Raw genomic sequence first — 100,630 nt, 5'->3', positions numbered from 1 at the left:
TCTTCAGGTAGACACTGAACAACTCATGAAGCATGAGGGTGAGTCCTTTGTAGGAGCGGCCTTGTGTCGCGGAAGGGCTGCGCAGCAGCCCCAGAATTTCAGCAGCGCCACACGGAATTGGGGCTGCTGCGCACCCCTTTCGCGACACAAGGCCGCTCCTACAAAGGACTCACCCTCATGCTTCATGAGTTGTTCAGTGTCTACCTGAAGATGCTGGTGCTCTACAGCCCGTTCTTCGTGCTGTCGTGCTTCATCAGCCTGACCCGTGGCCACTCCAGCAAGGAGCGCAAACAGCTGGCCTGGAAGGTTGCCTTCGCCGCCCTGGTCGCCAGCGTGTTGCTGTACCTGTTCGGGCGGGCGATCTTCGGCATTTTCGGCATAACGGCCGATGCCTTCCGCATCGGCGCCGGCAGCGTGCTGTTCATCTCTGCCTTGGGCATGGCCCAGGGCAAACCGGCCGTGCAGGCCGACAACGTGCAGCAAGACGTGACCATCGTACCGCTGACCATCCCGCTCACCGTAGGCCCGGGCACCATCGGCGCCCTGCTGGTGATGGGCGTCAGCCAGCCGCACTGGGACGACAAGTTGCTGGCCATCGTCAGTATCGCGCTGGCCAGCTTCACCGTGGGCCTGGTGCTGTATCTGTCACACGGGATCGAGCGCATTCTCGGCGATCAAGGCCTGCAGATCGTCAGCCGCCTGATGGGGCTGTTCGTCTGCGCCTTGGCGGCGCAGATCATCTTCACCGGCATCAGGGGCTACCTGGTCGGCTAGCCCTGCCACTCAGGGCGCAACAGGGTACCAGCGCGGGGTATAGACCCACTGCCCACCGTCGGCACGGGCAAAGGTACAGGTCGTGGAAGAACCGACCAGGACCATGGTGCGCATGTCGACCATCTCTGGCGTCAGCTCGGCGAGGGTGACCACCCTGAGCGTCTGCCCCGGCCTGCCGATGTCACGCCCCAGCACCACGGGTGTATTGCCATCCCGGTGCTGGCGCACGATTTCCAGCGCGCGCCCAAGCTGCCAAGGGCGCGAACGCGAGATCGGGTTGTAGAAGGCCAGCACCAGGTCGGCCTGGGCCGCCAGGGCCAGCCGATGCTCGATGGTCGGCCACGGTTTGAGGTTGTCCGATAGCGACATCACGCAGAAGTCATGCCCCAGCGGCGCGCCCGCCTGAGCGGCAGTGGCCAGCGAGGCCGAAACCCCTGGCAGGATTTCCAGATCGACACGATGCCAGGCGGGGTCAGTGGACCCGTGCAACGCTTCCAGCACGGCGGCGGCCATGGCGAATACCCCCGGGTCACCCGACGACACCACCACCACCGAGCGCCCTTGTGCGGCGAGCTCGAAAGCATGACGCGCGCGCTGCATTTCTTCGCGATTGTCGGTGCAATGTTGCACCTGGTCGTCGCGGAACGGCCCGGCCATGCGTACGTAGGTTTCGTAACCGAGAATATCTTCGGCGCGTGCCAGCTCGGCTTTGACCGCCGGCACCATCAGCTCGGCGGCGCCAGGGCCAAGGCCGATGACGGCCAGGCGACCACGCCTGCGGCCCAGTTGGTTGACCTTGACAGGCACCGATGCCAGCGCAATGACCAGGCCCCCTTGTTCGATCAGGCGCGCATCCGGCAGTGCTTCGGCGGCCATGCTGACAAGAGTGCTTTCTTTGGCAGCAAAACGCAGTGCGACACCCAGCACCTTGGCCGCTGCCTGCAAGGACGGTTCGGCCATGGCCTGTTCGGCAACCAGCAGGCACGCCAGTGACTGCTCGGCGATGCCCGCCTCACGCAGGGCATCGCTGACGCGTTCAACCAGATCAGGACCGCCCGCATCCACCGCAACCACCACCGAACGGGGGTGGATCAGCAACTCGTCACGGCTGGCCGGGCGCGCAGTGCATCCCACATGAATGGTGCGCTGGGCGGCTTCACTGGCCGGCAATTGGGCGTGAGCCAGCCAAGGCGCATCGCCCTCGATACGTACCGCCTCGCCCGCCAGCAGATCGGAAACGAAACGCTTGCCCTGTTCGATATCCGCCAGCGCGTAGCCCTCGGGTGGGTTCAACAGGCAGGTGCCGAAACGCAGCTCGCCACTGGTGGTGATCGCCGCCGCCACGCCCAGCGCCTCACCGATCTCGCGGGCCATGACATTGACGCCGCTCAGCCCGCCAAGCAGCGGCACTACCGCACTGCCGTCCTCGGCCACCGCCAGCACCGGCGGCTCCGCACCTTTCTCGCTGAGCAGGCTGGCCAGGCTACGGATGACGATACCCGCCGCACACAGGGCTATGATCGGCGTGTCTTGTAGATACAGGGCGCGCAGCGTGTCGCCAAATGCTTCGTAATACTGGTCGGCCATCTCGACCCGGCCGCTCAGGCCATGGATCGTCGCCTGTGGATAATGCTGCTGAATGCGCCGCGCGGTGGCCACGCTGCCAGCGCCGAGCACGATGATTGCCGGTGCCTTGTGCATGCTCATCCCTGCCATTTTTCACCCGGCACGATGATCAGCGAGAAGTACGGTGACGACTGTGGATCCACCTGGTCCAGCGCGACGATTTTCTGATTTGCCATGGTCGCCCGCTCGACGTACAGCGCTCGCCCGTCCAGGCCCAGTTCGGCCAGCACCTGGCGTACCTTGGGGAAGTTGCGGCCCAGCTTCATGATCACTGCCGCATCGGCATCGGCCAGGCGCCGCGTGAGTTCTTCGGCCGGCAGCACGCCCGACAGCACCGACAGGCTCTGGTTGCGGTAAACCAGGGGGGCACCCAGTACCGACGCGCCTCCCAGCATCGAGCAGACACCAGGGATCACTTGCGCGTCATAACGCTGCGCCAGACGGTCATGCAGGTACATGTAGGAGCCGTAAAAGAACGGGTCGCCCTCGCAGATCACCGCGACATCGCGGCCGGCATCGAGGTGCTCGGCCACCTGCACGCTGGCCTCGTCATAAAAATCGCTGATGACCTGCTCGTACGACAACGGTGCCGGCAACGCCTCGGTGGTCACCGGATAGACCAGCGGCAGCAGCGTTTGCGCTGGCTGCAGGTGCGCCTCGATGATGCCGAAGGCATTGCCACGCTTGCCCTTGGCCACGAAGTAGGCGACCACTGGGGCCTCGCGCAGCAAGCGCAGGGCCTTGAGGGTGATCAGCTCAGGGTCGCCAGGGCCTACGCCCAGGCCCAGCAGACGTCCACGCGGCGCCATCATTCCACCTCCGTGGCGAGGGCATTGACCGCGGCAGCAGCCATCGCGCTACCGCCCAGGCGGCCCTGCATGATCACGAACGGGACGCCCCGGCTGTCGGCGGCGAGCATGGCCTTGGACTCCGCCGCACCGACGAAGCCAACCGGGAAACCGAGGATAAGCGCAGGCTTTGGTGCACCTGCATCGATCATTTCCAGCAAGTAGAACAGTGCGGTCGGCGCGTTGCCGATCACCACCACGCTGCCCTCCAGGTAAGGCCGCCACAGCTCCAGAGCCACCGCCGAGCGGGTATTGCCGGCATCTTTGGCCAGGGCCGGGACACTCGGGTCGCGCAGGGTGCAGATCACCTTGTTGTCGGCGGGCAGGCGTGCACGGGTGATGCCTTCGGCGACCATGTGCGCATCGCAGAGGATCGGCGCGCCGTTGGCCAGGGCCTGGCGCCCGGCGCGGCCGGCACCTTCGGAGAACTGCAGGCCGTCGATGGCCTCGACCATGCCACAGGCATGGATCACACGTACGGCGAGTTTCTCGAGGTCTGCGGGGATCCGCTCGAGCCGGGCCTCCTCACGGATGATCCGGAAGGAATTGCGATAGATCTCCTGACCATCGCGGATGTAATCAATCATCAAGGTGCTCCGTCGGCAGGTCGAGCATGGCGCCTGCTTCGTTCAAGGTGAGGTTGGCGGCGCGCAGGGCACCGAAGCCCGGCAGGCGCGCGTCACGCAAATAGAGGTCATAGCGGCCCGGCGAGCGGGCCAGCAGTGTGGCCGGGGCGACATGGGCCACGGCGCAGGATCGGGGGCAACCAGACAGGTGCACACTGGCAGGGGCGCCAGCGGGCAACAGGGCCGCCAGGGCCAGGGCATCGGCCTTGGTTTCGCCGTGCGCCTTGGCGCAGCCGCTGGCGCCGGTGCAGGCAACCAGGCGGGCCAAGGGTTCATGGCTATGGCAGAGCAGGCCCAGGGCCGACAACTCACGTTGCGCCGGGGCGATGCTCGCGCCAGCTACAGAGGTCAGCATCAGGCTCTGCCAGGGGCTCAGGCGCAGGCTGCCATCACCGTGTTCACGCGCGATTCGCGCCGCACCGCGCAGCATGTCGGCGCTGAGCCTGCCAAGCGGCGGGGCAACGCCCAGGGCCATGCCCTGCAGCTGCTCAACGGCACCCAGCCATGGGCTGTTGCCCGCTTTGCGGCGCCAATCGAGGACGGCAGCATCTCGGCGGATCGCCAGCCCTAGCCCCTCGATGAATCGCTCCACTGAGCAGTTTTCAAACAACTGGCGCATGCGTGCCTGGTCCGGGCTGGCCAGGTCGAGAAAGCGCTCAAGCACTGCGCGCACCAGCGCCAGCCCCTGCTCCACCGGCACCGCACCCAGCACCTGGCCGTCAGCAGGGGAGCCGGCCAGGCCGAACGCCAACCAAGTGCGTTGCTCGAGTCGCAATGCTGAAAGCCATAGATCGTGCGGGTGCTCGAGCATCGCCAGGCCTTCGCCGCCGTCCAGTTGCACCGCGAACTTGGCCGATAACTGGTGAAAGCGCGGTGTGCCTTGCAGCATGTCGAGGATGTGTTCGGCCAGGGGACGAACATCCAGCACCATCAAGGGGTCATGCCCGGCCAAGGGGCTGAGCATCAGGTTGCGCACATCGTCACTGGCAGCATCGCGTGGGCCCAGGCCTGCTGCCAGCAGGCTTTCGATCAGGCCGGCGTGATCGTCGCCAATGCCACGGACCTGCAGGTTGCCGCGGTTGGTCGCCTCGATCACGCCACCGGCGAAACGCTCGGCAGCCGCCGCCACGGCATCGGCCTGATCGGCCAGCAGCAGCCCACCGGGCAGCTTGATCCGGCAGATCCCGCCATCAAGGGCACTGACGATGCGCCACAACCCCGGGCAAGCCGAGGGACGGGGCGATACGGGTGGGGTATGGACCTGCTTCAAAGGGACGTCCGGCAATCGCTGAAAATGCGCTTGAGTGTAGAAGGCGCGGTATTATGCCTGCTTTGTCCGGCGGCATGAAAAGCCGGTGGTCGAGCATCGCTGGCGATTGAACAGAAATTCATCACCGCGTCGCCCCCTTTGCCGGCTTAGGGGGGGCGATGCGCCCCCAAAAATGGCGGATCAGAAACACATGACACCCTGGCTGACAGTAGTAGGCATCGGCGAAGACGGCTTCAGCGGCCTGGGCAAGCAGGCCCGACGCGCCCTGCTCGGCGCTTCGCGGATCATCGGCAGCCCACGTCAGCTGGCCCTGCTGCCGCGCTGCGTAAGCGCCGCCCGCGAACATTGGCCGAGCCCGTTCTCGCTCGCCCCGGTACTGGCTCGGCGCGGTGAGCAGGTGTGCGTGCTGGCAAGCGGTGACCCGATGTTCTACGGCGTCGGCGCCAGCCTGGCGCGGCAGGTTCCGGCCCAAGAGCTGCAGGTACTGTCGATGCCCTCCTCTTGCGCCCTGGCCGCTGCCCGCCTTGGCTGGCCGCTGCAGGATGTGCAGGTGGTGTCTCTGGTCGCGCGCCCCCTGGCCTCTCTCAACGCCCACCTTTACAGCGGCATGCGCCTGCTGGTGCTGAGCAACGACGGGGATAGCCCGGCAGCCATCGCCGCCCTGCTGCGCGAGCGCGGTTTCGGGCCAAGCCGCCTGCAGGTGTTCGAGCACCTCGGCGGCCCTGCCGAACGCCACTTGGCGGGCATCGCCGATGACTGGGCCCAACCCCAGGTCGCCGCGCTGAACCTGGTTGCCATCGAGTGCCAGGCTGCTGCCGACGCTCCGCGGCTGTCACGCGCAGCCGGCCTGCCGGACGATGCTTTCCGTCATGACGGCCAGCTGACCAAACGTGACGTACGGGCCATCACCCTGGCCCGCCTGGCCCCACAACCAGGCGAGTTGCTGTGGGACGTGGGCGCAGGCTGTGGCTCGATCGGCATCGAGTGGATGCGCGCCCACCCCGCCTGCCGAACACTGGCAATCGAAGCTGACGAGGGCCGTCAGGGCTTCATCGAGTACAACCGTGATGCCCTTGGCGTTCCCGGCCTGCAACTGGTGCGCGGCACCGCACCGCAGGCCTTGGCCGGGCTGGAGCGCCCGGATGCGATCTTCATCGGCGGCGGCGTCACCCGCGAAGGCGTGCTGCCGTTGTGCTGGGAGCGGCTGCGCCCCGGGGGGCGCCTGGTGGCCAATGCCGTGACACTGCAAAGCGAACTGGCACTGGCGCACTTTCGCCAACAGCATGGCGGTGAACTGACGCGCATCCATGTCGCCCAGGCCCAGCCATTGGGCGCCTTCGACACGTGGCGCCAGGCATTGCCGATCACCTTGCTCGACGTGGTGAAGCCCCACGATGCGTGAAGAAACCCGCGAACAACCTGCGCCACTGCGCAGCGGCCTGACCACTGGCAGCTGCGCCACTGCCACCAGCCTGGCGGCAGCGCGCCTGCTGCTCACCGGTGTGTGCGCTGACGCCGTGAGCATCACCTTGCCCAAGGGCAAGGTGGTGCAGATGCGCCTGGAGTTCTGCCGCCGCGAGGGCGAGCGCGCCGAAGCCGGCACACTCAAGGATGCCGGCGACGACCCCGATGTCACCCATGGCGCGTTGCTCTACAGCCAGGTGCGCCTGCAGGAAGAACCGGGTATACGCTTTGTCGCAGGCGTGGGTGTCGGTACCGTCACCCGCCCCGGGCTGGTGCTCGCCGTGGGCGAGCCGGCGATCAACCCGGTACCGCGGCGCATGATCAGTGAACACCTGCAGCAACTGGCCGACGACTGCGCCTACCGCGGCGGCTTCGAAGTCACGGTCAACGTACAGGGCGGCGAGCAGTTGGCGCTCAAGACCATGAACCCGCGCCTGGGCATCCTCGGCGGGCTGTCGATTCTCGGTACCAGCGGCATCGTGCGGCCCTTCTCCTGCGCAGCCTACATCGCCTCCATCCACCAGGGCATCGATGTGGCCCACACCAATGGCTATACCCATATCGCCGCCTGCACCGGCAATGCCAGCGAAGACACCATGCGCCGCGTGTACGGCCTGCCGGAAATTGCCCTGATCGAGATGGGCGACTTTGTCGGCGCGGTGCTCAAGCACCTGCGCAAGGTGCCGGTGCCACGCCTGTCACTGTGCGGTGGCTTTGGCAAGATCAGCAAGCTGGCCGCCGGGCACATGGACCTGCACAGCCGCCACTCGAGCATCGACCTGCCGCAACTGGCCGGGTGGGCCGCGGACATCGGCGCCGATGCCGACCTGCAGGCAGCGATCATGGCCGCCAACACCAGCCAGCAAGCCCTGGCCCTGGCACACGCCGCCGGCATCGCCCTGGGCGACGCGGTCTGCGCCCACGCCCTGGCGTTCGCCCGCAGCGTGGTGCCCGCACAGGTGCAGGTGGAAGTGTTCGCCATCGACCGCCAGGGCGGCATCGTCGGCAAGGCAGGTGTGCAATGAACCGGCGCATCCTGCTGCTGGGCGGTGTCACCGAGGCACTGGCCATCGCCCGTCAGCTTGGCCCGGAGCATGTCTACAGCCTGGCTGGCATCGGCCGGGTGCCGCAGGGCCTGGCCTGCCAGGTGCGGGTCGGCGGCTACGGCGGGGCCGAAGGCCTGGCCGCCTACCTGCGCGAGGCGGGTATCACCCTGCTGATAGACGCCACCCACCCCTATGCCGCGCAGATCAGCCACAATGCCGCCGCCGCCGCACGGGCCGTGGGCATCCCGTGCTGGGCCTTGCGGCGCCCGGCATGGCAGGCCCAGCCCGGTGACGACTGGCGCGAAGTGGAGGATTGGGCGGGGCTGATCCATGCACTCAAGCCGTTCCGTCGGCCTTTGTTCACCTTGGGGCGCGAGCCGCTGCAGCATCTGGACGAGATTCCGCCAGAGCAGTTCTGGACCCTCAGGGCGTTGCAGGCCTGCCCTGGTAATGATCGCTGCGAAGTGATCGGTGCGCGGGGGCCGTTTCACCTTGACGATGAGCGGGTGCTGTTCGCACGGCGCGATATCGATGTGCTGGTCAGCAAGAACAGCGGCAGCGTGGCGACCGAGCCCAAGCTTGAGGTGGCGCGGGAGCTGGGGGTTCCAGTACTCATTCTGAAGCGCCCCACACTTCCACAGGTCGATGCTGAGTTCACCCGGTACTGCCTGTTGCTCAGCGCCCTGCATCTATGACTGGCAGCCTTTGGCAACGTATATCCCATTGACATATACCTTGCGGAATTTAAACTTCAGTCACAGTTTGCCGCTTCCAGGGAGGCCCATCATGGAGCAAGGTGCTGTCTTCAAAAGCAATCGTAGCCAGGCCATCCGCTTGCCGAAATCTGTCGCATTTCCCGAAGAGGTGACCCGCGTGGACATTGTTGCAGTGGGTCGAACCCGCATCATCACTCCCGCTGGTGAATCATGGGATAGCTGGTTTGACGGCGAAGATGCGAGCCCGGACTTCATGGCCAGCCGCGACCAACCTGCCGACCAGGAACGTGAAGGGTTTTAATGCTCAAGTACATGCTCGATACGAATATCTGCATCTTCACGATCAAGAACAAACCCCAGGTAGTTCGTGAAGCGTTCAACCGCCACCATGGTCAGCTGGCAATCAGCACCGTCACACTGATGGAGCTGGTTTACGGTGCAGAGAAATCGGCCGCTCCTGCACGAAATCTCTCGATTGTGGAGGGTTTCGTAGCGCGTCTTGAAGTACTCGACTATGACAGCCATGCAGCAGAACACAGCGGGCAGCTTCGCTCAGAACTGGCAAAGGCCGGTACGCCCATCGGCCCTTTCGATCAGTTGATTGCCGGGCATGCCCGCGCGCGGGGGCTTACCTTGGTAACCAACAACCTGCGAGAGTTCATACGCGTTCCGGGGTTGCGGGTTGAGGATTGGCTGGCCACGCCAGGGTAAAAGACGTAGCCCTTTCCATATTCCGACAGTGGCTATCGACCATCGCTGCGCTGTGACCAGATACATTCATATGGCCGTTGGCCTGTCGTCAGTCTTAAACTCAACCCCCCTCCCCTCCGGAAAGCGTCAACCATATGGAAATGCAATGGTGGATCTGGCTGGTCTTCGGCATCGCGCTGATCCTGCTCGAACTGGTCCTGCCCACGTTCTTCATCATCTGGTTCGGCATCGGTGCCGTGCTGGTGTCGCTCATCTCGCTCGCCGCCCCCAGCCTGCAACTGGACATGCAGGTACTGTCGTGGGTGCTGTTCTCGTCGGTCACCACGGCACTCTGGTTCAAGCTGTTCCGGCGCAAGCAGCCGGATGTGCGCTGGACCGCCGACAGCGTGATCGGCGAAGTCGGGCTGCTGATCAGCAGCGTTTCGCAATTCCAGAAAGGCCGTGTGCGGTTCCAGAAACCGATCCTGGGCAATGAGGAATGGATCTGCGTCGCTGACAGCGACATCCCGTCAGGCGAGCGTGTACGTCTCGTCGCCATCGAAGGCAATACTGCCCGGGTCATCCGGGCCTGACCGCATTAAAAGGAAGTTCGCATCATGACCAGCCTTATCGTCGTCGGCACCCTCGCCGTTTTCGTTCTGATCACTGTTTTCAAGGGTGTACGCATCGTACCCCAGGGGGAGGAGTGGATCGTCGAGCGCCTGGGCCGCTACCACAGCACACTCAAGCCCGGCCTGAACATCGTCATCCCGTACATGGACGTGGTCGCCTATCGCCTGCCGACCAAGGACATCATCCTCGATGTGCAGGAGCAGGAAATCATCACTCGCGACAATGCGGTGATCGTCGCCAATGCACTGTGTTTCGCCAAGGTGGTCGACCCACAGAAGGCCTCCTATGGCGTGCAGAATTTCTCGTTTGCCGTCACCAGCCTGACCATGACATCGCTGCGCGCCATCGTCGGCGCCATGGACCTGGACGAAGCGTTGTCCAGCCGCGAGCAGATCAAGGCACGCCTGCGAGAGGCGATGTCCGAACAGACCGAAGACTGGGGCGTGACCGTGCGCTCGGTAGAAATCCAGGACATCAAGCCATCGGAAAACATGCAGCTGGCCATGGAACGTCAGGCGGCGGCCGAACGTGAACGTAAAGCCGACGTGACCCGTGCCGAAGGTGCCAAGCAGGCCGCCATTCTCGAGGCCGAAGCCCGCCTGCAGTCGGCCAAGCTCGATGCCGAGGCGCAAATCAACCTTGCCGAGGCTTCGGCAAAGGCGATTTCGCTGGTCAAGGACGCGGTGGGCAACGAGACGGTGCCAGCCATGTACCTGCTGGGTGAGCGCTATGTCGGCGCCATGGAGAACCTGGCCAGCAGCAACAATGCCAAGGTGGTGGTGCTGCCGGCTGATTTGCAAGAGACCGTGCGTGGCTTGATGGGCCGTAACAAGGCTTGATGCTGCTGTAGCTTCATGGCCGGCTTGCCGGCCATGGGCTGCACAGCAGCCCCATCGACCCGCCTGCGTCACTTCACCGCACCCCATCATTTTTACCTATACTGCGCCGTACAATACCCGCCACGATTCCTGACCGGATCTCTCCATGCCCCCACGTCGGCACATCGCCTGGATAGCCTGCCTCGCAGTGCTGTTCAACCTGCTGGCCATGCCGCTGTCCTCTGCCGCGCCCAAGGGCCCGGCAGAGCAGCTGCTGTGGGGGGCTTTCTGTTCCAGCATGGCAGGCAAGGCCAAGGTCGACGTCCAGGCACTGGCCAAGATCGACCTCGGCACGCAAAACGACGAGCATTCCAACATGCAGCACTGCTGGTGCTGTTCGGGAGCCTCGCCGCTGCTGGCCCTGCCAGGTTATCCGCCACAACTGCACAACCCGCCCACGTTGCTGGCCGCGCATGTTCCACCGCCAGCCGATTACCAAATGACGCCGCGCCAGCTCTGGCCCGCGCTCAACCCCCGCGCCTCTCCCCTGGTCTGAGTTCATCACGCTGTCTGCCTGAACCTGAACAGAACGGAGACTTACACCATGCTCAAGCAAGCTCTCGTAGTGGCCGCACTGCTGCTGCCCGGCGCCTTCGCCAACGCCCATGAATACACTGTGGGCGACCTGCATATCGCCCACCCCTGGTCGCTGCAACTGCCGCCGAACGCGCCCAATGTGGCCGCCTATTTCATCGTGCACAACAACGGCAAGGTCGATGACCGCCTGCTCAGCGTGGACAGCCCCATCACTGCTGACGCACAACTGCACGAACACGTGATGAGTGCCAACGGCGCCATGAAGATGCAGCAGGTGCCCAATGTAGTAGTGCCCGCCGGCAAGGACGTGGTCTTCGCCCCCAGCGCCTATCATGTGATGCTGATGCAGCACAAGGACCGTAGCCTGCTCAGCGACGGCAAGCGCTTCCCGCTGACCCTGCATTTCGAGAAAGCAGGCGACATCACAGTCGACGTGGCTGTGCAGAGGCAGGCCCCGGCGGACCAGCCGCACGAACACGCACACTGACCCTTCGCTGACTGGCGCTCGCCTTCATGAGCCTGCCATGCAACAGACGCAGCCGTACCACCCGCCCTGAACGCAGGCGCGTCGGTGGCGGCTGGCTGAGCCTGTTCGCCATGTGGATGATCTTTATCGGCCCGCTGATTTCCCAGTCGATGCCGATGGATCATCACGCGGGCATGAGCATGCCGATGGGCATGGCTCTGTCCTCGGAACACGGGCACGCCAGCGACTCGCATCACGGCCACGGCGACGATGGCCAACTGCATGTGATGTGGGAAAAATGCGGCTACTGCAGCCTGCTGTTCAACTGCCCTGCATTACCGCAGACCTTCAGCCCACTCGTTGCCGGGCACGCCCTGCCCGTCACCCTCATCCCTGCGGCAACCCTTCAGGGCCATGCCCGACAGGCCATATTCCCCGGTGCGCGCAGCCGCGCGCCACCGCCTTCGATCAGCGTCTGACCCCCTGCTGCCGCACGGAGCCTGAAGGCTCCGTGCCCACCCATGACTGATCGACTGGAATCACTATGTCCGGCTGCACCCCTGTATTCGCCCCCTCTCTGCGAGGGACATTCGCCGTGTTGTGCGGGTCGCTGCTCGCACCCATGGCCCTGGCCGCCGAACCTGGCCATGAAACGCACGAGCAAGCGCCGCCCGAGCTGAGCCCGACGGTGATCACCGCCATCGCACCCAGCTCGCCCCTGACGGTCGTCACCAACCCCAAAGACCCGCGCCAGCCCGTGCCGGCGAGCGATGGTGCCGATTACCTCAAGACCATCCCTGGTTTTTCAGCCATCCGCGCCGGTGGCACCAACGGTGACCCGGTGCTGCGCGGCATGTTCGGTTCGCGCCTGAACATCCTCACCAACGGTGGTGTGATGCTCGGTGCCTGCCCCAACCGCATGGACGCACCGACCTCTTACATCGCGCCGGAAACCTATGACCGCCTCACCGTTATCAAAGGCCCGCAAAGCGTGATCTGGGGCCCCGGCGGCTCGGCCGGGACCATCCTTTTCGAACGTGAACCGGAAAAATTCGGCACCCTCGGCAGCCGGATCAACGCCAGCCTGTTGGCCGGCTCCAACGGCCGCTTCGACCAGGTGCTCGACGCCGCCGCAGGCAATAGCCAGGCTTATGCGCGCTTCGTCGGCAACCAGTCGCGCTCGGACGACTACCACGACGGCAACGGCGACACCGTGCCTTCGCGCTGGGACAAATGGAACGGCGATGTGACCCTGGGCTGGACGCCCGACCAGGACACCTTGCTCGAACTCACCGCCGGTAAGGGTGACGGCCAGGCCCGCTATGCCGGCCGTGGCATGGACGGCTCGCAGTTCAAGCGCGAAAGCCTGGGCCTGCGCTTTGAAAAGTCCAACCTGGGCGAGGTGCTCGACAAGGTCGAGGCACAGGTCTATTACAACTACGCCGACCACGTAATGGACAACTACAGCCTGCGCACCCCATCGGGCAGCGGCATGATGGGCATGCCCATGGTCAGCAATGTCGACCGCCGCACAATGGGCGCACGCATCAAGGCCACCTGGCGCTGGGCCGACGTGCAACTGATCAGTGGCATCGACGCACAGACCAACGAACATCGCCAGCGTGGCGGCATGGGCGTTGATGCGCACAAGGGCCAGCCCTGGACCAAGGATGCCGACTTCCATAACTATGGGGCCTTTGGTGAACTGACCTGGTACGCCACAGGGGTTGACCGGCTGATCACCGGCGCCCGTCTCGATCGCGCCTCCGCCCGCGACTTCCGGGCTGGCAGCGCTACCGAAGGTGATACCCGCGCCGATACCCTACCCAGCGGTTTCGTGCGTTATGAGCACGACCTCGCGGCGGTGCCGGCCACCACTTACATCGGCCTTGGCCATGCCCAGCGCTTCCCCGACTATTGGGAGCTGTTCTCGCCCAAGCTGGCGCCCTCTGGCGCCGCCAACGCCTTCGACGGCATCAAGCCAGAAAAGACCACCCAGCTCGACTTCGGCATCCAGTACCGCGACGAGCGCCTTGAAGCCTGGGCTTCGGGTTATGTCGGGCAGATCCGCGACTACATCCTGTTCGACTACCGTACCGGCATGATGGGCATGAGCACCTCCCAGGCGCAGAACATCGACGCCCGCATCATGGGTGGCGAACTGGGCGCCGCCTACAAGCTGACGGAAACCTGGAAGGCCGATGCGACCCTGGCCTACGCCTGGGGCAAGAACAGCAGTGACGGCAAGGCACTGCCGCAGATGCCACCACTGGAAAGCCGCATGGGCCTGACCTACAGCCGCGACACCTGGAGCGCCGGGGCCTTGTGGCGGCTGGTGGCTGCACAGAACCGCATCGCCGAAAACCAGGGCAATGTGGTCGGCAAGGACTACGAAAAAAGCGCCGGGTTCGGCGTGTTCTCGCTCAATGGCGCCTACAAGGTGAACAACAACCTCAAGCTCAGCGCAGGCGTCGACAACCTGTTCGACAAAACCTACGCCGAGCACCTGAACCTGGCCGGGAACGCCGGGTTCGGCTACCCGGCTTCCGATCCACAGCCGGTCAACGAACCGGGCAGGACGTTCTGGACCAAGGTCGATTTCAGCTTCTGACAACAACAACGGGCGCAGCCGCTGGTTGCGCCCCTCAGCTGGTCAAACAGGAGGTTCCCATGAGCGGAACACGCGTTTCATTCTACAACCTGGCCTGGCGCTGGCATTTCTATGCGGGGCTGTTCGTCGCCCCGTTCATGATCCTGCTGGCGATTACCGGGATCATCTACCTGTTCAAACCGCAGCTGGACCCACTGCTGTACCGTGACCTGATGGTGGTCGAGGCCAGCCATCACCGCCAGGGCGCCGACGTGATGCTGGCCGAAGTGCGCCAGGCCTACCCCAAAGGCCATGTGGGCCAATATCTGCCACCCATCAATGCCGAGCGCAGCGCGCAGTTCGTGGTGCATGACGGTGGGCGCGAACTGAATGTGTTCGTCAACCCGTATAGCGGCAAGATCCTGGGCGAACAGGATGCCAAGCAGAACCTGCAGGCGGTCGCCCGAGCCCTGCATGGCGAGCTGATGGTCGGTACGCTTGGTGACCGACTGGTGGAACTGGCAGCCGGCTGGGGCATCGTGCTGGTGGTGTCCGGCCTGTACCTGTGGTGGCCGCGCGGGCGCGCCGGCAGTGGCGTGCTGTGGCCACGGCTGTCGGCGCGTGGCCGGCTGCTCTGGCGCGACCTGCACGCGGTCAGCGGCTTCTGGGGCTCGGCCCTGCTGCTGCTGATGCTGCTCAGCGGCATGACCTGGACCGGCCTGTGGGGCAAACAGTACGCCGACCTGTGGAACCGCTTCCCGGCGGCCATGTGGAATGACGTGCCCAAGTCCGATCAACAGGCCGGTGAACTGAACAGCGCCCACCGCCAGACGGTGCCCTGGGCCATGGAAAACACGCCGATGCCGCAGTCCGGTGCGCATGCCGAACATGCCGGGCACCACATGATGTCGAACAGGCCAGCGGCACCTCAGGTGAGCCTGCAGCAGGTACAGGACCTCGCCACCGCGCGCGAGGTGGAACCCGGCTACAGCATCACCGTGCCGACCACTGCCGATGGCGTATTCACCATCGCCGTGTTCGCCGACGACCCGCGCAACGATGCCACCCTGCATGTCGATCAGTACACCGGCAAGGTGCTGGCCGACGTGCGCTGGCAGGACTACAGCCCGGTGGCCCGGGCGACCGAGCTGGGCGTCATGCTGCACGAGGGCAAGATGTTCGGCGTGCTGAACCAGATCATCATTCTGCTGGTGTGCCTGATGATTTTGCTGGGTTCGGTCAGCGGACTGGTGATGTGGTGGAAACGCCGGCCGGCCGGTGGCCTTGGGGTACCGGCACTGCGCCATGACCTGCCGCGCTGGAAGGCAGCTGTCGGGGTGATGCTGGTACTTGGGGTGATCTTCCCGCTGGTGGGGGTGTCGATGGTGGTGATGTGGGTGGTGGACAGCCTGGTGGTAAGGCGCAGGGTGTTGGCCAGCACTTGAGGCCATTGGGGCTGCTGTGCAGCCCTTTCGCGACACAAGGCCGCTCAGACGACCGCGTTGGTCTTGTGTAGCGAAAGGGCCGCACAGCAGCCATCTGCTACTGAAAAGTCGAGTCGATCTGTCGCGCCCCGATTTGGGACGCGCGTGTTAGCCTACGCGGCTTTCACAAAAAGACTGACCCTCAATGGAATGCAGCCAATGACCCGGACCTCTTCCCCTCCTGCTCAAGCGCAGCACCTGCAGCGTAACCTGACCAACCGCCACATCCAGCTGATCGCCATCGGAGGTGCCATCGGCACCGGCCTGTTCATGGGCTCGGGCAAGACCATCAGCCTGGCGGGGCCGTCGATCATCTTCGTCTACATGATCATCGGCTTCATGCTGTTCTTCGTCATGCGCGCCATGGGCGAACTGCTGCTGTCGAACCTCAACTACAAGTCGTTCATCGATTTCTCGGCCGACCTGCTCGGCCCCTGGGCCGGCTACTTCACCGGCTGGACCTACTGGTTCTGCTGGGTGGTCACCGGCATTGCCGACGTGGTCGCCATTGCCGCCTACACACAGTTCTGGTTCCCGGACCTGCCACAGTGGATACCCGCCCTGACCTGCGTTGCAGTACTGCTGTCGCTTAACCTGGTTACCGTGAAGATGTTCGGCGAGATGGAGTTCTGGTTCGCCCTGATCAAGATCGTCGCCATCCTCGGCCTGGTCGCCACCGGCCTGTACATGGTCATCACCGGTTTCGAGTCGCCGAGCGGGCGCACCGCGCAGCTGGCCAACCTGTGGAACGACGGCGGCATGTTCCCCAACGGCCTGATGGGCTTTTTCGCCGGCTTCCAGATTGCCGTGTTCGCCTTCGTCGGCATCGAGCTGGTCGGCACCACCGCCGCCGAAGCCAAGAACCCTGAACGTACCCTGCCAAGGGCGATCAACTCGATCCCGATCCGTATCATCGTGTTCTACGTGCTGGCACTGATCGCGATCATGGCTGTGACCCCATGGCGCGATGTGGTGCCGGGCAAGAGCCCGTTCGTCGAGCTGTTCGTGCTGGCCGGCCTGCCAGCGGCGGCGAGCATCATCAACTTCGTGGTGCTGACCTCGGCGGCCTCGTCGGCCAACAGCGGCGTGTTTTCCACCAGCCGCATGCTCTTCGGCCTGGCCCAGGAAGGCGACGCACCGCGCGCATTCGAAAAACTGTCGAGCCGCGCCGTACCGGCCAACGGCCTGTACTTCTCGTGCACCTGCCTGCTGCTTGGCGCGGTGCTGATCTACATGGTGCCGAACGTGATCGAGGCATTCACCCTGGTCACCACGGTTTCGGCAGTGCTGTTCATGTTTGTCTGGACGCTGATCCTGCTGTCGTACCTGAAGTACCGCAAAACCCGTGCGGCGCTGCACCAGGCATCGACCTACAAGATGCCGGGCGGGCGCTTCATGTGCTACGTGTGCCTGGCGTTCTTCGCCTTTATCCTGGTGCTGCTGAGCCTGGAAGCGGACACCCGCTCTGCGCTGATCGTCACGCCGATCTGGTTCGTGTTGCTGGCCGTCACCTACCAGGGTGTGCGTAGCAAGCGCCATCCGCGGACAGCTGTACGCAACAGCTGATGCACTCCGGGGCTGCCTTGCAGCCCCAATCCTGTGCACACAAACATCTCAGGCACCAACCTGGACCTTGCAAACGCCCCAACACCTCGCACAGCCCTTCTATTACGCACCTTTTGCCGTTCGGCACACCCCTTGCAACAGCCCCCTCCGCTTGGCCAACACAAAAAAACTCAGCGGAGAGAGCACATGAAGCGTCGCAGTCTGATCAAGGCCTTTACCCTCAGCGCATCGATTGCGGCGATGGGCCTTAGCTGGAGCATCCAGGCCGCCGAGACCATCAAGGTCGGCATCCTGCATTCGCTGTCCGGGACCATGGCGATTTCCGAAACATCGCTCAAGGACATGGCGCTGATGACCATCGACGAGATCAACGCCAAGGGCGGGGTCAACGGCAAGATGCTCGAACCGGTGGTGGTCGACCCTGCATCCAACTGGCCACTGTTCGCCGAAAAGAGCCGCCAGTTGCTGACCCAGGACAAGGTCGCGGTGGTGTTCGGCTGCTGGACCTCGGTGTCACGCAAGTCGGTACTGCCCGTGTTCGAAGAGCTCAACGGCTTGCTGTTCTACCCGGTGCAGTACGAAGGTGAAGAGATGTCGCCGAACGTCTTCTACACCGGCGCCGCGCCCAACCAGCAAGCGATCCCGGCCGTGGAATACCTGATGAGCGAAGACGGCGGCAGCGCCAAGCGTTTCTTCCTGCTCGGCACCGACTACGTCTACCCGCGCACCACCAACAAGATCCTGCGCGCCTTCCTGCACAGCAAAGGCGTGGCCGACAAGGATATCGAAGAGGTCTACACGCCGTTCGGCCACGCCGATTACCAGACCATTGTCGCCAACATCAAGAAGTTCTCGGCAGGCGGCAAAACCGCCGTTATCTCCACCGTCAATGGCGACTCCAACGTACCGTTCTACAAGGAGCTGGCCAACCAGGGCCTGAAAGCCACCGACGTACCGGTGGTGGCGTTCTCGGTGGGTGAAGAGGAACTGCGCGGCATCGACACCAAGCCGCTGGTAGGCCACCTCGCCGCCTGGAACTACTTCGAATCGGTGGATAACCCGGTCAACCAGAAGTTCGTCGCCGACTGGAAGGCCTACGCCAAAGCCAAGAACCTGCCGGGTGCCGACAAGGCCGTGACCAACGACCCGATGGAAGCCACTTACGTGGGCATCCACATGTGGGCGCAAGCGGCGGAAAAAGCCAAGTCCACCGATGTCGACAAGGTACGCGAAGCCCTGGGTGGGCAAACCTTCAAGGCACCGTCCGGCTTCACCCTGACCATGGACAAGACCAACCACCACCTGCACAAGCCGGTGATGATCGGCGAAATCCAGGATGACGGGCAGTTCAGCGTGGTCTGGGAAACCGAACAGCCGCTGCGCGCGCAGCCGTGGAGCCCGTTCATTCCGGGCAACGACAAGCGCCCTGACTATGCAGTGAAAGGCAACTGAGTGCACTGGGGCTGCGCTGCAGCCCCTTCGTTGGCAAGCCAGCTTCCACAGGGCCCTGAGAACAGCACCACCCTGTGGGAGCCGGCTTGCCGGCGATGAATCCACCGCCGATTTCCAGGATTGCCCGCATGCTCAGACTCCTCCTCACCCTGCTGCTCCTGCTGCCCCTGGCAACCCAGGCCAGCGAGGGCGAATTCTTCCTCACCGCCAAGCCCGCCGAGCAGGCTCGCCTGCTCGAAGGCTGGGCGGCGCAACCCGACGCCGCGCGCCTGCCGCTGCTGGAAAACCTGCGCCAGGGCCGCATCGCAGCCGATGACACCCGCAAAGTGCGCCTTAACAACCGCCTGCGCGGCCTGATCGATAACGCCCTGGCCAGCCACCAGTTGCTCAGCGACAACAGCGACACTCGCCTGGCCGCCGCCCAGCAACTGCAAAAAAGTGCACAACCGGCGCAAATGGCATTCCTCGACCGGCGCTTTGCCAGCGAACCCGACACTACCGTGCACGCAGCGCTTGGCCTGGCACTGGCCAACCTGCAACTGGGCGCCAGCGAGCCAGCCGTGCGCCTGGCGGCGGTACGCCTGCTCGGCGAAACCGGCGACCCGCTGGCCCGCACCCGCCTGGAGGCCTTGCTGCAACCCGATGTGGAAACCGACGCAGGCGTGCGCACTGCCGCTGAAACAAGCCTGGCGCAGGTCAAGCGCAAGCTGCTGTTCGGTGAGCTGCTCGGCCAGGCTTTCAGCGGCCTGTCGCTGGGTTCGATCCTGCTGCTGGCGGCCCTTGGCCTGGCGATCACCTTCGGGCTGCTGGGCGTGATCAACATGGCCCACGGTGAGATGCTCATGCTCGGTGCTTACAGCACCTACATGGTCCAGGTGCTGCTGCAGCGCTACGCGCCAGGCGCAATCGAGTTCTACCCGCTGATTGCCCTGCCAGTGGCCTTCGCCGTCAGCGCCGGGGTGGGCATGGCCCTGGAGCGCACGGTGATCCGCCACCTCTACGGCCGCCCGCTGGAAACCCTGCTGGCGACCTGGGGCATCAGCCTGATGCTGATCCAGGCCATCCGCCTGCTGTTCGGCGCGCAGAACGTCGAGGTCAGCAACCCGGCTTGGCTGTCTGGTGGCATCCAGCTGCTGCCCAACCTGGTGCTGCCCTACAACCGCCTGGTGATCATTGCCTTCGCCCTGGCGGTGGTACTGCTGACCTGGCTGCTGCTCAACCGCACGCGGCTGGGCCTGAACGTACGTGCGGTCACCCAGAATCGCAACATGGCTGCCTGCTGTGGTGTGTCCACCGGGCGGGTGGACATGCTCGCCTTCGGCCTGGGCTCGGGCATCGCCGGGCTTGGTGGTGTAGCGCTGAGCCAGGTCGGCAACGTCGGCCCGGACCTTGGCCAGAGCTACATCATCGACTCGTTCCTGGTAGTGGTGCTCGGCGGTGTCGGGCAACTGGCCGGTAGCCTCTGGGCCGCCTTCGGCCTAGGGATAGCCAACAAGCTACTGGAGCCCCAAATCGGCGCGGTGCTTGGCAAGATCCTCATCCTTGCGTTGATCATTCTGTTCATCCAGAAGCGCCCGCAAGGCCTGTTCGCCCTCAAGGGACGGGTAATCGACTGATGAACCAGCCACTGCTTGTCACCGCTTCGCAAAAAGCCGGGCCGCGCCTGTCGCTGGCCATCGGTACCGTCGTCGTCCTGCTGTTGCTGGCCATGGCGCTGCTGTCGTTGCTGCCGCCCGACCATGCCTTGCAGGTCTCGGCCTACACACTCACCCTGGTCGGCAAGATCCTCTGCTACGCCATCGTCGCTCTGGCCCTGGACCTGGTCTGGGGCTACGCAGGGCTGCTGTCGCTCGGCCACGGGCTGTTCTTCGCCCTCGGTGGTTACGCCATGGGCATGTACCTGATGCGCCAGGCCGCCGGTGACGGCCTGCCGGGGTTCATGACATTCCTGTCGTGGAGCGAACTGCCGTGGTACTGGGCCGGTACCCAGCACTTTGCCTGGGCCCTGTGCCTGGTGGTGCTGGCACCTGGCCTGCTGGCACTGGTGTTTGGCTTCTTCGCCTTCCGCTCGCGGATCAAGGGCGTGTATTTCTCGATCATGACCCAGGCCCTGACCTTCGCCGGCATGCTGCTGTTCTTCCGCAACGAGACAGGGTTTGGCGGCAACAACGGTTTCACCAGTTTCCGCACGATTCTGGGCTTCGACATTGCCTCCCAAGGCACCCGCGCCGTGCTGTTCCTGCTGACCGTAGGTTTGCTGCTGGCAAGCCTGTACCTGTGCTGGCGCCTGACCCAGAGCAAGTTCGGCCGCCTGCTCACCGCCGTACGCGATGCAGAAAACCGCATGATGTTCTGTGGCTATGACCCACGGGGCTTCAAGCTGCTGGTGTGGGTATTGAGCGCCGTGCTGTGCGGCCTGGCAGGTGCGCTGTATGTGCCACAGGTGGGCATCATCAACCCCAGCGAGATGTCGCCGACCAACTCCATCGAGGCTGCTGTCTGGGTAGCCTTGGGCGGGCGCGGCACACTGATCGGCCCGCTGCTGGGCGCGGGCCTGGTCAACGGCATGAAAAGCTGGTTCACCGTGGCCTTCCCCGAGTTCTGGCTGTTCTTCCTCGGCGCATTGTTCATCCTCGTCACCCTCTACCTGCCCAAGGGCGTGGTCGGCCTGTTGAAGAAAAGGAGCCAGCCATGAAAGGCGTGCCCCCAGTGCATCCGGAATTCATGCTCGAACCGGTATTCGACAACCTTGGCAGCGGCCGTGACGCCATCGGCCTGGGCAGCCGCCGTGAAGCGGGGCTGGATACCCGTCACGGCACGGTGCTGAGCCTGGAAGGCATCAGCGTCAGCTTCGATGGTTTCAAGGCACTCAATGCCCTGAACCTGTACATCGGTGTGGGGGAGTTGCGCTGCATCATCGGCCCCAACGGTGCCGGCAAGACCACCATGATGGACGTGATTACCGGCAAGACGCGCCCCGACACCGGCAGTGCCTTCTTCGGCGATACCCTGGACCTGACCCGCATGAGCGAATACCAGATCGCCCAGGCCGGCATTGGCCGCAAGTTCCAGAAGCCCACGGTGTTCGAAGCACTGACCGTGTTCGAGAACCTTGAGCTGGCACTGAAAACCGATAAGTCAGTCTGGGCCTGCCTGACGGCACGCTTGAGCGGTGAGCAACAGCAACGCATCGAAGAGGTGCTGACCACCTTGCGCCTGCTACCCCTGGCCCAGCGCCAGGCAGGCCTGCTGTCACATGGGCAGAAACAGTTCCTCGAGATCGGCATGTTGCTGGTACAGGAGCCGCAACTGCTACTGCTCGACGAGCCGGTGGCCGGCATGACCGATGCCGAAACCGAGTTCACCGCTGAGCTGTTCAAAGGCCTGGCCGGCAAGCATTCGCTGATGGTGGTGGAGCACGACATGGGGTTTGTCGGCAGCATTGCCGACCATGTGACCGTGCTGCACCAGGGCAGCGTACTGGCAGAGGGGTCGCTGGAGCAGGTGCAAGCGGATGAGCGGGTGGTCGAGGTTTATCTAGGGCGCTGACGCGCCTCAAGTGGCATGCCTCAAGCCGCAAGCAGTAGCCGTGCGCTCCCTCTTGCCGCTTGAAGCTTGAAGCTTGTAGCTGACAAGAACGAGGAATTGAAAGTGCTTGAAGTCAGTGAATTGCACCAGTACTACGGCGGCAGCCACATCCTGCGCGGCCTGTCCTTCGAAGCCAAGGTCGGTGAAGTCACCTGCCTGCTCGGGCGCAACGGCGTGGGCAAGACCACCCTGCTGCGCTGCCTGATGGGCCTGGTGCCGCCACGCGAAGGCCGCGTCGAATGGGAAGGCAAGCCGATCACCACGCTCAAGCCACAGCAACGGGTACACGCAGGCATCGCCTATGTGCCCCAGGGGCGTGAGATATTCGCGCGGCTCAGCGTCGAGGAAAACCTGCTGATGGGCCTGTCGCGCTTCCCGGCGCGCGAGGCCCGTGAGGTGCCTGCGTTCATCTACGAACTGTTCCCGGTGCTGGAACAGATGAAGCAACGCCGCGGCGGTGACCTGTCCGGCGGCCAGCAGCAACAGCTAGCCATCGGTCGCGCCCTGGCCAGCCGGCCACGCCTGCTGATCCTCGACGAACCCACCGAAGGCATTCAGCCATCGGTCATCAAGGAGATCGGTGCGGTCATCCGCCGCCTGGCAGAGCGTGGCGACATGGCCATCCTGCTGGTGGAGCAGTTCTATGACTTTGCCGAGGAGCTGGCCGACCAGTATCTGGTCATGGCCCGTGGCGAAATCATCCAGCGCGGGCGCGGTGAAAACATGCAGGCCGAAGGTGTGCGTGGGCTGGTAACCATTTAATCTGCAGCCCTCGACCTTGTGAGACGCAGCAATGAGCCACGAAATTCGCGATGCCCTGCCCGCCGACGTGCCGGGCATCCTCGACATCTATAACGACGCGGTGCGCAACACCACGGCGATCTGGAACGATACGCCGGTGGACCTGGGCAACCGAGAGGCCTGGTTCGAGGCCCGGGCGCAACAGGGCTATCCGATTCTGGTGGCAGTGGATCACAGCGGTGTGCTGGGCTATGCGTCTTTTGGCGATTGGCGGCCGTTCGAGGGTTTTCGCAATACCGTGGAGCATTCGGTGTATATCCGTGGCGATCAGCGCGGCAAGGGCCTGGGGCCGCAATTGATGGCAGCACTGATCGCGCGCGCGCGGGGGTGTGGCAAGCATGTGATGGTCGCGGCCATCGAGAGTGGCAATGCCGCGTCGGTACGCCTGCATGAGCGTCTGGGCTTCGTGGTGACCGGGCAGATGCCCCAGGTGGGGGTGAAGTTCGGGCGCTGGCTGGATTTGACTTTCATGCAGCTGGTGCTCGACCCGGGGGCAGAGCCGGCCTGAGTTTTTTGCTGATTGCAGTGGCCCCATCGCCAGCAAGCCGGCGCTGGGGCCACTGCAGTCGACATCACATCTGGGTAAACCTGCCCAGCCGCTGTTTCAGCATGCTGTTCTCACTGCGCAACTGCTGCACTTCCTGCAACAGCTCCAGCGCCAGCGCCACCCCTTCCCACTCCAGTTCCAGCTCCTGGTGCAGCTTTGCCGCACGCCTGGCCAGCAGCGGCGCCTGATCATCGAACAACCATTCCTCCGGCGTTCGCCCCGAAGGTTCAACGATGCCGTGCTCGACGATCTCGACCACGTAGTCGGCCGTGATATCGGCCTCCTGGCAAAGCGTGCGCATGTCCAGTTGAACGATCAGGGTGCTGCTCATGATCACTTACTCCATTGTGTCCTCGGATTGAACGCCGCCTTATCGGAAAGCTGGGTCCACAATTGGCGGGTAGAGGCGTCGGATGCCGGCGGCATGACTACCTTGAGCTGGGCGTAGAGGTTGCCGCGCTCACCCTGCTTGTTCGCCAGGCCTTTGCCAGGCACACGCAGGCGCTGGCCGCTCTGGCTGTCGGGGCGGATGGTCAGGTTGATCTTGCCGTCCAGGGTCGGCACCGCCACCTTGGTGCCCAATGCGGCCTCCCACGGTGCCAGTGGCACAGTGATGATCAGGTCCTGGCCCTCGACATCGAACAGCGGGTGCGGTGCCATGCGGATGGTCAGGAACAGGTCGCCGTTGGCACCACCAGCGCTGCCCGGTGCACCTTGGCCCTTGAGGCGGATGCGCTCACCGTCGCTCACGCCGGCCGGGATCTTCACATTCAGGGTCTTGGTGGTGAACCCGGTACGCTGGCCGGCGGCGTTGGTCTGCGGCACCTGGAAGCTGATCTGCTTGGACTCCTTGCTCAGGGTTTCCTCAAGGAAGATCGCCAATTCCAGTTCCACATCCTGCCCTCGCCTGCCGGCACTGCGTTGTTGCCGAGCGCCGCCAAAGGGGTTGGGACCCCGTGCGCCGAAGATCGAGCTGAAGAAGTCGGAGAAATCACCACCCTCGAAACCACCGCCCGCACCGCCACGGTTCTCCCAGCCCGGTGGGGCCTGGAATGGCCGACCATGCTGGCCGCCGTACTTGCGGATCTCGTCGAACTCGGCGCGTTTCTGGGCGTCGCCAAGTACCTCGTAGGCCTCATTGGCCTCCTTGAATTTCTCCTCGGCGTCGCGCTCCTTGCTGACGTCAGGGTGATACTTGCGCGCCAGCTTGCGGTACGCGGCCTTGATCGCCTTCTCGTCCGCCGTGGGCTCTACGCCGAGTATCTTGTAGTAGTCTTTGAAGTCCATCTATGGATCACCAATGTGAATTTTCGTGTTGCATCTGAAGATAAGGGTCAAGCATAGCCTTTCAAGGTGCGCTTGGCTTTGCTTCAAGGCAGACGACCGGTCTTGATTCTCTGGCCAAGTGGCATAAACTGCGCGGCCGTTTTGCCTCCGGAAGCCCTTTTCCCATGTCTGACGTATCCCCGGCCCGTGCCCTTGGCATCGACTTCGGCACCTCCAACTCCACGGTCGGCTGGCACCGCCCCGGGGTCGAGTCGCTGATAGCCCTGGAAGACGGCAAGATCACCCTGCCCTCGGTGGTTTTCTTCAATATCGAAGAGCGCCGCCCTGTGTATGGCCGGCTGGCACTGCACGAGTACCTGGAAGGCTACGAAGGCCGCCTGATGCGCTCGCTCAAGAGCCTGCTGGGCTCCAAGCTGATCAAGCACGACACCAGCGTGCTGGGCAGCGCCTTGCCATTCAAGGACCTGCTGGGCATGTTCATCGGCGAACTGAAAAAGCGTGCCGAAACCGCCGCCGACCGCAGTTTCGATCAGGTGGTACTGGGCCGCCCGGTGTTTTTCGTCGACGAAGACCCGGCCGCCGACCAGGAGGCCGAAGATACCCTGGCCGACGTGGCCCGCAAGATCGGCTTCAAGGACGTGTCGTTCCAGTACGAACCGATTGCCGCCGCGTTCGACTACGAGTCAGGTATCAGCCGTGAAGAGCTGGTACTGATCGTGGATATCGGCGGGGGTACCTCGGACTTTACCCTGATACGCCTGTCACCCGAGCGTCACCAGGTGGCCGAGCGCCAGAGCGACATCCTCGCCACTGGCGGCGTGCACATCGGTGGTACCGACTTCGACAAGCAGTTGAGCCTGCAGGGCGTGATGCCGCTGTTCGGTTACGGCAGCCGGATGAAGAGCGGTGCGCTGATGCCTACCAGCTACCACCTCAACCTGGCCACCTGGCACACCATCAACGCCCTGTACTCGCAGAAGTCGCAACTGGCGTTGGGCAGCATGCGCTATGACATCGAGGACACCCTGGGCATCGACCGTCTGTTCAAGCTGATCGAGCAACGGGCCGGGCACTGGCTGGCGATGGAGGTCGAGGCCAGCAAGATTGAGCTGACCGACCAAGAAAGCCGCCGTATCGACCTCGGCCGCGTCGAGCGCGAATTGGGCGTGGACCTTACCCGTGCGGTGTTCGAAGGCGCGATCGAAGGGCTGCTGGAGCGGGTGCGTGGCAGCGTCACCGAGCTGCTGGCCAAGGCCGGTGTAAGCGAAGGTCAGGTGGACACGGTGTTCTTCACCGGTGGTTCCAGCGGCATTCCGGCGCTGCGTAACAGTGTGGCGGCGATGCTGCCGAACGCGCGGCATGTGGAAGGCAACATCTTCGGCAGCATCGGCAGCGGGCTGGCGATCGAAGCACGCAAGCGTTACGGGTGAGCTGCAAGCTGCAAGCTATAAGCCGATTGGCGATGGAGGCCCACCGCGTTCGGCTTTATCTTGCAGCTTGTAGCTCGAAGCTTGCAGCTCTCAAACCAGCTCAGCCCGCTTCAGCTCGCTCTTCATGTACGCATAGTACACCGGCCCCGCTACCACCCCAGGCAACCCGAACGCCGCCTCGAACACCAGCATCGCCAGCAACAGCTCCCAGGCCTTGGCACTGATCTGCCCCCCCACGATCCGCGCGTTGAGGAAGTACTCGACCTTGTGGATAACGATCAGATACCCCAGCGCGGCCGCAGCCACCCAGATCGACAGCGACATGCCAACAATCGTGATCAGGGTGTTGGACATCAGGTTGCCGATCACCGGCAACAGCCCGAGCAGGAAGGTCAGCACGATCAGCGTCTTGGTCAGCGGCAGGTGCACACCGAACAGTGGCAGCACCACGGCAAGGAAAATACCGGTGAACACGGTGTTGAGCAGCGAGATCTTGATCTGCGCGAAGACGATGTTGCGAAACGCCTGCACCAGCAGGCTCAGGCGCTCGAACAAGGCGGCTGCCAGCGGTTTGCGCCGGGAAATGTCGGGGATGCGCTGCAGGGCGATGATGGCGCCGAGAATCATGCCGATCAGCAGCGTCACGAACATGTGCGCCATGCCCTTGCCTACCAGTTGCAGGTCGCTGAGGTGGCTCTTGACCCAGTCCCCGATGGCCACCTTGAACTCTGCGGCACTGGCCGGCAGGTAGGCCTCGATGAACGGCGGCAACTGGCCACGGGCACGCTCGAACAGGGCCATGAACTTGTCCAGCGAGGCGCCGGGGTTCTCTGCCTCGTGCAGCAAGAAGCTGAACGCGCCGGCGATCAGCAAGGTCAGTGTACTGACCACCAGGGTACCCAGCAGCGCCACCGCCAGCCAACGTGCGCGTTGCCCGGCAATGATCGGCTGCAGGCGTGGCGTGAGCATGTTGACCAGCTCGAACACCAGCAGCCCGGCCAGCAGGCTGGGTAACAATTTCAGGGGGAGCGCCAGCAGCAGGCCGGCAAATACGATGATCCAGCTGGCCAGGGTGACCTGGCGGGGGGTGAAAGTCATACAGCCTCAACGGCAGACAACGGAAAAGAACCGCAGTCTGCCAGCCTTCGTCCTACAGGCATAGGCGCAGGTCATTTCTTCTTGAGGCAGTCACTCATGTAGGCCTTGCGCTCGTCGCCCTTGAGCGCCTGGGCGCTGGCGTCAGCGTTGCAGATCTTCATCTTTTCCTGCTGGGTGGGCGGTACGCTTTTCTTCAGGCAGGTGCTCATGAAGGCTTTGCGCTCATCGCCCTTGAGCGCCTTGGCAGAAGCGTCGGCATTGCACGAGGTCATCTTTTCCTGTTGAGCGGTGGCAGCGAATCCCTGCGCACTGAACATAACAGCCAACGCCAGCAATGGCATGTGCAGCATCTTCATGGAGTGGTCTCCTTGTCTCCCGCGCCCGATGCACGGTGTCGCATGTGAGTGTAGACAACACATTTTACACACCCGTCCGCGCTTGCCGCCGGTACTGCTCCGGCGTGCAATGGGCCTGACGCTGGAACATGGCGATGAATGCCGAGGCGCTGCTGTAGCCCAGGTCGAAGGCGATGGCCTGTATCGGCAAGCCGGCCTCCAGCGCTTCGATGGCCCGCAAAAACCTCAGGCGCAAGCGCCACTCACCAAAGCTGATGCCCAGCTCGCGCAGAAATTGCCGCGCCAGGGTGCGCTCGCTGACATGCACCCGCGCCGCCCAGTCCGCCAACGGGCGGTTGTCACCAGGTTCGGCGCCGAGGGCATCGAGCACCTGGCGCAGGCCCTCGCTCCGAGCGAAGGGCAAGTAGCAGGTCTGGGTGGGTGCCAGCAGCAACTGATCGAGCAGCACCTGCACCAGGCGCTGGTCGCGTTCGTCCTGAGCCACCTTGACGTCGCGGCGGGCGAAGTCGCCGAGGATAGCCTTGAGGATATCGCTGATCACCAGGCTGCACGGCTGCTGCGGCAGCCCGGCGCACAGGCTGCGGTCCAGATAGACCGAGCGGTAAACGATGGCCTGAGGGTTGTAGCAACCATGCTGGGTATCCGGCGGCACCCAGACGGCGTAATGCGGGGGTGACAGAAAACGCTGGCCATCGACATCCAGGTGCATGACGCCATGGGCGGTGTAGTTGAGCTGGCCCCAGGTGTGGCGATGGGGCGGGCTGTGAGTGTCGGCGCCAAATTCGTCGTGGCGCAGATACACAGGCGCAGGGAGTTGGTCGAATTGGGGGATGTCGAGGTATTTGCGGCGCATGCTGTCTGCTTCAAGGGGCAGGTTGTCTGGATAGGAGTATAGGCTTGCTGACAGACACCCGATAATACCGGGCCACACTACAACCTCTGTGTGCTAGCGCAAACGCGCCCACAGAGGCTAGTAAGCATCCGAGAGCCGTTGCGTCATGAATTATCTGTACCCCCTTACCGCTATCCTCATCTGGGCCGGCAACACCGTGGTCACCAAGCTGTCAGCAGGTGCCATCCACCCTGCCGAGATCGGCTTCTACCGCTGGCTGCTCGCGGGGCTGCTGTTCACCCCGTTCCTGCTGCCGGCCGTGTGGCGCAACCGCGCGGCCATCCGTGCGCACCTGGCCAGAATCTTCGTCCTTGGCGTGCTCGGCATGGCCCTGTACCAAAGCCTCGCCTACTTCGCGGCCAGCATCACCAGCGCTACCAACATGGGCATCATTCTCTCGCTGATGCCCTTGATGTCGCTGGCCCTGTCCATCGCGTGGCTCGGGCAGCGGCTGAGCTACGGTGCGCTGACAGGCGCGGTGGTGTCGTTCATCGGCGTGCTGGAAGTCGTCTCCGCCGGCCAGCCCGGCATCTTGCTGGAGCAAGGCCTGAACCGCGGTGACCTGCTGATGCTGGTGGCCACCCTGGCCTACGCGCTGTACAGCTTCCTGCTGAAGAAATGGCAGCTGCGCCTGCCGCCCTTGCAGCTGCTGTACCTGCAGGTGCTGGTGGCAATCATTGTCTTGCTGCCACTGTTCCTGCTTTCGGACAAGACCGGCCTGAACGTGCATAACGTGGGCCTGGTGCTGTACGCCTGTGTGCTGGCCTCGATGGTCGCGCCGCTGGTGTGGATGCAGGCCGTGCACCGCCTGGGGCCAAGCCGCACCACGCTGTTCTTCAACCTGCTGCCGCTGGTGACCGCGCTGATCGCAGCCGCAGTGCTCGACGAGCAACTGGCCAGCTACCACCTGATCGGCGGCTTGCTGACCCTGGCCGGGGTGGTCCTCGCCGAACGCTGGACCACCCCCGTGCGCCGCAGCGCTACAGCCCCGCAGCCTTGAGGCGGGCGGCGTGCTCGGTGAACAGCCGCACCGGCTCGGCGCCCTTGCCCACGGCGCCGAGCGACTGGTTGACGATGTCCAGGTGATCGAGCGGGTAGTCATCACCGATCACCTGCCCCAAGTGTGAACTGAAGCGCCCGACCATACCGTCACACTGGCCCTTTTCCTTGACGAAACTGCGGGCGAACAGGCGGCAGAAGCGGTTGCTGCCGTCAAAGCGGTTACGCCCCTGGTCGGTGATACCCGGCTGCAAGGTGCCTGACCACGAATAGTAACGCACGCCGTTGACCTCTCCCGCGCCCTCACCGCCCCAGGTGTCGGGCAGGCCCTGTGGATAAGCCTGGTTGAACAGCGCTACGCCGGCGCTGGTCAGCGACTGGTGCGAGGCATGCACGTCGATAGGCAATGAGTCGCGGCGCCAGCCGGTTTCCAACCACCCCAGCAGCACCGCCAGGCCATGCAAAACAGCCCTGAGGATGCGCCCTTGGGGTGAATCGCCCGGCGCTGTGCGAGCCAGGTGGTCGGCCAGTTCCGAGCCATGGTTGGGGCCGGCTACCGAAGTCACCGAGGCCACCCGGCCAGGCCGCTTGGCTGCGGCATAACGCGCGCTCAGGGCGCCTTGGCTATGGCCGATCAGGTTGACCTTGTCAGCACCGGTGCGCTGGCAGATGTCTTCGATGATTGCCAGCAACTGCTCACCACGCACTTCGCTGGAGTGCAAGGGCGATACCTGCACGGGGAACACCTGCGCCCCGCCCTTGCGCAAGGCCGGCACGATGCCGAACCAATAGGGATAGAGCAATGCCCTGACAAAGCCGAGCATGCCCGGTACCAGCACCAACGGGTATCGCGTAGCCAATTCCTGCTGCATGGGCCCAGCCCCTTTTGCGTGGACGTTCGGCCAACACTACAGCGGCATGAATGACCATCGCAATCGAACTCCTGACGCGCCGTGCGGTTCCAAACCAGAACAGACCCTTGAGCAAGGAGCGGGACCATGTACAAACAGACCCTGGCAATCCTTCTGGCAAGCGCGACCCTGGCCGCCTGTGGCAGCCGCCCGGAAAACCCGGTGGACTACGTCACCTACCGCGACGAGCCGCTGGTCAAGCAAGTCGAAAACGGCATGACCATGCAGAAAGTCATCGCCATCGGCGGCAGCCCATCGAATGCGATCGACCTGCCGCACGGAGGCACCTGCAACGACTACATCCTCAACCGCGATGGCCATCAGCAGCCTTACTACGTGCGCTTCGATGCCACCGGCCATGTCGATGCCAAGGGCTTCAAGACGTGCAAACAACGAGAAGAGGACAGCGAAGCCGTACACGGCGCGTGAGCCTGCGCAACACCTTGACCACCCGTCCTGATTTGTCTGGAGAAAACCATGAGCAACGTTGAACTGACCGATGTGCAAACCCTGCGCAAGCGTGCCCGTGAGCACGTCGAGCAAGGCGCGGTGACCGAGGGTTACCACGCCGACCGCCAGGAAATCCTGCGCCTGCTCAATGAGTCGCTGGCCACCGAGCTTGTCTGCGTACTGCGCTACAAGCGTCATTACTTCATGGCCAGCGGGATCAAGGCGAGCGTGGCTGCCGAGGAGTTTCTCGAGCATGCCAACCAGGAAGCCGAACACGCCGACAAGCTTGCCGAGCGCATCGTGCAACTGGGTGGCGAGCCGGACTTCAACCCGGACAACCTGACCAAGAATTCCCATGCCCAGTACGTAGCAGGCAACTCGTTGAAGGAGATGGTGCTGGAGGACTTGGTGGCCGAACGCATCGCGATCGACAGCTACCGCGAGATCATTCAGTACATTGGCGACAAAGACCCGACTACGCGTCGCATCTTCGAGGACATCCTGGCTCAGGAAGAAGAACACGCAGACGACATGTCCGATCTGCTGCAAGGCTTGTAATCGCCAGGGGCCGCTTTGCGGCCCCGGTTCACTTATTGCTTGCCCTTCACCTCAGCCGGCGCCTTGCCGGCTTTCATCTGCTGCAGCAACGGCGTGCACTGGTTGGGCTCATCGCCACTGCTTGGCGCCACCAGCGCCAGCAGCCCCGCCGCAGGCCCTGCAACTACCCCCAGTGCCACCATGCCCACGCCGCGCAATGCCAGCGGCACTGCCTGCACGCCCGCACCGGGCTTGGCGAACGGCCCGCGGACATACAGCGGCGAACGCAGCGAGAACAGCCGCAAGCCTTTCGATTCAGGAGTGATCTCAAGGTCCAGCTGCTCGCTGGCGAAGTTAGCCGTGCCGTTGACGTAGATGATCGCGTTCTCGGTATCGAATATGAACAGGCGCGTGCTCGCCAGCCCGTCCTTGATACCAACATCAGCTGCTGCGCAGTTGATCTGCACATCCTCATCGCCAAACAGCTTGCCGATCACGTAGTTGCCCACGTTCAACCCGGCAATCTCCATCAGGCTGCGGCTGATCGCACCATCGTTGATCAGCATGCGCAGGTCACCATTGGCCGTGCCCAGCAGGGCTGCCACCGAGTTGCCGCGGCCGCTGATATCGGCATCGCCGTTGAGCTCGCCGAAGCTGGTCTGCATCGGCGCAAAGGTGGGGAACAGCTGCTTGAGCTTGAAGCCACGCGCAGTCAGCCGAGCGCGCCCCTGCAACGGTACGCTGCGGCCATCCAGGCGTATCCTGGAGGCCAGGTTGCCACCGGCCACCCCGAAGCGCAGCGGCTCCAGGCGCAGCAGGCCGTCATCGAGAATTACATGGGCAGAGAGGTCTTTGAACGGCAATTGCTCACTGTGGACGATTCGTTTGCCGGCAAACTCGACGTCGGCGTCCATGGTGCGCCAGCGATCAGTGCGGAACTCCTCCACTGGCAGCACCTTGCCGGCAGGCTGCTTGCTGGCGCCCCCGCGGGCTTTCTGCTCGGCGTTGGAGTCGGCACCGATCAGCGGTGCCAAGTCTTTGAACAACAACTGGTTGGAGACCAGCTTGCCAGATAGCTTAGGCCGCGGCTGGCTGGCGACGAACGCCAGGTCGCCGTGGATGTCACTGTTGCCGATCTTGCCGTTGAATCCTTCGTAGTTGAACGTCGCACCTTCGGCCGCCTGCAGGTTGGCCTTCAGGTGACCATCGGTTTCGTAGGCTGGTGTGTCTGGCAGGGTCACCCCCGTCAGCGGATAAAGGTTACCCAAACTGGCGCCTGACAAGCGCAGGCGAAGATCCAGCGCCCCCAGGTTGCGTGGGTCGGTCAGGGTGCCTGCGAGCACTACGTGGGTATCGGCAACGCGCACGTCGGCCTGCAACGGAAATGGCTGGCTGGCGTCCTGCAGCGCCAGCAGGCCACCAATCTTGCCAGTACCGGAGACTGGCTGCCCCTTGTAACGGCCCTGGGCCTTGAGCCCGAAGGCATAGTCCTGAGCGCCGCCGGCCTTGTCGGCACTTGCCTTACCCACGATCTCGCTGAACGGTATGGGTTTGCCCAGCGGATCTATCTGTACCTTCATGCTGGTTTTCAGGGTCTGGTCGTCGAAGCTGACATTACCTTGGTCAAAACCGATGGCACCGATATCCAGCTGCCACTTGGAGGGCTGCGCATTCTCATCCTTGGGGCCGAAGTCGAAGGTCCAGTTGGCGCGGCCATCGGCCAGGCGAGTAAGGCTGGCGGTGGGTTTGACCAGGTCGATGCGCGGGATGACGATCTGCTGGAATACCAGCGGCAGCGGCGCCAGTCGAAATTCCACACGCTCCAGGCCGACCATCTTCGGCTCCTTCAGCCACTCGGGATTGCCTAGGACCAGGTCCTCGGCAATGAAGTGCGGCCACGGTACCCAGGCGCGCCACCCGCCTTCTTCCGGCTCAGTGCGCCAGTGCACCGCCAGGTTACCGTTGATCGCGAACGGCCGGTGCAACGCTTCGGAGACTTTCTCGTTAAGCAATGGCTTGACCCGGTTCCAGTCGAAGGTGGCGATCACAACCACCAGTATCGCCAGCAAGGTCAGCAGGCTGGTAAGGGTCCAGACGAGGATTCTGGCGGGACGCGTCATTGCGTTATTCTCCTGACGGCTTGGGGCAAAACGGGCGCAACGATCGCACTCAATATCTCCGACTGATGAAAGCCCCCAGGGTTTTATCCATGAAGCCCATGATGGTGAAGTTTTCTTGCCTACCTGCTCAGCTTTTTATCACATGATGCCTTGAAACACCTGCGTTAGAGCCTTGACACCGCGCTATCAATACCATCGATTGTTACCATTACCCGTATGAACTTCTCTCTGGCGTTGCCGAGCGTAGCATTGGCTTCGTACCCACTTTCCAGCCCCCGAGAGGAGCACCGAAATCATGAAACGCCAATTGCTGACCCTGACGCTGTCCATTCTTGCTGCCAACGCCTTCGCCGTTCCAGCTGCCGATCAGCACCTGACCGCCGAATCGCGCTCCAGCGCTGTTGAAATGGCCCAACCGCTGAAAACCGTTGCCGAAGGTGGTGCCGAGCGTCTGATCGAACGCACTGGCCGTGTTGCCGAAGGCGGTTCGGATCGCCTGATCGAGCGCACTGGCCGTGTTGCCGAGGGTGGTTCGGATCGTCTGATCGAGCGCACCGGCCGCGTTGCCGAGGGTGGTTCGGATCGTCTGATCGAGCGCACCGGCCGCGTTGCCGAGGGTGGTTCGGATCGCCTGATCGAGCGCACCGGCCGCGTTGCCGAAGGCGGTTCGGATCGCCTGATCGAAATCAGCCGTGTGAGCTGATCTCCATGGCCGAAAACAACAACCTGCATCAAAGTGCCTACCCACCTCCCAGCCCGGTCAATTGACCGGGCTTTGTTTTCAGGTAACACCGCCCCGCGCAACTGGTAATTCTGCTAGTTCCACATCGCCCATCGCCATTGCTAGGTTACTGAAGGTATGGCTACGGAGCGTTCAAATGAGAAACCCGGCAACCGATCTGATAGCACTCAGGCCTGACTGGCTGGACGAAAGACTGCTGGCGCTCATCGCCCGGCCGATCGAGAACAGCGAAGAGGCCAAACGAACCTTCATTGAACTGTTGGCGCAGCCAAGCCTGCAGGGCGATGCATTGCTTGCCGATCTGCCTAAGTTGCTTCGGTTTCATACAACCTGTGCCATGCATGACGGTGCTCTGGCATCGATGATCTCGATTCACTACAACTTGTGCATGGGCTCGATCAAATCGATGGGCAATGACAGTGACTATGTGCGCAGCCTGTACAAGCAGTTGAACGAAGGCACGGCAATCGGTGTATACCTCGCCACGGAACTGGGGTATGGCAGCAATCTTTTCTCACTGGAAACAGAAGCACGCTATTGCCCCGAGCGACAGATATTCGTGCTTGATTCGCCCAGCCGCCAATCCTACAAGTTCATGCCAAACAGCACGCATAGCCCCTTGCCCAAGATTGCAGTGGTGATGGCGCGCCTGATGGTCAACGACAAGTTCATCGGTATCTTGCCGTTTCTTGTGCCACTGCATGCGGGCGACACGGCCTTCCCCGGTGTTCGTATTACTGCACTGGGCCACAAACCAGGGATGCACCTGGACAATGCCATGACCTCGTTCGAAAACGTTGAACTCCCTTACGAGGCGCTCTTGCAACGAGGCACCATCGAACTGGACCGCGATGGGCAACTGCGCACGCTGGCCACTACACGCAGCCAACGCTTCATGCGCTCCATCGAACGTGTCCAGTCCGGCAAGCTGTGCATGGCCAGTTGCGCCCTGGCGGTGGCGATGGCCGGCTTGCATATCAATTACACCTACGCGCAGAAACGTCAGACTTTCAGCCCGGGCGGTCCGGTCAACTTGCTTGCCCATCCCACCTATCGCCACCCCCTGGCCATTGATGTCGTGACCAACCTAGTTCATGCCGCGTGGCTTGAACAGATCGTCGCCGGGCACGGCAAGGATGCGCTCAAGCCTTTAGCGCCTGACGTACTCAACGAAGTGGCAATTCTCAAGGCAGTTTCAACCTGGGCCAGCCAGGACATTCTGGTGCGCTGCCGTGAACGTTGTGGCGCACAAGGCATGTTCGCTGCGAACAAGATCATCGGTTACCTGTTGAACAATAACGGCGCGATCACTGCCGAAGGCGAAAATCTGGTGATCATGCTCAAGGCCGCTGCCTACTTCATGAAACACGCGGCCCCAGCCAGCGCGCACGCAGTGAAGGGCAAAAAGCGCCAGCGTCTGCTCGAACACCTCGACACCTGTATCGACCTCATCCGCTCAGGCATTGCCGACAAGCGTGACCGGTTCTTGCAAAGCGAGGACATGCTGCTGCTGGCCAAGCTGCTGGGGGTACGCATGGCCAGTGTGCGCTACCTGGCCCATATCGATGAAAGCCCACTGGATGGCGTTATCCTCGATGTGTTTCTGCTCAGCCAGTTAGAGCAACACGCTGTGGCGCTGGTACGGACCCAGGCAGCATCCTCCAGGCAGATCAGGAACTGGGCAAACCGCAAACAAGCACTGCTGGTGCAGCATGCACCCTTGATTCTGGAGCGGTTGAAACGCATGGACATGAGAATGTTGGAGGTGCCGATCAGCAGCGACAGCTACATCGAGCATTACGCTTCCCGCCACCACGACGGGCAGGCAGCGTGAAACCTTTTTTTGACTTTTGTCCATGAGCCAATAAAGTGCAGGTTTCCTTCGCGATCAATGGCCTGACATGCTGCCGCGCGCCGAACAGAAGCTACAGACTCGCCAGGCCCTGCTCGACGCGGCCTGCCAGCTCATGGAAAGTGGCCGTGGTTTCGGCAGCATCAGCCTGCGCGAAGTGGCCAAGGCCGCCGGCATCGTGCCCACCGGGTTCTATCGGCACTTCACCGACATGGACGCCCTGGGCCTGGCCCTGGTGGCCGAGGTCGATGACACCTTCCGTCAGACCATCCGCCTGGTGCGGCAGAACGAGTTCGAACTCGGCGGTATCACCGACGCCTCGGTACGCATCTTCCTCGACGTGGTAGCCGCCCACCGGGCCCAGTTCCTGTTCCTGGCCCGCGAGCAGTACGGCGGCTCGCAGGCGGTGCGCCAGGCCATCGGCCGCCTGCGCCAAGGTATCAGCAACGACCTGGCTACCGACCTTGCGCGAATGAAACGCTGGCAGCATCTGAACGGAGCAGCGCTGGCGGTGATTGCCGACCTGGTGGTGAAGACCGTGTTCGCCACCCTGCCGGAACTGATCGACAACCCTGAACAAGGTTATCCACAGGCGCTGAGTGCACGGGACAAGATCACCCAGCAGTTGCGCTTCATCTTCGTCGGTGCGCGGCATTGGCAGGGTTTGGGTAATCCGGGCTGAAGCGCACTTCTGCTACCATGGCGCACTGCCGATTGTGACGAGCGCATTCATGTCCGACCCCCGCCCCACTCCAGCCGAACTGGCCCGCTTCAACCAGCACTTCGCCGAACGCATCGTGCCAGTGTGGCTGGGCCCCGGCTGGAATCCCGAAATGGCCCTGCCCTACGAGGCGCTGGATGCTACGCACCGCCCGCTGCCAGTGCAGCGCTACCGGGCGATGGCCTGCGCGCGTCAGTTGTACCTGTTCAGCAGCCGTATCGAGCAACCGGGAGCGGCAGAGCGGGCCGCAGCCCTGTTTCGCTCGCTGCAGCGGCATTTCCACGACGCCGAACATGGTGGCTGGTTCTACAGCATCGATGCCCAAGGCAAACCGCTGGACCGGCGCAAAGACCTCTACACCCACGCATTCATCGTGTTTGCCTGCGCTCATTACTGGGGAAAAGTCCGCGAAAGCCTGGTGGAATCGGCGCTCAATGCTGCCCTCGAGATCGTCAGCGAGCAGTTTGCCCGCGATGACGGCCTTTACGAAGCGAGCCTCGGTGAAGACTGGTCCGACCTCGGCAGCGGCCCGCTGCAAAACCCACAGATGCACCTGGCCGAAGCCTTCCTGCAGGTTCTCGCCGTGCGTGCAGATCAAGGTGTGCAACAGGCACTGCTGCAACTGTGCCAAGCCCTGCAGACGCACTTCATCGAACCGCAACATGGCCTGATGCTGGAAAAACCCCGCGGTGCTGTGGATAACTGGTTCGAGCCGGGGCACCAGTTCGAGTGGTTCTACCTGCTGCATACCTCGGCACTGCTGCGCGGTACGCCGCTGCATGCGTCCATCGACCGCGCATTCACTTACGCCGAGCAGTGCGGAGTGAAGGATGCTGCCGTGCTGGCGATGCTGGCTGTGGATGGCCAGGTGATCGATGCGACCCAGCGCATCTGGGCACAGGCGGAGTACCTGCGGGCGCTGGCCTTGCGGTCAGGGAGTGAAGTGAAGGTGGCTGAACAGTTGCAGGCAATGGAACAGCGCTTCCTGCACGATGGTGGCTGGTATGAGTGCCGCGATGGTGAAGGTGCGGTCAGCCGCCATGACATGCCTTCGACTACGCCCTATCACCTGGCGACTTGCCTGGAAGGCTTGCACCGGCTGAACTGACGCAATTGCCGGCAAACTGGCTTCCACAGAGCAAGCAGAGCCGCAACACCTGTGGCAGCCGGCTTGCCGCCGATTGGGCGGCGAAGCGCCCTTACTGCATCAGCCCTTCACCGAACGGTCGATCGATAACCCAGCCCAGTCCTGGCTCACCGGCATCACCTCCAGGCTGTTGATGTTGATGTGAGCCGGCTGATTGAGGATCCAGAAGATAGTCTCGGCGATATCCTGCGGCTGAATAGGCTCGGCACCGGCGTAGGTGGCATCATACTTGGCCTGGTCCCCACCGAACCGCACCAGCGAAAACTCGCTTTCGCACAGCCCTGGCTCAAGGTTGCTGACACGCACGCCCGTGCCACGCAGGTCACAACGCAGGCTGAGCGAGAACTGGCCGACGAACGCCTTGGTACCGCCATAGACGTTGCTGCCAGGGTACGGATAGTTGCCCGCCACCGACCCCACGTTGAGGATCGACGCCCCCCGGCCGTGGGCGATCAGGCGTGGCAGCAGCAAGCGGGTGGTGTACATCAAGCCCTTGATGTTGGTATCGACCATGGTTTCCCAGTCGTCCAGGCTGCAGTTCTGCGCCGCATCGACGCCCAGCGCAAGGCCTGCGTTATTGACCAGCCCGCGCAGCTTGTCAAAGCCCGCTGGCAGGTTGGCTATGGCGTGTTCCATGGCCTTGCGGTCACGTACATCGAGCACCAGACCGTGCACTTCGGTCTTGGCCGACAGTTCGGCGCACAGGGCATCCAGGCGATCCTTGCGCCGGCCGGTGAGGATCAGCTTCCAGCCGGCGTCGGCGAAGCGGCGAGCCGTGGCCTCGCCAAAACCGGAAGTCGCGCCAGTGATGAATACGGTGGACGTCATGCTCTGTTCCTCGCTGTGGATTATTTTCGGCAAGCTTTGCAGCATGCCCGCGACGGGCGTAGTCAGCAAGCCATCGAGGCAGTTGGTCATTTTTTGTACATTACCCGCAAAGCCGCATGGCAGAGGGTCCAGCGCGAGCTATGCGCATGTTATCCACAAGGCTTTCCCCACGGATTGGGGGCAACTTCGCCATCAGGCGGAACCCTTTCAGCCACCTACGGTCAGGATCACGCGTTGCGGTAATGGCGCACCCTTTCAAACATGCCGCTTACAGCAGTCTGTCCAAGGGTTTCGCACAGAGTTATCCACAGGCTGGTAGCCTATCGTTAGCGCTCTAAGGCGTCTGCGAAAACCCGCGCTGAATGACTCATAACAGCAACTGATCAAAATATGAACAGAATCGTGCAGGCCTTGATTTCATTGGGTTGCAGCTAGATGCCACCATGTTTTCCACAGGCGGCTCCACATTATCCGTGGACAACAATGAGCCCGTGGAAACAATGGCTTGCGTAGGGGTTGTGGCAAAGCTCAAGAAAGATATGCGACAAGTTGTCCACATTCGCCAGGTGATGCCGATCGGGGGCCGCACAGCAGCCCCGGATTCAGCTTAGTGCCCGCCAAGATAGGCGCTGCGAACCTCTTCGTTGACCAACAACTCCTGACCGGTGCCGGTCATGCGAATCTCGCCGTTCACCATGACATAAGCCCGGTCGGACAACTTCAAGGCATGGTTGGCGTTTTGCTCCACCAGAAAGATGGTCATCCCGGTCTTGGCCAGTTCGCGCAGGGTCGAAAAGATCTGCTTGACCACGATCGGCGCCAGCCCCAGCGACGGCTCGTCGAGCAACAGCAACTTGGGCCGACTCATCAGCGCACGGGCAATGGCCAGCATCTGCTGCTCTCCACCGGACATGGTCATCGCACGCTGGTTGCGCCGCTCCTTCAACCGAGGGAACAGCTCGAACATGCGTTGCATGTCCTCACTGGCATATTTGTCACCGATAGGGATGGTACCCATCATCAGGTTTTCCTCGACGCTCATGTCGGGGAACACCCGGCGCCCTTCCGGCGACTGGGCGATGCCATTGGATGCGATGTAGTGCGACGACTTGCGGGTAATGTCGGTGCCACGGTAGACAATCTGCCCCGAGGCTGCGCGCGGCTGGCCGAAGATGGACATCAGCAGGGTCGACTTGCCGGCACCGTTGGCGCCGATCAGGCTCACGGTCTCACCTTCATCGATGTGCATCGAGACCTTTTTCAACGCCTGGATCGGCCCGTAGAACACGTCCAGGTCCTTCAGTTCCAGAATGGGTGCACTCATACCAGCTCCTCTTCGTCGGCACCCAGGTAGGCGGCGATCACCGTCGGGTTGTGGCGGATATCCTGCGGCGCGCCTTCGGCGATCACGTTGCCGTGGTCGAGCACGACGATATGGTCGGAAATGCTCATGACCATGCCCATGTCGTGTTCGATCAGCACCACGGTGATGTCGTGCTCGTCACGCAGCACGCGGATCATACGGCTAAGTGCTTCGGTCTCCTGCGGGTTGAGGCCGGCCGCCGGCTCGTCCAGGCAGATGATCTTCGGCCGCGTGCACATGGCCCGGGCGATCTCCAGGCGGCGTTGCTGGCCATACGACAGCTCCCCGGCCAGGCGGTTGGCACAGTCGACCAGATCGACTACCTCCAGCCAGTAGAATGCGTGGTCCAGGGCATCACTCTCGGCCTTGCGGTAGGCCTTGGTGTTGAGCACGCCGGCCAGCAGGTTGCGGTTGACCCACATGTGCTGGGCGACCAGCAGGTTTTCCACCACCGACATTTCCTTGAACAGGCGAATGTTCTGGAAGGTGCGCGCCAGCCCCGCGCGGTTGACCAGGTGGGTGCCACCGAACATCTTGTAGTACAGGCGCGAACCAAAACGTGCCGGCGAAACGAAGTCCGCCGCCTGGAAGCGCTCACCAAGCAACTGGATGACGTTGGTATGGCTGCCGCGCACGTTCAGCTCGATGCGCCCGCCGCTGGCCTTGTAAAAACCGGTCAGGCAGTTGAACACCGTGGTCTTGCCGGCGCCGTTGGGGCCGATCAGGGCGAAGATCTGGTTACGCTTGACCTTGAGGCTGACGTCGCTGAGCGCCTTGATGCCACCGAACTGCATCATCAGGTTGTCGACCGAGAGAATGATTTCGTCGCTCATGGCGCCACTCCTTTACGCGGGACCACACCGGCGCGGCTGATGCGGATCAGCCCACGCGGTCGCCAGATCATCATCAGCACCATCAGCACACCGAACAGCAGCACCCGGTATTCGGAGAAGCTGCGCAGCAGCTCCGGCGCTACGGTCAGTACGAACGCAGCGATCACCACGCCCACGGTCGAGCCCATGCCGCCCAGTACGACAATGGCCAGAATCAGCGCCGACTCGAAGAAGGTGAACGAGGACGGGTTGACGAAGCCTTGGTAGGTGGCGAAGAACACCCCGGCGAGGCCCGCAGTGGAGGCCCCCAGGGTGAAGGCCGAAAGCTTGACCAGCACATGGTTCAGGCCCATCGAGCGGCAGGCGATTTCGTCCTCACGCAGCGCTTCCCAAGCGCGGCCAACCGGCATGCGGGTCAGCCGATGCTTGATGTACAGCACCGCCAGCACGACCAGGAACAGCACGGCATAGATGAACACGAACTTCAGATTGGCGTTGTAATCGAAGCCGAAGTACTCGTGGATCGGCACCCCGCCATCCTTGGCTCGACGGCCGAACTCCAGGCCAAAGAAGGTCGGCGCCGGGGCCGGCATGCCGTTCGGGCCACCGGTGAACGACAGCCAGTTGTTCAGCACCAGGCGGATGATCTCGCCAAAGCCCAGGGTCACGATCGCCAGGTAGTCACCGTGCATGCGCAACACCGGGAAACCCAGTATGCACCCCGCCAGAGCCGCGGCGATGGCCGCCAGTGGCAGCACACTCCAGAACCCCAGCCCCAGGTACTGATAGCCCAGCGCCAGGCCATAGGCGCCAATGGCGTAGAACGCCACGTAGCCCAGGTCGAGCAGGCCCGCCAGGCCCACCACGATGTTCAGGCCAAGGCCCAGCAGCACGTAGATCAGACCGAGGATGACCACGGTCAGCAGGTACTTGTTGGCGAAGATGGGGAAGACGATGGCGATCACGATCAGCGCCGGAATGATGTAACGCAGACGCGACTTGTAGTTCGGTGCATTGACGTGCACCCCCGAGCCGCCGCTGTCGAAGCCTTGCAACATGCGTTTGCCTGCGGCGGTCTGCAGGTACAGGCTGAGCAGGAAGCGCCCGACCATCACGCCACCGACCAGCCAGGCCACGCGGCGGGGTTCGGCATTGAAGCTATAGCCGTCGAGCACCACGCCGACGACCGGACCAAAGACAATGAGCGCGAGCAGGCCGGCGACGATGGTCTCGAGCAAGCTGCGTTTGAGATCGAAACCTTGGGTTTCGGAAACGGAGGCAGTTTTGGCAGTGGACATGTTCACACCTTAGCCACGAGCGGGCGACCCAACAGGCCTTGTGGGCGGAAGATAAGGATCAGCACCAGCAGCGAGAAGCTGAACACGTCCTTGTAGTCGGAGTTGATCAGGCCAGAGAACAACGACTCGGAAATACCCAGGATAATCCCGCCCAACATGGCGCCGGGCAGCGAGCCGATGCCGCCGAGCACCGCAGCGGTGAATGCCTTGATGCCGATGATGAAGCCGGCGTAGAAGTCGAAGGTGCCGTAGTTCATGGTGATCAGCACACCGGCAAGCGCAGCCATCACCGCGCCGATGACGAACACGTAGGAGATCACCCGGTCGGTGTTGATGCCAAGGATCGAGGCCATCTTGCGGTCTTGCTGGGTAGCGCGGCACATGCGGCCGAGCTTGGTGTACTTGATCACATAGGTGAGCAGCCCCATGCCGACGAATGCGGCAATCAGGATGAAGATCTTGGTGTAGGTCAGTTGCACGAAGCCAGTGCCCACTTCGACGCGCCAGGCGCCTTCGAGCAGGGTCGGCACGCCTTGCTGGCGGGCGCCCTGGCTGATCTGCGCATAGTTTTGCAGGATCAGCGAGATGCCGATGGCACTGATCAGCGGTGCCAGGCGGGTGGAGTTGCGCAGGGGTTTGTAGGCGATGCGTTCAATGGTGAAGCCATACACACCCGTGACGACGATGGTGAACAACAAGGTGCCCAACATCAGCAGGGGGAACGACTCGATACCGAAATAAGCCAGCAATGCCAGGCTGATTGCCGCGAGGTACGCGGAAATCATATACACCTCGCCGTGCGCGAAGTTGATCATGCCGATGATGCCATAGACCATTGTGTAGCCGATGGCGATCAGGCCATAGACCGACCCGAGGGTCAGGCCGTTGACCAGTTGCTGCAGGAAAATACCATCCATAACGCAATCTCACCTGAGCGAGACTGCACAAGCGCCGAGCACGCCAGGCCACGGATAAAGCGGCCCTCGCAGCGCAGAACCGTGCAGATCTCCGAATAAAGACAGGTACCGCAGGGGCATCGGCCCGGGCGCAGGCCCGGGCTGGCTGCCGTTGTTATTTTTGTTTTTCCAGCTGGTGGTACTTGCCGTCCTTGTCCCACTGGTAGACCACGTAGTCAGAGACAGTCAGGTCGCCTTTGCTGTCCCACTTCTTCTCGCCCATGACGGTCTGCACCGGGTTTGCCTTGAGCCACTTGGCAGCGTCTTCGCCCTTGTTCGACTTGGCGCCGTTGAAGGCAGCGGCCAGGGCTTGCAGCGAAGCGTAGGCGTAGAGGGTGTAGCCTTCAGGCTCGGTGCCGGCTTTGCGGAATTCTTCCACCACCGCCTTGCTGTCTGGCAGCATGCGCGGGTCGGCACCGAAGGTCATGTACACGCCGTCCACGTACTGGGCGCCGCCCGCGGTTGCGACCAGTTCGTCGGTGACGATACCGTCATCGGACATGAACTTGACGTCCTTCAGGCCTTGCTCGCGCAGCTGACGCACCAGCGGACCGGCTTCGGGGTGAAGGCCGCCAAAGTAGACCACGTCGGCACCGGTGGAACGGATCTTGGTCACCACGGCGCTGAAGTCTTTCTCGCCACGGGTCAGGCCTTCATACAGCACCGGCTTGACGCCACGCTTCTCCAGCTGCGCCTTGGTTGCATCGGCCAGGCCCTGGCCGTAGGTGTCCTTGTCGTGCAGCACCGCCACCTTCTTGCCCTTGAGCACATCGACGATGTAGTCACCGGCAACGATGCCCTGCTGGTCGTCACGGCCGCACATGCGGAACATGGCGCTCAGCCCGCGCTCGGTGACTTGTGGGTTGGTAGAGCCAGGGGTGATGGCGATCACGCCTGCTTCGTCATACACCTCGGAAGCTGGAATGGTGTTGGAGGAGCAGAAGTGGCCTACCACACCGATTACCTTGTCCTGATCGACCAGACGGTTGGCAACCGATACAGCCTGTTTCGGCTCACAGGCGTCATCGCCTTTGACCAGGATGATTTTTTCGCCGTTGACGCCACCGGCAGCGTTGATCTTGTCAGCTGCCGCCTGGGCACCTTTCATGTATTGCTCGCCAAACGCTGCGTTAGCCCCGGTCATCGGGCCCGCGACACCGATCTTGACGTCGGCCTGAACATACGAAGAAACACCCAGTGCCGTAGCCACGGCCAGTGCCAGGAAACCTTTCTTGTAAAACGTCTGCGACATGAGGTGGTGCTCCTAGAGTTTTTTTTGGTTGGCACTACAACTTCTCAGCCCTGTGCTCAGAGCAAGGGCCGTGCCATCGGTTTTGTCTTCCGGGAAATCACACTGTTGGGGCCGCGTCGAGGCGACCGACGGCCTTTTCTTTACTGAGTGTGCAACCGTCTGCCACGCGACAAGCGCCACCATGCGCGCAAACAAGGAGCAACCACCGAGTGCCATCATTGCAACCCTGACAAGTGTTTACGTGCAACCACCCTGTAACAGCAGACGTCACCGAAGTGCACACCCCTGGTGCGCAACTGCTACAGGCGGCACCGTTTCAAGGCTAGCTGGTGCACGGAAAAACACCTGATTTGTCTGTTTCGGCCTCTTCACACACGCACCCGCTCCCGCCGGTAACGCGTTGCCGGCAAGTTCGGCGCGTTTCCTGTGGCACAATGACCGCCATTCGCCGCTTTGGAGCCCACCCTGATGAGCGAGAGCGCATTCGCTGAGCGCATCGTGCACAACCTGCTCGACACCGACTTCTACAAGCTCACCATGATGCAGGGCGTGCTGCACAACTACCCGGATGCCGACGTGGAGTGGGAATTCCGCTGCCGCAATGGCGAAGACTTGCGCCCCTATCTGGGCGAGATCCGCAACCAGCTCGAACGGCTGAGCGAACTTACCCTCGATGATGGCCAGCTGGCCTTCCTCGAACGCATCAGCTTCCTCAAGCCCGATTTCCTGCGCTTTCTGCGCCTGTTCCGTTTCAACCTGCGCTATGTGCAGGTTGGTATCGAGGGCGACCAGCTGTACCTGCGCCTCAAAGGGCCCTGGCTGCATGTGATCCTCTTCGAAGTCCCGCTGCTGGCCATCATCAGCGAAGTGCGCAACCGCCACCTGCACCCACGCATGCGCCTGGCCGAGGCCCGTGACCAACTTTACCGCAAGTTCGACTGGCTACAGGCGCATGCCAGCGCCGACGAACTGGCCGAACTGCAAGTGGCCGACTTCGGCACCCGCCGGCGTTTTTCCAGCCGCGTGCAGGAGGAGGTGGTGCGGGTACTGCGCGATGACTTCCCGGCCCGCTTCGTCGGTACCAGCAACGTCGATTTGGCATGGAAACTGGATATCAAGCCGCTGGGCACCATGGCCCACGAATGGATCATGGCCCACCAGCAGCTCGGCCCGCGGCTGATCGACAGCCAGATCGCCGCCCTGGACTGCTGGGTCCGGGAGTACCGCGGCCTGCTCGGCATCGCCCTGACCGACTGCATCACCATGGATGCCTTCCTCAGCGATTTCGACCTGTACTTCGCCAAGCTGTTCGACGGCCTGCGCCACGACTCGGGTGAGCCGGTGGCCTGGGCGGAAAAGGCCATCGCCCATTACCAGAGGTTGGGGATCGACCCGATGACCAAGACCCTGGTGTTCTCCGACGGCCTCAACCTGACCCGCGCGCTGCAGATCTTCCGTGCCCTGCGCGGGCGCATCAACGTCAGTTTCGGCATCGGCACCAACCTGACCTGCGACATCCCCGGCGTGGCGCCGATGAATATCGTGCTTAAAATGACCGACTGCAACGGCTCGCCGGTGGCGAAGATCTCTGACGAGGCCGCCAAGACCCAGTGCCGCGACGAGAACTTCGTCGCCTACATGCGTCACGTGTTCAAAATCCCCAGCAAGGAGTAACCCATGCAAGCCGTTCAGCAAGAGATTGCCCAGGCGCTCAACGTGCAGCCGCCGTTCGCAGACGCCGCTGCGCTCGAGGCCGAAGTCGCCCGGCGCGTGGCGTTCATCAAGGATTGCCTGGCCAACGCCCGTCTCAAGACCCTGGTACTGGGCATCAGCGGGGGCGTCGACTCGCTGACTGCCGCCCTGCTCGCCCAACGCGCCATCAACGAGTTGCGCGCCGAAAGCAGCGACCCGGCCTACCGCTTCATTGCCGTGCGCCTGCCGTACCAGGTACAGCATGACGAGCACGACGCCCAGGCGTGCCTGGAAGTGATCAACGCCGATGAAGTGCACACCGTTGATATTGCACCTGCCGTGCGTGCGCTGGCCGCAGAGGTGCAAGCATTGAAAGACGGCTCGCCGTCACTGGTGGACTTCGTCGTGGGCAACGTCAAGGCGCGTACGCGCATGGTCGCGCAGTACACCATCGCTGGCGCCCGCGCTGGCCTGGTGATCGGCACCGACCACGCCGCCGAGGCAGTGATGGGCTTCTTTACCAAGTTTGGTGACGGTGCCTGCGACCTGGCCCCGTTGAGCGGCCTGGTGAAGAACCAGGTGCGGGCCATTGCGCGCAGCTTTGGGGCGCCGGAATCGCTGGTGGAGAAGGTGCCTACTGCGGATTTGGAAGACCTGGAACCAGGCAAGCCTGACGAGGCGTCGCATGGCGTGACCTACCAGCAGATCGATGCATTCCTGCATGGGCTGCCGGTTGAGCAGGAAGCGTTCGACATCATCGTCGCCACCTACCGCAAGACCCAACACAAGCGCGAACTGCCGTTCGCACCGTGAGACCTCTGGGGCCGCTTTGCGGCCCTTTCGCGACACAAGGCCGCGCCTACAGGACTGTAGGCGCGGCCTTGTGTCGCGAAGGAGGGCAAAGCCCTCCCCTGCTTTCAAGCTGTCATTACTTGACTACAACCTTGCCCTTCATCATCGAGATGTGGCCGGGGAAGGTGCAGAAGAAGCTGTAATCGCCACCCGCTTCCAGCTTGGAAGTGTCGAACTTCACTTCGGTTTCTTTCTCAGGTGCACCGATCATCGCGGTGTGGGCGATGATGTTGGCGTTGTCTTCCTTCAGATAGCCTTTGTCGATGCCTTGGCTCATGCCTTCAGTGGCAATGGCCTGCATGTCGGCAGTCTTGCTGATCACCAGATTGTGGCCCATCACGTTTTTCGGCAGGTTGCCGGAATGGGTCAGCTTCACGGTGAACTCTTTGCAGCTCTTGTCGACGGTGAATTCCTTGGTGGTGTAGGACATCTGGTCAGTCGAGTCGACAGTTACCGAGCACTCGGCGGCGAAGACGGAGGCGCTGGCGAGGGTCAGCAGGGATACCGCTACAGCTTTCGCAAACATCATGAATCTCCTTGGCAGGGTTTTATCAATTGCGAGACTGCCTGAAACCGTTCAGCCCCTTGCTGACATGCATCAAAGGGTGTCAAGTGGCCAGCCAGTTGAATTGTTCAATGGATTGTATACAACCAATCTAAGGGCACATCATGCCCTTTTAATGGACGATGGGACAACCTCTCATTCAGGAGCAACTGCAATGGCCCTCTCAAGTTTCATGAACAGCCTGCTCGCCGCCTACGCCCACGGGGCCAGCGGTGCGATCTGTGAATTCTCCCGCCCGGAGTGACAACTGCCTTCGAACATTAAGGCCAGGTTTGTTTGATGCGAATGGACTCAACTAGAAGTCGCGTGGTTTTCTCGGCCTTGGCGGCGAAGTGGGTCGACAAGAAGCCTGATTGACCCAGAGGCTTTTGGGACCGCTTTGCGGTCCTTTCGCGACACAAGGCCGCTCCAACATCGACCGCGCTGCCAAATGAATTGTGCTTGCGCGGACATTGCAGGAGCGGCCTTGTGTCGCGATGGGCTGCAAAGCAGCCCCAAGAATCAATCAGCGCGGAATGACAGGCTGGCGCGGCTTCTTGCTGCCTTTGCCACCACCTTTTGCCGCTTCCTTGCGTTCCTTGGCCGCCTGCTGGTTGCGGGCGAACGCTTCAGCCTTGGCCTTCTCACGCTTGTCCCACGGCTTGCTGCCGTCACTGCCACGCGGCGGCAAACCGGTGTGCTGGGTGAGGATCTTCTGATCCTTGCCCACCTTGTGGCTGCCGGCCGGCGTCGAGTTCTTGCGCCGTGCACTCTGGTAGGTGTCGGTCTGCGGCTGGTGCAGCGGGATCAACTGATGCTTGCCCGGGCCAATGAGGTCGGCACGGCCCATACGCTCCAGGGCCTCACGCAGCATCGGCCAGCCCTTCGGGTCGTGATAACGCAGGAACGCCTTGTGCAAGCGGCGCTGCTCGTCGCTCTTGACGATCTCAACGCCTTCACTCTTGTAAGTGACCTTGCGCAGCGGGTTCTTGCCCGAGTGGTACATGGCTGTGGCCGAGGCCATGGGCGACGGGTAGAACGCCTGCACCTGGTCGGCGCGGAAGCCGTTGCCCTTGAGCCACAGGGCGAGGTTCATCATGTCTTCGTCGGTGGTGCCTGGGTGCGCAGCGATGAAGTACGGGATCAGGTACTGCTCTTTGCCCGCCTCTTTCGAGTACTTCTCGAACATGCGCTTGAAGCGGTCGTAGGAGCCGATGCCGGGCTTCATCATCTTGTCCAGCGGGCCACGCTCGGTGTGCTCCGGGGCAATCTTCAGGTAACCGCCCACGTGGTGGGTGACCAGCTCCTTGACGTACTCCGGCGATTCCACTGCCAGGTCATAGCGCAGGCCCGACGCAATCAGGATCTTCTTCACACCCGGCAGGGCGCGTGCCTTGCGATACAGCTCGATCAGCGAGCTGTGGTCGGTGTTGAGGTTTTCGCAGATGCCCGGGAACACGCACGACGGCTTGCGGCAGTGCTTCTCGATCTCCGGGCTCTTGCAGGCGATGCGGTACATGTTGGCCGTCGGCCCGCCAAGGTCGGAGACCACGCCGGTGAAGCCAGGCACCTTGTCACGCATCTCCTCGATTTCATGCAGGATCGACTCGTGGGAGCGGTTCTGGATGATCCGGCCTTCGTGCTCGGTGATCGAGCAGAAGGTACAGCCGCCGAAGCAGCCACGCATGATGTTCACCGAGAAGCGGATCATCTCGTAGGCCGGGATGCGCTCCTTGCCGTAGGCCGGGTGCGGAATACGGGCATAGGGCATGCCGAACACGTAGTCCATTTCCTCGGTGGTCATTGGAATGGGTGGCGGGTTGAACCACACATCCACTTCGCCGTGCTTCTGCACCAGCGCACGAGCGTTGCCCGGGTTGGTCTCCAGGTGCAACACACGGTTGGCGTGGGCGTAGAGCACCGGGTCGTTACGCACCTTCTCGAACGATGGCAGGCGGATCACCGACTTGTCGCGGGTCATGCGCGGGCTGTCGAGGATCTGCACGACCTTGGCTTCGTTCGGGTCTTCCTGGTCGCCCTTGGCCTGCTCGATGGCGCAGGCCTGGGTGTCCTGGGTATTGACGTACGGGTTGATGATCTTGTCGACGCGGCCAGGGCGGTCGATGCGGGTCGAGTCGATCTCGTACCAGCCCTCGGGCGTGTCACGACGCACGAATGCGGTACCGCGCACATCGGTGATGCTTTCGATGCTCTGGCCACTGGACAGGCGCTGGGCGACCTCGACGATCGCCCGCTCGGCGTTGCCGTACAGCAGGATATCCGCGCTGGCGTCGATCAGGATCGAATGGCGAACCTTGTCCTGCCAGTAGTCATAGTGGGCGATGCGGCGCAGCGATGCCTCGATGCCACCGAGCACGATCGGCACGTGCTTGTAGGCTTCCTTGCAGCGCTGGCTGTACACCAGGCTGGCGCGGTCAGGGCGCTTGCCGGCCATGCCGCCCGGGGTGTAGGCATCGTCAGAGCGGATTTTCTTGTCTGCGGTGTAGCGGTTGATCATCGAGTCCATGTTGCCCGCCGCGACGCCGAAGAACAGGTTCGGCTCACCAAGCTTCATGAAATCGTCTTTGGACTGCCAGTTCGGCTGGGCAATGATGCCCACGCGAAAGCCCTGGGCTTCCAGCAGGCGGCCGATGATGGCCATGCCGAATGACGGATGATCGACGTAGGCATCACCGGTCACGATGATGATGTCGCAGGAATCCCAGCCGAGCAGATCCATCTCCTCCCTGCTCATCGGCAGGAAAGGTGCTGGCCCGAAGCATTCGGCCCAGTACTTGGGATAGTCGTAGAGTGGTTTGGCTGCTTGCATGTCAGTGACCGGTTCTGTTGTGCAGGGAAATCGCGGGCGCGGAATATAGCACAAAATTTGACCAAATCCGACTGCCTTCGTGGGGATTGGCGGGTGGGGCGACGGTTGGGGCGGGAAGCGCCACGTGGCTGGCTTGGGGGTTTGTGGTTGGGTCGCCAGTATTTACCAAAACAGTTTCGGCGCCGATGAGATCGGGACGGGCCCAAGGATCAGAGCGACTGCCCGCAGGAAACCCGTACCCGCTCAGCTCTATGATGATCGCACCTCCTCTTTGAAGAGCGACCGTAATCCTTCCAGATTTTTTACAGAATATTTAGCCCCTCTAACCCTCAGCAAACGCTAACTTGTTAATTGTTAGAACGTTTTCTTTGCCTCTTAAAAAATTGTAGGAATCGAACTTCAAACACCGGGAAGAAATCCTACGATAACTTTCCGCCACGAATCCCGACCAGTTCTTGAACCCGCAAAAAAATAAGTGATACAACACTCATGCGCGGAAAGCGCACTCAAACCAACTCTGAAGGAGTACTAACCATGGGACGTCGTCGTTCTGAAATCAACACGCTGCAGATCCCTCGCGTGATGAACTACACATTCATCGAATCCGAGATTGACTTCCTCAACCTCCTGTAAGCGATAAGCCAGAAGGGGCTACCCCTTCTGGCACTACCAAGGAGTCATAGATGATTACCGAGCGCGAGCTGAACATAGACGAAGCCTACGATCGCCTGACCAGGCTGCATCAGCACTTGGGACTTAATTCAAGAACAACATTAGCAAGAACCAACAAACTGGTCGCCACCTGCCACTTGTACGACAGCGCCTACAAAGAGGTCTCTTGCGGAGCAGGAAAGGGCGAGTACTGCGAACTTGGAGCGCTTGCCGAAAGCCTGGAGCATTACTTCGTCGACGATATAACTTCTACCATCATCGACAGCGACCAAATATTGAAGTCGATAGAACCATTTGACGACTGGTTGCTCAACTCACTACCGCCTGGTTGCCAGGTACCTTATCTCAGACTTCAAGGCCTGGACAGCTACGACGAAATAAAAATACCTGCAATAATAATAGCACCATCAACCAGAAACATTGATGACATAGAAAAAACGGCAGCGGGCTTTCTTTCCAAATATGCCACCAACTCTGGCACAGCTCTTGGTTGCACAGAGAACGAGGCTCTGCTACACGCCATTAATGAAGCGATCGAACGCCACGCCCTCTCGGTTTACTACCTGTCACTCTGCGGACTGGCCTCACCGCCAGAACTCTACCGCCCCTCTACTTCATTCTTGGAAGAGACCTTCGCTCATGATGCCGAGCTTCTTCGTCACGCAAAGAAACTGAAAATATTCTTGACCCACGATTTCTATGAGGTGCCATTTTGCATCGCTGTTTCTCCCGATAAAACAGAAGGCTCACTCAGTAGCGTAGGCTCCGGTAGTTCACTCGACCCATACACTGCAATGTATCGTGCCGTAACCGAGCACCTTCAGTGCAAACAACTTTATGGCCCAAGAGAAAAACAAGAAGACCTCTCTGCTGAAAAAATGCTTGCCCACTCAGCCCGGCTGGCTTCACTTATAAATCCCTGCCCCACGTACGCCGTGCCCACGTTTCACCCTCCGCACACCGAGCTCAGCGTGCGCGGGCAAATCAAGCGCATACACATCAATCTGAAAAAACAAAATAAGGCCGTATTTTATCGCACACTTTATGAACACCCGAATCTCGCCACGGTTCTGCAGGTTTTCATACCCGGACTGGAGCGATTCCACCTGATCAGATCAGGTATTCCAGTCGCGCCGCAGAGCGCATTCAAAGGCATTAGGGAATGACATGCATATCTATCGAGGAATCATCGCCGCCTTGAGCGCGACATTGGTCCTGAAAGTCGCGACCGTCGTACCCGCCCTGATACTGGCCGACATCATTGACAACATATCCAGCTCAGCCGCGCCTACCCAGCTTCTACTCGGAGCCTTCATATGCCTTATCGCATTACAAGCCTCAATGACCCCTTTGCAAGCCTGGTGTCTTGCACGGCTCTGCCAGGATCGCGTGAAACAGCTCTCCATCCGCTGGTGCCGAGCGTTGTTGGACAAACGCTTCGAGGCCTATGGACAACTCCATGGCGGAACACTGGTAAAGGTGCTGGATAGGGGAATTACGGCACAGGAGCGCTGGCTAGGCTTTCTGATTGGTTCAGCTTGGCCGGTACTAGCTGAAGCTACAGTGCTGATTACGCTCTTCGCATATCTGGGGGCTACCTCGGTATTGATCGGTCTCATCCCCTTGAGCCTGGCGTATCTATGGGCAAATGATCGACTGGTGCGCTGGCGCCGACCACATATAGAGGCAGTGAACTCGCGAGAGGATGAACTGGCGGAACAATGGGTGGATACCTTCGCGAGCGCGGCGACGGTCAAACTGGAAAAGGCGGAGCATGCGGCGATGCTCCCGGTCAACCATACACTCTCGGCCTATGCCGACTCAGCGGTGAGGGTAGCCCACAGCGGGGGCTGGGTTCAGGGCTTGCGCACTTTGTTCATTGGCCTGGGCAGTGGCGGTCTGCTCATGTGGGGCATCCAGGATCAGGCTCTGACAACACCGCAATTGAGCTTGGGCGAACTCGTTGCTCTTTTCACCTTGGTGAGCGGATTGCTGGCAGGGGTTGCGCAACTGGCTGAGGCCTGGCGACTACTAGACCAGTTCAGGCTCGACAAACAAAAACTTGAACACTGGCTCCGACTCCCGCCGTTCGGTCCGACATGCTCTGCTGAGTCGAAATCACATGATAATAACGCAGGGCTGCGCATCGCCCCGTGCCTGCTAAGCGCTCGGAACAGTGTGCAACTGCAAATCGAAGAACCCTTGGTGCTGCACAAAGGAGAACGGGTCGCGCTGATAGGGTCCAGCGGGTGCGGCAAATCGACGCTTCTGCATGCGCTGGCTGGAACGGTATTCCAGTTGCGCGAGCATGTTCAATTGTACGGCAGGTGCCTGGCTGAGCTCGATGCTTGCGCGCAGTTCAGTCGCTTAAGACTCTGCCCTCAGGATGCGCACTTTCTACCCGGCCCACTGCCCCGTGCAGTACTGTTCGAGCATGATCATGATCGCGCTCAAATCGAACGATGGCTTGAGCGGCTGGGCTTGGATAAAGACTGGTACGAACTTGACCTGGATGCACGCGCAGAATCCATTTCGGGCGGCGAAGCACGAAGGCTGACGCTGCTACGCGTTCTCAATCAGCCAGGCGAATTCAATTTCTTTGACGAACCCACAGCTGGGCTCGATGCCGGATCGGCCGAGCGTACCTGGGATCTGTTGTTCGAAGCGTTCCAAGGGAGAGGGCTGATTTGCGTGACGCATGATCAAAGCGCGCTGTCACGATTTGACCGAGTGATCACACTGAGCGAGGGGCGGATAGTTAGCCAGGTGCAAGCGAAAATTGCTCAGAACCCTGAGCTAGCCGGCGCGTCGCACACCTTGCGGGACCGGCTTTAGCCCCGAACAACGGCGCAGCCGGTGCGACCCGCCGCACTGAATTCTTCACGGCTGAAGCCGCTTCGAACGGGCCTTGCAAACTCAGTGAGTTATGCGCAACTGCATGAAAGCAGATTTATTCGTCGTCGTCGAAGTTGTACATGCCCGGTGCGAGGTTCTCGAAGCGGGTGTACTTACCGATGAACGCCAGGCGGACGAAGCCGATGGGGCCGTTACGCTGCTTGCCGATGATGATTTCGGCAACGCCTTTGTGCTCGGTCTCCGGGTGGTACACCTCATCCCGGTACACGAACATGATCACGTCGGCGTCCTGCTCGATTGCACCCGATTCACGCAAGTCGGAGTTCACCGGGCGTTTGTTCGGGCGCTGTTCCAGGGAGCGGTTGAGCTGCGAAAGGGCGATGACCGGGCAGTTGAATTCCTTGGCCAAGGCCTTTAGCGAGCGGGAAATCTCGGAAATTTCGTTGGTCCGGTTGTCACCGGCCGAGCCCGGGATCTGCATCAGCTGCAGGTAGTCGACCATGATCATGGCGATCTCGCCGTGCTCACGCGCCAGGCGGCGGGTACGCGCCCGCATCTCCGAGGGGCTGATGCCGGCGGTATCGTCGATGAACAGCTTGCGGTCGTTGAGTAAGTTGACCGCCGACGTCAGGCGCGGCCAGTCGTCATCGTCCAACTGACCGGAACGCACCTTGGTCTGGTCGATGCGGCCAAGGGACGAGAGCATACGCATGATCAGCGACTCACCTGGCATCTCGAGGGAGAACACCAACACCGCCTTGTCGGTACGCAACACGGCATTTTCCACGAGATTCATGGCGAAGGTGGTCTTACCCATCGACGGACGGCCGGCCACGATGACCAAGTCGGCAGCCTGCAGGCCGCTGGTTTTCGCGTCCAGGTCGGTGAACCCGGTGGAAACACCGGTAATGTCGCTGTCGGAGTTGAACAGCGTGTCGATTCGGTCGATAGCCAGGGTCAACAGTTCGTTGACGCCCACCGGGCCGCCGGTCTTGGGCCGGGCCTCGGCAATCTGGAAGATCTGCCGTTCGGCATCATCGAGGATTTCGGCGGCATTGCGCCCTTGCGGGTTGAAGGCGTTGTCGGCGATGTCGGTACTGATGCTGATCAGCTGGCGCAACGTTGCCCGCTCGCGAATGATCGCGGCGTAGGCCTTGATGTTGGCAACCGACGGGGTGTTCTTGGCAAGCTCTGCCAGGTACGCCAACCCGCCAACCTGGGTCGACAAGCCTTCCTTGTCCAGTTGCTCGTGCAGGGTGACGACGTCGAACGGCTGGTTGGCGTCGGCCAGCTTGTGCACGGCACGGAAGATCAGGCGGTGGTCATGCCGATAGAAATCGCCATCCGAAACCTGATCCAGCACCCGCTCCCAGGCGTTATTGTCCAGCATCAGGCCACCGAGCACGGCCTGTTCGGCCTCGATGGAATGCGGCGGCACCTTGAGGGCAGCGGTTTGCAGGTCTAGCTGTTCGGGATTGGTGATCTCGTTCATGGCCACGAAAGAATTCTGGAGGATGAAAAAGACAAAGGGCACGGCCTGTTCAGAGACAGGACGTGCCCGATGTTAACCGGGCAGCCCGCGAGGAGCTACCCAGTCAGCGCAGCTTAGGCAGCTACGACGACCACACGTACGGTGGCTTCAACGTCGCTGTGCAGGTGCACGGCTACGTCGTATTCGCCAACCTGACGGATGGTGCCGTTCGGCAGACGAACTTCAGCCTTGGCCACTTCAACGCCGGAGGCGGTCAGGGCGTCAGCGATGTCGTGGGTGCCGATCGAACCGAACAGCTTGCCTTCGTCGCCAGCGGTGGCAGTGATGGTCACTTCCAGCTCGGCCAGTTGGGCAGCGCGGCTTTCAGCCGACGATTTACGGTCAGCAGCTGCTTTTTCCAGCTCGGCGCGACGCTCTTCGAACGCAGCCAGGTTGGCGGCGTTGGCAACGGTGGCCTTGCCGAATGGCAGCAGGAAGTTACGGCCGTAACCAGCCTTAACCTTAACTTTGTCGCCCAGGTTGCCCAGGTTAGCGACTTTTTCCAGCAGGATCAGTTCCATTTGGTAAAACCTCTTAACTTTTAACCTTCACCGTTCGCGGAGTCATTCCCCTCAGGGGACTTGCGACCGCGAAAATCAATCAGGCTGTCGACAATGGCCAGAACCACGAGCAACGGATAAATCAGCTGCAGTATCAGCGGCAGTGTCACGTACATGCCGACCAGCCAGAAACCGGCCAGCCGACCCTGTGCCACCAGCCCATGCATCAAGGCGATGCCGGCCAGGACGAGCACCAGGCTGGACGCGGAAGCCAGGACGATGAACTGCGGGCCGATGAACGGACCCAACACCATCGCGGCAACCAGAGCCAGCATGACTGCCCGCGGCAACTTCAGGGCGCGAAACTCGCGACCGAAGCCTCCAGGGTTGTACAACGCTGCTTGCCAATAACGCGCCAGCATCAAAGCCAGCACGCTGAACAACTGCAGCATCACCGCTGTGGAAGCGACCAGCACAGGGCCGATCAGCTCACCGGGAATGACTGGCTTGCCTTCGATTTGCGGCAACGCTTCGGAAAGCGCCTTGGCCAACACTTCGAAGGTTTCGCGCAGTACCGCGTCCAGGATGAGGCTGTAGACCAACCCCAACACAACACTGGACAACAACACCCGGCTCCAGGAATGCCCGGCACGCAACAAGGCGGCCAGCCCCAGTGTTCCCAACAGCACCAGCAAGGTGCTTGGATCACCGAAGGCCCAAATGGCCACCGCCGGCAAAAGGCCGAAAGCGATGACCGTTGAAGCGTCCTTGAACCCGCGCCGCAGCAGCACAAGGCTCCCGGCAGCGGCACTCAACCAGAACAGCAGCGGTAATACCGCACTCACGACCACCACCAAGGTGGCCTGCACACGACCGCGCATGATGAAATCAGCCAACGCTCGCATGCTTATCCCTTACTACTTGTCGACAACCCGGTCTCAGCGGCCGTGGCTGTCGGTGTAGGGCAGCAGGGCCAGGAAGCGGGCGCGCTTGATAGCGGTAGCCAGCTGACGCTGATAACGAGCTTTGGTACCGGTGATACGGCTTGGAACGATTTTGCCGGTTTCGGATACGTAAGCTTTCAGGGTGTTGAGATCTTTGAAGTCGATCTCTTTCACGTCTTCAGCAGTGAAGCGGCAGAATTTACGACGACGGAAGAAACGTGCCATGTAATAGGCTCCTCAAAAGGTCCGTGGATTACTCGTCAGCGTTATCGCTGGAGTCGCTGTCATTGCTGTCGTCGCCGTCGGCGGAGTCAGCATGCTCAGGACGCTCACGACGCTCACGGCGCTCGCTGCGGTTCTCTTCGGCCTTCAGCATCTCGGACTGACCGGTTACGGCTTCGTCGCGACGGATGACGAGGTTACGGATCACGGCATCGTTGTAGCGGAAGTTGTCTTCCAGCTCGGCCAGGGCCTTGCCGGTGCACTCAACGTTCAGCATCACGTAGTGAGCCTTGTGAACATTGTTGATTGCGTAGGCCAGTTGACGACGACCCCAGTCTTCCAGGCGGTGGATCTTGCCACCATCTTCTTCGATCAGCTTGGTGTAACGCTCAACCATGCCGCCGACTTGCTCGCTCTGGTCCGGGTGAACCAGGAAGATGATTTCGTAATGACGCATGAATGCTCCTTACGGGTTAGTAGTCTGCCAGCGTATCTGGTCAGACAAGGAGTGAATGACACTGTATGTCTTGCCATGGAGGGGAGGCACATGTGCGCCTGCCAGCTCGGCAAGGGGCGCAATTGTAGAGAAGGCGGTGCACACAAGCAAGGTGATTGGCGATTATTTGAACAGCCGGAAACACTTTACCTTGGGCGAGCCCTACCGCCAGCTCGCCGGCTTGCAGCGAAGCACCACAGCCATTGAACCTGGCGTGGTGCTTTTGGGAGCCGGCTTACCGGCGATAGGGCCGCTACAGTGTCGACAGATCAGCGCTTGGCCTGGCGCTGGCGCACTGCCTCGAACAGGCAGACGCCCGTAGCCACTGAAACGTTCAGACTGCTGACGCTGCCCGACATTGGCAACTTGACCAGGAAATCGCAGTGTTCACGGGTCAGCCGGCGCATGCCCTTGCCTTCCGCGCCCATGATCATCACCAACGGGCCGGTCAGGTCCTGCTGATAGATCTCCTGCTCGGCCTCACCGGCCGTACCCACCACCCACAGGCCACGCTGCTGAAGCTTCTCCAGGGTACGCGCCAGGTTGGTCACCGCCACCAGCGGAATTACTTCCGCTGCGCCGCAGGCCACCTTGCGCACCACCGGTGTCAGCGTCGCCGATTTATCCTTGGGCACCACCACTGCCGTAGCCCCGGCAGCATCGGCGGTGCGCAGGCAGGCGCCGAGGTTGTGCGGGTCAGTGACGCCGTCCAGTACCAGGATCAGCGGTGGCGTTTCGGTGCGCTCAAGCAACTCCTCGAGCATCAATTCGCCCCACACCTGGCTTGGGCTGACCTCGGCAACAACGCCCTGGTGCACGCCCTCGACCCAGGCATCGAGCTCACGGCGCTCGGCCTGGCCAACCTGCACACGGTTTTCTGCGGCCAGCGCCAGCAACGCCTGGATGCGTGGCTCGCTGCGCCCTTCCGACAGCCAGATCTGCTTGACCCGCTTCGGATGGTGCTGCAGCAGCGCCTGCACGGCATGCACACCGTAGATTTTTTCCAGCTGACTCATGACTTGTTCTTGCTCTTACGTGGCGCGCCGGATTTCGGCGGGCCTTTACGGTGCTTGGTGGGCTTGCCGGAGGGCTTGCCGCCTTTGTCCGATTTGCTGCCGGCGTTGCCACCAGTGCGCGCGTCGGTCATCAGCGCCTTCTTCATTTCGCGACTTTTGCGCACTTCAGCATTACGCTGCACGGCATCTTTCGGGAAGTAAGCCTCGGCGGTCTCGCTCTTGCGGCTGCGCGGTTTCGGTGTGGCCTTGGCCTCCACCACTGGCTGCTGCTCGGCCTTTTCTGCAGCCGGTGCGGCGCCACGGCCCTTGCGCCCTATCGGCGCAGCGAGCTGCTGATCGGACACTTCGAAGTCGATCTTGCGCTCGTCTAGGTCAACGCGCATGACCTTGACCTCGATGGTGTCGCCCAGACGGAAGCTACGCCCGGTGCGCTCACCCGACAAGCGGTGATGCACGGGGTCGAAGTGGTAGTAGTCACCCGGCAGCGCACTGACATGCACCAGGCCTTCGACGTAGATATCGGTCAGCTCGACAAACAGCCCAAAACCGGTGACCGCAGTGATCACACCCGGGAAGGTCTCGCCCACACGGTCCTTCATGAACTCGCACTTGAGCCAGTTGACAACGTCACGGGTGGCTTCGTCGGCGCGGCGCTCGGTCATGGAGCACTGCTCGCCGAGCTGGTCGAGGGTGTTCACGTCGTACGGATAGATACGCGCTTTGGGAATGCTCATGGCGCCGGCACGCTTGACGTGCGGAGTATCGACCTTGGAACGGATGATGCTGCGGATGGCGCGGTGCACCAGCAGGTCCGGGTAACGACGGATCGGCGAGGTAAAGTGCGTGTACGCCTCGTAGTTCAAACCGAAGTGGCCGTTGTTGTCGGTGCTGTATACCGCCTGGCTCAGCGAACGCAGCATCACCGTCTGGATCAGGTGGAAGTCCGGGCGCCCGGCAATGCTTGCAAGCAGTGCCTGGTAGTCCTTGGGCGAAGGGTCCTTGCCTTTGTGCAGGCTAAGGCCCAGCTCGCCGAGGAAGGCACGCAGCTTTTCAAGGCGCTCCGGTGGCGGGCCATCGTGCACGCGGTACAGCGCCGGCACGCCATGCTTGTTGAGGAACTCGGCCGTGGCGACGTTGGCCGCCAGCATGCATTCCTCGATCAGCTTGTGGGCATCGTTGCGCACGGTCGGGCGGATTTCCGCGATCTTGCGCTCTTCACCGAAGATGATGCGGGTTTCCTGGGTTTCGAAGTCGATGGCGCCGCGGGCGTGACGGGCATCGAGCAGCACCTTGTACAGGTTGTACAGGTTCTTCAGGTCCGGCAGGACCTCCTGGTACTCCTCGCGCAGCGCCTTGCCCTCGCGGGTACGGGCATGCTCGAGCATGCTGCTGACCTTGTTGTAGGTCAGGCGGGCATGGGAGTGGATCACCCCTTCGTAGAACTGGTAGTCGACCATCTGGCCGGCCTTGTTCATGGTCATTTCGCAGACCATGGCCAGGCGATCGACGTGCGGGTTCAGCGAGCACAGGCCGTTGGACAGCTCCTCGGGGAGCATCGGGACAACACGCTCGGGGAAGTACACCGAGTTGCCACGCTGCTGCGCCTCGACATCCAGGGCAGAGCCCAGACGCACGTAGCTGGACACGTCGGCGATGGCCACATAGAGGCGCCAGCCACCAGAGAACAGCCGCAGCTTGCCAAGCGGCTCACAATAAACAGCGTCGTCGAAGTCGCGGGCATCTTCGCCGTCGATGGTGACGAAGGGCAAGTGGCGCAGGTCGATACGCTTTTCCTTGTCCTTCTCTTCGACATCGGAGCGGAACTTGCGCGCTTCCTTGATCACGTCCTGGGGCCAGACGTGCGGGATGTCATAGCTGCGCAGGGCAACATCGATTTCCATGCCCGGCGCCATGTAGTTGCCGATCACTTCGACCACATCGCCTTGTGGCTGGAACCGCGGGGTTGGCCAGTGGGTGATCTTGATCTCGACGAACTGGCCGATCTTGGCGCCACCGTTACGACCCGCGGTCACCAGCACTTCCTGCTGGATCTTCGGGTTGTCCGGCGTCACGTAACCGATGCCGCCTTCTTCGAAGTAGCGGCCGACCACACTTTCGTGGCCGCGGGAAATGACTTCTACCAGCACACCTTCACGGCGGCCACGGCGGTCGAGCCCCGAGACACGCGCCAAGGCACGGTCGCCATCGAATACCAGGCGCATTTGCGACGGGCTGAGGAACAGGTCGTCGCTGCCATCGTCAGGGATAAGGAAGCCGAAACCGTCGCGGTGGCCGGAGATACGGCCGCAGATCAGGTCCAGTTTGTCTACCGGGGCATATGTGCCGCGCCGGGTATAGATAAGCTGGCCGTCACGCTCCATGGCGCGCAGACGACGGCGCAAAGCTTCGATCTGGTCTTCTTCGTAAAGACCGAACTCGGCCGCCAGCTCCTCGCGCGCGGCCGGTTCGCCACGGTCGGCAAGGCGCTGCAGGATCAGCTCACGGCTGGGGATAGGGTTGTCGTATTTTTCCGCTTCGCGAGCGGCCTCGGGATCGAGGGATTGCCAATCGGCCATCAGAAGGGGTTCACCTTGGGGTATATAGATATGAATTCTGGCATAGGCCTATTGAAACCGGAAATGTCGGGCTTGGACAGCCCCAGCAGCATGTCCGCAGTGCGGCAATAGGCGTGTGGAATCAACAAGTTGAATTTTTTGAAATTTTTTTTGATCAAGGGCTTTACAGCCCCTGGGAGCGTCCGTATAGTGCGCACCACAACGACGGACAACCCCGAAGTTGTAGTAGAGATGAACGGCGCTGTAAAGCATCTTTTTATCTCGAATGTGTGCCCAGGTGGCGGAATTGGTAGACGCGCTGGTTTCAGGTATCAGTGACCGCAAGGTCGTGGAAGTTCGAGTCTTCTCCTGGGCACCAAGTATTTCAAGTAACAGATGACCAAGGATCTGTTACTACTGTGTGAAAGCGAACGATAGTCGCCTTCATCAGACGATGTAAAGCTTTGCCCAGGTGGCGGAATTGGTAGACGCGCTGGTTTCAGGTATCAGTGACTTAACGGTCGTGGAAGTTCGAGTCTTCTCCTGGGCACCATTCAAAAAACCCACTAGCTTGCTAGTGGGTTTTTTCTTGCCTGCGATTTTTGTGTCACCCTCCCCTGCATGGCCAGCCATCCGACGATGGGCTAACCATGAATTTCTCGTCACACGGCCACTTGAGAAACGATTTCGTTTACCATTGTTTCCAAATATGTAGCCGTAAGCGAGGAAGTACCCGCATGACGATCCGTCCGCAACCGCTGATGCGCACCCTGGCCGCCGCTGTCCTTAGCCTGGTGATGGGCGCTCCGGCCGCCATGGCAGACGACCCGGTCACTCTGACCATGTACAACGGTCAACACAAGGAAATCGGCGAAGCCATCGCCAAGGCCTACGAGGCCAAGACCGGCATCCATATCAATATCCGCAAAGGCAGCAGCAATCAGCTGGCCAGCCAGATCATCGAGGAAGGCGACCGCTCGCCGGCCGACATCATCTACACCGAAGAATCGCCACCACTGAACAACCTGGGCGAACTGGGCTTGCTGGCGAAGATCGATGACGCCACGCTGAACATGCTGCCCAAGGAATACGTTGCCGCCAACGGCTCCTGGATGGGCGTGACCGCCCGCACCCGCGTGGTGGTGTTCAACCCGAAGAAGATCGATGAGAAAGACTTGCCGCAATCGGTAATGGATTTCGCCAACCCCGAGTGGGACGGCAAGGTCGGTTTCGTACCGACCAGCGGTGCATTCCAGGAACAGGCCGTGGCCATCCTCAAGATGCACGGGCGTGACGCTGCCGAAGAGTGGCTGACCGGCCTGAAAGCCTTCGGCAAGACCTACACCAACAACATGGTCGCACTCAAGGCCGTGGAAAAAGGCGAAGTCGCCGCCGTGCTGGTGAACAACTACTACTGGTACGCCCTGGAGCGCGAGCGCGGCAAGCTCGATTCGAAGCTGTATTACCTGGCAGACGGCGATGCCGGCGGCCTGGTGACCATCTCCGGCGCCGCAGCGGTCAAGGCCAGCAAGCACCCGAAAGAAGCGCAGGCCCTGCTCAACTGGATGGCCAGCGAAGAAGGTCAGCGTGTGATCACCCAGACCACCGCGGAATACCCGCTGCACAAAGGCATGGTCTCCGACCGTGGCCTGAAGCCGTTCGAAGACCTGCGCCCGCCGAAAATCTCGCCGGCCGACCTGGGCAATGCCGAGGAAGCGCTGGAGCTTGAACGCGAGGTCGGCCTGCTCTGATGACCGCCGCCCTGTCCGAGCCGGTGCCGGTACGCTTCGTACCGCGCCGCAAGCGCCCCTCCATCTGGGTGGTGCTGCCTGTACTGTTTCTGGTGGCGATGAGCTTGCTGCCATTGCTGTACGTCGCGATGAAAGCCTGGGAAGCCGGCTGGCGAGAAGCCTTGCACCTGCTCTGGCGCCCGTTCGTCTGGGGCCTGATGCGCAACACCCTGATGCTGATGGTCGGGGTGACGCTGGCGTGCATGGTGGTTGGCCTGGCGCTGGCGTGGCTGCTCGAACGCAGCAACCTGCCGGGCCGTCGGCTGTGGGGCGTAGTGCTATGCCTGCCATTCGCCGTACCTTCGTTCGTCAGCAGCTTTACCTGGGTGTCGCTGAGCTCGGACTTCGAGGGGCTGGGCGGAGCTATCCTGGTCATGGCCCTGTCCAAGTACCCGCTGATATTCCTGCCGGTGGCCGCCACCCTGCGCAACCTCGACACTTCGCTTGAGGAGTCGGCGCGTACGCTGGGCTGCAGCCGCTGGGGCGTTTTCACCAAGGTCACCCTGCCGCTGCTGTGGCCGTCGATGCTCGGCGGCGCATTGCTGATCGCCCTGCACATGCTGGTGGAGTTTGGCGCGTTGTCGATCCTGGGCCTACAGACCTTCACCACGGCGATCTACCAACAGTTCGAGCTGGAGTTCAGCAACGCCAACGCCGCCATGCTCTCGGCGGTACTGCTGGCACTGTGCCTGGTGATGCTCTGGCTGGAACTGAAGGTGCGCGGCAAGGCCCGCCACGTACGCATCGGTCAGGGCGTGGCACGCCGCGCGCAGCCGGTACGCCTGGGTAGCTGGGCGCCGCTGGCGCAGCTGTTCTGCCTGGGCCTGGCGATACTGGGCAGCGGTATTCCGCTGGCCATGCTCGGTTACTGGCTGAGCGTGGGGTCTTCGGCCGCTTTCCCGGTGGCGGAGATTTCTAAGGCGCTGCTGACCTCCCTGTCGGTGTCACTGGGCGGCGCCGGTTTCTGCGTGCTGCTGGCGTTGCCGGTGAGCTTCCTGGTGGTGCGCTACAAAGGCCGCCTGGCGATCTGGGCCGAGCGTCTGCCGTACCTGCTGCATGCCCTGCCCGGCCTGGTGATCGCCCTGACGCTGGTAGTGTTTTCCCTGCACTACGTGCCGGCGCTGTACCAGACTACTGCATTGCTGCTGCTGGCCTATGCGCTGTTGTTCTTGCCTTTGGCGCAGGCCCCTGTGCGCACCGCGTTGAACAAGGCATCGCCAACCCTGGAAGAAGCGGCCCGCACCCTGGGTGCCAGCAGTTTCGCGGCGTTCTGCCGGGTGACCTTGCCGATCATCTTCCCGGCATTGGCGGCCGCCTTCGCACTGGTGTTCCTCGATGCCATGAAGGAGCTGACTGCCACCCTGCTGCTCAGCCCGACGGACATGACCACCTTGGCCACCGAGGTCTGGGCGCATACCGCCAACGTCGAGTTCGCAGCGGCGGCGCCTTATGCGGCGTTGTTGATTGTGGTTTCGGGGTTGCCGGTGTATCTGCTGACTACGCGGATGTATTTGAACAAGGCCTAAGAATTTGCCCAGGCTGCCATGCGGCCTGGGCTAGCGTTACACGAATCGATCTAAAGTAATAAAAAACGGAACCCCACAAGAGCGCTTAATAGCACAAATAGTAATAAGTGCAATCCAACCAGCACACGCTTTAGTCGACGAGGAAAGCCTCTTACTTCATCCAAGTCAACGAGCCCTCTGCGCGCATACATCTTTGGCATCATCAGTATCATGGAAATCGAACCTGTACGCATGAGCTTTCCAACTAAACCGGCACTGGAAAAAACCCTTCTATAATCACGAACAATACGACTATTTGGCATCATTGCCTCGAACGATTCGACGTAATAATGCGCCACATAAACAATAGCCAGCATGCTAAATATCATAGGCCCCATGATCAACAGCCCAATCAACCCAGGATGAATAGAAGTCACCTTAGAGCCCCTTCATAAATCATCTCCCCAATAACTTCACCTGTTTTGCCACCTACTTCACCACCTAACATACCGCCTGTAACTCCCCCAGCAACTGCACAAGCAAGGGCACCTGCGCCCCCTGTCGGCACCCCTAGAATAACGCTGCAAATCATGCCACCCATAAAACCTCCGGCATAACTACCAGCGCTAGCTCCACTTACCGCCCCTATTAGAGTTGAAGATTCAACATATTTTGCTTTCCTGCAGTCTTCTTCACGCCCCAATGTGCACGCTTTATGAATTGACAAGCTCGTGGCGGCCACATCCAATGCAATACCAATATACGTACCTTTCTTGATAAAACTCGCCGCCTTGCTCACCCCTGTAATTTTATCAGCGTATTTAGAGATTTCGCCGGAACTCAAATAGCTCTTGGTAGAAATCTCCAGCATCCGCTTAATAGACCCTTGCTTGCGCAGCCCTGAACCAAAAGCAGCCAATTTATTAAGCTGATCTTCCAGCCTCATGAAAAGCGCTGTGCGCTTGGCATAAAATTCATCACGAGCCCTAATCGTTCCAGCACCCAAATACTCACGATGCAAAAGTTCTATTTGCCCCAAAGTACCTTTGATCCCCTCCAGATGCTTGGCCCAGCCATCACTGATTGCACCAGCCCCCATGGAAGCATGCGCCAGCAAACTCTGAAGCATTTCGAAGTTTTCCAAGAGGTACCCATCGACACCTCCACCGTTGAACTCAATATCGCGGTGAATACTGGCCGCCTTGCCCATCAGAAATGCTTCATGGCTCGTACAGGAAGGCGTACCAGGATCGCCGACAATCACAAGCTCGCCGGCGAAAACCACGCTATTCACAATATGCGCATTCAACACATCAAATTTGGCCCGCTGATTGGCCGACATCGGCGTATCGGCCTTCAGCGACTCATATGACTGCGCATGCGAATTGATGAAGCTGCGTGCCTCGGACATGGTCGCACCTCACGCATACTTCTTGTTGTTGATACGGTCCCATCCACCCGTCACGTTTCCACCGGCACTGCCGTCGAGGCGCTTCTGCCGCGTGTAGGTGGTTTTGATCCGCCCGTAGTTGAGCTGTACGACCTCCATCGGCACACCGGAACTGGCGCTCTGGGCGTAGTCAGCGATGATCACTTCTTCGAGCACGACTTCGTAGTACTTGAGCTTGTCGGTACCGGCGCGACACACCACCAGCTTCACTTCCTTCAGGTGCTGGCCCGCACAACTGGCTTCAAGAAGCTTGCAGCTGGCACTGCCCAGGTATTTGGTGAAGGTGAAATTGGTGAGGGTGGTGCGCCCTGAAGATGCGCCACCCGCAGAACTTGCGGTGGCAGACGTGCTTTGGCTGGCACCGAATTTGTAGCCGACTATTTCGATCCAGTTGGCGTATTGCTGGTCCAGCGCTTCGCCAGTGATTTCCGCGATGTGGATATAGGCGTCGAAAGCCATGTGTACCTCTCCCTGGTAACGATTGGCCTGAAAACGACGGTGTTCGGACAGCGTCGATCTGGAGTTGCTCCTCAAGAGGCGAAGCAGAGCATGCCGCCAGGCTTGAGGCCCAATTGACACTAGCCGTACCTAACTGCAGACGCAATAGAACGCAGACGTTGGAGGTCAAATTAGGAAATAGCCTACAAATTTGACGATAAAGGCGCTTGATCGGGCTGAACGATATTTAGTGGTGATGAGAGGAACGTATCAGGGCGCAGGTGCTCGCCTCGACATCTCCAGCGTTTATGAAACCTAGCGCCGCGCGGGCGGCGCTCGGTCCCAAAGGCGCACAAATAAACCAAAGGCGAACAACCTGAACCCACCTCGACTCAAGCCCTGAACTGCCCCAGGCTCGCCCGCAGCTGCGCCGCCAAGTCATCCAGCACCTTGCTGCTTGCTGTGGTCTGCATCACCACTTCTGCCGAACGCTCTGCCTGGGCATGAATATTCTCGACCCGCCCACGCACCGCCTGAGCGCCATGTGCCTGCTGTTCCGCCGCCCGAGTCGCCAGGCCGATGGCCGCATGCACCTGCTCCACCGCCGCCTGCACCGACTGCTGCCGGCGCTCGTTATCGCGCAGCACCCGCAGGCCTTCGCTGGCCTTCAGGCCGGCCTGGCCGATGGTTGTCACGGCCTCCTTGGCGCCCTTCTGCAGCGCCGCGATATGCGCCTGGATGTCGCCGGTAGAGCTTTGCGTCTTGCTCGCCAATGCCCTCACCTCATCGGCCACCACCGCAAACCCGCGCCCGGTCTCACCGGCCCGCGCGGCTTCAATGGCTGCGTTGAGCGCAAGCAGGTTGGTCTGCTCGGCGATACCGTGGATCACGGTCAGCACCACTTCGATCTGCTCGCTCTGCTTGGCCAGCCGTTCGATCACCTGCGAGCCGGTTTCGACCTGGCCAGCCAGGTTCTCGATCATGCCGGCCAGTTGCGTCGAAGCGCGGCTGTTCTCATCGGTCGCCTGGCGGATGTCGACCACCTGCTGCAGCGCCGCCTGCATGGCCTGGCTTTCCGCCTGAGCCTCATCAGCCATGCTCGACAGGTCGCGCAGGCTGGCGGCCACTTCGTCGCGTTGCAGCGCTGCGGCAGCATCGGCGCCTGCATTGCGCTGCGTCATGCTGCCGATCTCGATACCAGTACGCTGTGCCACTTCGCCCGCCTCGCGGACAATCGGCTGCAACTTGTCGACGAAGCGATTGACCGCCGAGGCCATGTCGCCAATCTCGTCGCGACTGTCGAGGTTGACGCGCTTGGTCAGGTCACCTTCGCCGGCAGCCAAATCGTTGAGCGCGATAATCAGCAGGCGCAGCTTGCTGAGCACGCGACGGCCCAGCACCAGGGCCACTACCAGCAGCACGCCAACCCCCACCACCACAAGGCCCAGGCCTATGCGCCAACGCAGCTCTGCCGCAGCGCCGCGCACGGTTTGTGCGGTATTGGCCTGCATCGCCGTAGCACTGCCCTGTGCGGTTTCCAGGCGCTCGCGCAAGGCCTTGCCGCTGTCGGCTGCGGCTGCACCGAGGCTGTCGCCCACCAATTGTTCACCGCTGGTGATCAAGGCAGCGAAGCGCTGGTCCAAGGCTTTGAGTTCCTGATCGACACCGGCAGTGGATACCCCCATTAGCACCTTGCCGATTTCCGCGCCGTTGGGGCTGATCGAGGCCTCGACGAAATACACCGAAGGGTCGCGGCGAGCGGCATCCAGTACCTTGTCCAATGCCCGTTCACCCTGGCCCTTTTCCATCAAGGCCTGGTTGATCGGGTTCTGCCGGTTCAGGTAGCGGGTCAAGTGCTGACCCTGGGCGTCGTCATAGATCACGAACAGTACGTTGGGGTTGCGCTGGGCCCGACGTGCGAAATCGGACAGCACTGGCACGTCGTTGTCCCAGATAGCCCGCGGGGCGACCGATGCCAGCAGTTGGGCCATGTCGTTGGCCGAGTCCTTGAGGTTCTTTTCCAGCGTGGTGCGCAGTTGCTGCTGCTCGCTTTGCAGCCGCTCGGACAGCCCGGCGCTAAGGCGCTGTCGCGTACTGCTGGAGAGGCTGTCCAGACCGGCGCGTACGTCCTGCCCAGCTTGCTCAAGGTCGCTGGCGAGCTTACGGCTATCGCTGCCCAGGCGCTCGCCCAGGTCGGCTTCAAGGGCGGTGACAGTGCTTCGGGTCAGCGCAACGGCAACCACTACCTGCACCAAAAGAGCGATACCAAGGGCAACAAACACAGGCCGCAAGAGGCGGCTTCGTAACAGTGAGAGGATGGCAGACACGGTGAAACCCTCGTGCTTTCTGGCGCCACTATTTTGATGGCATCTACAGAAACTTCTTACAGCAAGGGTTGTGCCGGACACAGCAGGGATAAACGCCAAGGTTAAGCAGTGCCATTGTCAGCATCGAGCAGATGCAAAAACGCCGCGCTCCCTTTCAAGAGCGCGGCGTCAGATCAGCCAGGTGGCAGATCAGGCGAACGGATGACGCAGCACGATGGTCTCGTTGCGGTCCGGGCCGGTGGAGATGATATCGATCGGTGCGCCGGTCAGCTCCTCGATGCGCTTGATGTAAGCGCGGGCAGCCGCTGGCAGCTCTTCCAGGGTCTTGGCACCCAGGGTCGACTCGCTCCAGCCTGGCATCTCTTCATACACCGGCTCCAGGCCGATGTAGCTGTCAGCGTCGGACGGTGCGTCGATGACCGCGCCGTTCTCGTTCTTGTAGCCGACACAGATGTTGATGGTTTCCAGGCCGTCCAGTACATCCAGCTTGGTCAGGCAGATGCCCGAGATGCTGTTGACGTCGATGGCGCGACGCAGAATGACGGCATCGAACCAACCGCAACGACGGGCACGGCCGGTGGTCGAACCGAACTCGTGGCCACGCTTGGCCAGGGTGGCGCCCGTCTCGTCGAACAGTTCGGTCGGGAACGGACCGGAACCGACGCGAGTGGTGTAGGCCTTGGTGATGCCGAGGATGTAGTCCAGGTACATCGGGCCAACGCCAGAACCGGTGGAGATACCGCCAGCAGTGGTGTTGGAGCTGGTGACGTACGGGTAGGTACCGTGGTCGATGTCCAGCAGCGAGCCCTGGGCACCTTCGAACATGATGTCCTTGCCAGCGCGACGCAGGTTGTGCAGCTCGGCGGTGACATCGAGCATCATTGGCTTGAGCTGCTCGGCGTAAGCCATGCACTCGTCCAGAGTCTGCTGGAAGTCGATGGCCGGCTCTTTGTAGTAGTTCACCAGCTGGAAGTTGTGATAATCCAGCAGCTCACCCAGCTTGGCGGCGAAACGCTCACGGTGGAACAGGTCGCCAACGCGCAGGCCGCGACGGGCAACCTTGTCTTCGTAGGCTGGGCCGATACCACGGCCGGTGGTGCCGATCTTGGCTTCGCCACGGGCTTTCTCGCGGGCCTGGTCCAGGGCCACGTGGTACGACAGGATCAGCGGAGCAGCCGGGCTGATGCGCAGGCGCTCGCGCACTGGTACGCCCTTCTCTTCCAGCTTGGTGATTTCACGCATCAGGGCATCGGGCGCAACGACCACGCCGTTGCCAATCAGGCACTGCACGCCTTCGCGCAGGATGCCGGACGGGATCAGGTGCAAAACGGTTTTTTCACCGTTGATCACCAGCGTGTGGCCCGCGTTGTGGCCACCCTGGTAGCGCACTACGGCGGCAGCATGTTCGGTCAGCAGATCGACGATCTTGCCTTTGCCCTCATCACCCCACTGGGTGCCCAGGACGACGACATTCTTACCCATTACATTGGTCCTCATTCACGCAAACTTGGTTGCCGGCCTACTGCCGACGCAGAAACTCAATGGGTCAGCGGCAGAACCTGCCAGCGCCCGTCTTGCTGAATCAATTGCCGATCACAATCCGCCTCGAGAGCAGCACTCAACGGCTGGCCAGGCAGAGCCTGGACCACACGCTGGCCCTCGTTGCGCAACTGGCAGACCTGCTGCCAGAGGGCCGCGTCACCGCTGTCGGGCATCCAGATGCCGCCAGCTGGCAATACGACCTCCGCTCGCCCCAGTGTGACCAGGGTCTTCAAATCCGTGGAGAAACCGGTGGCCGGGCGTGCCCGACCGAAATCGGCGCCGATGTCGTCGTAGCGCCCGCCCTGGGCGATCGATTGACCTTCGCCAGGCACGAACACGGCGAACACCACACCGGTGTGGTAGTTGTAGCCACGCAACTCGCCAAGGTCGAAGTACAGCGGCAGCTCCGGATAGCGCGACGCCAGGCGATCAGCGATCGCCAACAGGTCGTCAAGCGCCGCCAGCACGCTGGCCGGGGCACGACCCAGGCGCACACGGGCTTCGGCCAGCACTTCGCGGCCACCGCACAGCTCGACCAGAGCGCGCAGCATGTTGCCCAGGTCCTTCGGCAAGTCGGCAGTCAGTGCCTGCACTTCATCGACCGACTTGCGCTGCAGGGCATCGAACAGCTGCTGTTCGACTGCGCCGGACAAGCCGGCGGCGCGCGCCAGGCCACGGTAGATGCCGACATGGCCGAGGTCCATGTGCACATCCGCGACGTCGGTCAGCTGCAGCGTGGCGAGCATCAGGCTGATGACTTCGACATCACTGGTAGGGCTGGCATCGCCGTACAGCTCGGCACCCAGCTGGATCGGGCTGCGCGAAGTGGACAGCGCACGCGGTTGGGCGTGCAGCACACTGCCGGCATAGCACAGGCGGCTCGGGCCTTCGCGGCGCAGGGTGTGGGCGTCGATGCGCGCCACCTGCGGGGTAAAGTCGGCACGGAAGCCCATCAGGCGACCGGACTGCGGGTCCACCACCTTGAAGGTGCGCTGATCCAGGTCCTGGCCGGCGCCGGTAAGCAGCGACTCCAGGTACTCGATATGCGGGGTGACGACCAGTTCGTAGCCCCAACTCTGGAACAGGTCCAACACCTGACGACGCGCGATCTCGATACGCGCAGCCTCAGGTGGCAGTACTTCCTCGATGCCATCTGGCAGTAGCCAGCGGTCTACCGTTGCCATTACGCCATTTCCCCTCTGGTCCGGGCGGCTTGCCTGCAGGCGAGCCGTCAGTGAAGCAGGCATTGGCGCACAGCAGCAGGCAGCACTGATCCCAGCGCCGCCACCGTACCCAATACCCTCGAATTGCCTTGCGAACTGACCAAACCGTCAACTGGCGCTTTGCCAATCAACCTTGCAGACGCAAAAAAGCCGGGAAATTTCCCGGCTGCCTCATCATACACCCCTTTTTAATCAGGATGCACCCCGCCTGGTGTTTTAGCTGCCAGGCGGGGCATTTCCCGATCAGAGCATCAGGGCCTGCTCTTGTCCAGGAAGCGGAAGAACTCGTTCTTCGGATCCAGGACCAGGACATCGCTCTTGCTGGAGAAGCTCTCGCGGTATGCCTGAAGGCTACGGTAGAACGCATAGAACTCAGCGTCCTGGGTGTAAGCCTTGGCATAGATGGCGGCCGACTGGGCATCACCATCACCGCGGGTTTCTTCCGCTTCACGATAGGCTTCGGCCAGCAGTACGCGGCGCTGACGGTCGGCATCCGCACGGATACCCTCTGCCAGCTCGTTACCCTTGGCACGATGCTCGCGGGCTTCGCGCTCACGCTCGGTGCTCATACGGTCGAACACACTGCGGTTGACTTCCTTCGGCAGGTCGATGGCCTTGACGCGCACATCCACCACCTCGATACCCAGCTCCTTACTGGCCATGCGATTCAGTGATGCCGTGATGTCAGCCATCAGCGCGTCACGTTCACCGGAAACCACTTCGTGCAGGGTACGCTTACCGAACTGGTCACGCAGGCCGCTTTCCAGGCGACGAGACAGACGTTCATCGGCGATCTGCTTGAGGCCGGAAGTCGCGGTATAGAAACGCTCGGCATCCTGAACGCGCCACTTGGCGTAGGCGTCGACCATCACCGCTTTTTTCTCCAGGGTCAGGAACCGCTGGGTCGGGGCGTCGAGGGTCATCAGGCGGGCGTCGAACCTGCGCACCTGGTTCACATAAGGAATCTTCACATGCAGGCCAGGCTGGACATCCGCCTGGACCACACGGCCGAATTGCAGCAGTACCGCACGTTCGGTCTGGGCCACGATGTAGAAGCTGTTCCAGGCCACGACGGCCAGCACCACAGCTGCGATCAGGGCGATCAGCGATTTATTGCTCATCAGCGGCTCTCCCTAGTGCGCATCTGCTGCTGTTGCTGTTGCAGGTCCTGCGCCGCACGTGCGGCAGCATCATTGGCCGACGGCGACACACTGGCAGCCGGCGCGGACGTGTTGCGGCCGCCTTCGACCATCTTGTCCAGCGGCAGGTAGAGCAGGTTGTTCTGCCCGTCTTTGGTTGCCACCATGACCTTGCTGGTATTGCTGTAAACCTTTTGCATGGTCTCCAGATACAGACGCTGACGGGTCACATCCGGTGCCTTACGGTACTCGGCGAGCAGCTTGGTGAAGCGGTCCGCCTCACCCTTGGCGCGGGCGATGACTTCGTCGCGGTAACCGTTGGCGTCCTCGATGATGCGCTGGGCCTGACCACGGGCTTCCGGCACCACGCCATTGGCGTAGGATTCGGCCTGGTTACGGGCACGCTGCTCGTCTTCGCGGGCACGGATCACGTCGTCGAAGGCTTCCTGCACTTCACGCGGGGCTGCCGCGCTCTGTACGTTGACCTGGGTAACCGTGATACCGGTACGGTAGTTGTCGAGGAAGCGCTGCAGGCGTTCGCGGATATCCACGGCCATCTGCTCACGACCCTCGGTCAACACCTGGTCCATCGAGGTGGAACCCACCACGTGGCGCAGGGCGCTTTCGGTGGCATGCTGCAGGCTGACCTCGGGCTGGTCGACGTTGAGCACGAAGTCCTGCAGGTTGGTGATCTTGTACTGGACGGTCAGTGGCACCTCGACGATGTTCTCGTCTTCGGTGAGCATCTGGCCCTGCTTGGTATAGGCACGCTCACGCGTGACGTTTTCCATGTACTTGCGATCGATCGGCGGGAAGTAGATGTTCAGGCCGGGACCGACCGTTTCATAGTACTTGCCGAAGCGCAGCACAACGGCCTGCTCCTGCTCGTCGACCACGTACACGGCGCTGTACAGCCAGATGGCAGCCAGTACCGCCAGGCCGATGCCCAGCAGGCCGTAGCCACCGCCCTTGCCGACATTGCGGTCACCGCCGCCACGTTTCTTGCCGCTGCCGAACATGCCGTTAAGGCTGTCCTGCAGTTTGCGGAAGGCCTCGTCCAGATCCGGCGGGCCTTTTTTATCGCCACCACCGCCACCACCACCGCGGCGGCCGCCCCAGGGATCCTGATTGTTCGAGTTGCCACCCGGCTCGTTCCAAGCCATAGCGCTCTCCATCTGATAAAGCAAAGACGCGCCCACGGCGCGCCGTCCAATGCTACAGAATGCCTGCCACTGCTGCCCGACGACCTCGGCGGGCATTTATTGCAAAGTGTGTTGCTCGACAAACACTTGCGGCTCCATGCCTTCGCGGCTGACCAGGCGATTCAACTCGACCCTGGGCAATCGCACACTCAGCAGGCTGCGCCCTTCTTCGTCATGCTCTTCACTCTGCACCGCACCCAAGTCAAAGAATTGCGCGCGCAAGCGGGCAAAACGCTGCTCCAGGCACAGGGTACCGACAAAAAGATCATCCCCCAGCAACTCGGCAATGGCCTGACCAACCAACTCCAGGCCACGGCCATCTCGAGCCGATACCCAGACCCGCTCCGGCTTGCCATCGGCATTGCGCTGGATCTGCGGCTCGACATCTTCAAGCAGGTCGAGTTTGTTATAGACCTCGAGGATCGGCAAGCCTTCGGCACCGATCTCGCCCAATACTGCCAGCACCTGCTCGATCTGCTCCATGCGCTCAGGCTCATGGGCGTCGATCACATGCAGCAGCAGGTCGGAGTTGCTCGACTCTTCGAGCGTAGCCCGAAATGCCTCGACCAGCTTGTGCGGAAGGTGGCGAATGAAGCCAACGGTGTCAGCCAGCACGATAGGCCCAAGGTCGTCGAGCTGGAGCCGGCGCAGGGTCGGGTCGAGGGTGGCGAACAATTGGTCGGCGGCGTACACGTCGGATTCGGTCAGCGCGTTGAACAACGTGGACTTGCCAGCGTTGGTGTAACCCACCAGCGATACCGACGGGATATCCGCGCGGCGACGACCTCGGCGAGCCTGCTCACGTTGGCTGCGGACTTTTTCCAGGCGCGACTTGATCTGCCGCAGGCGCACCCGCAACAGGCGCCGGTCGGTTTCCAGCTGGGTTTCACCCGGGCCGCGCATACCGATACCACCCTTCTGACGCTCGAGGTGGGTCCAGCCGCGCACCAGCCGCGTGCTCATGTGCTCGAGCTGGGCCAGTTCGACCTGCAGCTTGCCTTCATGGGTACGCGCCCGTTGGGCGAAGATGTCGAGAATCAGCCCGGTACGATCAAGCACGCGACACTCGAAGACTCGTTCGAGGTTGCGCTCCTGACTGGGCGTGAGGGTGTGATTGAAAATCACCAGGTCAACCTGTTCGGCTTTGACCAGGTCGCGCAATTCCTCGACCTTGCCGCTGCCAATCAGGTATTTGGCGGTAGGCTGATGCCTTGCCACTGTGACCAGCGAGACGATGTCGGCTCCGGCCGACAATGCCAGTTCCTGAAACTCCTGCGGGTCTTCGCGCGCCTCAGGGTTCTGACCTTCCAAGTGAACGAGCAGCGCCCGCTCACCACCACCGTGGCGCTCAAAGAACAATGCAGGCTCCTATCAGGCGTTGCCTGGTTCGCTGTCGCCGTGTTCGGAATCGGACGGGCTTGGCAGGCGAACCGGACGGGCTGGAACCACGGTCGAAATCGCGTGCTTGTAGACCATCTGGCTGACGGTGTTCTTCAGCAGCACCACGAACTGGTCGAACGATTCGATCGAGCCCTGCAGCTTGATCCCGTTGACCAGATAGATCGAAACCGGGACCTTTTCTTTTCTCAAGGTGTTCAAGTAAGGGTCTTGTAGCGAATGCCCTTTTGACATATGCCGCACTCCTGTAAGGATAAATAGTAGAAAATCAAAAAAATCGATAAGTTAGGCCGCCCCTTCGGAAGAATAGACGGCAATCAGCAGGGACTCAGCTCAATATGGAGATGGCCCCAAGGTATTTCAAGGTGCGGGACAGATTGTCGCAGGCCAGGCTGTCGAGCCAGTGCACGTCGGACCAACCGCGCAACCAGGTGAACTGACGCTTGGCCAGCTGGCGAGTAGCAATGATACCGCGTTCGCGCATCTCATTCTCAGTCAGCTTGCCGTCGAGGTAGTCCCAGACCTGCCGATATCCCACTGCCCGTATAGACGGCAGCCCGGCGTGCAAATCACTTCTGGCTCGCAGCGATCGGACCTCGTCGACGAAGCCCTGTTCCAGCATCTGCGAAAATCGTAACGCAATTCGCTGATGCAGAATGTGACGATCTGTAGGAGCAATCGCCAAACTCGCGACAGTATAGGGCAAATGCCCGCCAGCGCCTGCGTCTGCGCCGCTACTTTCCGCGAATTGACGCTGGCGATGGGCTGTCATGCTCTCGCCACTCACATGATAGACCTCCAACGCACGGATCAGGCGCTGCGGGTCGTTGGGGTGGATGCGTGCGGCCGACTCCGGGTCCACTTCGGCGAGCTGGCGGTGCAACTCGGCCAAACCCAGCGCCTGCGCCCGGGCCTCGAGTTCGGCACGCACCGCAGCGTCAGCCGGCGGCATGTCCGCCAGGCCATCGATCAATGCCTTGTAGTAGAGCATGGTGCCACCGACCAGCAGCGGGACTTTGCCGCGCGCGGTGATTTCGGCCATGGCCTGAAGGGCATCGGTGCGAAACTGCGCAGCCGAGTAGCTCTCGGCAGGGTCGCGAATATCGATAAGACGATGTGGATGGGCAGCCAATACCTCCTTGGAGGGTTTGGCGCTGCCGATGTCCATGCCGCGGTAGACGAGGGCCGAGTCGACGCTGATCAGCTCGCAGGGCAGGACCTTGGTCAGCTCGATGGCAAGGTCGGTCTTGCCGGCCGCCGTCGGGCCCATGAGGAATATTGCTGGGGGCTTGCCGCTCATGTCATCGACCGCGCAGGAAAAGTTTGTCCAGGTCGTCCAGGCCCATCTGGGTCCAGGTCGGTCGGCCATGGTTGCACTGGCCGCTACGCTCGGTGTTTTCCATGTCGCGCAACAGGGCGTTCATTTCAGGAATCGCCAGGCGCCGGTTGGCACGTACGGCGCCGTGACAGGCCATGGTACCGAGCAGTTCGTTGAGGTGCGCCTGAATGCGATCGCTGGTGCCGTACTCCATAAGGTCGGCAAGCACGTCCTGGACCAGGCGGTTGGCCTCGGCCTGCTTGAGCAGGGCAGGAATCTGGCGGATCGCCAGCGTCTCGGGGCCCAGGCGCTGCAACTCAAAGCCCAGGCGCTGGAACCACTGGGCATGCTCCTCGGCGCAATCGGCCTCGCGCTGGCTCAGCGCCAGTGACTCGGGCACCAGCAGCGGCTGGCCACTCAGGCCCTCGCTGGCCATCGCCACCTTGAGCCGTTCATACATGATCCGCTCGTGGGCTGCATGCATGTCGACCAGCACCAGGCCGGCAGCATTCTCGGCGAGAATGTAGATGCCTTTGAGCTGGGCCAGAGCGTACCCCAAGGGCGGGATGTCGCCCTGGCTCTGCGGCAACGTCGCAGGCCCGGCAGCGTCATCGTTCAGCGGCTTGTAGAACTCGCGGTAGACCGCCTGGGCCTCGGCAGCGGGCAACGGCTGTGATGGCCGGGGGGTGTACTGGTACTGGTAACCGGCGCCACTGCCGCCGTTGGAAATCGAATGCTGGGGCACCTGGGGCTGTTCGAGCACCGGCGAGGCCAGGCGCATCTCGCCTTGCGGGCCGAATTCGCCCGCCTGTTGCCCCGTCGGGCGGACGACCTCGGCAGCGGCGGCAGGCGCCGACGCCAGATGGTCTTCCGGGCGCACGTCGGCCAAGGCACGGTGCAGCGTGCCGTAGAGAAAATCGTGAACCGAACGCCCCTCACGGAAACGCACTTCGTGCTTGGTCGGGTGCACGTTGACGTCGACGCCGTTGGGCTCAAGCTCAAGGAACAGCACGAACGTGGGGTGACGGCCATTGAACAGCACATCACGGTAAGCCTGGCGCACCGCATGGGCTACCAGCTTGTCGCGCACCGCACGGCCGTTGACGAAGAAGTACTGAAGGTCTGCCTGGCTGCGCGAGAAAGTCGGCAGGCCGACCCAGCCCCACAGACGCAGGCCGTTACGCTCGACATCGATCGGCAGCGCCTGCTCCATGAAGCCCCCGCCACAAATGGCGCCGACCCGCCGCGCACGGGCCGTTTCATCATGCGCCTCGTGCAGGCTGAGGATGCTCTTGCCGTTGTGCCGCAGGTGGAAGGCCACATCGAAGCGGGCCAGGGCCAGGCGCCGGATGACTTCCTGCAGGTGATCGAATTCGGTCTTTTCGGCCTTGAGAAACTTGCGACGGGCCGGGGTATTGAAGAACAGGTCACGCACTTCCACCGAGGTGCCGACAGGGTGTGCGGCAGGCTGCACACGCGGGGTCATGTCGCGACCTTCGGTCTCGACCTGCCAGGCTTCGCTAGCACTGGCGGTGCGCGACGTCAGGGTCAGGCGCGCCACCGAGCTGATGGAAGCCAGGGCCTCGCCACGAAAGCCCAGGCTCAGCACACCTTCGAGGTCTTCCAGCTCACGGATCTTGCTGGTGGCGTGCCGGGCCAGAGCCAATGGCAGGTCGTCAGCGGAAATACCGCTGCCGTCATCACGTACCCGCAACAACTTGACGCCGCCCTGCTCCACTTCGACATCGATGCGTCGGGCACCGGAATCCAGACTGTTCTCCAGCAACTCCTTGGCCACCGAAGCCGGGCGTTCGACCACCTCACCGGCGGCAATCTGGTTGGCCAGCCGCGGGCTGAGCAGCTGGATGCGCGACCCCCCACTCATTGCTGCGAGGCCAGGGTCGTCGAGGGAATATTGAGGTGCTGACCGACCTTCAGCTCATCGCTCTTGAGGCTGTTGGTGTTGCGCAGGCTAGCCACGCTGACCTGGTAGCGCACGGCAAGCATCGCCAGGGTCTCGCCCGGACGTACCGTGTGCTCACGTGGCCCCTGCGCGATCTTGCCGCTGTCGCGCATCCAGGCGATGTAGGTACCAGGCGGCGGGTTCTGCTGGAAGTACTGGCGCACACCGGTATGGATCGAGCGGGCCAGTGCCTGCTGATGGCTGCGCGTGGCCAGCTTGGCGGCTTCGTTGTTGTTGGAGATGAACCCGGTTTCGACCAGGATCGACGGAATGTCCGGCGACTTCAGCACCATGAAACCTGCTTGCTCGACACGCTGCTTGTGCAGCGAGGTGATGCGCCCCATGTTGCCCAGCACTTTTTGCCCGACGTTGAGGCTGGAACTGAGCGTCGCGGTCATCGACAGGTCGAGCAGCACGCCTGCAAGCATGCGGTCTTTGTCGTCGAGGCTGACGTTACCAGCGCCACCGATCAGGTCGGAGCGGTTTTCCGCATCGGCGAGCCAGCGGGCGGTCTCGGACGTGGCGCCACGGTCCGACAGGGCGAACACCGAGGCGCCAAAAGCGGCCCGCGACGGTGCAGCGTCGGCGTGGATCGAGATGAACAGGTCGGCGCCTTTCTTGCGGGCGATCTCGGTACGTTTGCGCAGCGGAATGAAGTAGTCACCGGTGCGGGTCAGTTCGGCACGGTAGCCCTTCTCGGTATTGATCTGGCGCTGCAGTTCCTTGGCGATCTGCAGCACGATGTCTTTCTCATGCTGGCCACGCGATCCCGAAGCACCCGGGTCCTCACCGCCATGACCGGCGTCGATGGCGACCACGATGTCGCGCTTGCCGCTGGGCACAGGCGGCAGCTTGATCGCCGGCTGGGCCGGGCTTACCGGCACCGCTGGCGTGGTCGCCGGGGTTCGCACAGGCGTTGGCGGTGCAGCAGGCGCCGTGGCGGCGATGGCATCGGCTTCCTGGTCATAGAGGTCGACCACCAGGCGGTTGCCGTATTGAGCATTGGGCGCCAGGGTGAAACTCTTGGGCGTGACCGACTTTTTCAGGTCGACCACCACCCGCAGGTCAGTCGCCGTACGCTGGGCCGAGCGCACGTTGCTGATGGGTGTATTCGAGGTGGACACGTTCAGTGGCGCGGCCAGGGTCGCCCCGTTGATATCGATTACCAGGCGATCCGGTGCGCTGAGGGTGAAGACGCTATGCTGCACGGGGCCAGACAGGTCGAAGACCAGCCGCGTGTTGTCCGGCGCGCGCCACAGGCGCATGCTCTTGACTTGAGTGACGGCCAGAGCGTCAACAGTCACCGCTGTCAGCAGCAGACCAACGACAGCGACCAGTGCGCGTATGCGCATACCTACCCCACTTACTGTTTATAGTGTTTGGCCAGCGCAATGCACCAGGCCTCGCCGCGAGCCCCCTGCGGCGCAAGGATCAGCGAGCGTCCGCCCGCTTGGGGGCTTATGGTAATGGTCAGGTCAGGCTTTGGCAAAACGCCCGCACCCTTTTCTGGCCACTCGAACAGACACAGCGGATCTCCCTCGAAATAGTCGCGAATGCCCATGAACTCCAGTTCCTCCGGATCGACCAGGCGATACAGGTCGAAATGGTAGGCGCGCACCTCACCGATCTCGTAGGGTTCAACCACGGTGAAGGTCGGGCTTTTCACTGCACCAGTATGGCCCAAGCCGCGAATAAGGCCACGGGACAGCGTAGTCTTGCCCGCGCCCAGGTCGCCCTCGAGAAAGATGATGCCGCGACCGCCGGTCACCTCGGCCAGTGATGCACCGAATTTGACCGTGGCCTCTTCATCGGCCAGAAACAGGGTTATGCCAGACACGCAGAATGCTCCTCCAACAACTCACGAATGACCGGCGCCAGATCACTGGCCGCCAGGCCTCTACCTTTCACACCCAACCGCTCGCCGGCACACGCGTGCAACCACACTCCAAGACTCGCGGCCTGCCAGGCGTCCAGCCCTTGAGCCAATAACGCCGCCAGTACACCGGTGAGCACGTCACCCAAGCCTGCCCCTGCCATTGCCGGATGCCCGCGCTGGCACAGCGCCAACTGCCCCGACGGGTCCGCCACCAACGTACCGGCGCCCTTGAGCACGCAGACACTGGCATAGCGGCGCGCCAGCTTGCGAGCAGCGCCCGGCCGGTCGGCCTGTACCGCCTCGGTGGAAATGCCCAGCAGCCGCGCGGCCTCCCCCGGGTGCGGAGTGAGGATACTGCCACTGGGTAATGCCAGGGGCGTGCGCGCCAGCAGGTTGAGTGCATCGGCATCCCACACTTGCGGCCGCTCGGCATTGGCAACAGCCGACAGCAGGCTGCGCCCCCAGGCGGCCTGGCCCAGGCCCGGGCCGACCACCAGCACCGAAGCGCGCTCCAATACCCCCATCAGCTGATTGGCCGAATCGACCCCCAGGCACATGGTTTCGGGCAAGCGGGCAAGGCTTGCGGCCACGTGATCGGGGCGAGTCGCCACGCTGACCAGCCCGGCGCCGCAGCGTAGCGCGGCTTCGGCGCTCAGCAGCACTGCGCCACCGGTACCAAGGTCGCCGCCCACCACCAGCACGTGGCCGAAGTCACCTTTATGGGCGTGCGGATGCCTGGCGGGCAGGCGCGTGACGGTCACGCTGCTTAGCAGGAGCGGGGCATGGCTTGGGTGTTTGGTCTGCGGCATGGGGTCAAAGGCTCCAATGTCTGGCAGAATTATACGCACCTGAGCCCGTATTGCCTTGCCCATCCATGTCCGCTTGCACACTTGACCTCGCCGCCCTGGCCCAATCGATCAAAAATTGGGGCCGAGAACTCGGTTTTGCCCACGTCGGCATCGCCGGTGTGGACCTTGGCGAGCACGAACAGCACCTGCAGCGCTGGCTCGACGCCGGCTACCAGGGCGAAATGGAATACCTGGCCGCCCACGATGGCAAACGCGCCCACCCCGACCAGTTGATCCCTGGCACCGTGAGGGTGGTTTCGCTGCGTATGGACTACTTGCCCGGCGATACACAGATGGCTCAACGCCTGGCCCAGGCGGAAAAAGCCTACGTATCGCGCTATGCCCTTGGCCGCGATTACCACAAGCTGGTGCGCAAACGCGTGCAGCACCTGGCCGATCGCATCCAGGAAGACATCGGTCCGTTCGGTTACCGGGCGTTCGTCGACAGTGCCCCGGTGCTGGAAAAGGCCATTGCCGAACAGGCGGGGCTAGGCTGGATCGGCAAGAACACCCTGCTGCTCAATCGCAAGGCCGGCAGCTATTTCTTCCTGGCCGAACTGTTCGTCGACCTGCCGCTGCCGGTAGACGAGGCGCATGCCAGCGAGCATTGCGGACGCTGCGAGGCGTGCCTGGACATCTGCCCGACCAAGGCCTTTGTCGGGCCCTATGTGCTGGATGCCAGGCGCTGCATTTCTTACCTGACCATCGAGTTGAAGGGCGCCATCCCCGTGGAGTTGCGCTCGATGATGGGCAATCGGGTGTTCGGTTGCGATGACTGCCAGATCGTCTGCCCGTGGAATCGTTTTGCACGTCCAACCCAGGAAAACGACTTCCAGCCCAGGCATGGCCTGGAGAATGCCGAGCTGGCCGAGATGTTCCTGTGGGATGAAAAGACTTTTCTACGCAAGACCGAGGGCGGGCCTTTGCGGCGCGCCGGGTATGAGCGCTGGCTACGCAACCTGGCGGTGGGCCTGGGCAATGCGCCGTCGACGATTCCGGTGCTGGAAGCCTTGAAGGCGCGCCGGGAAGACCCGTCGGAGCTGGTGCGTGAGCATGTGGAGTGGGCGCTGGCGCGGCATGGCATTACATAGCCGGGGCCGCCAAGCAGCCCCTGAGGTTTCACTGCTGGTCGTTGTAGTGAAACTTCGGCATTTCCCAATGGAAGCGGATCGCCAATAGCCGAACCAGGAACCCACCAAACAAGGTCAGCAGCATGGCCTGCTCTGCCGGCACCTTGAAATACACACAGCCCAGGTAAAACCACGCCGCGGCAAAAGACACGCTGGCATACAGTTCACGCCGGAACACCAGTGGGATGTCGTTACAGAAAATATCCCGAAGGATCCCGCCGAACACCCCTGTAATGACCCCACTGATCGACGCCACCAGCATGCCCTGCCCCATCTCCAGCGCAGTCATGCAGCCAATCAGGGTAAAGGCCACCAGCCCCAAGGCATCCAGCACCAGGAACAGTGACCGCAGGCGGCGCATCATCGGTGCGATGAAAATCGTCAGCAGCGCGGCAAAGCTGGTCAGCACCAGGTATTCCGGATGCTTCACCCAAGTCAGTGGGTAGTGCCCGAGCAGCACATCACGCACCGAGCCACCACCCAGGGCAGTCACACAGGCGATCAGTACCACGCCAAACCAGTCCATGCCCCGGCGCCCGGCAGACAGGGCGCCGGTCATGGCTTCGGCGGTGATGGCGATAAGGTAGAGCATCAACAACATGGCGCGGGTCCGTGCGGGAAAGGCGCGCAGTCTAACCAGTTGCCCAAGGCACCAAAAGAGGGCGCGCGCACATTCTATGCGCCCTTTTTCGACTCACACCTTGATGAAGTGCGTGCGGTAGTGGCGCAGTTCGGCAATCGACTCGCGGATATCGTCCAGCGCCAGGTGGGTGCTGCCCTTCTTGAAGCTGTCCCGCACGTCCGGTGCCCAGCGCGCAGCCAGCTCCTTCACGGTGGAGACATCGAGGTTGCGGTAGTGGAAGTAGTTTTCCAGGCTGCGCATATGGCGATAGAGAAAGCGGCGATCCTGGCAGATGCTGTTGCCACAGATCGGCGACTTGCCTTTGGGAACCCATTGTTCCAGGAAGGCGATGGTCTGCGCTTCGGCCTCGGCCATGCCGACCTTGCTTTCGCGTACACGCTGGGTCAGCCCCGAGCCGCCATGGGTGCGGGTATTCCACTCGTCCATGCGCGCCAGCACTTCGTCACTGTGGTGGATGGCGATCACCGGCCCTTCGGCCAGCGTGTTCAGCTCGCTGTCGGTGACGATGGTGGCCATCTCGATGATGACGTCGTTGTCCGGATCCAGGCCGGTCATTTCCAGATCGATCCAGATCAGGTTCTGTGGGTTCTGCATGAAGGGCTCCTCGTATAGGCCGTCATATTAGCCTAGCGGCATAGCCCCGCGCATTCCCGGCGCAAAGGTAACCAGAATGGTCCGCCGCCCGTCGTGCTAAACTGCCTGCCGTTTTCAATGCCCCACCACGGCTCTCTCACGCAACTCGCACGGAACACTAATGGCCAAACGCCAGCTCAATCGCCGCCAAAACTGGCGTATCGAAAAGATCCAGAACGAACGCGCCGCTCGCGCTGCCAAACGCGAGCAGCATGCGCTGCAGGAGCTGGAAGGGGGCGACCTGGGGCCGGAGCAACTGGGCCTGGTGATCGCTCACTTTGGCGTGCAGGTCGAGGTGGAGGCCAAGGACGGCGAGTCTGCAGGCCAGGTATTCCGCTGCCACCTGCGCGCAAACCTGCCGGCGCTGGTCACCGGTGACCGCGTGGTCTGGCGTGCCGGCAACCAGGGCATTGGCGTAATCGTCGCGCAGATGCCGCGCAGCACCGAGCTGTGCCGGCCGAACAACCACGGTCAGCTCAAGCCGGTTGCCGCCAACGTCGACCTCATCGTGATCGTCTTCGCGCCAGCGCCCGAACCGCACCCGAACCTGATCGACCGTTACCTGGTCGCTGCCGAGCACGCGGGTATCCGCCCACTGCTGCTGCTGAACAAGGCCGACCTGATCAACGACGAGAACGGCCCGGCCCTGCATGCCTTGCTCGAGGTGTACCGCGACCTCGGCTACCCGCTGCTGGAGGTTTCCGCCCACCATGGCGACGGCATGCAGCGCCTGCAGCAAATGCTGGACGGCCATATCAGCGTGTTCGTCGGCCAGTCGGGTGTGGGCAAGTCTTCTCTGGTCAACAGCCTGCTGCCGGCTGCCGACACCCGGGTCGGTGACCTGTCCGAATGGTCGGGCCAAGGCACCCACACCACCACCACCGCGCGCCTTTACCACTTCCCCAATGGCGGCGACCTGATCGACTCGCCAGGCATCCGGGAGTTCGGCCTTGGCCATGTCAGCCGCGACGATGTGGAAGATGGCTTCATCGAGTTCCGCGACCTGTTCGGCACCTGCCGCTTTCGCGACTGCAAGCATGATCGCGAGCCAGGCTGCGCGCTGCTCACGGCACTGGAAGACGGCCGTATCAAGCAGCAGCGCATGAACAGCTACCGCTCGATCATTGCCAGCCTGCCGGAAGACAGCTACTGATTCGTAGGAAATATTACCGGGGCGCGTAGGGCTATTCCGGTTTTGCCGTCATCTATTGCCCCGCCTGCAGCTTTCCCTGATGGTCATGACTTCCTATCAGGGAGGGCAACCGCGATGCCGGTTTTAATCACTTACCGCCACGAAGAGCGGCTTGACGCCTTTATCCTCAATGAACGCTTGCTGCTCGAAAGCATTCCCGCGCAGCTGGTCCTGTTCGACTGCCAAGGGCAGACCCGCGAAGATCTGTATGGCAGCTTCTGTCGATACATGAGCGATGCAACCCACTGGATTGGGCTTTTGTCCGAATGGGCCGCCGCAGACTGGTGGACACCCTGGCTGCTGGGGGCTGCAGTCATGAGCAGCCGGCGTGTCAGCTTTTATCAAAGAAACGGCGGCGCTCTGCCTGAGTGCTTTGGCAAATGGCCGGTAATGCGCGAGCGCAGGCACATCGACCTGTTTGTGCGGGCCTATCACGATGAGTGCACGTTCACCCGCGCCATGACGTTGCCGCCGGGGCGCGGAAGCTGCGCCGACAGGGACAATGCTGACTTCTTTCATGCGGATCTGAAGGCCAAGATCCGGCGGGGGTTCTGATGCATAGGGGCCGCTGGGCGGCCCCTGCGTCACTGGTCGTTGGGCTCGTCCATCCTCAAGGTGCCTTCCTCGAAGATGTTCAGCTTCTGGCGCAGTTCACGCGGCTGCATCGGTGCATCCTGCGCAGCAGGTGCCGCCGAAGCATCAGGCGCAGCGCCGGCAGGCGGCGCTGGCTGGCTTGGCTGTGCAGGCGACGTACCCTGCTCACCCTCAATGTTGCGCTGGGCCTTCTTGGTCAGGACGATGATGTCGATACGGCGGTTTACCGGGTTGAACGGGTCTTTGCGGTCGAACAGCGAAGACGACGCATAACCCACCACCCGCGCGACCTGGTCATCCGGATAGCCACCGGCAACCAGCGCACGCCGTGCAGCATTGGCGCGATTGGCCGACAGCTCCCAGTTGCCGAACTCGCCGCTGTCCGAATAAGGCTTGGCATCGGTGTGACCACTGACGCTGATCTTGTTCGGCACCGCCTTGATGGTGTCGGCCATGGCCAGCAGAATGTCCTCGAAATACGGCTGCAGGCGGGCGCTGCCGATGTCGAACATCGGCCGGTTCTCGGCATCCATGATCTGGATGCGCAGGCCGTCCTGAGTGATCTCGAAGAGAATCTGGTCCTTGAACTTCTGCAGCTGGGGGTTTTCCTCGACCTTGTTCTGCAGCTCCTGCAACAGCAGTTCGAGGCGTTCTCGCTCAACCTGTTCAGCCAAAGTCTCGACCTGGTCCTTGTCCAGCTGAATGCTGGTATCGGGCGTAGGCTCGGACTTCTCCTCCGGGTTGATGGTCTTTTCCGGCGCCAGCTGGGGCGAGCCGCCAAGGTCGATCACGTAGGGCGTACCGCTTTCGGAGAAACCGATCGGGTCCTTGAAGTAGCCGGCAATGGCGATCTTCTGCTCGGGCGTTGCGGTGGACAGCAGCCACAGCACCAGAAAGAACGCCATCATCGCCGTGGCGAAGTCAGCGAAAGCGATCTTCCAGGCGCCGCCATGGTGGCCACCACCGTAGCGCTTGACGCGCTTGATGATTATCGGCTGATTGTTTTCCATGGCTCAGCGACCGCGAACTGCTTGTTCCAGCTCGACAAAGCTCGGGCGATGCTTCGGATACAGCACCTTGCGCCCGAATTCAACGGCCAGCGAAGGTGGCATGCCAGAGGCCGAAGCGACCAGCGAAGCCTTGATCGACTCATAGAGGTTGAGCTCTTCCTTGGCATCGTGCTCCAGGCACTTGGCCAGCGGGCCGAAGAAACCATAGGCTGCAAGGATACCGAAGAAGGTACCGACCAGCGCGGCGCCGACGTGCAGGCCGATGGAGGCCTGGTCGCCTTCGCCCAGAGACGCCATGGTCACCACGATACCCAGTACTGCCGCGACGATACCGAAACCGGGCATGCCGTCGGCAATGCCGTTGACCGCATGCGACGGGTGCTCGAGCTCTTCCTTCATGCTCAACAGTTCCATGTCGAACAAGCCTTCGAGCTCGTGGGGGGCCATGTTGCCGGTGGACATGATGCGCAGGTAGTCGCAGATGAAGGCAGTCATGCGTTCATCACCCAGCACCGCTGGGTATTTGGCAAAGATCGGGCTGGCCGCGGCGTCCTCGATATCGCCCTCGATCGCCATCATGCCTTCGCGACGGCTCTTGTTGAGGATTTCGTACACCAGGCCCAGCACTTCCAGGTAGAAAGTATGGGTGAAGCGCGTGCCGAACATCTTCAGCGACTTCTTGATTACATGCATGGTCATGTAACCGGGGTTGGCCTGCATGAAGGCGCCAAAGGCTGCACCGCCGATGATCAGCACTTCGAACGGCTGGATCAGTGCCGCGATCTTGCCGTGGGAGAGCACATATCCGCCGAGCACGCTCGCGAATACGACGATGATGCCGATAATTTTAGCCATAGGTTCAAAGCACTTGCTGTCGTGGTCAGGATGAGGGACGGGAGCTTTAAAACTCTTCTTCTACTTATCGGCAGAACTGCGCCAGACTATAGCCACTCAAAGCGAAAAGCCAGTTCGGACTGATGTCAAAATGCCAATGGAATCCAAGGTGCCCACTCAGAATCCGCGTACGCTAGAGGCCTGGGTAAAGCTGCTCGACGGTATTCGTGTACCGGTGCCGAAGCAGAGTTACGACCGGGTCATGAGCGCTATCAACGATAGCCGCCGTTCGCTTCGCGATATCGCCGAACTGATGCAGGACAGCCCGGCCCTGGTGCTGTCGGTGATGCGCGAGGCCAATCATCCCGCCAACGCCAGCCAGGCAGAACCCGCCGAAAGCCTGGAAATCGCCCTTAACAGGCTGGGCCTGGCGCGCAGCAGGGAATTGCTTACCCGCCTGCCAGCGCTGCCGGACGACGACATACCGCCGGTACTGCGGCAGTTCCTGCTGATCAGCCAGCATGCTTCGCAGCAAGCCAGCGGCCTGTTCGCCAGCCGCCTGGCGCGGCTGTGGCAGGAAATTCACTGGGGTAGCCTGCTGTTCCTCTCGCCCCTATGGCCGATGGCCCTGGCCTACCCCAAGCTGCTGGATGCGTGGGAACTGCGGGTTATCCACAAGGGCGAAGAGGCGCAAGAGGTCGAGCTCGAGTTGTTTGGCGTGCGCATCCTGGCACTGTGCCAAGCCATGGCTGAACACTGGCGCCTGTCGCAATGGGTAACCCAGGGTTACCGCATGCTGCTCGAAGAGCGTGAGCAGTTGGGGCAGATACTGAGCATCGCCCGCGACGAAGACATGCTCAGCCAACAGCACCGCCTGGACGAGGCGCCGGCACTGAGCCGCTGGTTCAACCAGCCGGCCAATACCGTGCTGCTGGCCAACAACCTGGCCCTGGCGGCACAGGTAGGCTGGGACAACCCGCACCTGCTGCGCTGGCAATTGCTCACCGCGCTGTACCTGCAGACCACACTGGAGGACGTGCAACAGCAAGTTCACCAACAGGCCGCCGCCAGTGCCCGCCGGCACGCCAGGCATGCCTTGTTCCACCCTGCCGAGGCCTTGATCTGGCCCTGGGAACAGCGTCGCCCGCATCCGGACATGCTGACGCCACCACCGCCTTCCAGCGAGGCGCTCGGCCATTGGCGCAAGCTGTGCCAGGAGCTGCTGGCACAACCCAGCCCGTTCACCAATACCGTGCATCTGGCCACCCAGGCCCGTGAAGCACTGTTGGCCTGCGGCATGCAGCGCATCATGCTGCTGACCCTGGACAAGGCCAGTGATTACCTGCGCGTGCAGCAAACTGCCGGCTTGCCCAAGGAGGCTGCAGCCATCGCCTTGCCTGTCACACAGAGCAAGCTTTTGCAGAAACTGGTCGGGCAGGCCGCACAGCTGCGCCTGTCACCAGACAACCATGCCCAGTTCGCGGCCCTGCTGCCGGCCCCATTGCGTGCGTTCTTCCGTAGCGAACACCTGTTGCTGCGCTCGCTGGCAGTCAACAACCAGGTACTAATGCTGGCGGTGGCCGACCAAGGCGGCAAACCGCTGGCCGATGTCAGTGTCCAGGCGTTCGGCAAAACCGCGCAATGTATCGAGCGCGCCCTTGCGGTGTTTGCCAACCGCAATGCCTGACCCTTGCGCTACAATCGCCCCTCTTTCCACACTGGAGACCGTGGATGACTGATTTTGCCGGACTACCGCTGGTGATCGAGCCCGCGGACCTGCTTGCGCGCCTGGCTTCCCCCCAGCTGATCCTGGTCGACCTGAGCAGCGCCAACCGCTATGTCAGCGGTCATATCCCGGGCGCCCGCTTCGTCGAAGGCAAACGCACCCAGCTGGGCATGCCGCCCGCGCCGGGGCTTTTGCCGGCCATTGGCGACCTGGAAAAACTGTTCAGCGAACTCGGCCACCGGGATGATGCGGTCTACGTGGTGTACGACGATGAGGGCGGCGGCTGGGCCGGGCGCTTCATCTGGCTGCTCGACGTCATCGGCCACAAGGCCTGCCATTACCTCAATGGCGGCATCCAGGCCTGGCCGGCGGACAAGCTCTCGACGGAGGCACCCGCGCCCGCCACCGTACCGGTACGCCTGCAATTGCACAGCGAACCGACTGCCACTCGCGAATACCTGCAAAGCCGCCTGGGCGCCGATGACCTGGTGATCTGGGATGCCCGCGCCCCGCAAGAATTCTCTGGTGAAAAGGTCCTGGCAGCCAGGGGTGGCCATATACCCGGCGCGGTCAACTTTGAATGGACGGCCGGCATGGACCTCAACGACCATCTGCGCATCCGCAAGGACATCGCCGAAGTCCTCCAGCAACTGGGCATCACCCCCGACAAGGAGGTGATCACCCATTGCCAGTCCCACCGCCGCTCCGGTTTTACCTACCTGGTGGCCAAAGCCCTCGGCTATCCACGCGTCAAGGCCTATGCCGGCTCGTGGAGCGAATGGGGCAACCACCCGGACACGCCTGTAGAAGTTTAAGGAACCTGCATGAAATCCCGTCTGTTCATCATCAGCCAGTACCTGCTGCCGCACCATCTTCTGTCGCGGCTCGCCGGCTGCGTCGCCGAGTGCCGCTCACGCTGGTTCAAGAATGCCTTCACCGCCTGGTTCGCCAAGCGCTACCAGGTGAACATGAACGAGGCACTGGTCGAAGACCTCACCGCCTACGAGCACTTCAATGCCTTCTTCACCCGTGCCCTCAAGCCGGGTGCACGCCCGCTGGATGAAACCCCGGGGGCAATCCTGTGCCCGGCCGATGGCGCTGTGAGCCAGCTGGGCCCGATCGAGCACGGTCGCATCTTCCAGGCCAAGGGCCACAGCTTCAGCGCTCTGGAGCTGCTCGGCGGCGACCCGGCGCTGGCCGCCCCGTTCATGGGTGGTGAATTCGCTACCATCTACCTGTCGCCGAAGGACTACCACCGCGTGCACATGCCGCTGGCCGGTACCCTGCGCGAAATGGTCTATGTGCCGGGTCGCCTGTTCTCGGTTAACCAGACCACCGCAGAAAACGTCCCCGAGCTGTTTGCCCGCAACGAGCGTGTGGTGTGCCTGTTCGACACTGAGCGCGGGCCGATGGCCGTCGTGCTGGTGGGGGCGATGATCGTTGCCTCGATCGAGACCGTGTGGGCCGGCCTGGTCACTCCACCCAAGCGCGAACTTAAAACCTTCCGCTATGACGAAGGCAGCCGTGCGCCGATCCATCTGGAGAAGGGTGCGGAACTGGGCCGCTTCAAGCTGGGCTCTACGGCTATCGTGCTGTTTGGGCCGGAGCAGGTGAAGTGGGCTGAAACCCTGGGTGCCGGTTCGGCAACGCGCATGGGTGAGCTGTTGGCGGTTCCCGCGCAGGCTTGATTCTGGCAAAAAATGAAAAGGCCCTGCATGACTGAAGTCATGCAGGGCCTTTTTGTCAGCGAGGCTTGTGTCAGCCCCGCGCGTCGCGGTCGCGCAGCCCCAGCAGATACAGCACGCCGTCCAGCCCCAGAGTCGAGATGGCCTGCTTGGCCGATTGACGTACCAGTGGCTTGGCGCGGAAGGCGACGCCCAGGCCGGCCAGCGACAGCATCGGCAGGTCGTTGGCACCGTCACCTACGGCAATGGTCTGCTCCAGTTGCAGGCCCTCTTCGCTCGCCAAATGCTGCAGCAGTTCTGCCTTGCGCTGGGCATCGACGATGGGCTCGACGGCCACGCCGGTCACCTTGCCATCGACCACTTCCAGCTCGTTGGCGAACACGTAATCGATGCCCAGGCGTGCCTGCACCTGCTTGGCAAAGTAGGTGAAGCCACCCGAAAGGATTGCAGTCTTGTAGCCCATGCGCTTGAGCTCGGCGAACAGGTTCTCGGCACCTTCGGTGAGGCGCAGCGAAGCACCGATCTGGTCCAGCACACCAACATCCAGGCCTTTGAGCAGCGCCATGCGCTCCTTGAAGCTGGCGCGAAAGTCCAGTTCGCCGCGCATTGCACGTTCGGTAATCGCCGCCACCTGCTCGCCGACACCTGCAGCCTTGGCCAGTTCGTCGATGACTTCGGCTTCGATCAGGGTCGAATCCATGTCAAACACGGCCAGGCGGCGGTTGCGACGGAACAGGTCGTCCTTCTGGAAGGCGATGTCGATGTTCAGCGCTTCGGACAATGCAAAGAAGTCGGCGCGCAGCGCCTGGGCATCGCTTGGCTCACCGCGGACGGAAATTTCCAGGGCAGCCTTGCCTTTCTCGCGCTGCGCGCCCAGGGCAACACGTGCAGACAGGCGCTCGATCCGCTCGATGGTCAGGCCATATTGGCTGATGACCGCGCTGACACTCTGCAGTTGCTCCGGGGTGATCTTGCGGCTGAGGACGGTAGCGATATAGCGAGCCTCGCCCTGACCATCGGCCCAGTGCTGGTAATCGGACTCGGAAATCGGCGTGTAGCGGGCCTGCAGATTCAGCTCATGGGCCTTGGACTGCACGCTTTGCAACAGGCTGGTGGCCACTTCGTTGTCCGGTATATCGACCAGAATGCCGAACGACAGGGTGCCGTGCATGACAGCCAGGCCGATGTCGAGAATGTTCACACCGCCCTGGAGCAGGACGCCGGTGATGGCGGCAGTGAGACCCGGACGGTCCTCACCGGTGATGTTGATCAGAACGATTTCGCGCACAACCTGGCTCCGACTTCGATGAAAAATGCGCATTCTACCGATTTTCCGTGACCATCGGGCGCCAACGATACTTTGCCGACAAAACTCGGGTCGCTATACTGCGCGCACTTTCATGCCATTAAGAGCCGCGCTCTGTGAACCGGCCCACGCCCGTCAAACCAGACAACTTCTTCCTCATGATCTTCCGTGCCCTGCGCCAACGTCGCGTTCCCCTGGCACTGCGCATCGCCAGCACCAACATTTTCTTGGTGGCGCTGGCGCTGGTGATCTATGCCTGCGTGATGGGTCTGCAGTTCAAGCAGGCCATGCACGAGCAGGCCGACGCCCTTGGCCAGAGCCTGACCACCCAGACAGCCACATCGGCGACCGAGCTGCTGGTGTCCAACGACATCCTCAGCCTCAACGTGCTGTTGGGCAACCTGGTGAAGAACCCGCTGGTGGCCCATGCGGCTATATATAGCGTGGATAGCCGCATCCTGGCCGAGGCCGGGCAGCGCCCACGCAACAGCCTGCTGGGTGAGGCCGAAGGCCTGTACCAGACCAAGATCACCTTCCAGGACGTGACCGCCGGGCAACTGCGCATCAGCCTGGACATGAGCCAGTTCCAGCAGCCGATGCTGATCAGCCTGCAGAGCATGGGCATCCTGGCCGCGATCCTGCTGGCCCTGGCGCTGAGCCTGAGCCTGCGCCAAGGCCGCCACATCACCCTGCCGCTGCTGCAACTGCGCGTATGGTTGCGCGACCCGCACCCCTACACCCCGGCAATCGATCGTCAGGATGAGATCGGCGATATTGCCCGCCAGCTGCATGCCCGCCTGGCCCCGCCGCCACCTCCGGAGCCTGAGCCGGAGGAGTACGAAGACGAAGACGACTTCGACGACCTGCACGATACCCCTGCGCCGGTCAAAGCCGCGCCACGGGCCAAGGTTGCCGCCCAGGTAGACGACGAAGACGACGATGAAGCCTTTGCCGGCCTGCTGGACCACGAAGAAAGCGCGCCGAAGGCCGCCGTAGTCGACTCCGACGAGCCGCAGAGCACTGCGGTGCTGGCCGTTCAGCTAGGCTCGCAGGAGCAACTGCGCCGGCTGCCACGCACCCGCCTGACCGAGCTGCTGGAACGCTACCGCGACTGCCTGGAGCAGGCCGCGTCGCTGTACGATGGCGAGACCCACACGCTCAACGACGGCAGCACTCTGGTGCTGTTCCACAGCCGCGACTGCGGCGAGGATTACCTGACCAACGCAATCTGCTGCGGCGAGCTGCTGCGCGCCCTCGGCCACGCCCTGCAGATCGAGGTAGCCGACAGCGGCATCACCTTGCAACTGCAACTGGGCCTGGCCTTGGGCGATGACCTGCATGGGCTGGAACAGGTAGACCTGCTGATGACCGAAAAAGCCCAGGACGCCCTGGCTCTTTCCCAGCACAGCCGCAACCTACTGCTGGTGGAGCGACAGATCAGTGATGACTCGCTGATTCGCCAGCGTGCGCGGATTCGGCCGATTGCCAGCCCTGAAGGCGCCTGCTGTGTCGAGCGCTTGATGGAGCCTTACCCCTCGATGCTGGAGCGACAGTTGGCGCGGATGCACGAGCGCAGGGCCTGATATCGAGCCCCCTGCTCTGACACCCACAAAAAAGCCCGCACATGTGCGGGCTTTTCTGTATCGGGGGGCAAACATCAGAACCGATAAACTTCCATATCGGTCCGGATAGGGGAAGCCATGGGGATCTTCGACTTCTCCGGTGTTTTCTTGACCTGAACCGGTGCTGCAGGCTTCTTGCGCGACTCTTCGGCAATCGCTGGCTGGTTGGCCAAGGGTTTGACTGCAGCGCTCAACTGCTCTGCCAGCTTCTGCAACAACTGCCCCTGAGCCTGCACCTGCGACGACTCGCTGCCTTCGTGCGGCTGCTCGAGATGAACGATACGGTTGTCGCGCACATTGCCGCGACGGTCCAGCAAACGCCATTGCGCGTCGAGGATGGCCGGCTGGTTCTTGCCCGAGTCCAGACGGGTGATCGACAGCAATACCTGTACGTCAGGCGAGAAGCCACTGCTGGCCGGCGCCAGAACCACCCGTTGGCTGTCCAGGCGCCAGGCCAGCTGACGCACCAACAGTTGATCGATGTCTGCCGACAGGCTACCGGCCCAACGACCGTCCGTCGCCGAACTCAGGCTGCCATCAGCCTGGCGCTGCAAAAAGGTTTCACGCTGCAGGTAATCGGCAACCGATACCGGGCCGAGCACCACGGCCATGCCCGCACTCTGCGAGGGCTGGCCAGGATCACCGCTGTCGAGCTGATACAGGGCAACCGGCTGATGCATGCTGCATCCGCTCAGCCCCAGCAGGCCCGTCATCAATAGCGCAAATGGAAGGCGCAGAAATTTCATTCATCCCATCCAGGCGGTCGCCACCAGGCTAACCGCATTGATACTGATATAGATTCAATCGGGCACACGGCCACGCCGGCACCACAAGGGCACTATCATCCGCGAAATGTCGGTCCGACTCCAGCATTTCTGCCTGGAACGGCGCTGAAATTGCCGCCCCAGACATTTCTACCGGTTACGCCGGAACTTCCACCTGCAAACCGTCAACGCGCTGGAACCCGCGCGGCAGCTTGCTACCCCGCCGTCCACGCTCGCCCTTGTAATGCTCAAGGTCGTCCGGCTTCAAAGACAGGGTACGCTTGCCAGCTTGCAATACAAGGGTCGCGCCCTCGGGGATCACCGCCAGATCTGTAACATATTCTTCACGGCTGGCGACCCGATCACCGGGCACACCGATGATCTTGTTGCCCTTGCCTTTGCCCAGTTGTGGCAGGTCAGCGACCTTGAACACCAGCAAGCGGCCTTCGGTGGTCACTGCCGCCAGCCAGTCCTGCTCACGGTTGGCCACCGGGCGGGGGCCGATGACCTTGGCACCGTTAGGCAGGCTGAGCAGCCCCTTGCCGGCCTTGTTCTTGGCCTGCAGGTCCTCGCCTTTGACCACAAAGCCGTAACCGGCATCCGATGCCACCACGTACAGCGCATCATCGTCCGGCAACAGCACGCACTCGAAGGTAGCCCCCGGCGGCGGCGTCAGCCGACCGGTCAGCGGCTCGCCCTGGCCACGCGCCGATGGCAAGGTATGCGCCGCCACAGAGTAGCTGCGCCCGGTGGAGTCGATGAGCACGGCAAACTGGTTGGAACGCCCCGCCGCTGCAGCCTTGAAGCCATCCCCGGCCTTGTACGACAGGCCGGTTGCATCGATATCGTGGCCTTTGGCGCAACGCACCCAGCCTTTTTCCGACAGCACGACGGTGACAGGCTCCGTCGGCATCAGCTCGTTTTCCGACAGCGCCTTGGCTTCGGCGCGCGCGACGATCGGCGACCGGCGGTCGTCGCCGTAAGTTTCCGCATCCTTGATCAGTTCGCTGCGCACCAGCTTGCGTAGCTTGGCATCGCTGCCGAGCAGGGCCAGCAGCTTGGCCTGTTCCTTGAGCAGTTCGTCCTGCTCACCGCGGATTTTCATCTCCTCCAGACGGGCCAGCTGGCGCAGGCGCGTCTCGAGGATGTAGTCGGCCTGGATTTCGGTGAGGTCGAAACGAGCGATCAATGCCTGCTTGGGATGCTCCTCGGTACGGATGATGTGGATGACTTCATCGAGGTTGAGGAATGCAGTGAGCAAGCCTTCCAACAGGTGCAGGCGCCTCTCGACCTTCTCCAGGCGATGCTGCAGGCGGCGACGAACGGTACCGATACGGTACTGCAGCCACTCCAGGAGCAAGGCACGCAGGTTCTTGAGCTGCGGCCGGCCATCCAGGCCGATGATGTTGACGTTGACCCGATAGCTGCTTTCCAGCTCGGTAGTGGCGAACAGGTGCTGCATCAGTTCATCGGCATCCACCCGATTGGAGCGTGGGATGATCACGATACGGCAGGGGTTTTCATGGTCCGACTCGTCACGCAGGTCAGCGACCATCGGCAGCTTCTTCGCCTGCATCTGCGCGGCGATCTGCTCCAGCACCTTGGCCCCGGAGACCTGGTGCGGCAACGCAGTGACGACAATGTCGCCGTCCTCGACCCGGTATACGGCGCGCATACGGATCGAACCGCGGCCGCTTTCGTAGATCTTGAGGATCTCGGCACGCGGCGTGATGATTTCGGCTTCGGTCGGGTAGTCCGGCCCCTGGATGTGTTCACACAGTTGCTCAAGGGTGGCCTTGGGCTCGTCGAGCAGGCGTACACAGGCACTGGCCACTTCGCGCAGGTTATGTGGCGGCACGTCGGTGGCCATGCCGACGGCAATACCGGTGGTGCCGTTTAGCAGGATGTTCGGCAGCCGTGCCGGCAATACTGCAGGCTCCTGCAGGGTACCGTCGAAGTTGGGCACCCAGTCCACGGTACCCTGGCCCAGCTCACCGAGCAGCACCTCGGAGTAGCGCGACAGGCGCGCTTCGGTGTAACGCATCGCCGCGAACGACTTCGGATCGTCCGGCGCACCCCAGTTACCCTGGCCATCGACCAGCGTGTAGCGGTAGCTGAACGGCTGCGCCATCAGCACCATGGCTTCGTAGCAGGCCGAATCGCCGTGGGGGTGGAATTTACCGAGCACGTCGCCGACGGTACGCGCCGACTTCTTGTGCTTGGCATCGGCATCGAGCCCCAACTCGCTCATGGCATAGACGATGCGTCGTTGCACAGGCTTGAGGCCGTCGCCGATGTGCGGCAAGGCCCGATCCATGATCACGTACATGGAATAGTTGAGGTAGGCCTGTTCGGTGAAGTCAGCCAGCGAACGGCGTTCGACGCCGTCGAGGCTGAGTTCCAGTGAGTCGCTCATGCGGGCCTCGTCATTTCAGGTTCTGGCGCAGCAGCATGGTGCCGCCGCGCTGGGTAAATTCAAGTTGTTTCAGAGCGCTCATGCCGAGCAGCACCGTCTGCCCATCCAGCCCCGGCACCACCAGGGCGCGCACGCCCTGCAGGCGGATGTCCCCCAGTTGCAGGCTGTCCAGTCGCGTGCGGTAACCTTCGGTGCGACCGTTGGCGGTGCTGAGGATGACCGGGCTGCCACGTTGCAGGCTCAGGTCACGGGCCAGCGCCTCGGGGATCGCCACGTCGGTGGCTCCGGTATCGAGCATGAAATGCACAGCCTTGCCGTTGATCGCGCCATCTGCCACGAAATGGCCCTGGCCATTGCCCAGCAGGCGCACTTCGATGAAGCCTTCGCCGTGCTCGGACTGCACCTGGGTATTGGGGTTGCGCTCGCGCGCCTCCCACTCACCGAAAAAGCGCGTAGCCAGGAACATCGCCGCCGCCCAGGCGACGATCATCAGTACCCTGCCCGCACGCTTGCCCGGTGGCTGGCTCATGGTGTGGTGCTCCAACCGCCCTGCGGCGCGGCGAAGCGCCAGACGACCGGCCGGCTTTCACCATCGGCGCGGTCAGCGTTGTTGTTGTCAAGACCGATCCATGCGCCCTTGGTATCGATGACCAGCGCTTCGGCCAGGCCGAACGGCTGATCATAGCGTCGCTCGGGTACCAGAGCATCGGCTGCGAACGACCAGCAGCGCTCGACCTCACCGCTGTCGGCATGGCGTCGGCACACACGGTATGCATTACGTTCGAGGGTGAACAGCTTGCCCTCGAACCAGGCCAGGTCGGCGAAATCACGCGAAAGCGCACGGGCATTGGGCATTTGAGGCGGTTGCATCTCGACCCCGGCTTCACTGAGCAATACGCAAGTGCGTCCGCACGTCCATACCGACTGCTGGCGCTCTATCTTTACCAAGCCGCGGCGCTCACGCTCGGCCGCAAGCCACAGGCGGTCACCGGCAGGGTTGATCGCCAGGCCTTCGAACAGGGCATTGAAGTTCAGCAGCATGCCAGTGGCCCGGGCCTGGCGCATCATCGCCGGGTCAACCCTGAGCCAGGCAGGCGCGCCTACGACCGGCAGTTGCAGCACGGCCACATGCGCTTCGCTGACCAGGTAGATATTACCGGCCTGATCGCAAGTGATACCTTCGTAATCAAACTGGCCACCACGAATGTACGACACCGCCCAGTTGCGCGACTTCAGCCCCCAGGGCAACCCGCTCTCCGGCACCGGGGGCGGGGAAAAGGTCAAAGGCTGGGCGCGCCACACCTCATTGTGCTGGTCGAAGCGGTAGATACGGTCATCATCACGGTCTGAAACACCCCACAGCGCACCTCGGCAAAAAGCCAGCCCGGACAGATTGCCGCCGCGCATGCCGTCAATCGGATGCTCGGATGCCAGCTTCAGCTCCGGCCAGTCGGCTGCCAGGCTCGGCAGAGTAACCAGCGTCAATAAAACCGCGACAAACAGACGAATCAAACCAGAACCTCGGCCAGATTGCCTTTGGTCTCCAGCCAGTTCTTGCGATCGCCCGCGCGTTTCTTGGCCAGCAGCATATCCATGATTTCGGTAGTACCCTGCAGGTCATCCAGTGTCAGCTGGACCAGGCGCCGGGTGTTCGGGTCCATGGTGGTTTCGCGCAATTGCGGCGGGTTCATCTCGCCCAGCCCCTTGAAGCGGGTGACCTGTGGCTTGCCACGCTTTTTCTCGGCCACCAGGCGGTCGAGAATGCCGTCGCGTTCAGCCTCGTCGAGGGCGTAGTAGATTTCCTTGCCAAGGTCGATACGGTACAGCGGCGGCATGGCGACATAGACGTGGCCTGCTTCGACCAACGGACGGAAGTGCTGGACGAACAGCGCGCACAGCAGGGTCGCGATGTGCAGGCCGTCGGAGTCGGCGTCGGCGAGGATGCAGATCTTGCCGTAGCGCAATTGCGACAGGTCGGCAGCGCCCGGGTCGACACCGATGGCCACGGCGATGTTGTGCACTTCCTGGCTGGCCAGTACCTCGCCACCGTCCACTTCCCAGGTATTGAGGATTTTGCCGCGCAGCGGCAGGATCGCCTGGAATTCCTTGTCACGAGCCTGCTTGGCAGAGCCACCGGCCGAATCACCCTCGACCAGGAACAGCTCGGCCCGCATTGGGTCCTGGCCTGCGCAGTCGGCCAGCTTGCCCGGCAGCGCAGGGCCCTGAGTGACGCGCTTGCGCTCGACTTTCTTGCTGGCCTTGAGGCGGCGGCCGGCGTTGCTGATGGCCAGATCCGCCAGTTGCATGCCCAGCTCGGGGTGTGCATTGAGCCACAGGCTGAAGGCATCCTTGACCACGCCCGAAACGAATGCCGCAGCCTCGCGGGACGACAGGCGCTCTTTGGTCTGCCCAGAGAACTGTGGCTCCTGCATTTTCATCGAGAGCACGAAAGTGATGCGTTCCCAGACGTCTTCGGGCGCCAGCTTGACCCCACGCGGCAGCAGGTTGCGGAACTCGCAGAACTCGCGCATGGCATCGAGCAGCCCCTGACGCAGGCCATTGACGTGGGTACCGCCCTGGGCGGTGGGGATCAGGTTGACGTAGCTTTCCTGAACACTGTCACCACCTTCTGGCAGCCACAGCAAGGCCCAGTCCACGGCTTCCTTGTTACCGGCCAGGCTGCCGCAGAAGGGCTCGTCCGGCAGGCGCTGGAACTCGCTGACCGAGTCGACCAGGTAGGAACGCAGGCCATCCTCGTAGTGCCATTCGACCTTCTCGCCGCTGGCCTTATCCTCGAAGCTGACCAACAGGCCCGGGCACAATACGGCCTTGGCCTTGAGCACGTGCTTGAGGCGGCTGATGGAAAACTTGGGTGAATCGAAATACTTCGGGTCGGGGCTGAAGTACACACTCGTACCGGTGTTGCGCTTGCCGACCGTACCGACCACTTCCAGCTCGCTGGCCTTGAAGCCATCGGCGAAGGTCATCTGGTATTCATTGCCGTCCCGCTTGACGCGCACGCGCACCTGGGTCGACAGGGCGTTGACCACCGAGATGCCGACGCCGTGCAGGCCCCCGGAGAACTGGTAGTTCTTGTTGGAGAACTTGCCGCCGGCGTGCAGCTTGGTGAGGATCAGCTCGACCCCCGATACACCCTCTTCCGGATGGATATCCACCGGCATGCCGCGGCCATCGTCGCTGACCTCCAGCGAGTGGTCGGCATGCAGGATGACCTGCACCGAACGGGCGTGGCCAGCCAGGGCTTCGTCGACACTGTTGTCGATGACTTCCTGGGCCAGGTGGTTCGGCCGGCTGGTATCGGTGTACATGCCCGGCCGTTTACGGACCGGGTCAAGGCCCGAGAGGACTTCGATGGCGTCTGCGTTATAGGCGCTAGCGCTGGGATTGGCCATGGGTTCTCGTCGTCAGTCTGGTGAATGCGAAAAAATCAAAATACAGAAAAATCGAGCGCCGCATACTGCCCCCGGGCAACGCCGGCGAAGGCAAGCAGGGCTGGTATCTGTTCGGCAAAACCCTGGTAGCCATGGTCGCCACCGGCCTGGATACGCAACGCGCACGCCCGGTAATAACGCTCGGCGTGTCGATAGTCCAGGGTTTCATCGGCGGTCTGCAACCACACTTGATAGCGCCTGGCGTCCGCTGGGGCCGGCA

94 protein-coding genes, 2 tRNA genes and 1 pseudogene (1 of these 97 only partly in view) are annotated in these 100,630 nt (G+C 62.0%); 44 read left to right on the top strand and 53 right to left on the bottom strand.

Annotated elements, in window-relative coordinates:
- Nucleotides 1–177: 177 nt before the first annotated feature.
- Nucleotides 178–774 carry a MarC family protein gene (locus EGJ09_RS19690; RefSeq protein WP_012316414.1) on the top strand — a complete coding sequence of 199 codons (597 nt, stop codon included), beginning with the start codon at nucleotides 178–180 and terminating at the stop codon, nucleotides 772–774.
- Between the two features lie 9 nt (nucleotides 775–783).
- Here the strand turns inward: EGJ09_RS19690 and cobJ are convergent, their stop codons facing one another.
- Genes cobJ through cobG form a run of 4 tightly spaced genes read right to left on the bottom strand, consistent with a single transcriptional unit; the run spans nucleotide 784 to nucleotide 5,159 of the window.
- Entirely contained in the window at nucleotides 784–2,475 is a 1,692-nt protein-coding gene (gene cobJ, locus EGJ09_RS19685) for a precorrin-3B C(17)-methyltransferase (RefSeq protein ID WP_125924593.1), read from the bottom strand.
- A gap of 2 nt (nucleotides 2,476–2,477) precedes the next feature.
- On the bottom strand, nucleotides 2,478–3,212 hold the full coding sequence (locus tag EGJ09_RS19680) for a precorrin-2 C(20)-methyltransferase (protein WP_177433173.1): 735 nt from the start codon (nucleotides 3,210–3,212) through the stop codon (nucleotides 2,478–2,480).
- Entirely contained in the window at nucleotides 3,209–3,835 is a 627-nt protein-coding gene (locus EGJ09_RS19675) for a precorrin-8X methylmutase (protein ID WP_039602489.1), read from the bottom strand. The genes EGJ09_RS19680 and EGJ09_RS19675 overlap by 4 nt, the downstream gene beginning before the upstream one ends.
- Nucleotides 3,828–5,159, bottom strand: coding sequence for a precorrin-3B synthase (gene cobG, locus EGJ09_RS19670; protein WP_177433172.1), 1,332 nt, complete (start codon nucleotides 5,157–5,159; stop codon nucleotides 3,828–3,830). Before cobG ends, EGJ09_RS19675 begins: the two co-directional genes overlap by 8 nt.
- 175 nt (nucleotides 5,160–5,334) lie before the next feature.
- Here cobG and cbiE point away from each other — a divergent pair, with 175 nt between their 5' ends.
- The 19 genes from cbiE to EGJ09_RS19575 all read left to right on the top strand — a co-directional run bounded on the left by cbiE (nucleotide 5,335) and on the right by EGJ09_RS19575 (nucleotide 23,563).
- A complete protein-coding gene (cbiE, locus tag EGJ09_RS19665) occupies nucleotides 5,335–6,546 on the top strand; it encodes a precorrin-6y C5,15-methyltransferase (decarboxylating) subunit CbiE (protein ID WP_125924591.1) in 1,212 nt (403 codons plus the stop codon).
- Entirely contained in the window at nucleotides 6,539–7,633 is a 1,095-nt protein-coding gene (locus EGJ09_RS19660; RefSeq protein WP_125924590.1) for a cobalt-precorrin-5B (C(1))-methyltransferase, read from the top strand. The genes cbiE and EGJ09_RS19660 overlap by 8 nt, the downstream gene beginning before the upstream one ends.
- Nucleotides 7,630–8,349 carry a cobalt-precorrin-6A reductase gene (locus EGJ09_RS19655; RefSeq protein WP_046787836.1) on the top strand — a complete coding sequence of 240 codons (720 nt, stop codon included), beginning with the start codon at nucleotides 7,630–7,632 and terminating at the stop codon, nucleotides 8,347–8,349. Before EGJ09_RS19660 ends, EGJ09_RS19655 begins: the two co-directional genes overlap by 4 nt.
- A gap of 91 nt (nucleotides 8,350–8,440) precedes the next feature.
- Nucleotides 8,441–8,671 carry a type II toxin-antitoxin system VapB family antitoxin gene (gene vapB, locus EGJ09_RS19650; protein ID WP_012316422.1) on the top strand — a complete coding sequence of 77 codons (231 nt, stop codon included), beginning with the start codon at nucleotides 8,441–8,443 and terminating at the stop codon, nucleotides 8,669–8,671.
- On the top strand, nucleotides 8,671–9,081 hold the full coding sequence (gene vapC / locus EGJ09_RS19645; protein ID WP_125924589.1) for a tRNA(fMet)-specific endonuclease VapC: 411 nt from the start codon (nucleotides 8,671–8,673) through the stop codon (nucleotides 9,079–9,081). Before vapB ends, vapC begins: the two co-directional genes overlap by 1 nt.
- 134 nt (nucleotides 9,082–9,215) lie before the next feature.
- Nucleotides 9,216–9,653 (top strand): NfeD family protein, encoded by a 438-nt coding sequence (locus EGJ09_RS19640; protein WP_115273790.1) that lies wholly within the window; start codon nucleotides 9,216–9,218, stop codon nucleotides 9,651–9,653.
- A 24-nt stretch (nucleotides 9,654–9,677) separates the two neighbouring features.
- Nucleotides 9,678–10,532, top strand: a complete 855-nt coding sequence (locus EGJ09_RS19635; RefSeq protein ID WP_012316425.1) for an SPFH domain-containing protein — start codon at nucleotides 9,678–9,680, stop codon at nucleotides 10,530–10,532.
- 145 nt (nucleotides 10,533–10,677) lie between these two features.
- A complete protein-coding gene (locus tag EGJ09_RS19630) occupies nucleotides 10,678–11,067 on the top strand; it encodes a DUF2946 domain-containing protein (RefSeq protein ID WP_046787833.1) in 390 nt (129 codons plus the stop codon).
- Nucleotides 11,068–11,115: 48 nt separating this feature from the next.
- Nucleotides 11,116–11,595 carry a copper chaperone PCu(A)C gene (locus tag EGJ09_RS19625; protein ID WP_125924588.1) on the top strand — a complete coding sequence of 160 codons (480 nt, stop codon included), beginning with the start codon at nucleotides 11,116–11,118 and terminating at the stop codon, nucleotides 11,593–11,595.
- Nucleotides 11,596–11,621: 26 nt separating this feature from the next.
- Nucleotides 11,622–12,053, top strand: coding sequence for a DUF2946 domain-containing protein (locus tag EGJ09_RS19620; RefSeq protein ID WP_046787831.1), 432 nt, complete (start codon nucleotides 11,622–11,624; stop codon nucleotides 12,051–12,053).
- A gap of 65 nt (nucleotides 12,054–12,118) precedes the next feature.
- Nucleotides 12,119–14,185 (top strand): TonB-dependent copper receptor, encoded by a 2,067-nt coding sequence (locus tag EGJ09_RS19615; RefSeq protein WP_125924587.1) that lies wholly within the window; start codon nucleotides 12,119–12,121, stop codon nucleotides 14,183–14,185.
- A gap of 59 nt (nucleotides 14,186–14,244) precedes the next feature.
- Nucleotides 14,245–15,609, top strand: a complete 1,365-nt coding sequence (locus EGJ09_RS19610; RefSeq protein ID WP_125924586.1) for a PepSY domain-containing protein — start codon at nucleotides 14,245–14,247, stop codon at nucleotides 15,607–15,609.
- A gap of 198 nt (nucleotides 15,610–15,807) precedes the next feature.
- The gene (cycA, locus tag EGJ09_RS19605) at nucleotides 15,808–17,214 is read left to right on the top strand and encodes a D-serine/D-alanine/glycine transporter (RefSeq protein ID WP_012316431.1); all 1,407 of its coding nucleotides are present in this window, start codon (nucleotides 15,808–15,810) and stop codon (nucleotides 17,212–17,214) included.
- A gap of 186 nt (nucleotides 17,215–17,400) precedes the next feature.
- Nucleotides 17,401–18,666 carry an urea ABC transporter substrate-binding protein gene (gene urtA, locus EGJ09_RS19600; protein ID WP_012316432.1) on the top strand — a complete coding sequence of 422 codons (1,266 nt, stop codon included), beginning with the start codon at nucleotides 17,401–17,403 and terminating at the stop codon, nucleotides 18,664–18,666.
- Between the two features lie 95 nt (nucleotides 18,667–18,761).
- Nucleotides 18,762–20,282, top strand: a complete 1,521-nt coding sequence (gene urtB / locus EGJ09_RS19595) for an urea ABC transporter permease subunit UrtB (protein ID WP_371316838.1) — start codon at nucleotides 18,762–18,764, stop codon at nucleotides 20,280–20,282.
- Nucleotides 20,282–21,361: an urea ABC transporter permease subunit UrtC gene (gene urtC / locus EGJ09_RS19590; RefSeq protein ID WP_115273785.1), complete on the top strand. Its 1,080-nt coding sequence runs from the start codon at nucleotides 20,282–20,284 to the stop codon at nucleotides 21,359–21,361. Before urtB ends, urtC begins: the two co-directional genes overlap by 1 nt.
- The gene (urtD, locus tag EGJ09_RS19585) at nucleotides 21,358–22,215 is read left to right on the top strand and encodes an urea ABC transporter ATP-binding protein UrtD (RefSeq protein WP_069974045.1); all 858 of its coding nucleotides are present in this window, start codon (nucleotides 21,358–21,360) and stop codon (nucleotides 22,213–22,215) included. Before urtC ends, urtD begins: the two co-directional genes overlap by 4 nt.
- Before the next feature lie 102 nt (nucleotides 22,216–22,317).
- Nucleotides 22,318–23,016, top strand: a complete 699-nt coding sequence (gene urtE / locus EGJ09_RS19580) for an urea ABC transporter ATP-binding subunit UrtE (RefSeq protein ID WP_046787876.1) — start codon at nucleotides 22,318–22,320, stop codon at nucleotides 23,014–23,016.
- Between the two features lie 31 nt (nucleotides 23,017–23,047).
- Nucleotides 23,048–23,563: a GNAT family N-acetyltransferase gene (locus EGJ09_RS19575; RefSeq protein ID WP_125924584.1), complete on the top strand. Its 516-nt coding sequence runs from the start codon at nucleotides 23,048–23,050 to the stop codon at nucleotides 23,561–23,563.
- Between the two features lie 64 nt (nucleotides 23,564–23,627).
- Here EGJ09_RS19575 and EGJ09_RS19570 read toward each other — a convergent pair whose 3' ends face one another.
- Nucleotides 23,628–23,933 carry a chaperone modulator CbpM gene (locus tag EGJ09_RS19570; RefSeq protein WP_012316438.1) on the bottom strand — a complete coding sequence of 102 codons (306 nt, stop codon included), beginning with the start codon at nucleotides 23,931–23,933 and terminating at the stop codon, nucleotides 23,628–23,630.
- 2 nt (nucleotides 23,934–23,935) lie between these two features.
- On the bottom strand, nucleotides 23,936–24,889 hold the full coding sequence (gene cbpA, locus EGJ09_RS19565; protein WP_125924583.1) for a curved DNA-binding protein: 954 nt from the start codon (nucleotides 24,887–24,889) through the stop codon (nucleotides 23,936–23,938).
- Between the two features lie 164 nt (nucleotides 24,890–25,053).
- Here cbpA and EGJ09_RS19560 point away from each other — a divergent pair, with 164 nt between their 5' ends.
- On the top strand, nucleotides 25,054–26,319 hold the full coding sequence (locus EGJ09_RS19560) for an Hsp70 family protein (protein WP_125924582.1): 1,266 nt from the start codon (nucleotides 25,054–25,056) through the stop codon (nucleotides 26,317–26,319).
- Nucleotides 26,320–26,409: 90 nt separating this feature from the next.
- On the opposite strand, the gene EGJ09_RS19555 is transcribed toward EGJ09_RS19560, so the two are convergent.
- The 3 genes from EGJ09_RS19555 to EGJ09_RS19545 form a co-directional block, all read right to left on the bottom strand.
- Entirely contained in the window at nucleotides 26,410–27,417 is a 1,008-nt protein-coding gene (locus EGJ09_RS19555) for an AI-2E family transporter (protein ID WP_046787823.1), read from the bottom strand.
- Nucleotides 27,418–27,488: 71 nt separating this feature from the next.
- The gene (locus EGJ09_RS19550; RefSeq protein WP_046787822.1) at nucleotides 27,489–27,773 is read right to left on the bottom strand and encodes a PsiF family protein; all 285 of its coding nucleotides are present in this window, start codon (nucleotides 27,771–27,773) and stop codon (nucleotides 27,489–27,491) included.
- A 64-nt stretch (nucleotides 27,774–27,837) separates the two neighbouring features.
- Nucleotides 27,838–28,626 (bottom strand): helix-turn-helix transcriptional regulator, encoded by a 789-nt coding sequence (locus EGJ09_RS19545; RefSeq protein ID WP_125924581.1) that lies wholly within the window; start codon nucleotides 28,624–28,626, stop codon nucleotides 27,838–27,840.
- Nucleotides 28,627–28,771: 145 nt separating this feature from the next.
- Between EGJ09_RS19545 and EGJ09_RS19540 the strand changes: the two genes are divergently transcribed.
- Complete coding sequence (locus EGJ09_RS19540; protein WP_046787820.1) at nucleotides 28,772–29,665, top strand: DMT family transporter; 894 nt, start codon at nucleotides 28,772–28,774, stop codon at nucleotides 29,663–29,665.
- On the opposite strand, the gene EGJ09_RS19535 is transcribed toward EGJ09_RS19540, so the two are convergent.
- On the bottom strand, nucleotides 29,646–30,536 hold the full coding sequence (locus tag EGJ09_RS19535; RefSeq protein WP_125924580.1) for a triacylglycerol lipase: 891 nt from the start codon (nucleotides 30,534–30,536) through the stop codon (nucleotides 29,646–29,648). The two genes, EGJ09_RS19540 and EGJ09_RS19535, sit on opposite strands and share 20 nt — an antisense overlap.
- Before the next feature lie 126 nt (nucleotides 30,537–30,662).
- Here EGJ09_RS19535 and osmE point away from each other — a divergent pair, with 126 nt between their 5' ends.
- Together osmE and EGJ09_RS19525 are read left to right on the top strand one after the other, a co-directional pair.
- Entirely contained in the window at nucleotides 30,663–31,004 is a 342-nt protein-coding gene (gene osmE, locus EGJ09_RS19530) for an osmotically-inducible lipoprotein OsmE (RefSeq protein WP_046787818.1), read from the top strand.
- Nucleotides 31,005–31,052: 48 nt separating this feature from the next.
- A complete protein-coding gene (locus tag EGJ09_RS19525) occupies nucleotides 31,053–31,583 on the top strand; it encodes a bacterioferritin (protein WP_012316447.1) in 531 nt (176 codons plus the stop codon).
- Between the two features lie 32 nt (nucleotides 31,584–31,615).
- On the opposite strand, the gene EGJ09_RS19520 is transcribed toward EGJ09_RS19525, so the two are convergent.
- Nucleotides 31,616–33,682, bottom strand: coding sequence for an AsmA family protein (locus EGJ09_RS19520; RefSeq protein ID WP_125924579.1), 2,067 nt, complete (start codon nucleotides 33,680–33,682; stop codon nucleotides 31,616–31,618).
- 295 nt (nucleotides 33,683–33,977) lie between these two features.
- On the opposite strand from EGJ09_RS19520, the gene EGJ09_RS19515 reads away from it, so the two are divergent.
- From EGJ09_RS19515 to EGJ09_RS19500, 4 genes are all read left to right on the top strand, one after another.
- Entirely contained in the window at nucleotides 33,978–34,385 is a 408-nt protein-coding gene (locus tag EGJ09_RS19515) for a phage infection protein (RefSeq protein ID WP_125924578.1), read from the top strand.
- A 175-nt stretch (nucleotides 34,386–34,560) separates the two neighbouring features.
- A complete protein-coding gene (locus tag EGJ09_RS19510; RefSeq protein ID WP_125924577.1) occupies nucleotides 34,561–36,258 on the top strand; it encodes a hypothetical protein in 1,698 nt (565 codons plus the stop codon).
- A gap of 67 nt (nucleotides 36,259–36,325) precedes the next feature.
- The gene (locus EGJ09_RS19505; RefSeq protein WP_046787815.1) at nucleotides 36,326–36,958 is read left to right on the top strand and encodes a TetR family transcriptional regulator; all 633 of its coding nucleotides are present in this window, start codon (nucleotides 36,326–36,328) and stop codon (nucleotides 36,956–36,958) included.
- A gap of 49 nt (nucleotides 36,959–37,007) precedes the next feature.
- The gene (locus EGJ09_RS19500) at nucleotides 37,008–38,105 is read left to right on the top strand and encodes an AGE family epimerase/isomerase (protein ID WP_125924576.1); all 1,098 of its coding nucleotides are present in this window, start codon (nucleotides 37,008–37,010) and stop codon (nucleotides 38,103–38,105) included.
- Nucleotides 38,106–38,204: 99 nt separating this feature from the next.
- Here the strand turns inward: EGJ09_RS19500 and EGJ09_RS19495 are convergent, their stop codons facing one another.
- The 6 genes from EGJ09_RS19495 to EGJ09_RS19470 form a co-directional block, all read right to left on the bottom strand.
- Complete coding sequence (locus tag EGJ09_RS19495) at nucleotides 38,205–38,972, bottom strand: SDR family oxidoreductase (protein WP_046787874.1); 768 nt, start codon at nucleotides 38,970–38,972, stop codon at nucleotides 38,205–38,207.
- A 607-nt stretch (nucleotides 38,973–39,579) separates the two neighbouring features.
- On the bottom strand, nucleotides 39,580–40,296 hold the full coding sequence (locus EGJ09_RS19490; RefSeq protein ID WP_012316454.1) for an ABC transporter ATP-binding protein: 717 nt from the start codon (nucleotides 40,294–40,296) through the stop codon (nucleotides 39,580–39,582).
- On the bottom strand, nucleotides 40,293–41,168 hold the full coding sequence (locus EGJ09_RS19485; protein WP_012316455.1) for an ATP-binding cassette domain-containing protein: 876 nt from the start codon (nucleotides 41,166–41,168) through the stop codon (nucleotides 40,293–40,295). Before EGJ09_RS19485 ends, EGJ09_RS19490 begins: the two co-directional genes overlap by 4 nt.
- Nucleotides 41,165–42,466 (bottom strand): high-affinity branched-chain amino acid ABC transporter permease LivM, encoded by a 1,302-nt coding sequence (gene livM, locus EGJ09_RS19480; protein WP_125924575.1) that lies wholly within the window; start codon nucleotides 42,464–42,466, stop codon nucleotides 41,165–41,167. The genes EGJ09_RS19485 and livM overlap by 4 nt, the downstream gene beginning before the upstream one ends.
- 2 nt (nucleotides 42,467–42,468) lie before the next feature.
- Nucleotides 42,469–43,383, bottom strand: a complete 915-nt coding sequence (locus EGJ09_RS19475) for a branched-chain amino acid ABC transporter permease (RefSeq protein WP_012316457.1) — start codon at nucleotides 43,381–43,383, stop codon at nucleotides 42,469–42,471.
- A gap of 154 nt (nucleotides 43,384–43,537) precedes the next feature.
- Nucleotides 43,538–44,674, bottom strand: a complete 1,137-nt coding sequence (locus tag EGJ09_RS19470; protein ID WP_012316458.1) for a branched-chain amino acid ABC transporter substrate-binding protein — start codon at nucleotides 44,672–44,674, stop codon at nucleotides 43,538–43,540.
- A gap of 468 nt (nucleotides 44,675–45,142) precedes the next feature.
- Here EGJ09_RS19470 and pncB point away from each other — a divergent pair, with 468 nt between their 5' ends.
- The gene (gene pncB / locus EGJ09_RS19460; protein WP_046787811.1) at nucleotides 45,143–46,348 is read left to right on the top strand and encodes a nicotinate phosphoribosyltransferase; all 1,206 of its coding nucleotides are present in this window, start codon (nucleotides 45,143–45,145) and stop codon (nucleotides 46,346–46,348) included.
- Between the two features lie 3 nt (nucleotides 46,349–46,351).
- Entirely contained in the window at nucleotides 46,352–47,179 is an 828-nt protein-coding gene (nadE, locus tag EGJ09_RS19455; RefSeq protein WP_012316460.1) for an ammonia-dependent NAD(+) synthetase, read from the top strand.
- A 115-nt stretch (nucleotides 47,180–47,294) separates the two neighbouring features.
- On the opposite strand, the gene azu is transcribed toward nadE, so the two are convergent.
- Together azu and EGJ09_RS19445 are read right to left on the bottom strand one after the other, a co-directional pair.
- A complete protein-coding gene (gene azu / locus EGJ09_RS19450; RefSeq protein ID WP_042111778.1) occupies nucleotides 47,295–47,744 on the bottom strand; it encodes an azurin in 450 nt (149 codons plus the stop codon).
- 544 nt (nucleotides 47,745–48,288) lie between these two features.
- Nucleotides 48,289–50,592, bottom strand: a complete 2,304-nt coding sequence (locus tag EGJ09_RS19445; RefSeq protein WP_046787809.1) for a YgiQ family radical SAM protein — start codon at nucleotides 50,590–50,592, stop codon at nucleotides 48,289–48,291.
- A gap of 534 nt (nucleotides 50,593–51,126) precedes the next feature.
- Here EGJ09_RS19445 and EGJ09_RS19440 point away from each other — a divergent pair.
- The 3 genes from EGJ09_RS19440 to EGJ09_RS19430 are packed head-to-tail and all read left to right on the top strand — an operon-like array spanning nucleotide 51,127 to nucleotide 54,099.
- Nucleotides 51,127–51,225, top strand: coding sequence for an alginate O-acetyltransferase (locus EGJ09_RS19440; protein WP_115273771.1), 99 nt, complete (start codon nucleotides 51,127–51,129; stop codon nucleotides 51,223–51,225).
- Between the two features lie 50 nt (nucleotides 51,226–51,275).
- Nucleotides 51,276–52,430 carry a YcaO-like family protein gene (locus tag EGJ09_RS19435; RefSeq protein WP_125924573.1) on the top strand — a complete coding sequence of 385 codons (1,155 nt, stop codon included), beginning with the start codon at nucleotides 51,276–51,278 and terminating at the stop codon, nucleotides 52,428–52,430.
- Nucleotide 52,431: 1 nt separating this feature from the next.
- Nucleotides 52,432–54,099: an ATP-binding cassette domain-containing protein gene (locus tag EGJ09_RS19430; protein ID WP_125924572.1), complete on the top strand. Its 1,668-nt coding sequence runs from the start codon at nucleotides 52,432–52,434 to the stop codon at nucleotides 54,097–54,099.
- A 115-nt stretch (nucleotides 54,100–54,214) separates the two neighbouring features.
- On the opposite strand, the gene dnaB is transcribed toward EGJ09_RS19430, so the two are convergent.
- The 7 genes from dnaB to rnr all read right to left on the bottom strand — a co-directional run bounded on the left by dnaB (nucleotide 54,215) and on the right by rnr (nucleotide 61,405).
- A complete protein-coding gene (gene dnaB / locus EGJ09_RS19425; protein ID WP_046787808.1) occupies nucleotides 54,215–55,612 on the bottom strand; it encodes a replicative DNA helicase in 1,398 nt (465 codons plus the stop codon).
- Nucleotides 55,613–55,725: 113 nt separating this feature from the next.
- Entirely contained in the window at nucleotides 55,726–56,172 is a 447-nt protein-coding gene (gene rplI / locus EGJ09_RS19420; protein WP_012316464.1) for a 50S ribosomal protein L9, read from the bottom strand.
- A 20-nt stretch (nucleotides 56,173–56,192) separates the two neighbouring features.
- On the bottom strand, nucleotides 56,193–57,056 hold the full coding sequence (locus EGJ09_RS19415) for a hypothetical protein (protein ID WP_046787807.1): 864 nt from the start codon (nucleotides 57,054–57,056) through the stop codon (nucleotides 56,193–56,195).
- A 33-nt stretch (nucleotides 57,057–57,089) separates the two neighbouring features.
- Nucleotides 57,090–57,320: a 30S ribosomal protein S18 gene (gene rpsR, locus EGJ09_RS19410; RefSeq protein ID WP_003249563.1), complete on the bottom strand. Its 231-nt coding sequence runs from the start codon at nucleotides 57,318–57,320 to the stop codon at nucleotides 57,090–57,092.
- Between the two features lie 28 nt (nucleotides 57,321–57,348).
- Nucleotides 57,349–57,774 (bottom strand): 30S ribosomal protein S6, encoded by a 426-nt coding sequence (gene rpsF, locus EGJ09_RS19405; RefSeq protein ID WP_029612766.1) that lies wholly within the window; start codon nucleotides 57,772–57,774, stop codon nucleotides 57,349–57,351.
- Between the two features lie 308 nt (nucleotides 57,775–58,082).
- Nucleotides 58,083–58,829, bottom strand: coding sequence for a 23S rRNA (guanosine(2251)-2'-O)-methyltransferase RlmB (rlmB, locus tag EGJ09_RS19400; protein WP_012316466.1), 747 nt, complete (start codon nucleotides 58,827–58,829; stop codon nucleotides 58,083–58,085).
- Complete coding sequence (rnr, locus tag EGJ09_RS19395) at nucleotides 58,826–61,405, bottom strand: ribonuclease R (protein WP_115273767.1); 2,580 nt, start codon at nucleotides 61,403–61,405, stop codon at nucleotides 58,826–58,828. The genes rlmB and rnr overlap by 4 nt, the downstream gene beginning before the upstream one ends.
- A 271-nt stretch (nucleotides 61,406–61,676) precedes the next feature.
- On the opposite strand from rnr, the gene EGJ09_RS19390 reads away from it, so the two are divergent.
- The 4 genes from EGJ09_RS19390 (at nucleotide 61,677) to EGJ09_RS19375 (ending at nucleotide 64,700) form a co-directional block, all read left to right on the top strand.
- Nucleotides 61,677–61,763: transfer RNA gene (locus tag EGJ09_RS19390), tRNA-Leu, on the top strand.
- A gap of 87 nt (nucleotides 61,764–61,850) precedes the next feature.
- Nucleotides 61,851–61,937, top strand: a tRNA-Leu gene (locus tag EGJ09_RS19385).
- A 184-nt stretch (nucleotides 61,938–62,121) separates the two neighbouring features.
- A complete protein-coding gene (locus tag EGJ09_RS19380; protein WP_012316468.1) occupies nucleotides 62,122–63,135 on the top strand; it encodes an extracellular solute-binding protein in 1,014 nt (337 codons plus the stop codon).
- Nucleotides 63,135–64,700, top strand: a complete 1,566-nt coding sequence (locus tag EGJ09_RS19375) for an iron ABC transporter permease (RefSeq protein ID WP_125924571.1) — start codon at nucleotides 63,135–63,137, stop codon at nucleotides 64,698–64,700. Before EGJ09_RS19380 ends, EGJ09_RS19375 begins: the two co-directional genes overlap by 1 nt.
- Nucleotides 64,701–64,750: 50 nt before the next feature.
- Here the strand turns inward: EGJ09_RS19375 and EGJ09_RS19370 are convergent, their stop codons facing one another.
- From EGJ09_RS19370 to EGJ09_RS19300, 16 genes and pseudogenes are all read right to left on the bottom strand, one after another.
- Nucleotides 64,751–65,116: a hypothetical protein gene (locus EGJ09_RS19370; protein WP_125924570.1), complete on the bottom strand. Its 366-nt coding sequence runs from the start codon at nucleotides 65,114–65,116 to the stop codon at nucleotides 64,751–64,753.
- Nucleotides 65,113–66,090 carry a hypothetical protein gene (locus tag EGJ09_RS19365; RefSeq protein WP_119687844.1) on the bottom strand — a complete coding sequence of 326 codons (978 nt, stop codon included), beginning with the start codon at nucleotides 66,088–66,090 and terminating at the stop codon, nucleotides 65,113–65,115. The genes EGJ09_RS19370 and EGJ09_RS19365 overlap by 4 nt, the downstream gene beginning before the upstream one ends.
- Before the next feature lie 9 nt (nucleotides 66,091–66,099).
- A complete protein-coding gene (locus EGJ09_RS19360) occupies nucleotides 66,100–66,588 on the bottom strand; it encodes a type VI secretion system tube protein Hcp (RefSeq protein ID WP_125924569.1) in 489 nt (162 codons plus the stop codon).
- Between the two features lie 371 nt (nucleotides 66,589–66,959).
- Entirely contained in the window at nucleotides 66,960–67,664 is a 705-nt protein-coding gene (locus tag EGJ09_RS27060) for a methyl-accepting chemotaxis protein (RefSeq protein ID WP_371316840.1), read from the bottom strand.
- Nucleotides 67,665–67,865: 201 nt separating this feature from the next.
- Nucleotides 67,866–68,078 (bottom strand): annotated as a pseudogene (locus EGJ09_RS27055) (methyl-accepting chemotaxis protein); the annotation flags it as partial.
- Nucleotides 68,079–69,083: 1,005 nt separating this feature from the next.
- Nucleotides 69,084–70,376, bottom strand: a complete 1,293-nt coding sequence (locus EGJ09_RS19350) for an adenylosuccinate synthase (RefSeq protein WP_012316474.1) — start codon at nucleotides 70,374–70,376, stop codon at nucleotides 69,084–69,086.
- 56 nt (nucleotides 70,377–70,432) lie between these two features.
- Nucleotides 70,433–71,620, bottom strand: a complete 1,188-nt coding sequence (locus tag EGJ09_RS19345; RefSeq protein WP_012316475.1) for an ATP phosphoribosyltransferase regulatory subunit — start codon at nucleotides 71,618–71,620, stop codon at nucleotides 70,433–70,435.
- A gap of 290 nt (nucleotides 71,621–71,910) precedes the next feature.
- Nucleotides 71,911–72,780 carry a protease modulator HflC gene (hflC, locus tag EGJ09_RS19340; RefSeq protein WP_046788095.1) on the bottom strand — a complete coding sequence of 290 codons (870 nt, stop codon included), beginning with the start codon at nucleotides 72,778–72,780 and terminating at the stop codon, nucleotides 71,911–71,913.
- A complete protein-coding gene (hflK, locus tag EGJ09_RS19335; protein WP_046788096.1) occupies nucleotides 72,780–73,961 on the bottom strand; it encodes an FtsH protease activity modulator HflK in 1,182 nt (393 codons plus the stop codon). Before hflK ends, hflC begins: the two co-directional genes overlap by 1 nt.
- 96 nt (nucleotides 73,962–74,057) lie before the next feature.
- On the bottom strand, nucleotides 74,058–75,359 hold the full coding sequence (gene hflX / locus EGJ09_RS19330) for a ribosome rescue GTPase HflX (RefSeq protein WP_012316478.1): 1,302 nt from the start codon (nucleotides 75,357–75,359) through the stop codon (nucleotides 74,058–74,060).
- A 12-nt stretch (nucleotides 75,360–75,371) separates the two neighbouring features.
- A complete protein-coding gene (gene hfq / locus EGJ09_RS19325) occupies nucleotides 75,372–75,632 on the bottom strand; it encodes an RNA chaperone Hfq (RefSeq protein ID WP_003258160.1) in 261 nt (86 codons plus the stop codon).
- A gap of 94 nt (nucleotides 75,633–75,726) precedes the next feature.
- Nucleotides 75,727–76,698, bottom strand: coding sequence for a tRNA (adenosine(37)-N6)-dimethylallyltransferase MiaA (gene miaA, locus EGJ09_RS19320; protein ID WP_115273763.1), 972 nt, complete (start codon nucleotides 76,696–76,698; stop codon nucleotides 75,727–75,729).
- Nucleotide 76,699: 1 nt separating this feature from the next.
- Nucleotides 76,700–78,601, bottom strand: a complete 1,902-nt coding sequence (gene mutL, locus EGJ09_RS19315) for a DNA mismatch repair endonuclease MutL (protein WP_125924567.1) — start codon at nucleotides 78,599–78,601, stop codon at nucleotides 76,700–76,702.
- Nucleotides 78,598–80,031 (bottom strand): N-acetylmuramoyl-L-alanine amidase, encoded by a 1,434-nt coding sequence (locus tag EGJ09_RS19310; protein ID WP_046788099.1) that lies wholly within the window; start codon nucleotides 80,029–80,031, stop codon nucleotides 78,598–78,600. Before EGJ09_RS19310 ends, mutL begins: the two co-directional genes overlap by 4 nt.
- Before the next feature lie 11 nt (nucleotides 80,032–80,042).
- A complete protein-coding gene (tsaE, locus tag EGJ09_RS19305; protein WP_371316839.1) occupies nucleotides 80,043–80,507 on the bottom strand; it encodes a tRNA (adenosine(37)-N6)-threonylcarbamoyltransferase complex ATPase subunit type 1 TsaE in 465 nt (154 codons plus the stop codon).
- Entirely contained in the window at nucleotides 80,504–81,364 is an 861-nt protein-coding gene (locus EGJ09_RS19300) for an NAD(P)H-hydrate dehydratase (RefSeq protein WP_046788101.1), read from the bottom strand. The genes tsaE and EGJ09_RS19300 overlap by 4 nt, the downstream gene beginning before the upstream one ends.
- Before the next feature lie 65 nt (nucleotides 81,365–81,429).
- On the opposite strand from EGJ09_RS19300, the gene queG reads away from it, so the two are divergent.
- Nucleotides 81,430–82,494 (top strand): tRNA epoxyqueuosine(34) reductase QueG, encoded by a 1,065-nt coding sequence (gene queG, locus EGJ09_RS19295; protein WP_125924566.1) that lies wholly within the window; start codon nucleotides 81,430–81,432, stop codon nucleotides 82,492–82,494.
- 28 nt (nucleotides 82,495–82,522) lie between these two features.
- Here queG and EGJ09_RS19290 read toward each other — a convergent pair whose 3' ends face one another.
- On the bottom strand, nucleotides 82,523–83,134 hold the full coding sequence (locus EGJ09_RS19290; RefSeq protein ID WP_003249516.1) for a trimeric intracellular cation channel family protein: 612 nt from the start codon (nucleotides 83,132–83,134) through the stop codon (nucleotides 82,523–82,525).
- A 93-nt stretch (nucleotides 83,135–83,227) separates the two neighbouring features.
- Nucleotides 83,228–83,770 (bottom strand): oligoribonuclease, encoded by a 543-nt coding sequence (orn, locus tag EGJ09_RS19285; protein WP_046788103.1) that lies wholly within the window; start codon nucleotides 83,768–83,770, stop codon nucleotides 83,228–83,230.
- Between the two features lie 160 nt (nucleotides 83,771–83,930).
- Here orn and rsgA point away from each other — a divergent pair, with 160 nt between their 5' ends.
- Both rsgA and EGJ09_RS19275 read left to right on the top strand, forming a co-directional pair.
- Nucleotides 83,931–84,962 (top strand): small ribosomal subunit biogenesis GTPase RsgA, encoded by a 1,032-nt coding sequence (rsgA, locus tag EGJ09_RS19280; protein ID WP_046788104.1) that lies wholly within the window; start codon nucleotides 83,931–83,933, stop codon nucleotides 84,960–84,962.
- A gap of 114 nt (nucleotides 84,963–85,076) precedes the next feature.
- On the top strand, nucleotides 85,077–85,556 hold the full coding sequence (locus tag EGJ09_RS19275; protein WP_125924565.1) for a molecular chaperone Tir: 480 nt from the start codon (nucleotides 85,077–85,079) through the stop codon (nucleotides 85,554–85,556).
- Between the two features lie 29 nt (nucleotides 85,557–85,585).
- Here EGJ09_RS19275 and motB read toward each other — a convergent pair whose 3' ends face one another.
- Nucleotides 85,586–86,605: a flagellar motor protein MotB gene (gene motB / locus EGJ09_RS19270; RefSeq protein ID WP_115273759.1), complete on the bottom strand. Its 1,020-nt coding sequence runs from the start codon at nucleotides 86,603–86,605 to the stop codon at nucleotides 85,586–85,588.
- A gap of 3 nt (nucleotides 86,606–86,608) precedes the next feature.
- Entirely contained in the window at nucleotides 86,609–87,460 is an 852-nt protein-coding gene (gene motA, locus EGJ09_RS19265; protein ID WP_046788106.1) for a flagellar motor stator protein MotA, read from the bottom strand.
- A gap of 130 nt (nucleotides 87,461–87,590) precedes the next feature.
- Between motA and EGJ09_RS19260 the strand changes: the two genes are divergently transcribed.
- Genes EGJ09_RS19260 through asd form a run of 3 tightly spaced genes read left to right on the top strand, consistent with a single transcriptional unit; the run spans nucleotide 87,591 to nucleotide 90,853 of the window.
- Nucleotides 87,591–89,126 (top strand): HDOD domain-containing protein, encoded by a 1,536-nt coding sequence (locus EGJ09_RS19260; protein WP_125924564.1) that lies wholly within the window; start codon nucleotides 87,591–87,593, stop codon nucleotides 89,124–89,126.
- A gap of 44 nt (nucleotides 89,127–89,170) precedes the next feature.
- Complete coding sequence (locus EGJ09_RS26825; protein ID WP_174142035.1) at nucleotides 89,171–89,980, top strand: rhodanese-like domain-containing protein; 810 nt, start codon at nucleotides 89,171–89,173, stop codon at nucleotides 89,978–89,980.
- A 9-nt stretch (nucleotides 89,981–89,989) separates the two neighbouring features.
- Complete coding sequence (gene asd, locus EGJ09_RS26820) at nucleotides 89,990–90,853, top strand: archaetidylserine decarboxylase (RefSeq protein WP_046788109.1); 864 nt, start codon at nucleotides 89,990–89,992, stop codon at nucleotides 90,851–90,853.
- A 70-nt stretch (nucleotides 90,854–90,923) separates the two neighbouring features.
- Here the strand turns inward: asd and serB are convergent, their stop codons facing one another.
- Nucleotides 90,924–92,138, bottom strand: a complete 1,215-nt coding sequence (serB, locus tag EGJ09_RS19250) for a phosphoserine phosphatase SerB (protein WP_046788110.1) — start codon at nucleotides 92,136–92,138, stop codon at nucleotides 90,924–90,926.
- A 134-nt stretch (nucleotides 92,139–92,272) separates the two neighbouring features.
- On the opposite strand from serB, the gene EGJ09_RS19245 reads away from it, so the two are divergent.
- The gene (locus tag EGJ09_RS19245; RefSeq protein ID WP_125924563.1) at nucleotides 92,273–93,739 is read left to right on the top strand and encodes an AhpA/YtjB family protein; all 1,467 of its coding nucleotides are present in this window, start codon (nucleotides 92,273–92,275) and stop codon (nucleotides 93,737–93,739) included.
- A 74-nt stretch (nucleotides 93,740–93,813) separates the two neighbouring features.
- Here the strand turns inward: EGJ09_RS19245 and EGJ09_RS19240 are convergent, their stop codons facing one another.
- From EGJ09_RS19240 to EGJ09_RS19215, 6 genes are all read right to left on the bottom strand, one after another.
- A complete protein-coding gene (locus EGJ09_RS19240) occupies nucleotides 93,814–94,524 on the bottom strand; it encodes a membrane integrity-associated transporter subunit PqiC (RefSeq protein ID WP_046788112.1) in 711 nt (236 codons plus the stop codon).
- Between the two features lie 175 nt (nucleotides 94,525–94,699).
- Nucleotides 94,700–96,958: a DNA topoisomerase IV subunit A gene (gene parC / locus EGJ09_RS19235; protein WP_046788113.1), complete on the bottom strand. Its 2,259-nt coding sequence runs from the start codon at nucleotides 96,956–96,958 to the stop codon at nucleotides 94,700–94,702.
- 10 nt (nucleotides 96,959–96,968) lie between these two features.
- A complete protein-coding gene (locus tag EGJ09_RS19230) occupies nucleotides 96,969–97,487 on the bottom strand; it encodes a TIGR02281 family clan AA aspartic protease (RefSeq protein ID WP_046788114.1) in 519 nt (172 codons plus the stop codon).
- Nucleotides 97,484–98,470 carry an esterase-like activity of phytase family protein gene (locus tag EGJ09_RS19225; protein WP_115273755.1) on the bottom strand — a complete coding sequence of 329 codons (987 nt, stop codon included), beginning with the start codon at nucleotides 98,468–98,470 and terminating at the stop codon, nucleotides 97,484–97,486. Before EGJ09_RS19225 ends, EGJ09_RS19230 begins: the two co-directional genes overlap by 4 nt.
- Nucleotides 98,467–100,371 carry a DNA topoisomerase IV subunit B gene (gene parE, locus EGJ09_RS19220; RefSeq protein WP_125924562.1) on the bottom strand — a complete coding sequence of 635 codons (1,905 nt, stop codon included), beginning with the start codon at nucleotides 100,369–100,371 and terminating at the stop codon, nucleotides 98,467–98,469. Before parE ends, EGJ09_RS19225 begins: the two co-directional genes overlap by 4 nt.
- A 35-nt stretch (nucleotides 100,372–100,406) precedes the next feature.
- Nucleotides 100,407–100,630, bottom strand: partial view of a YqiA/YcfP family alpha/beta fold hydrolase gene (locus EGJ09_RS19215; RefSeq protein ID WP_115273754.1) — the end only. 385 nt of this gene lie beyond the right edge of the window; the window shows 224 of its 609 coding nt (coding positions 386–609); the start codon falls outside the window, past its right edge; its stop codon occupies nucleotides 100,407–100,409.

Origin of the sequence: Pseudomonas sp. p106, from assembly GCF_003936645.1 — a bacterium.
Lineage (GTDB): Bacteria > Pseudomonadota > Gammaproteobacteria > Pseudomonadales > Pseudomonadaceae > Aquipseudomonas > Aquipseudomonas putida_E.
The sequence above is the reverse complement of the archived record's forward strand: the minus strand, read 5'-3'. Positions and strand labels throughout refer to the sequence as shown.

Coding starts and splice junctions, on each gene's coding strand:
- EGJ09_RS19690 (WP_012316414.1), top strand. CDS start 178: ATGCTTCATGAGTTGTTCAGTGTCTACCTGAAGATGCTGGTGCTCTAC.
- cobJ (WP_125924593.1), bottom strand. CDS start 2,475: ATGCACAAGGCACCGGCAATCATCGTGCTCGGCGCTGGCAGCGTGGCC.
- EGJ09_RS19680 (WP_177433173.1), bottom strand. CDS start 3,212: ATGATGGCGCCGCGTGGACGTCTGCTGGGCCTGGGCGTAGGCCCTGGC.
- EGJ09_RS19675 (WP_039602489.1), bottom strand. CDS start 3,835: ATGATTGATTACATCCGCGATGGTCAGGAGATCTATCGCAATTCCTTC.
- cbiE (WP_125924591.1), top strand. CDS start 5,335: ATGACACCCTGGCTGACAGTAGTAGGCATCGGCGAAGACGGCTTCAGC.
- EGJ09_RS19660 (WP_125924590.1), top strand. CDS start 6,539: ATGCGTGAAGAAACCCGCGAACAACCTGCGCCACTGCGCAGCGGCCTG.
- EGJ09_RS19655 (WP_046787836.1), top strand. CDS start 7,630: ATGAACCGGCGCATCCTGCTGCTGGGCGGTGTCACCGAGGCACTGGCC.
- vapB (WP_012316422.1), top strand. CDS start 8,441: ATGGAGCAAGGTGCTGTCTTCAAAAGCAATCGTAGCCAGGCCATCCGC.
- vapC (WP_125924589.1), top strand. CDS start 8,671: ATGCTCAAGTACATGCTCGATACGAATATCTGCATCTTCACGATCAAG.
- EGJ09_RS19640 (WP_115273790.1), top strand. CDS start 9,216: ATGGAAATGCAATGGTGGATCTGGCTGGTCTTCGGCATCGCGCTGATC.
- EGJ09_RS19635 (WP_012316425.1), top strand. CDS start 9,678: ATGACCAGCCTTATCGTCGTCGGCACCCTCGCCGTTTTCGTTCTGATC.
- EGJ09_RS19630 (WP_046787833.1), top strand. CDS start 10,678: ATGCCCCCACGTCGGCACATCGCCTGGATAGCCTGCCTCGCAGTGCTG.
- EGJ09_RS19625 (WP_125924588.1), top strand. CDS start 11,116: ATGCTCAAGCAAGCTCTCGTAGTGGCCGCACTGCTGCTGCCCGGCGCC.
- EGJ09_RS19620 (WP_046787831.1), top strand. CDS start 11,622: ATGAGCCTGCCATGCAACAGACGCAGCCGTACCACCCGCCCTGAACGC.
- EGJ09_RS19615 (WP_125924587.1), top strand. CDS start 12,119: ATGTCCGGCTGCACCCCTGTATTCGCCCCCTCTCTGCGAGGGACATTC.
- EGJ09_RS19610 (WP_125924586.1), top strand. CDS start 14,245: ATGAGCGGAACACGCGTTTCATTCTACAACCTGGCCTGGCGCTGGCAT.
- cycA (WP_012316431.1), top strand. CDS start 15,808: ATGACCCGGACCTCTTCCCCTCCTGCTCAAGCGCAGCACCTGCAGCGT.
- urtA (WP_012316432.1), top strand. CDS start 17,401: ATGAAGCGTCGCAGTCTGATCAAGGCCTTTACCCTCAGCGCATCGATT.
- urtB (WP_371316838.1), top strand. CDS start 18,762: ATGAATCCACCGCCGATTTCCAGGATTGCCCGCATGCTCAGACTCCTC.
- urtC (WP_115273785.1), top strand. CDS start 20,282: ATGAACCAGCCACTGCTTGTCACCGCTTCGCAAAAAGCCGGGCCGCGC.
- urtD (WP_069974045.1), top strand. CDS start 21,358: ATGAAAGGCGTGCCCCCAGTGCATCCGGAATTCATGCTCGAACCGGTA.
- EGJ09_RS19575 (WP_125924584.1), top strand. CDS start 23,048: ATGAGCCACGAAATTCGCGATGCCCTGCCCGCCGACGTGCCGGGCATC.
- EGJ09_RS19570 (WP_012316438.1), bottom strand. CDS start 23,933: ATGAGCAGCACCCTGATCGTTCAACTGGACATGCGCACGCTTTGCCAG.
- cbpA (WP_125924583.1), bottom strand. CDS start 24,889: ATGGACTTCAAAGACTACTACAAGATACTCGGCGTAGAGCCCACGGCG.
- EGJ09_RS19560 (WP_125924582.1), top strand. CDS start 25,054: ATGTCTGACGTATCCCCGGCCCGTGCCCTTGGCATCGACTTCGGCACC.
- EGJ09_RS19555 (WP_046787823.1), bottom strand. CDS start 27,417: ATGACTTTCACCCCCCGCCAGGTCACCCTGGCCAGCTGGATCATCGTA.
- EGJ09_RS19550 (WP_046787822.1), bottom strand. CDS start 27,773: ATGAAGATGCTGCACATGCCATTGCTGGCGTTGGCTGTTATGTTCAGT.
- EGJ09_RS19545 (WP_125924581.1), bottom strand. CDS start 28,626: ATGCGCCGCAAATACCTCGACATCCCCCAATTCGACCAACTCCCTGCG.
- EGJ09_RS19540 (WP_046787820.1), top strand. CDS start 28,772: ATGAATTATCTGTACCCCCTTACCGCTATCCTCATCTGGGCCGGCAAC.
- EGJ09_RS19535 (WP_125924580.1), bottom strand. CDS start 30,536: ATGCAGCAGGAATTGGCTACGCGATACCCGTTGGTGCTGGTACCGGGC.
- osmE (WP_046787818.1), top strand. CDS start 30,663: ATGTACAAACAGACCCTGGCAATCCTTCTGGCAAGCGCGACCCTGGCC.
- EGJ09_RS19525 (WP_012316447.1), top strand. CDS start 31,053: ATGAGCAACGTTGAACTGACCGATGTGCAAACCCTGCGCAAGCGTGCC.
- EGJ09_RS19520 (WP_125924579.1), bottom strand. CDS start 33,682: ATGACGCGTCCCGCCAGAATCCTCGTCTGGACCCTTACCAGCCTGCTG.
- EGJ09_RS19515 (WP_125924578.1), top strand. CDS start 33,978: ATGAAACGCCAATTGCTGACCCTGACGCTGTCCATTCTTGCTGCCAAC.
- EGJ09_RS19510 (WP_125924577.1), top strand. CDS start 34,561: ATGAGAAACCCGGCAACCGATCTGATAGCACTCAGGCCTGACTGGCTG.
- EGJ09_RS19505 (WP_046787815.1), top strand. CDS start 36,326: ATGCTGCCGCGCGCCGAACAGAAGCTACAGACTCGCCAGGCCCTGCTC.
- EGJ09_RS19500 (WP_125924576.1), top strand. CDS start 37,008: ATGTCCGACCCCCGCCCCACTCCAGCCGAACTGGCCCGCTTCAACCAG.
- EGJ09_RS19495 (WP_046787874.1), bottom strand. CDS start 38,972: ATGACGTCCACCGTATTCATCACTGGCGCGACTTCCGGTTTTGGCGAG.
- EGJ09_RS19490 (WP_012316454.1), bottom strand. CDS start 40,296: ATGAGTGCACCCATTCTGGAACTGAAGGACCTGGACGTGTTCTACGGG.
- EGJ09_RS19485 (WP_012316455.1), bottom strand. CDS start 41,168: ATGAGCGACGAAATCATTCTCTCGGTCGACAACCTGATGATGCAGTTC.
- livM (WP_125924575.1), bottom strand. CDS start 42,466: ATGTCCACTGCCAAAACTGCCTCCGTTTCCGAAACCCAAGGTTTCGAT.
- EGJ09_RS19475 (WP_012316457.1), bottom strand. CDS start 43,383: ATGGATGGTATTTTCCTGCAGCAACTGGTCAACGGCCTGACCCTCGGG.
- EGJ09_RS19470 (WP_012316458.1), bottom strand. CDS start 44,674: ATGTCGCAGACGTTTTACAAGAAAGGTTTCCTGGCACTGGCCGTGGCT.
- pncB (WP_046787811.1), top strand. CDS start 45,143: ATGAGCGAGAGCGCATTCGCTGAGCGCATCGTGCACAACCTGCTCGAC.
- nadE (WP_012316460.1), top strand. CDS start 46,352: ATGCAAGCCGTTCAGCAAGAGATTGCCCAGGCGCTCAACGTGCAGCCG.
- azu (WP_042111778.1), bottom strand. CDS start 47,744: ATGTTTGCGAAAGCTGTAGCGGTATCCCTGCTGACCCTCGCCAGCGCC.
- EGJ09_RS19445 (WP_046787809.1), bottom strand. CDS start 50,592: ATGCAAGCAGCCAAACCACTCTACGACTATCCCAAGTACTGGGCCGAA.
- EGJ09_RS19440 (WP_115273771.1), top strand. CDS start 51,127: ATGGGACGTCGTCGTTCTGAAATCAACACGCTGCAGATCCCTCGCGTG.
- EGJ09_RS19435 (WP_125924573.1), top strand. CDS start 51,276: ATGATTACCGAGCGCGAGCTGAACATAGACGAAGCCTACGATCGCCTG.
- EGJ09_RS19430 (WP_125924572.1), top strand. CDS start 52,432: ATGCATATCTATCGAGGAATCATCGCCGCCTTGAGCGCGACATTGGTC.
- dnaB (WP_046787808.1), bottom strand. CDS start 55,612: ATGAACGAGATCACCAATCCCGAACAGCTAGACCTGCAAACCGCTGCC.
- rplI (WP_012316464.1), bottom strand. CDS start 56,172: ATGGAACTGATCCTGCTGGAAAAAGTCGCTAACCTGGGCAACCTGGGC.
- EGJ09_RS19415 (WP_046787807.1), bottom strand. CDS start 57,056: ATGCGAGCGTTGGCTGATTTCATCATGCGCGGTCGTGTGCAGGCCACC.
- rpsR (WP_003249563.1), bottom strand. CDS start 57,320: ATGGCACGTTTCTTCCGTCGTCGTAAATTCTGCCGCTTCACTGCTGAA.
- rpsF (WP_029612766.1), bottom strand. CDS start 57,774: ATGCGTCATTACGAAATCATCTTCCTGGTTCACCCGGACCAGAGCGAG.
- rlmB (WP_012316466.1), bottom strand. CDS start 58,829: ATGAGTCAGCTGGAAAAAATCTACGGTGTGCATGCCGTGCAGGCGCTG.
- rnr (WP_115273767.1), bottom strand. CDS start 61,405: ATGGCCGATTGGCAATCCCTCGATCCCGAGGCCGCTCGCGAAGCGGAA.
- EGJ09_RS19380 (WP_012316468.1), top strand. CDS start 62,122: ATGACGATCCGTCCGCAACCGCTGATGCGCACCCTGGCCGCCGCTGTC.
- EGJ09_RS19375 (WP_125924571.1), top strand. CDS start 63,135: ATGACCGCCGCCCTGTCCGAGCCGGTGCCGGTACGCTTCGTACCGCGC.
- EGJ09_RS19365 (WP_119687844.1), bottom strand. CDS start 66,090: ATGTCCGAGGCACGCAGCTTCATCAATTCGCATGCGCAGTCATATGAG.
- EGJ09_RS19360 (WP_125924569.1), bottom strand. CDS start 66,588: ATGGCTTTCGACGCCTATATCCACATCGCGGAAATCACTGGCGAAGCG.
- EGJ09_RS27060 (WP_371316840.1), bottom strand. CDS start 67,664: ATGGCTGATGAGGCTCAGGCGGAAAGCCAGGCCATGCAGGCGGCGCTG.
- EGJ09_RS19350 (WP_012316474.1), bottom strand. CDS start 70,376: ATGGGTAAGAATGTCGTCGTCCTGGGCACCCAGTGGGGTGATGAGGGC.
- EGJ09_RS19345 (WP_012316475.1), bottom strand. CDS start 71,620: ATGGCAACGGTAGACCGCTGGCTACTGCCAGATGGCATCGAGGAAGTA.
- hflC (WP_046788095.1), bottom strand. CDS start 72,780: ATGAGCAATAAATCGCTGATCGCCCTGATCGCAGCTGTGGTGCTGGCC.
- hflK (WP_046788096.1), bottom strand. CDS start 73,961: ATGGCTTGGAACGAGCCGGGTGGCAACTCGAACAATCAGGATCCCTGG.
- hfq (WP_003258160.1), bottom strand. CDS start 75,632: ATGTCAAAAGGGCATTCGCTACAAGACCCTTACTTGAACACCTTGAGA.
- miaA (WP_115273763.1), bottom strand. CDS start 76,698: ATGAGCGGCAAGCCCCCAGCAATATTCCTCATGGGCCCGACGGCGGCC.
- mutL (WP_125924567.1), bottom strand. CDS start 78,601: ATGAGTGGGGGGTCGCGCATCCAGCTGCTCAGCCCGCGGCTGGCCAAC.
- EGJ09_RS19310 (WP_046788099.1), bottom strand. CDS start 80,031: ATGCGCATACGCGCACTGGTCGCTGTCGTTGGTCTGCTGCTGACAGCG.
- EGJ09_RS19300 (WP_046788101.1), bottom strand. CDS start 81,364: ATGCCGCAGACCAAACACCCAAGCCATGCCCCGCTCCTGCTAAGCAGC.
- queG (WP_125924566.1), top strand. CDS start 81,430: ATGTCCGCTTGCACACTTGACCTCGCCGCCCTGGCCCAATCGATCAAA.
- EGJ09_RS19290 (WP_003249516.1), bottom strand. CDS start 83,134: ATGTTGTTGATGCTCTACCTTATCGCCATCACCGCCGAAGCCATGACC.
- orn (WP_046788103.1), bottom strand. CDS start 83,770: ATGCAGAACCCACAGAACCTGATCTGGATCGATCTGGAAATGACCGGC.
- rsgA (WP_046788104.1), top strand. CDS start 83,931: ATGGCCAAACGCCAGCTCAATCGCCGCCAAAACTGGCGTATCGAAAAG.
- EGJ09_RS19275 (WP_125924565.1), top strand. CDS start 85,077: ATGCCGGTTTTAATCACTTACCGCCACGAAGAGCGGCTTGACGCCTTT.
- motB (WP_115273759.1), bottom strand. CDS start 86,605: ATGGAAAACAATCAGCCGATAATCATCAAGCGCGTCAAGCGCTACGGT.
- motA (WP_046788106.1), bottom strand. CDS start 87,460: ATGGCTAAAATTATCGGCATCATCGTCGTATTCGCGAGCGTGCTCGGC.
- EGJ09_RS19260 (WP_125924564.1), top strand. CDS start 87,591: ATGCCAATGGAATCCAAGGTGCCCACTCAGAATCCGCGTACGCTAGAG.
- EGJ09_RS26825 (WP_174142035.1), top strand. CDS start 89,171: ATGACTGATTTTGCCGGACTACCGCTGGTGATCGAGCCCGCGGACCTG.
- asd (WP_046788109.1), top strand. CDS start 89,990: ATGAAATCCCGTCTGTTCATCATCAGCCAGTACCTGCTGCCGCACCAT.
- EGJ09_RS19240 (WP_046788112.1), bottom strand. CDS start 94,524: ATGAAATTTCTGCGCCTTCCATTTGCGCTATTGATGACGGGCCTGCTG.
- parC (WP_046788113.1), bottom strand. CDS start 96,958: ATGAGCGACTCACTGGAACTCAGCCTCGACGGCGTCGAACGCCGTTCG.
- EGJ09_RS19230 (WP_046788114.1), bottom strand. CDS start 97,487: ATGAGCCAGCCACCGGGCAAGCGTGCGGGCAGGGTACTGATGATCGTC.
- parE (WP_125924562.1), bottom strand. CDS start 100,371: ATGGCCAATCCCAGCGCTAGCGCCTATAACGCAGACGCCATCGAAGTC.